We start from the raw sequence: 113,949 nt of genomic DNA on the forward strand, positions 1-113,949 counted from the left end.
TGAAGAGCGGCAGGCTCGACAGCTCGCCGTACTCGCTCATGTAGCGCGACACCTCGGTCATCGACTCGCCTCCTCGACGAGGGCGAACCGAGCGCGGGCGACCTGCGCCTGGATCGCCTGCACCGCCGCGTGGAGGCCACGCAAATAGGGCCCGGTTTCGAAGTGGCGCGGCGGTGTCGCGCCGCGGTGGTAGACCGCTGCCGACTCGGGATCGTCGGGAAGGTCGGCGACCACCGGCATGCCGAGCACCTTGGATATCTCGGAATCTCTGTACGGGCGGCCCTCGGCGACGAGAAGCAGGCCCGGGTGCCGCCAGCCCGTCACGGGCTGCCGAACGGCTTCGGCCCACGAGCGTGCGGCCGAGATCGACGGCAATGTCGCGCGGGTCATCAGCAAGGTCAGGTCCGCTGACTCCAGGAGCGGCTGCGGCGATCCGGTCAGGCCGAGCCGACCCGCGTCGACGATCACGTCCTGCCCGTTGGCCTCGAGCTCGGCGAGCGCCGTGGCCAGCGGCTCCCACACGTCTCGCAGTGCGGGTGCCTGCGCATGCGTGCGAGTGCCCGCGACCAGCGACACGCTCGGGCTGAGCGGGCGTACGACATCGCGCAGGGCATCAGGCACACCGAGCGGCGACAGCGCGAGCTCGAGCAGACCAGCGTCGTATGGGGCCGTGCCCTTCAAGAACCCAGCAAGGATGCCGGATCCACCTGTCGGGTCGGCCTCGACGAGGAGCACCGGGCGCGGCCAGCAGAACGCCAACCCGACCGCGGTGGTGGTGACACCGGGCGATCCGGACGCCGAGGTCAGGCAGATGACGGCCATCACTGATCCTGCGAGTCGAGGACGAGGGCGACGTGTCCGGTCGCGGCGCGGGCCGCGAGGACGCTGGCGTCGGCGTACGGCACCAGCACGTTGACCACGGTGTTGCCGGTGGTCTCGTCCACCGCGGTGTCGACGACTACGGCCGATGTGAACGGTGGTGCGCCGGTGCCGGCGTCGCCGTTGTCGCCGGGGGTGACGATGATCCGGACCTTGTCCCCGCCCCGCATCGGTAGGGCCGGCACCTGTGCTGGAGTCAGTGAGATCCCCACGACCGACTGACCCTTCGGCGGAATGGGTGCCGTGCTCGTCGAGTCGGGAGTGAGAAGCCCGCCTGCGGAGATATCGAGCGCGGCGCGGTGGCCGACCACGCTGTCGTACGCCGAAGAAGGCAGCGGCGTGAGGGCCGGATCGCCGCTGATCCGGATCCGTTGGATGTCGCCGGACTGGATGACCTCGCCGCGATGGATCGTGTGCGTCGCTGCGAGGACCTCCTCGGTGTGTGTCGTGGCGCTCCAGGCCCACGCGCCGAGCAGACACCCGAGCGCGGTGACGACGACGGCGATGACGACCAGGGCTGGGCGCCGTCGGAGCTTGACCGGGGGAGCGACAGGGGCTGGCTCCGGCGTGGTGATGCGGGGGCCGGGCTTCCGGTCCTCTCGGGCAGTCGTTGTCATCGTCGTACCTCCCCGCAGCGCTCGTCAGTCCACGAGCACCTGCGCCTCGCCGATTCGGATCTGGGCCGAGCGGGCTAGGCCGTCGAGGCGGATCGTGCCGGTCTGACCGGCGCCCGCCCAGGTGATGACCCAACTCGAGGTGGCGGTGACCGTGTAGGCCTGACCGGGCTCACGCGCGCTCGACAGCTTGTAGGTGTAGCCGCAGTCCGGGGAGTCCTTGCGCCCGTACTCCGGCTTGTATGGCGTGCCCGCCGTCTTGCAGACGATCTGGCTGCCGTCGCCCATGTCCCAGGTGACGTGCAGCAGCTTCGCCGTGGCCGTGACCGTCATCCCGCCGGCGCTCGCGCTGGAGGTGATCGGCCCGACGCTGTGGTCGCTGGGATTCGCCGCCCACATCCACACCGGCATCCCGACCAGGCCGATGCTATTCGGTCCCGGCTTCGGCGCGATGCCTATCTCGATGGCGGTCAGCCCCATCTGCTTCACCGCGATCTGCGCGACCTCGCGGGGGGTCGGCCCGGCGCCTGAGTTCGGCGGCGGGTTCGGTGCCCAGATCATGATGAGCATCCCGGTCTGCGGCTGGCTGCAGTTGTAGATCGTGCCGTCGCCCGGCTGGTGCCCCTGCCAGGCGGGATCACCCGCGAGCGGCGGGGGAGTGACCGGACTGATGTAGCAGTGATAGGTGTTCGACCAGTAGCCGTCGGCCGACTGGCAGGGGACCGGACCTGGCGGTGGATTCGAGATCCCCTGTGACGTCCCGTCCCAGTAGCAGGCCGCGCCGGAGCCGGTGTCCTGTGGACCGTCATCGCTCGGCGTACCCGGAGTGCCCGGGTGACCAGGAACCTCGACGGTGATCAGGCAGGTCCCGGTCGTGGCGTCAGTCTTCTGACACTTCGTGTCCGCGGTGGCGACGCCGGTCGTTAGAGCCACGAGGCATGCGGCGACGATGCCGAGGGCAAGCAGTCGAGCTACGAGCCGGAGCATGACGCCAGCTTCAGGTCTTGCCCGTTCGAGACGCGCCAGCCGTCTGATGGATTGGTGCTCCACTTCGGATTCGTCACGAAGTAGCGCGTGCTGCCCTGATCGGGCCGCGTGCTCGGCACGACGGACTTGCCATTCTTGTCCACGAGGTCGACCTTGCTGACGTCCCAGCAAACGTCGACTTGTGCCGTCGGCGCCTTGCCGCCCTTCGGGTCGGAGTTGTCCAGGTTGACGGATTGGACGACGACCGACATGAGGCGAACGCTGCCGATCTGTCGCAAGTGCTGCTTCCGCTCGCTCGTCACGAGCCGTTGGTCGGCGGTGAGCTCAATGCCGTTCTCGACCCTTCGCAGCTGCGCAATCGGAAGCCTCGGGTCGTGACGGACCCGGTCGAGGGTCGCGTAGTACTGGCGAACCACGGCCTCAGCGTTCGCGGCCGCAGCCTCTGAGGATGAGGTCGGCGAGGAGCTCGTGGTCGGGGCCGTCGGTGCCGACGTTGTGGCCGACGTTGTGGTCGGGGCCGTGGGCGGCGGATCGGCGTCGTTGCTGCCGCAAGCCGACACTGCGGCCAACAACAGAATGCCGGTCGCCCACGAGATCAACCCGAGTCGCTTCGTCATGTGCGGTTCCTGCTTCCTCGTGCCACTCGGCTCGAGGCGGACGAGTCGCTCCTGCGGGCGGTGCGCACATCGTCTGGCCTCAGCGTAAGCCTGTTTTTTGCATTCGAGCACCGGCCGATTCGTCGGTGTTCAGAGGACAGGTGCTCGGCGTCTTCCACTTCGCCTCCCTCCGGCGCTCCTCCCTCATCTCCCACCTCTCCCTTCTCCTGCCGCCCCTCAACTTGTCTTCTCTCCACAACCCGCCTCACTCCCTCTCCTCGCCCGCTCACTACTTCTCCCGCCGTCCTCCACCCCACCCCCTTCTCGAGCTCACACGCTGTGCACTTCGAGGGGTCTGTGGAGAAGCTCACGCACCTGAGCGCTGTGGAACGGAAACGGCCGTGACGGTCTCGATGCGCCGGATGTCCGCGGGCAGCGGCTACCAATACCTGCTGCGCAGCGTTGCGGCCGGCGACGGCAACCGCGTCCTGTCTACGCCGCTGACTCGCTACTACTCCGAGGTCGGTACGCCGCCCGGCCGCTGGCTCGGATCCGGTGTCGGTGCCTTCGGTGCCGGGCAGCTTCGCCCGGGCATGCAGGTGAGTGAGGAGCAGCTCGCGCTGCTTGTCGGCCTGGGCCGAGACCCGATCACGGGGGAGCAGCTCGGCCGCGCGTACCCGTCGTACAAGAGGCTCTCGGACCGCATCGACGAGCGCGTCGCCGCTCTCGATGCTGAGATGACTCAGGAGGACTGCGCCGCCGAGACGACGCGGATCGAGGCTGAGGAGACCGCGGCCGGGGTGCGGCGAGCGGTGGCAGGGTTCGACCTAACCTTCAGCGTCCCGAAGTCGGTCTCTGTGCTCTGGGGTGTCGCCGACGCCGACACCCAGGAGCGGATCGTCGCCGCGCATCACGCCGCGGTGGCAGACGTCGTTGCGCTCTTCGAACGAGAGGTTGCCGCCACCCGTGCGGGCATCTCCGACGCCGACGGCGCCGTCGCCCAGGTCGACGTGGCTGGCGTCGCCGCCGTTGCGTACGACCACTTCGACTCGCGGGCTGGCGACCCGCAGCTCCACACGCACGTCGTCGTCGCCAACAAGGTCCTCACTGTCATGGACGGCCGCTGGCGCAGCCTCGACGGACGCCCGGTCTTCGCCTCACGGACCGGACTGTCCGCCCACTACGACGCCCTCCTTGCCGGCCGGCTGTCGCGCGACCTCGGCATCGAATGGGAGCTGCGGCAGCGCGGACCCGACCGGAATCCCCGATGGGAAATTGCCGGTGTCACCGACGAGCTGATCACCGAGTTCTCGAGCCGCACGCGCGAGATCGAGCTCAGGAAGAACGAGTTCATCGCGGAGTACGTCACACGGCACGGTCGGATGCCATCAGCCAGAACCATTGTCGAGCTCCGGGCCCAAGCGACGCTGGCCACCCGCCCGCCGAAGGAGGTCCGGTCGCTCGTCGAGCTCACCGCGGGTTGGCGGCAACGGGCCGCTGAGCGGTTGGGCACCTCGCCCACGGGGTGGTCGCAGTCGGTGATCGGCCGAGGCGGCGACCTCCTGACAGCGGAGGACGTGCCGCTGGCTGCGATCGAGGCGATCGGTGCCGAGGTGGTCGCGGCGGTCTCCGTGAAGCGGGCTGTGTGGACGCACTGGAACCTGATGGCCGAGGCGGCGAAGCAGACGATGGATCTGAGGTTCGCGACGACCGAGGACCGCGAGGCCGTCGTCGGGCTCATCGTGGACGCGGCCCAGGCACGCTCCGTAGTCCTGACGCCGCCCGAGCTCTCCCTCAGCCCTGCCCGGTTCCAGCGCCAGGACGGCACGAGCCGGTTCCGCCCGCGGCATGGCGAGAAGTACTCCTCGATCGCAGTGCTCGAGGCCGAGGCACGACTCTTGGCACGCGCCGAGAAGGTGACCGCGCCAACGGTGTCCGCCGGCGCCTGGGGTCGAGCAGTTGGCCGTGGCACCGTTTCGCTGACCGTCCAGCAGCGGCGTGCGGTGGAGAGCATCTGTCGCTCAGGGCGCCAGGTCGACCTTCTCGTCGGGCCCGCCGGCGCTGGCAAGACCACAACGATGAGAGCGCTCCGCGCGGCCTGGATCGGCGCGTACGGGCGGGGGAGCGTCGTCGGTCTGGCGCCGTCTGCCGCCGCAGCCCAGGCGCTGGCCGACGACCTTGGCGTCGCGTGCGAGAACACGTCCAAGTGGCTCCACGAGTACGACCACGGCCGGGCCGAACTCCGTCGAGGTCAGCTGGTGATCGTCGACGAGGCGACCCTCGCCGACACCGTGACACTCGATCGGCTCACGGGGATCGCGGCCGCCGCGAACGCCAAGGTGCTCCTGGTGGGCGATCCCCACCAACTCCAGTCCGTGGATGCAGGCGGAGCCTTCGCCCTCCTCGTCGACCGCCGTACGGACGCCCCGGAGCTGAATGAGATCCACCGATTCACCAACGAGTGGGAGAAGGAGGCCTCACTCGCGCTGAGCCGCGGCGACGTTCAGGTCATCTCGGCGTATGCCCGTCACAAACGGATCCGCGAGGGCCTCACGGACGAGATGGTCGACGCTGCCTACGTCGCTTGGCGCTCCGACTGCGCGGCCGGGCGTGCCAGCATCCTCGTGACCGAGTCAGCTCGGGACGTCCGCGCGCTCAACGAACGCGCCCGGGCCGAGCGGCTGCTCCTCGACGGCGCCGTCGATGGCCGCGAGGCCCAATTGGGTGACGGCTCCCGAGCCTCGGTCGGGGACGTTGTCATCACGCGCCAGAACGATCGCCGCATCCGGACGATGCGCGGCGGGTGGGTGAAGAACGGCGACCGGTGGTTGGTCACCGACGTCCGGCGGGACGGCTCTGTCCAGGTCAAGCGCTTCGGAGCCCGCGACGGGCGAACGCTCCTGCCGCCGGACTACGTCGCCGAGCATGTCGACCTCGGCTACGCCGTCACCGCGCATCGCGCTCAAGGCGTCACCGTCGACACGGCGCATGTCGTCGTCACTCCGTCTACGACTCGGGAGAACTTGTACGTCTCAATGACCCGCGGACGCGAGTCCAACATCGCGTACGTTGCCCTCGACCAGCCCGACGACAGCCACTCCACGCCCGGGGCGGACGACGTCACGGCGAGAACGGTCCTTTACGGCGTCCTTCAGCACAGCGGCGCTGATCTCTCGGCCACCCAGACGATCGAGGCCGAGTACGAGCTCCACGGAGGCATCGACCGCCTCGCAGCCGAACTCGAAACGATCGCAGCCGACGCTCAGCACGACCGCTTCGTCGACCTGCTCAGCCGCTCAGGGCTGACCGCCGCGCAGCATGCCGCGCTCGTCGCGTCGACGGCCTTCGGCCCGCTCACGGCAGCGCTCCGCCGCGCTGAGGCTTACCACCACGATCTCGAGCAACTGGTCCCGCGAGTCGTCAGCCGCCACGGACTCGACGATGCCGACGACATCGCCGCGGTTCTCCGGTACCGCGTCGACAAGCTCGCAGCGACGCCGCCGCGCGGTTGCCGCCTCCGCCCGCGTCTGATCGCCGGCCTGATCCCCGAACCGCTCGGCCCGATCTCAGCCGAGGACCGACAGGCGATCGACCAACGGAAGGAACTGATCGAGTCGCGAGCTCGCGCCCTTGCTGAGGAGGCGGTCGCCACCCGCGAGCGGTGGGCCCGGCAATCCCGACCTCGGCCGGTCGGCGCGGGCTCGGACAATGCCTGGCTCGACGCGGTGGCGACGGTCGCGGCGTACCGCGACCGCTACCAGATCACCTCAGACCTGCCGGTCGGCGGCGGCGCCAAGAACGATGCGCAGCGCGCAGACCGTCAGCGTGCTATCTCATCCCTCCGCGCGGCGCGTTCGGGGAGTGCTTACCAGCGCCCGGCGACGCCAGCGGCGACAGACCTTCGAGCCACTCCTGCGCCATAGGTGACCCGGTCGACTTGTTCTCCACAGGGGGAGCGATACCAAGCGGGCTCACCGAGTGTCCGGCGTATCGAGGAAACCCCGCCTATCTGGAGGAACTCATGCTGATCCTGCTCGCGTTACCAGTAATCGTGGCCGTCGCTGCGATGCACCGCTACCTCCAGGACTATGCGCCATCGAACGTCTTGATCCGCCGGGTGCGCACTCATCGGCCTCGGTGCCGGACCGCCTTCGCCCTGGCGGCTGTGGCTGGAGTCCTTCAGATTGCGATGCACGCCGTCGCGGCGGCAGTCGCGGGCGGGGCGCCCGGCTGGCTGAACCTTGTGGTCCTGATTCTTGCCTGGGACACGATCAAGCTCGTCGCTGCGACGCTCGAGACCTTCCTTCGGGCGACCTGGGTAGGTGCGCGGCGAGTTCGGCTACGAGTCGCCGAACCAGGTCGCGCTACTCCTTAGCCGGCGCCGCGGGCGCGAAGCGAGCGTCGCAGGAACTGCACAAGGGGCCCGAGGCTCCGCGGCGACGGTCTGGCTCGCGGAGGGTCGCGCCCCAACCCCATCGCCGCCGGTGATCGGGGATCCCGGGCACGTCGGCAATGCGCCTTTCGAGCTCCTGGATCTGCGCCTCAAACGTCGGGAACCAAAACGCGAGTTCCTCTCGCTCGCCTGGCTTGGCGAACGACCCGCAGAGGCACTCGCCCGACATGTGGATGAGGTCCGTCACTTCGTTGACCGGCACGTCGGGGTTCAGGAGTCGGTAGGTGGAAAGGTCGAACCTCGTCCAGTTCACGAGTGGTGAAACCCATACGGTGGAGCCTCGGCGCTCAACCGCGGGGATCGATGCGCGGCGGGCGGATTCGGTGCGCCGGCGACCGGCGAGAAAGACAGCGCGTTCGCGGTAGGGGTTCTGCACGAACTGGCGTCTTACCTGTTCGAGTGACCGTTCCTTGAGCCGTTGGTACATCTTGAAGTGGTGTCCAGGGCCAGGGAATCCTTGATCCAGCACCAGGTTCTCGTAGTGGTCCATCCTCCGCGGTGGAGTGAACTCAAGCAGGGGCAGGGCCCATGCGGCACACGACCTGCGCACGAACTCTCTGGTGGCTTCCAACCCGATGGTCGTGTTGGCATGCGCCGCGTGGCTCGCTCGTTGTCGCATCAGATGGGCGAGGACCGTCGAGTCGTTTCCGCCGCTAAACAGCACAACGGTCGCAACCAGCCTGCGGCCGTCTGCGTTCGCATGTCTTTCGACCGCGCGCGACACGATGTTGTGCGACTGCTGCACGAGGAGCTGGACCCGTTCCTCCCGCTCGTGACGGGACAGGGCTGCGACCTCGGTGGGCGAGAGAAAGGCAAGACGATTCATGGCGCGAGCGAACGACAGCCGGCGGGCGGTCGCTCGTCGAGCAGCCGAACCTGTGCATGAGCATCCGGATCTCGGCGCTATGGGCGCCTAACGGCGCACCGTACGGCACGGGATGGGTCAGCGAGACTGGGACATCGGACTGAGAAGTCGGCCGATCGTGGTCATGTCCCGGTGCACGTTTGCCGCCTTGTATGCCTCGCGCACCAACTCCGGCACCCGACCGCGCGAGGGAACGTCGAACCCATTCTCGAGCGCCCACTGTCGCAGGGTCCGCGAGTCGGGTAGACCGGCCTTCGACTCGTCGTTGACCGATCTCGGCTGATGGCTGCTCGGGGTCCGCACCTGTCTCGCAGCGGCAACGAACGGCGCCAGCGCCTCGCGCAGGGCTTCGTGTTCCTCAGGTGAAAGGTCGATCTCGAACGCATCGCCATCCAGGCTGAAGGGCACGCCGACGCCTTCGCTGCCGATCTCGGCCCCGCTCAGATCTGAGTAGTAGGTGACGACCGTTCGTCGCGACATCGTTCCCCTCCTTCACCCGCGAACCGTCACAGTACGGGTACTAGGTCCGCACATCTGTATCAACGCCGCAGAAGCCGGAGCAGGCGTTCCGCGATCAGTTCCGTTGGGACGTCCGTCGTGTCCGGACCCCACGAGAACCGGAGTGCCCCCTCGACGAGTTCGCGTGGCAATCCAGCTGCTGTCAGCACATGGCTGGGTTCGTAGCTCTGCGAGGTACACGCCGAGCCATTCGAGACCGCCACTACATCCTTGAGGGCCACGATCGCCGCTTCGGAGTCAACGCCAGGGATTGACACGTTGAGCGTGGTGGCGACCGTCCGATCCGGATCTCCGTTGAGCACCGCGCCAAGGGGGCGGAGCGCCTCGATGAGTTGCTCCTTGATGGCCGCCGCAGACGCAGTCCGCTGGTCGGCCTCATCGAGGGCCAGCGCTGATGCCGTTCCTAGTCCAGCGATGAGTGGTACGGGCAACGTGCCGGGCCTCAGGCCGCGCTCTTGGCCGCCGCCGTACATGAGAGGAGTCAGTGGCGGACGCTTGTAGCCGCGGCGCCGCACTATGAGTGCCCCGATGCCCTTTGGCGCGCCGATCTTGTGGCCCGAGACTGCGAGAAGATCGATCCGCGGGTGCTGGAGCGGTTGGATGAGTTTGCCGTAGGCCTGAGCGGCGTCGACGTGAAAGAACGTCTCGTGGCCGACCAGGGCGTCGGCGATCTCCTCGATCGGCTGGATGACTCCGGTCTCGTTGTTGACCGCCATCACAGACACCAGAAGCGTGTCGGAGCGCAGTGCTGCCGCTACCGCTTCGGCTGAAATTCGGCCGCCCTGGTCCGGTGAGAGGAGTGTGATCTCGAAGCCTTGCTTGGCGAGTACCTCGAGAGGCTCGAGCACGGCCTTGTGCTCGATCTGCGTCGAGACGATGTGCCGGCGACCTGTCGCCTCACCGTGTGCGGCCAGACCGAGAATGGCGAGGTTGTCACTCTCGGTGGCCCCGCTGGTGAAGACGACCTCGTCAGGCTTGGCAGCAACCAGGGCCGCGACTTCCTGGCGAGCGCGGTTCACCCGTTCCTTCGCGACCTGCCCGTAGCCGTGTGTCCTGCTGCCCGCGTTGCCGAACTCCTGGACCATGAATCGCATGACCTCGTCCGCTACGCGGGGGTCGACGGGGCTCGTTGCGTTGAAGTCCAGGTAGGTCGGACGGCCGCCTGTGGAGGAACTCGCGAACGTGTCGGACGTGCTCGCTACGGTCATGTTTGGAAGTGTAGCCTTGCGTATGGACGGTTGTTTGGATCTGTGTGGGCCGGTGTTCGGAGACTGTTCCAAACAATGCTAGGAGAGGTGTGGCAAGCGACGGAACGACGGCGAGGCAGGGGCCCGTGGCCCCGTACCGGACGGCAGGTGAGTTCGAGTACCTGTTTCCGGCCATCAAGGGCGTGCAGGCCGGACGCGAGTACTACGTCACGATGTGCCCGCTACGCATCATCCCGAGGCTATTCCTGTTCAACGAGGAGGAGCTGCCGCCTGAGATGCGCGCTCAGCGCTCGCTGAACAAGAGCCGCGTGCCTGAGATGGCTCGCTACGTGGTCGACAATCCCGACAGTTACATCTTCTCGGCGCTGACCGCGAGCGTGAACGCCGAGGTTCGGTTCGAGTCGTTGGTAGGGGGCAGCGGGGCGGCCGAGCGCGTCGGCATGCTTAGCATTCCGATGTCGGCGACCTTCGTGATCAATGACGGGCAGCACCGCCGAGCGGCGATCCAGCAGGCGCTCGCGGAGAACCCAGCCCTGGCCGACGAGACGATCGCGATCGTCATGTTCATCGATGTTGGTCTCGACCGCTGCCAGCAGATGTTCGCCGACCTCAACCGCTACGCCATCCGTCCCGCGCCTTCAATCGGTGTTCTGTATGACCATCGCGACCCCATGGCCGAGTTGACTCGACAGGTCGTGACCGGGGATCCGTTTTTGCGGGACGCGACCGAGATGGAGCACAGCAGCCTGTCGCTGCGGTCCCGCAAGCTCTTCACGCTGTCGGCTCTTCACTCTGCGAACAACTCCCTGCTTGAGGGCATTAGCGAGGACGACTTCGATCGCAGGGTTGAGTTGGCGACCCACTACTGGCAAGCAGTTGCCGACCAATTCCCCCAGTGGCTGCAAGCCTCGCGTGGCGAGATCACAGCCGGGGGTTTGCGGCAAGACTTCATTCACACCCACAGCATCGTGCTGAACGCCCTTGGAAGGGTCGGCAACGCCCTGCTTCGCAAGAGTGACGACCCGAAGGTCTGGAGCCGCACGCTGAAGAAGTTGCGGTCCATCGACTGGCACCGATCGAACGCGTCGATCTGGGAAGGCCGAGCGACGTCGGGCGGCAACGTAACGAACAGCCGGCGCAACGTAGAGCTGACAACGGCGTACATCAGGAGTGCTGTGGGACTGCCCCTGCCACCAGACGAACAGCGTGCCGAAGACGCCTTAGCTCGAGGAGAGAAGAAGTGACGACCAGCCTGCCGATCCGGCCGCGTTCTGCGTTCGACGACCTGGGCTTTGCGGGGACCATCGACGCCCTTGTTGCGCAGACGCAACAGCTGTATCTCGCGGACGGCGTGCCGTGGGTGGTCGGCTACTCCGGCGGCAAGGACTCGACCGCAACACTGCAGCTCGTGTGGCTGGCGCTCGATGGCTTGACGCCCGAGCAACGCAACAAGCAAGTGCACGTGATCAGCACGGACACGTTGGTGGAGAACCCGGTTGTCGCCGCGTGGGTGACGCACTCGCTCGACGTCATGGCCGAGGCCGCTGAGGAGCAGGGGTTGCCGCTGACCCCCCACCGGTTGACGCCCGCGGTCACGGATACCTTCTGGGTGAACCTCATCGGACGGGGTTACCCGGCGCCGAGGCCCAAGTTCCGGTGGTGCACTGAACGTCTCAAGATCAAGCCGTCCAACTCGTTCATCCGCGAGATGGTGCGGTCCCATGGCGAAGCAATCCTGGTGCTCGGCACGCGCAAGGCAGAGAGCTCAGGTCGCCACGCCCGCATGGCGGCGTTGGAGTCGCGGCGCGTTCGTGACTTGCTGAGCCCGAATGACTCCCTGCCCAACGCCCTCGTCTACTCGCCGGTCGAGAACTGGTCGAACGACGACGTCTGGACCTTCCTGATGCAGTCGAGCAACCCTTGGGGCTACTCCAACAAGGAGCTGCTCACCATGTACCAGGGTGCCTCGGCCGATGGCGAGTGCCCGCTCGTAGTCGACTCCAGCACACCCAGCTGTGGCGACAGCCGTTTCGGCTGTTGGACATGCACGCTGGTCGAGCAGGACAAGTCGATGGCGGCGATGATCCAGAACGACGAGGAGAAGGAGTGGATGCTCCCGCTCCTGGAGCTGCGGAACGCTCTCGACGTGGCCGATGACCGCCACCTGCGAGATTTCCGTCGAATGAATGGTTCGGTCCAGCTCTTCAATGACCGGCCCATCCCCGGCCCGTACACGCAGGCCGCCCGAGAGGACTGGCTGACTCGGCTTCTGGAGGCCCAGGCCTGGATCCGGGAGAACGGGCCAGATTATGTGAGCTCGCTCGACCTGATCACCCTGCCCGAGCTTGAGGAGATCCGCAGGATCTGGGTGGTTGACAAGCATGAGTTCGAGGACAACCTGCCACGCATCTACGAGCGGGCGATCGGTGAGCCCTATCCGGGTGGGAAGCTCGACGAGCACCTTCCACTCGGTGCCGACATGATCGACTCCTTGCGTGAGGTCGCGGGCGAAGACCGGCTGCACTTCGAGCTCGTGCGTGAACTGCTCGATATCGAGCAGCGTCACCGCGCCCAGGTGCGGCGGGCGGGTCTGTTTGAGTCGCTTGAGAAGTCCTTGCGTCGGGGTTTCTACGACGACGAGCAGGACGCCACCGTTCGCGCACAGCTGCGAAAGGCGGCACTCGACCGCGTACCGGAGGATACCGAGGCGGTTGAACCCGATCCACTCGATGTGGCCGACGGTTACGTCCGCGCAGTCACGGAGCCCTCCGCATGATCCTTAAGGAGCTGGTGCTCCACAACGTCGGCACCTTCGCCGGACGCCGATCGATCAACCTGACTCCGAAGTCGCCCAACAAGCCGATCGTTCTCATTGGCGGCCTCAACGGGGCGGGGAAGACAACGATCCTGGAGTCCATCCAGCTGGCGCTGTACGGATCTCTGTCGACCAACTCTGGTCGGCGATCAGGAAGTTACGAGAACTATCTGCGCGGACTCATCCACCGCGGTGTGCCGGCGAGCGAGGGCGCGGCGATCGAGTTGACGTTCACTGCACACCAGGAGGGTGCCGAGCACACCTACTGGGTGCGCCGAAGCTGGAAGAGCACCGGATCGTCGATCCGCGAGATCCTGCTGGTATCGGTGGACGGCAAGCACAACCCGTCGCTCACGTCGACGTGGAGCGAGCACATCGAGACCTTCCTTCCTCGTGGCATCGCGGGCTTGTTCTTCTTCGATGGCGAGCAGATCGAGGCCTTGGCTGATCTTGACCGCTCTCGCCAGGTACTGGGATCGGCTCTCGCCGCCCTCCTCGGCCTTGACTTGGTCGAGCGCCTTTCGACCGACCTCGCGGTGCTCAAGCGACGCCACCGAGGTGAGCAAGTGCCTGAAGAGCTTCGCCAGAGCGTGGAGGAGAAGAAGCAGCGCGCCACGGCTTCCCGTCAGGCGGAGGAGACTGCGCGCGAGCTTGTGGCTGCCCGCCTGAGCGAGCTCGAGCGCTGCCATAAGCTGTTCCACGAGGCCACTGAGGCATATAGGGCGGCCGGAGGGGATTTGCTGGAGAGGCGTGAGGCCTCGGAGACCACGGCCGCGATGGCGCGGGCAGGTCTCGCCAGGGCGGAGGATGAGATCCGTCATGAGCTGGCGGAGCTGACGCCGCTACTTCAGGTTCCGGATCTCCTCGCTCAGCTGGCTGCTCAGGTGCGGCGTGAGTCAGAGGCGAAGCGGGACACGCTGCTCGTTGAGGCGTTCTCCACGCGGGACGAGGCACTGCTTGAGAAGCTCGCGGAAGCCAAGGTCACCGCGAAGGCGCGCGCTGCAATCGAGGCGTTTCTTGCCAGCGACCGGGACGTACGTCGGTCGTCCGCAGAGATCGAGGTGATCGTCGGCTATGACGATCAAGTCGGTTTGGAGGGTCTGATCGCCTCGGCGCTCCCGGAAGCCCGGAAACGGCTGGCGTCGGCCGTGGATCGACGCACAAACTTCAGGGGAGAGTTGGACCAGGCAGAGCGTGTGCTCGCGGCAATCCCGGATCCTGAGGCTCTGGCACCTCTTGATCAGGCACGAGAAGCAAGTCGTGAGGCGCTACACCGGGCGGAGGCTGCCCATGCAGTTGCGACGGAGCTCCTCGCATCTGCCGGCGCCGATCGCGCCAAGGCTGCGGACGCATACGAGGCGGCGCTCAACAAGGCCGCACATGCCAATCTTGCCGCCGACGACGATCGGCGTCTCGTCGAGCACGTCGATCGCGTCCGCCAAACGCTGGACAGCCTCCGGGTGGCAGCGACTAAGCGGCACCTGGAGCGCATCTCGCAGCTCGTACTTGAGGCGCTTGGGGTGCTGCTCCGTAAGCGCCAGCTGATCACCGACGTACGCATCGACCCCGAGACGTACACAGTCTCGCTGACCGGCGTGGACGGCCGACCGCTCCCGGCCAAGGATCTCTCGGCAGGCGAGCGTCAGCTACTCGCAGTGGCGCTTCTCTGGGGTCTGGCTCGTGCAGCGGGCCAGCCGCTGCCGGTCGTGATCGATACGCCCCTCGGACGCCTAGATGGGTCGCACCGCGAGCATCTCCTCCAGCGCTACTTCCCGCTGGCCAGTCACCAAGTGGTGCTGCTCTCGACCGACACGGAGATCGACGAGGACGCCTACGCTCTCATTGCTCCGCGGGTTGGGCGCGCATACCACCTTGAATTCGACCCTGTCACCAACGCCACTGTCGTCGAAGACGGCTACTTCTGGAGCTGAGCATGCCTATTGATCACATCCGCCTCACCCAGCAGGCCCGCGACCAGCTCATTACGCTCAAACGCCGTACAGGCATTCAGCACTGGAACGTGCTCTGCCGGTGGGCGCTGTGCAGGTCACTTGCTGAGCCCGCAAAGCCGCCCGCGATCAAGCTGACCTTCGACAGCAACGTCGAGATGAACTGGCGGACGTTTAGCGGCGAGGTGGGAGACGTGCTGTGGGCCTTGGTCACGCTGCGTGCCCACAACGATGGCCTGCCTGTTGATGAGGAGACCCTCGCGCAGCAGTTCCGCCTCCATCTTCACCGGGGCATTGGGTATCTCGTCGGCGACCCCCGGGTGATCGATGTCGCTGGTCTTGCCAGCGTCGGACTGAGTGAGCCGCCTGCGGCATGACCATGGGGGCCGTTGCCCGTCACAAGACGGCACTGAGCAGGTCGGCGCTTTCACGACCGATGACGCTCGCCATTGCCGATGGCCTGGTGCCTGTTGGGGCCTCGGTCTTTGACTATGGATGCGGGAAGGGCGACGACCTTCGCAATCTTCGGACGCTGGGCTATGCCGTCGCGGGCTGGGATCCCGCGCACCGGCCCGACGCCGAGCGCACGCCCGCCGAGCTCGTCAATCTCGGCTATGTCCTCAACGTCATCGAGAGTCCGGCTGAGCGCGCAGCCACTCTACGTGCGGCATGGGCCTTGGCACGGCAGATGCTGGTGGTCTCGGCGCGGATGACCTGGGATGCCCGTGACCTCGTCGGCCGCCCGATGGGGGATGGCCTGTTGACGCGAACCGGGACCTTCCAGAAGTTCTATGAGCACACCGAGCTGGCGAGCTTGATCGAGCAAACTCTTGGAGTCAAACCCCACGCGGCTGCTCCCGGAGTCTTCTATCTCTTCCGAGATGAGGCAGTGGCTCAGCGTTTCGTGGCGTCGCGCGTGTACTCCTACCGGCCACGCGTGACCATCGACCCTCACGCCCAGTACGAGTCGAACGAGCAAGTATTGGCGCCGCTACTGGAGTTCATGCAGACGCATGCTCGGCCGCCCAAGCAGGGTGAGCTGTCAATAGAGGAGTGGGCCGGGATTGAGGCGGCCCTCGGCAGTCTGGGTCGCGCCCAGCGGCTCATCCGCAGGGTCACCGAGGATGAGTATTGGGACAAGGTCAGCGCCCAGCGCCGGGCCGAACTCCTGATCTACGTGGCCCTGTCTCGGTTCGGTCGACGGCCCCGCTTCTCGCAGCTTGACCCCACCCTGGCGACCGACCTTCGCTCCTTGTTCGGTACGTATCAGGAGGCATGCCTGGAGGCGGATCGCCTTCTGCTTGCCTGCGGCGATCAGGCGATGCTCTATGTGAATGCGCGCAGCTCGCGGATCGGCAAACAGACACCCAGCGCGCTCTATGTGCATCGCTCTGCGATGGCCGAGCTTCCGCCGGTGCTCCAGGTATACGAAGGCTGTGCGCGAGTGCTTGCGGGCACAATCCCCAGCGCCAACATGGTCAAGCTATCCGTGACGGAGCCGCAGGTGTCGTACCTGACGTACCCGACATTCGACCGGGACCCACACCCCACGCTGCGCTCTGCCATCACGGTGAACCTTCGAAAGTTGTCGGTCGAATGGCGCGACTACCGCCACTCAGATAACCCGCCGCTCCTGCACCGCAAGGAGGAGTTCCTCGGCGAGGACGATCCGAGGCGGAAGCTGTACTCCCGGCTCACACGCGCCGAGATGAGGGCAGGACTGTACGAGCATCCGGAGCTCATCGGCACCGCGAAGGGTTGGCAGGCAACCCTGGCGAAAGCGGGGGTGTCCCTGCGCGGGCACAGGCTGGTCCGTTCCGGCTGACCGGCTAGATCAGGCCCAAGTCACGCCGCCGAGCAACTCCTCTACCGTCGCCGGCTTGGCACCAGCATCGTCTGCAAGCGTCTCAGTCACGAGATCGAGAACTACCAGATCGACAGGCTGGTGCCTCACGTTGACCTGCTCCTGGATGAATTCGAGACCGCCATTGGCGAACTCCTCGAAGATCCTGACTCGTTCCTCTAGCCGCGGGGCATCCATAATCTCGGGATCGTCGGTGGCGACGTTCGCGGCGATCATGTTGATGAGAGTGTCACTGAATGCCGGTGCGGTGAGGGTCTCGTACCGGATCGGGTCGCCGGTCGACTCGGAGAACGGCGCGCGACGGTCGTGGTGATAGCCAACCGCCGCCGCGAACAGGAGGATGTCGCGGAACGTGGGAAACAGGGCCTCCTTCTGGAGCTCCGCCATCAGCTGGGCGTGCTGCTCGGGCCGTCGAATCCGGATGTCGGAGGGCGCGGTCGTCACTTGATCACCTTCAACTGCGAGTAGTCGGCGTCGCTGGGTCGAATGTAGGGGTACTTCATGCCCTCAAGTTCGATGTCGTCGGAAGCGTTACCGCTTGCGGTCGTGTGCGTCTCGATCACGCCGAGGTTGCTGACGTGCGGCAAGAGCTCCGTCACCACCTTGCCGAGGCCCTGGCTCTTGCTCACCAGGACAACCAGTTGGGGCGCCATTCTCGCCAAGGCCCGTGAGACGGCTTCCTGGTAGTCCTGATCCAGCGACCCGAAGGCGGCATCCATCACGATGGGATACGTGCCCGCGTCCGGTGCGCTTTCGCCCTCCGCGCGGCGTCCGGACCGGATCTCTCGCGCCAGCTTAGATACGGCGGCGACAAAGCTCAGGCTCAAGATCTGGTTCTCGCCCGTCGACTTGGGCACTGGCAGCTGAACACCGTTGACGTCCTTGTACAGCGTCAGCTCGAAGCCCTCGCTCAGATGAGGCACGTGGTTCTGGTGTGTGATGTCGGCGAACACGCGCTTGAGCTCCGCGTCGAGGCGCTTGCGCATGTCCTCTTCCCGGATGCGAAGGATCTCCTCCAAAGCGCGCCTGACCTTCTGCACGAGGTCAGACCGAGAGCGCGCCTTCGCCGCGATCTGGTCGTCCACCTGGGCACGCCCACGATCCTTGTTCTTCTGCTCGAGCTCCCTCACGGTGGTGTCAAGCTCAGTCTTCAGGGCACCGATTCTCTGGTCCTTCACTCGGATGCGGGCATCGAGATCCAGGTGCTTGCTCTCCAAGGCCTGGACGTCCTCCATGCGGCTATCGCGGAGCTTGCCGTCGAGTTCGGACTTCCGCTCCTCAAGGCGCGTCACTCGGTCCCGCGCGTCACCGATCCGTTTCACCAGCCCAGCCAATTCGTCGCGCAACTGGTCGCGCGCCGCGCTGAGCGGCTGGATCTGACCGCTGACCTGCTGCCACGCGGTCTCCACGGCCTGCAGGCCGGCCCGCTGTCGCCATTCCTTGACCTGATTCCAAGCATGGTTGTGTTCGGTGAGAGCGGTACCGCAAATGCACGTTCCCTCGTCGAGCAGCTGGTCGACGAACTCACGCTTCAACGGCGCGGGCAGCGCGCCGCGGCGGTAGAGGCCGTCGGCCATGACCTTGGTCTTCTCGCCCAGGCCGTCTGTGAACGCGAGGAATCCTCGCGAGGCCGCTACAGCCTTGCGCTCAGCGATCGCGGCCTCACGGGCTGCACGTGCTTCGGCCAGCTCCTTCGTTACGGTGTCCCGCTCCTGCTGGATCGGTGCCGCCGCTTCGTGCTGCCGCAGCAGATTTCGGACACTCTCGCGCTCCTCGTCCAAGGTCGCGAGCTGTCCCTCTTGGAGCGCGAGTTCTTCCTTGAGTTTGGCTTCCTTGTCCTGAAGTGCATCGATCGCCTCCTGGATCTGCGCCAAGCCGACGCCCTTGTTCTTGGTCAGCTCGCTGGTGATGCGGCGATCGACCTTCGGCAGATGCGCAATCGCTCGCTCCACCTGCTCCAGGTCCAGAAGGACCTTGATGTCCTTCTGGACCTCGGCGTAAGCACCCTTCTTCACAAGGTTCTCAATGCGCTCGCCGTTGAAGAAGAAGAAGCGACTGACTCCACGAGGAAGGATGCTGAGGACTGTCTCCTGGGGCGCTCCGACCACCTCGGAAGATCCGTCCGGGCGCGTCACCCACAGCTGGATTTCGGGCGAGGGGACGCCCTGATGGTCCGACTCCTTGCGCAGACTGGCTGATCGCACGAGCCGGTAGTTGAGACCCTCGTGGTCGAACCGAACCTCCACGGCGACCGTGGCTGAGTCGCCGATCGCCAGTTCCCGCCAGACCACATCAGTGACCATGCGGTCTTGCTCCTCGACGTCTTCGCTCATCGCGCCATAGAGGCACCAAGTGAACGCGTTCAGAAAGGTCGTCTTCCCAGCCCCGTTCGCACCAAAGAGGAGCGATACCGGACGGCGGGTGTCGGAGGTGAGGTCGAACGTCTGAGTTCCCTTGAACTGACGAAAGTTCGTCAAAGTGATCGACTGAAGCTTCACGGGAGGATCTCCTTGACCGCGGCCAGCAGGTCATCCGTGGCGTCATAGGCGGTCAGGTGCAACTTCGCACGCTCTACCTCCAGCACGCGCTTGAGCAGCATCCGCTCCTCGTCGCTCAGTTCGCTCAGCACGTCGCGTTCGGTGCGCTCGTTGCTCACTGTCGAAGCTCCCTCAGTCGTTTCGTTCATGCCATCACATGTCCATCAGTTGGTAGCGCTCCTTGAGGGGCCGCAGCACCTCGAGCGTTTCCTCGTAGTTTTCTGAAAGCTTTCCGAACTCATTCGCTCGCTGGAGCTCGCGAACAAGTAGGGACCGCTCAACGGAGAAGTTGATCGGAACGTCCCCGGGCGGCACGGCGAGGTAGTCGTAGATGATTGCGCGCTCCTTGCCCGGCGCTCTCCGCAACAGCCGCCCCCGGCGCTGGATGAATTGGCGCGGGTTCGAGCTGCTCGCGAGCAGATAGCCGACTCGGGCGTCGGGGATGTCGACGCCTTCGTCGAGGCACCGCATCGCGACCAGCACCTGGAGGTCGACGCCGGTGTCGAAGCGCTTGAGCAGGTGCTTCCGCTCCGGGCGCGGAGTGTCTGACACGTAAGAGTGGGCGGCGAGACGCAGGTCGTTCCCGACGAGTTGCATGACCTCTCGCAACTGCACAGGGCCCTCGGATTCGCCGGGAGCGACAGGACGCCTGCCCTCGCCGCAGTAGACCAACTGGTATCCAGATTCCCGGTGCGAGACCATGTCGGCCTCAAGCGCCGCCAACTTACCGGCGGCGTGGCCGAGAACCTTAGAGCGCTGCAGGAGTAAGAACCCGAGCGGCGAATTGGGGTCTGACGTGGCCAGATCCTCGCCCGCAGCGATCCGCGCCCCGATCTGGGCAGTTAGATCCGCGTAGAGTTCGGACTCGTTCGAGTCGAGCTCAACCAGCCGCGGGTAGTAGAGGTAGCGCGTGAGCGCTCCCATCTCGATTGCCGCCGACATTTCGAGCTCGAACACGATCTTGTCGAAGTAGTCGATGAGGGCGTCAGTGCCCTCATCGTCGAACCAGCGCTCAGGCGTCGCGGAAAGCGCGAGCCGGTACGTCGCATTGCCAGGAAGCAGCGGCCGGTATGCCGCTGAGCCGAGGTTGTGGGCTTCATCAGCGATGACCATTAGGGGCTGGGTCACGCGTGACAGCAACGACTGGAACCTGGCGCCGGCGAACGAAGCGTACGTCGCCACCAAGGCGACGACGGGGCGCTGCCCGAGGCGTGCTTCTGACAGTTGTTCCTCCACAAGCGGAAGCCATCGCTCGCTAGATTCGTAGACGGCGATGGGGCGGATTCCGAAGTCCTCGACCTCGGAGATCCACTGATCGACCAGGTGCTGGAGAGGAGCCAGGATCAAGACCACAAGGGGCTGTTCCTGCTGGCGAAGGGCGTTTCCGAGCTGGGTGGCCGCGAGCATCGCCGTCTTCGTCTTGCCAGTGCCAGTCGCCATCTTGAAGAGGCCTTGGCCGCGATTCCGGAGCCATGCCTCGACCGCTTCCTTTTGGTAGTCGCGCGGCTCGAGCCACGACGGAACCGTGAGACGAGCTTGGCGATTGGACGGTGCTACGACGGGGATGAGGGCATCGTCCGTGCCTGGTATAGGACTGGGGTTGCGGTCTGTGGCGAGTCGCACCAACCGTTCCCGTGCGACCTCCGGGAAGCGAATGACGCTCAGATTGGGTGTCTTGTCTGCCCAGAGCTTCTGGAAGTCGGCCTCGATGTCGAGCGCCCGCGCGCCGTCGCCCGCTTCCCAGCCGCGGTAAACGTCGATGGACTCGAAGTTCGCCTGCAGGCCGCCGTATGTCTCGTTGCTACTACCCGTGAAGGCCACGAGGTCCCCGAACTCGTCCCGAAAGACGCCGATCTTCTCGTGGTAGATCCCGACGTGGCCTTCCTTCACGACAAAGGCAAGCTTGATATCGAGCCGGCCCTCTGCGATGAGGCGCCCGAGCACGCCGAGGCCATCGAGCACTGACTCGCGCTCCTCGATCTCGAGGGTGCGGATCGTGGCTCGCTCCATGACCTCGCGTACGTCGTACCCGCGTTCGATGTCGGCAACGTCCTCGTCGTTCAGATGGGGGGACGCCACGAGACGCATCGACCCACCGCGTTTGGCGAAGGCGTCGATGCCGCGGGCGTACAGAGCCAGACTCGTCGAGGTGAAGTAGCCGACGGCGCGGCTATAGCTGTTCGCCGCCTTGAACGAGGGCACGAAGAAGCCAGCAACCACGTCTTGCTCCGGACTCCGGTACCGCCGCCTGAGGTCGAGTGTGCGCAGTCCCCGGGGGCTATCAATCACAGGAGATCCAAGATGTCGTCAACGTCAGCGGTGTGCGCCCGAGCTTCCGGATTGTGACCGGTCTCGAGGTACTCGCGCGCAGCCAGGATCAAGTCCGCCACGTCGTCGTCGCCCCGGGACCGGTACCCGGCAATGAGGCTGGATACCGGAGAGTCCTCCGGAAGCCCGATCGAGCTCGCCAGCGTTCGGCGGGCGGCCTCACGCTCGAACACCGACGCGGCACCGATCAGAGAGAGGGCGTCCGCGAGAGGATTCTGGATCAGTTCTCGTGCCTGCTCGAAGGTGAACGTCCGGTCATCGTGAATCACGAGGAACGCCTCGGTGCCGACGGGGATGTCCTCCTCCATCAAGAAGCGGCGGATGGTGCCGAACGACGGTTGGATCCCGGTCCACGACACAGCCTGGGGTCCGAGCGGCGACGGCAACTGGACTGACTGACCTGCCGGAAGACCCAAGATGGTCGCGACTGCCCTCGGTGCCACTGAACCGCTGCCTCGCAGATGGTCGGTCGTGATCCGCACCCGGTACGCCCAGGCGTCCTTGCGCCGGAACAGCCGGCGCGTGCGTTCTGGGGCGGTGTGGGCGGTGACGTCGCCGGCCAACTGAACGACACCATCCTTGGTCATGAACGGCGCCGCCGCCGCGTACGCAACAACGCTGCTGCTGGTGACGCTAAACCTCGCAGTGATGTACTCCACCAGATCGTCGAGTCGCGCCTTGCCCCCGGCGCGAGCGACCTGCTCGCGGATGACAGACCGAATCCCGCTGTAGGCGTCCAGACCCCACTCCTTGAGTGCCCAGCGATCACGATCGACCCGCTCGAAGCGGTCGTCGATGCCCATGGCGTTGCGGGTGGAGCCTGCCGATCGGTCGTGGACGAACCGATCAACGATCTCCTGAACGCTGAGTGGCGACCCTTCGATGGACAGAATCGCGGCCGCATAGTCACCGACTGATGACGTGCGGGTCAGTGCGAAGTCGCCGTCAACGATGTAGCCACAGTGGGTGAGCCAGGCTCCTGTCAGCGAAGCGAGGCGGTCTGGGTGCGACGACTGAATGAGACTGAGCTCGTCGAGCCGGACGACGCCATACTGGTTGGCGCTTTCCTCGAGCAGTTTCTGAGTGATGAGCTCTGCCTCTGTCATCGTCGGAACTACGCACCAACCATCGACAATCTCGTAGGCATCGTCGAGGCGATCGAGAACGCGCCACGCAGGCTGGCCAACCCGCTCGACGGTTCGACCTAGCGCTGGGATGAGCTCGAGGACGTCCTCTAGCGGCCGAATGGTCCCGATCAGCTCTCGAGCGCTGTCCGCGACCGCTGCGAGCGGCCCGGCTTCAGAGATGAAGCTGAGCATGGCCCCGCGTGCCTTGCCCTCGATCTGGCGGATCCGCTCACGGGTTACGTCGTGCACCTGGCCCAGCTGATCGAGCGTGGCCGGGTCATCGGCGAACAAGCGATGCGCAAGGACCTGGACCGCGCGTGCGTCAAGGAGGCCCAACGCGTCGTCGAACAAGCCGGCGACATCCAACTCGAGTTCGCCCTCGCTAAGGATGTCAGCAGGGCAGAGTGCTTCGATGCGCTCCCGAGCCTTTTTGACCTCGGGGGGAGTCCCGGCCGGGGTCGACACACCGAGGAGCGGCTGGCCGGGCAGTCCGACGGTTCCGTACCAGCCAGCGACTGTGTTGAGATCGTCCACGAGCGCGGACAGCCAATCAGGCATCCGGACCGTGTCGAAGGAGAACGACGTTCCCGGGGGCGGTTCGTACTCGTGTTGCGACACTGGCGGGGTAGCAGCGGACGTCGATGCGTCCGCAAGGCGCTGCAGGATCGCGGCGACCGTGCCGACGCCGACCTGACGCCAACCGAGCACCTCGTCGAGGGTCAGCGCCATCAGTTCGCCCGACGTCCGGCACTCGAATCGCCCCAGAGCGTTGATGGCGCGGGCGGGCAGGTCAGTCGCGAGCAGGTCCAGGTTGGGGGAGAGGCCCGGGAAGATCTGCCCGATGGGCCACTGCGTGAGCCGCTCCATCGCGAGCTCAGAGATCTGCGCTAGGTATGACTGGCGGCTCGCGAAGTCGGTGTCGTCGATCGGGCGGTCGCGCCACGTTGCGCCTGTGACGCCCGCTGCGCCGGACAGCCAGGGGAACGCGTCTGCCCACGTGCGCGGGCGGACGTCATCGAACGCGAAGTCGAAGTCGAAGTCGTCGGTCACCGTTTCTCTCTCCCTGTGAGGCCAGGGCAGTTCTAACCGAGACCTCCGACAATATTGCCAAGCGTGTGACGACCGCGGGGCGATTCACTCGAACTGGGTGCCAGCCTTGCCTGGCCCTGCGGCACTCACGCGGTGGCGGCTTGAGTCTCGACGGGAGCGGGCTAGGCTAGGCGCTCGGCTTGTCGGGCTGGTGGCCGGGGCCGGCCCCAAGCCACATGGTCAAGCGCAACCCCCACGTAGGGTGGTGGAAGTGCGTTTCGTGGCACCCGCTTCGTTCACGGAACCAGAATCTTGCAGGCTCTGACAACGAGCTCAGCCTCGCGAGCCTCGAGTTGTTTCAACGTCCACGAGGGCTTCGTTGCTAGTTCCTGGTTCAGCCCGACCTTACTGGCCGCGTACAGCGGGATCTTGTCCTTGAACGGCTCGTTGCTTGCCCCGGAGTTCTCCTCCGGATCCCAATAGGACAGGTTTCCCAGGCGATGGAGGTGGCCGGCGAACTGCTTGCGGGGTGGGTTGGCGTGCTCTGGCTCGATGTGCTCGATCGACACTTGAGTCATGTCAGTGATCGCAATCTTGGATGGCTTGGGGGCGCCAGAACCGCCGGCCTTGAGCCAAGCCTGATGGTCCTCAATCGTCACTAGCAGTAGGCGCATGTTGGTCCGCGCTGCGCTCCCCGCGTCGTAGCGGACCTGGTCACGGATGACGTTCTCGAGGATCTGATCGCCAGCTCTCTTGTCGATCTGCGTCTGGAGCGCCTTTCGCAACTTCTTGAAGTCTGGTCCAGGCGCGGTCTTCTTCGCCGCTGCGGACTTCGCTACGCCTGCGGGTTTGGGCGCGGATTTCGTTCCCCCTCGCAGGTCCTTGCACTCCGCGTAGTAGGCCGCCTGCGCCGGACCGACGTGTGCGCCGCACAGGTTCTTGTACCGGAACGCGAAGACCTCCAACATTCGGACTAGCTCCGCATACTGCTTCTCGTCAGACACCTGCCTGGCAGCCAAGAGCAGGGGCATAGCCAGCCGGTGCTGCAGCAGGCGTACTAGCACGTTGAGGCGGTCACGGTCCCAATTCGTGACCGCGGGGTGCGCTTCGGTAGTCGCGTAGGGCCACTGTCCCTGCGAGATCGCCAGGAACGTCGCGAGTTCTGTGGCCATCGACCGGAGTGCCTTGAGTTGCTCCGGCGCGGTGGCCGAGTCCGGAAAAAGGAGCTCCTTCATCCTGTCGAAGAGGTCGTCCTTCGTCCGCCGACCGGTCATCGACGTGTAGTAGGTGACGAGGAAGTCATCGACCGCTTCCGCGCCGCCTTCAAGGATGTCGTCCCAGATTGCGGCGGCCTTCTCCTGGCTGGGACCGTGAGCTTCGAGACGTTCGAGGCTGTGGCTGCGGAGTAGATCCGCTACGCGGAGGCGAGCGCCACGGTCGTTCAGCACGGCAAACAATCGGTATCCGCTTGCTCGGCTATCTCCAACGATGTGAATGACGAACGAATCCTGCAGGACGGCATCCCGCACTGCCTCCAGATGTTGGAAGGCATCCGGGAGGGAGCCAGAGGTACCGTCGTCGATCAGATCCCGCTTTAGCGATGCCACGGCGGACATGAGTCGCTGGTGGCTAACTCGAGTGCTGGGTCCCACCGGAGTTCCAGCGAGCAGGTCCTGGAACACCTGATCGTCGGCTCGATTCAGACGGAGCCGGGGTGCCGCATCCTTCGTCCCGTTTGCTGTGTCGTAGCGGATGTAGTACAGGTGATCGTCGTGAATCTGCTCGGCTAGGACGGCAAATTTCAGTGCTTCCTGCGGCAGGCCGGACTCCTCCGCATTTGTTGCGAGTTCTCGTGCTCGAAGGGCGACTTGGGCAAGAAGGAGGAGAAAGGTGGCCAGTCGTTGCTGACCGTCGACAACCTCGTACCGATGCCCGCCCGTCTCCATGGCGTCGGGAACACTGATCGCGACCATCCCGCCGTAGAAGTGCCCTCGAGTTCCGGAGCCGGCGGCCACCAGCGCAGTTACGTCCTCGATGAGGTCTTCGACCTGTTCGTCTTCCCAGGCGTATCCGCGCTGGTAACGCGGGACGTACGCGGGGTAGCGCTGCGACAGCAGGACGCCCAACGGCAGACTTGTTGGCTTAACGCTGTCGGCCGTCATAACGGGTGTACTGGAGCTCAAGGTTCCCCCGGGCATGTAGATCGGACTGAGGTGTTAGCTCGTCGGCGGGCCATCCCGAACGTTAGCCGTTGCGGGGCGCCAGCACTCCGATCTCGAAGGAGTCCGAGCGTGTGGCTCCCGGCAGTCCAGGAGCTCGCCGAATCTGAGGCGTAGGACACCTCCCAGCGGCGGTACTGCCAACGTAACAGGGTCGGGCCATCGGCGAACGTCGGTGGGGAAACCTATCGTGGGAGGGTGACCCAGCCCCCAAACCCTTGTCCGATCTGTGGCGAGCGGGCGCAGCTCACGTTTGAGGACGTCATCCCGACGTGGTTGCGGAAGGAATCCTTAAAGGCGTGGCAAGGGGATGGGCCGCTGCCCGCACGGGTCAAGGTGAGGATCTGCCGGGGGTGCAACGAGTCGCTGGGCCGGAAGTTTGAATCGCCTCTGGCACCGATTCTTAAGCGGTTCGTCTCCGGCGCTCCAGTTGTGCTTGACGGTGCAACGCAGGTCTCGATTGGCGCATGGATCGCGAAGACCAGCGTGCTCGGGCTGCTCATGCGCGAACAGGCGGGTTCGGAGATCGGGCGGACCGCGGCCGTCGAACTGCTTCGACGGCTGATGTGCACTGGTGCGCTGTGCACTGGTGCGCTGTGCTTCCCCGCTTCTGTCCGCCTCTTCCACGTCTCGCCTACCGACGATAGTGATGCGGCACTTCGGCGAGTAGTTCCTGGTGGAGTGCCGCCCTATCCAGTTGGCGTGTACGCGGTGTCGACCTTCGGAAGGTTCGGGTACGAATTCTTCAGCTCGACTGCAGAATTGATTGCACGCTATGCGCAGGTGACGCGGACACATGCCCGGTCCGTGACGATCTCTCCGGTGCCGGGAGATCAGGTTGTGTGGCCGCCTCGCCACATGACTGCTCAGGCCGACCTGCTCGCGCTGCGATCGGCCTACAGCGATCGCCGCGATCCTGGGCTGGCCCCCACGTCGTCCCGCGGTGGCTGAACCGGATTCACGACGGTGACCGCAAGCAACTGGGGTTCGAACGATCGAGGGGCGTGGGGTGCACTGGGTACGCACAACAACGAGAAACGGCGCCTGACGCTGGAAGACGTTGAAAGACGTTTTCGCAGGTCAGGCGCCGTTTCAGGCATCTAGCTGCAGGTCATTGAGACCCCGGAATCAGATGTCGTAATACAGATCGAGCTGACGCCAGTGGGGCCACGCTGCCCAAGATCAATCTGTGTCGGCGACGCGGCCAAGGGCCGGGACTGGCGCGCTCGCTCCAACGGTCGGCGATGCGCCGTCCGGTTTCGGAGCGGGCCGCGCCCAAGACGTGCTGGATCGCGGATCGCATCGGCGCGGCGCGCAGATCGGCGGTGTTTGGCGGACGGGCCGGTCTGTAAGCCGGAGGCGGAAGGTCAGACGCCACCAAGAACTCCGTCGAAGGCGGCACGACACGGAGCTGACCGCGTACCTAGTAGGTGAGGAAGAGTCGGCGTAGTACGTCGGTGCCTCTTCGTCCAAGGGAGTGGTTTCGCCGCGGGTGACGATCTCACGGCACCGACGTTCACCAAGGTGGCCGGAGATAACTGGTTGTCGGTGTCGTCGAATGGCGTCCTGACCGGCACGGTCCCGACGCGCCGAGTGTGGGACCGTACGGACGTATCCGGGTCCGCCAGCGATGGCACCATGTCGCGAATGCCGCGCACCACGTGGGCCAGTGTGGCGAAGGCTGTCTGGTTCACCAATGGTCCGGGGTGTCAGGCGGCGGTGAGGATCAGCGAGTCGCCCCAGGGTGTTGCCCACTGTAGGGCAGTAGCCCGTTCGATCTGGCGCCGGCCCGCCTGGCCGCGCAGTTGCCTGACCATCTCCACGAGATGGCCGTAGCCGGTGTAGTCGCCCTCGCCGAGCATCCCGCCGTTGGTGTTGACCGGGGTCGCAGGTTCGGGAGAGAAGCTTTGTGTACGGAGCCACTCCGGTGCTTCGCCCTCCCCGCAGAAGCCGAAGCGCTCCAACACCATCCACACATTGGAGGAGAAGGAGTCGTAGACGTAAAGGCCGTCTATCGCCGAGCGGTCGAGGTCGGCCATCGCGTAGACGGCTTGCGGTTCGGCCCGATAGGGGCCGTCATAGCTGTAGCCGATACCAAGGCCAGGGCGGGAGAACATCACGAAGTCGTCGCGACTTGATTGGATCCCTTGAAAGCCTGATATCCACACGACTGGCTGCCGCAGGTCACGTGCACGCTCTTCGGTCGTGACGATCAGGCAGGTTGACCCCTCGCTTAGCAGGGCGAAGTCAGGTCGACGGAACGGAGCGACGATCGTCGGCTCGTTGAAGTAGGAGTCGCGGGAAAGTGCCTTGCCCCGCAGCGTCGCCATTGGATTCAGTTGAGCGTATCGACGGTAGGCAGTGCTGATCTCGGCCAGGTCATCCTCTTGTACCCCGTACTTGTCCATGTAGCGTCGGGCGACCAACGCCGTGGCGACACCGGGGGTATCGATTCCATGCACTGTCCACTCACCGTGCCCGCCGCCGGAGTCCCGCAGTCCCTCTCGAACCGGTGAGCCTCCGAGCCCCTCAAGATGACGCGCGTATCCCCGGCGCGTGACGACCGTGTTCGCGACCGCCACGACGTCTGCTGCTCCGGTTGTCACGGCGAAGGCGGCATGGGCTAGGAGACCGGTCGCCCACCTGCCGTGCGCCCATGCCTGCTCGACGTAGCGTAGTCGTAGACCCGTTGCGACGACGAACTCCTCGTAGTCGATGCCAGTGGGGGAGCCGTGTGCTGTCGCGAAGCCATCGACATCGGACTTCTCGAGGCCGGCGTCGACCAGCGCGGATACTAGTGCCTCGGTTTGCAGAGTGATCGGACTCTTGCCGAGGTCGAACCCAAACTCGTCGCTGGTGCCGATGCCCACCAGGCATGCGCGAGCACCGTTGATCGTCATCATGAGCCCTCCTGTGATGAGGTACACACCCTCGCATGTGCCGATGGAACGACAACCTCGATATCCTACAAAATATTAAGAATGTCCCGGGGTCAAGCGCGTGCGTCCCATCCGGCCTAGAATCGCCGGAACCGCTGAACCATTGCGCGAGCGCTGTGGGCCGCGACCGATGGCGGTGCCGCCGGGTGTCGTTTCAAGCAGAGGGGGTACCAGGTTGCGGTCATCTCAGCACAGAAGCGAACTAGCTCCTCCATCGCAACTGATCCACGACGGGCAAGGCCTTCGTCGCAGCCCCCAGTTGGGCGAGCAGGCCGCAGCGTTCATCCGCGGAATGATCATGTCGGGCCGCCTCCGCGGCGGCGAGTTCGTTCGCCTCGAGCGGATGGTCGAAGAGCTGGGGATCAGCGCGACTCCCGTCCGCGAAGCGCTACTCGCATTGCGCGGGGAGGGTTTCGTGCAGTTGGTGCCGCGCCGAGGGTTCGTCGTGGTCCCGTTGACTCGTGAGGATATACGTGACCTGTTTCTCGTTCAGGCCGATCTCGCGGGCGAGCTTGCTGCCCGCGCCGCCCGCAAGATGACTCCCGCGCTGGTGGAGCAGATCGAACGCCTTCAGCAAGAGCTCGAGGAGGCTGCGCGCGGGGGCGATCCCGAGGCGATCGAGGTCGCAAACCATCGCTTCCATCGCGCGATCAATCTGACTGCCGAATCCCCCAAACTCGGTTGGTTCCTGACCATCGCGGTCAGATACGCTCCACGGCACTTCTACGCCTCGATCCACGGCTGGCAGGAGGCATCGGTCGCGGATCACCACGCGATCGTCGACGCGATGCGAAGCAAGAGCGCGTCGAAGGCGCGAACTGCGATGCGCAAGCACGTCCTTCACGCCGGAGAGCTACTCGTCGGCCACCTCGAAGAGACCGGGTTCTGGGCCGAGTAGCACGAAGCACATTCGGCTCCAGCCCGTCTGCTCCCGGTCGGCGGTGCAACACGCCGGCTCCCGTCGCCGCCGCTCGGGCTTCCATCGGCGAGCCGTCGGCAGGTTCATCGGCCCAGATCTCGGATCCGCCGTCAGCACATCCGTCTCGTTGTGACCGCAATGCACAGGGCCCAAGGTCTGGCGCAGGCCCGCACGCTCTGTCGGGGCCTCAGGTGGGTCGCAAGCGCTGGGAGCAGGTCGACGTCCTGCACGGGTCCCGGATACTCGACCATGTCGACGCTCGTGTCTCACGAGATGGCGCCACGATGCGCCCCCGAGGGGTGCCCACAGAGATGAGGCCCGGGTCCGCATCGGGCGCACTGGGAGCCGCCCGGTGCGGGATAGGCGCGCTCGCAGTCACGACCCTCTGATGGGTGGTGGCGCCAGCAACGGTGTCCAACACCGGACGGGGGCACAGGTGCCTGGGTCGTCGTCTCGGGATCGATGCGGCGCACCGGTTGCGAGGGTCCCTAGGAGCCGGGGTGCGCCCGCTCGGTGACATCAGCGGCTTCAGTGTGTACGAAGGCCCGGCGTCGCGGACCGGCTCTGCGATGCCCCGCGCCGTCCTGGACGTTCGCCTCCGGTAACAGGTGAGAAATCTCTCAGCAACACCTTGCGGACCTGCCAACGGCGCTGCTAGAAACACCAGACAACATTTTATATTCAATTCGATGTCAAGGTTTTGGGGAGAGGAGCGGACGGATGAGAGCTGTCGTCATGTCCGAGACCGGCGGGCCGTCCGTTCTCCAGCTGGACGAGGTCGCCGACCCCGAGCCGGGCGAGTTCCAGGTCGTCATTCGGGTGGCAGCCTGCGGCATCTGCGGCCACGACCAGGCCGACCGGATGGGCCTGACCCACATCCCGCTACCAGCGGTCTTGGGGCACGAGGTTGCGGGGGAGGTCGTCGCGGTCGGCGGGAAGGTCCGGCGCTTCGCAGTCGGCGACAGAGTCGCGATCAAACAGTTCTCCACGTGCGGAGCGTGCGCGGCCTGCTTGTCCGGCGACGAGCTGCGGTGCCCGCAGAAGAGCTTCAACTACGGCGGCTACGCCGAGTTCATGGCAGTGGACGAGGCGGCAGTGCTCGGCATACCCGACGACGTGGGATTCGCCGACGCAGCGGTCGTCGCATGCACGATCGGCACCTGCTACCAGGCGCTCACCCGGATCGGCGACGTACGACCCGGGGAGACCGTCGCGGTCACCGGCGCGGGCGGGGGGCTGGGCCTGCACGCGATCCAGGTGGCCCGGTCGCTGGGCGCCATCCCCATCGCGGTCACGAGTTCGCCGACCAAATCGGACGAACTCATCGAGATCGGAGCCGCGCATGTGGTGGTCGGTGGCAAGGACGCGTGGCATGAGCTGCTCGACCTGACCGACGGCCACGGAGTCGACGTGGTGCTCGACAACGTCGGCGCACCCGCGGTGTTCTCTGGCTGCTTTCGCGGGCTTCGGCATTCGGGGCGCTACGTCTTCACCGGACAGGTGACCTCACAGCCCATCAACCTTTATCCGGCGTTCGTCTTCGGCAAGGAAGCCACCATCACCGGATCTGCCTCCACGCTGATGTCTTCATTCATCGCATCGATGGAACTGGTGAAGCAGAAGAAGATCCGCCCGGTGACATCCACCTTCGCGCTGGATGACGTCGTGGGCGCATTCGCCGCCGTCGATGAGCGGGCCGTGACCGGTCGTGCCGTCCTGCTGCCCGGCGGTGCGGCATGACGGACGGGACGGACGAGGGCGTCATCACCGACATCCGCAAGGCGGTGGCCGAACTGTGCTCCCGGTACCCCAACGAGTACTGGCGTCGCATCGACGCCCAGAAGGCCTACCCGGAGGAATTCGTCAGCGCACTCTCCGACGCCGGCTGGCTGGGCATTCTCATTCCCGAGGAGTACGGCGGCGGAGGTCAAGGCATGGCCGAGGCCTCGGCAGTCCTCGAGGAAATCAACTACAGCGGAGGAAACGGTGCCGCCTGCCACGCACAGATGTACACCATGGGCGCACTGGTGAGGCACGGCTCTACCGAGCAGAAGGAGACCTACCTGCCTGCGATCGCCCGCGGAGACCTGCGGATGCAGGCATTCGGAATCACGGAGCCAGACGCAGGATCGAACACCTCACGCATTCGCACCTTCGCGCGCCGGACCGACGGCGGCTGGATGATCAACGGCCACAAGATCTTCACCTCCCGGGTCCAGCACTCCGACCTCATGCTCCTCCTTACTCGCACCACACCAATCGAGGAGGCGGCACGTCCCACCGATGGCCTCAGCCTATTCTTGGTCGACCTGCGCCACGCCGGCGCCACGGTGACTGCGCAGAAGATCGACACCTCGATCAACCACGAGACCAACGAGCTCTTCATCGACAATCTCTTCGTCCCCGAGAGCAATCTCATTGGCATCGAGGGGCAGGGCCTGCGCCACGTGTTCGACGGGATGAACGCTGAGCGCATCCTTCTCTCCGCCGAGTGCATCGGGGATGGCCGCTGGTTCTGTCAACGCGCAGCGGAGTATGCCTCGCACCGGGAGGTCTTCGACCAGCCCATCGGCGCCCACCAGGGTGTCCAGTTCCCGATCGCCCGGGCCTACGCCGCCGTCACCGCCGCAGCCATGGTCCAGGCTGACGCGGCCCGCAAGTTCGACTCCGGCCTCCCCTGCAGCGCGGAGGCGAACATGGCGAAACTGCTCTGCTCGGAGGCGTCCTGGCAGGCGGCGGACGCCGCGATGGACTGCTTCGGCGGATATGCCTTCGCCACTGAGTACGACGTGGAACGGAAGTTCCGCGAGACCCGCCTCTACAAGAACGCTCCGATCAACAACAACCTCGTGCTCGCGTTCATCGGCCACAACGTTCTCAAGATGCCCAAGTCGTACTGACGGAGATGGATGAGATGACGGCCAGATCCCACGACCCGGCGCGGCTGCAGGCTTGGCCGGCCCGATCCACCCACGGCACCGGACCGCTCGCGGGACTGCGGGTGCTCGACCTCACCGCCTACGCAGTCGGACCGTGGGCGGCCTGCAATCTCGCCCAATTGGGTGCTGACGTGATTCACGTCGATCCTCCCTACGGCGACCCGATCCGCGCGGTTCTGCCTCGCAAGCACGGCGAACCCACCACCTACCTGTCCTGCACCTTGGGAAAGCGCAGCATCGTACTCAATCTGAAGGACCCCGGCGATCACGAGATCGCGGTCGAACTAGCTAAGAACGCCGACGTCTTGTTGGAGAACTCCCGGGCCGGCACACTGGACCGCCTCGGTCTGGGCTACGCCGACCTCAAGGACGACAACCCCGGCCTCGTCTATTGCTCCTCCAGTTCCTTCGGCGACACCGGCCCTCTCGCCGCCATGGGAAGCACGGATCCACAGGGCCAGGCATTCAGCGGCTTCGCCTCGTTAAACGGCTCCAACGGGGGAGAGCCTGAGGTACTCCGCTACGTCGCCCTCGTGGATCTCGCGACATCGATGCAGCTGCTCAACGCGGTCCTGCTGGGTCTGGTCGCACGCCGCCGAACCGGCCGAGGAACCCATCTGCGCACCTCGCAACTCGAAGCCGCGTTAAGCCTGCAGATCACCCGGTTCGCCGAGTACTTCTCCACCGGTGTCGCCGCCCAGCCGACCGGAAGCGGAACCTACGCCGTCGTCCCATCCCGCGCCTACAAGTGCGCCGACAACGCATGGGTCAGCATCACTGCACCCACCGATGCCAGTTGGGAGGCCCTGTGTCGCACGCTGGGCAGCCCCGAGACAGCGGCGCTACTCGTCTACAGCAGCAACCAAGCACGGCTTGAGCATCGCGAGGAGATCGACAAGGCCGTCGAGTCGACTATCGCCACCAGACCCGCTGCTTGGTGGACTCAACTACTTCCACGCCAGGGCGTCGCCTGCACCCGCCTGCGGACCCTCGACGAGAAGCCGGAACATCACGACCACATCCGCAGCAACGGGTTCATCCAGCGCGTTCCCCATCCACTCGGCGGTGACCTTGCCGTGGCGGGGCCTGTGTGGCGGTTCGAGCGGACGCCGGTCGCCCTCGGCGACCCGGAGCTTCCCGGAAACCACACCCGTGAGCTCCTGAACCAGATGGGCATAGAGCGATGACCGAATCGACACCCGGCCAGGCGCTCACTGATCTCGTCGTCCTCGACTGCACGCAGGGCATCGCTGGCCCCTACTGCAGCCTGCAGCTCGCCACACTGGGGGCCACGGTGATCAAGCTCGAGCCGCCGACCGGCGACTGGATGCGCCGTGCGGGACCACCCTTCGTCGACGGTGTCGGCGCGGCCGCCTACCAGCTCAACCGCGGCAAGCGGTCGGTCGCCGTCGACCTGGACACACCCCAAGGCGTCCAGATCCTGCGTCGGCTGCTCCGCGGCAGCGACGTCCTCCTCCACGACATGACCGAGTCGGTTGCCGAGTCCCGGGGGCTGACCCCACCGCAGCTGCGGACCATCAACCCGCGGCTCATCGACTGCTCGGTCACGCCGTTCGGGGAGACCGGTCCCTGGGCCGACCTTCCCGCCACCGAGAGCGAGATCCAGTTCACCAGCGGGACCTGGCGCTACCTCGGGGTGTTGGGCGAGCCGCCGGTCCGCGTTGGTGCTGACGTCGCCGGCATCCTGGGCGGCTGTACCGCGCTTCAGGCGATCCTTGCCGCACTCGCCAGCGAGCACGGTCTCGGGCAACACCTGGCCACCTCTGAGCTCGGTGCACTCATGGGCGTGAGCACGGTGATGGTCGCCGCGCTCGACGACCCGGACACCTGGGACGGGTTCCACACCAATGCCGCCACCTATCCGCCCGATCGCGGTATCCGCACCGCAGACGGCCGCATCTACTACGGACAGCCGCTGAGGTCTGAACAGGCCTGGGTCGACTTCTGTCGTGAGATCGGCGCCGAGGCGCTCCTGCGCGACCCACGGTTCGCCACCCGCGAGATGCGGATGCCCAACCAGGCGCTTCTGCGGCGCGAGCTCGAGCCCTACTTCGAGCGCTTCAGCACCGAGGACCTGGTGGAGAAGGTCGTCCGTAGCGACGGCATTGCCGTGCCGATACAGGACCAACACGAGGTCATCCACCATCCCCAACTCGCCGCGCTAGGAGCGGTACGAGACGCGGACGGCATGAGCGTGCAGTCGCCGCCGTGGCGGGATGGAGACGACCAGATTCGGCCCATCACAGCGCCCGCCCCAGGCATCGGAGTAGACACCCACGACGTCCTGACCGAGTTCGGGTTCCTGCCCGACGAGCTGGGTCAGCTGGCCAGCACCGGGGCGATTCCCGGCGCCGAAGCCCACCACCAAGGAGGCACCACATGACCATCGGCGCGCAACTGCGCGGCACGACCGCCGTCGTCGGGGTTGGCAACACTGTCTACCAGCCCTACCCCGGCCACAGCGCCGACGACCTCGGCGGAATGGCGCTGCTCGAAGCCCTCACCGATGCCGGCCTGACCAGCAACGACATCGACGGCCTGATCGTGAACCGGGTGAGCTCCTATGAAGCGATCGCCGCCACCTACGGGATCCAGCCGGCCTGGGTAGCGCAATTACCCACGCAGGGCCGGATGTCCGGTGCCTCCATTCAGCTCGCTGCACTCGCACTCAACGCCGGTCTGTGCCGACGCGTCGCCCTCGTCTACGGCAATAACGGACGGACCGCCGGCGCCACCTACGGAGCCTCGGGGGAGGGCTACGGCACCTCCCCGGGCCTGTCGATCCCGTACGGCTTCGTGTCTCCTGGCGCCTTCTACGCCCTCATGTTCCGGCGCTACATGCACCTGTACGGCGCCACATCGGAGCAGCTGGCCACCGTATCGATGACCTTCCGACGCCACGCCGAACTCAACGACAACGCGGTCATGCGCAAGCCGTTCGGCCTTGACGAATATCTCACCAGCCGATGGATCGTCGAACCGCTGCACCTGCTCGACTACTGCCTCATCAACGACGGCGGAGTCGCTCTGATCATGACCCGGGCGGACGAGGCCGCCGACTACCCCCACCCCCCGGCCTACGTCCTCGGCTTCGGTCAGCACGGCCAGTTCATCGACTCCGAGTACCCGCCGCACGACTTCTGGCGCGAGGCCACCCGCGAGGTGGGTACGCGCAGCTACGCGATGGCCGGGATCACCCGCGACGATGTCGACGCCCTGATGATCTACGACAACTTCAGCCCCAACGTCCTGTTCGCCCTCGAGGGACTTGGCTACTGCGGGGAGGGCGAGGCCGCCGATTGGATCCAGGGCGGCCGCATCGCGCTGGGTGGCCAGTTACCGATCAACACCTCCGGAGGTCACCTCTCGGAGAGCTACATGCAGGGCTGGGCGCTGAACGTCGAGGCTGTGCGCCAGCTACGCGGCAAGTGCGGCGACCGACAGGTCGCCGACGCCCACATCGTGCAGTACGTGTGCACCTCACCGATGGTCTCCTCGGTGATTTACGGACAGGAGCGCTGAGGCCATGCACGAGCAGCAGACGGTCACTCTTCCCATCGCCACCGCCGTCGACACCCACTACGACGGCCTGGCTCAGGACCAGCTCCTCATCACCCGCTGCGGCGCCTGCGGGCGGTTCCAGTTCCCACCGCGAGCGGTCTGCTACGGCTGCTCCCGAAGCGGCACCCTGGAGTGGGTTCCTGCCGCAGGGACCGGCGAAGTGTGGTCCTACGTCACCTTCCACAAGGCGTACTTCCCGCCCGAGGTACGCCAGGTGCCCTACACCGTCGCGGTCGTCCAACTCGACGAAGGACCACGGCTCATCACCAACCTCGTCGACACCCCCGACACCGACATCTCCATCGGAGCCAGAGTCACTGCCCGCTTCATCCACGAGGCTGACCAACATCTCGTCGTCTTCGCTCCCGCCGCCGACGCCGCGGCGGCAGACCCCGCAGAAACCCGAACAAACTAGGAGGCGGCCATGCGTCGCAGAGAGTTCCTGGGCCTCGCCGGAGCGGCGGTGGCCTCCACCCTGGCTGGGAGCCTGACCAGCTGCGGGTCAGCCGGATCCGCGGGCTCGGGACCAATCAAGATCGGCCTGGTTGTCCACAAGACCGGCCCCTACGCCGACACCGGACGCATGATGAGCATGGGCGCCAAGCTCGCGGTCGACGCCATCAACTCAGCAGGCGGCATCAAGTCCCTAGGCGGCAACAAGATCCAGCTGGTCGAGGAGGACGCCGGCGCCACCGTAGAGTCCGCCATCAGCGCCATGAATCGGGCTCTAAGTCAGGGCATCATCGCTGGCGTCGGGACCGGGATCTCCTCGGCCACCATCGCCATCACCGAGCTCGCCGAGCGCCGCAAGATCACCTGGACAGACGTGGCGTTCGCTGACGAGCTCACCGACCGAGGGTTCAAGTACACCTTCGCCACGAGTCCGAAGACCTCGGAGTTCACCAACCTCTTCAGTGAAGCCATCGACACGCTGGCACAAACCGCCCACGTGGACGTGACGCGGATCGGCATCATCGCCGGCATCAACGATGTGGCAGTCCAGGCTGCCAAGGAGATCAAGAGCACCTACGCCGACAAGTACGGCTGGTCAGTCGTCCTGGACGAGACCGTCCCCGAGGGGAGCCTCAAGGACGCAGCGCCACTGGTCAGCAAGATCGCCAGCTCCCAGCCGCAACTGCTGTTCGTCGGTCCTGCGATCAGCGACATCGCCCTGATCTCCAAGGGCCAGGTTCAGCAAGGGATGACACCGGTCCCGTGGGTCCTGTCCGGCGCCCCGTTCCTCAGCGGCGCCTTCGTCGACGCACTCGGAGCCAAGGCTGCCAACGGCACTTTCGCGGTCGCGGCCTCCGGTGTGTACAAGGGTGAGTCCCGCAAGATCGCCGACAAGATCCGTGCCGCGGGCGACGACTACCCCCAGGAGTACCACCTCTCGACCTACGCCGAGTTCTTCCTCCTCGCCGACGCCATGGAACGGGCCAAGAGCCGCGACTCCACCAAGATCCGCGACGCCATGGCCGAGACCGACATGCGTGGCGGCCCTGCCTCGGTGTGGCCCGCCCAGCGGATGCGGTTCGACGAGGACGGCAGAGCCGTGGACCGTCAGGCCGCGCTCGTGCAGTGGCAGCAGACCAAGACAGTCACCGTCTATCCCGAACAGCTCGCCACCGGCAAGACCATCTGGCCGACACTCGCCTGAGCCCAAACGCACTGAGAACGCGCACTGAGAAGTGCACGAAAGGAGGGTTCGATGGTCCTGATCCAAGCGCTCGTGAACGGACTGCTGATCGGCGCAGTGTGGGGCGTCCTCGGTCTCGGCAAGCAGATCGTGCTGGGCGTCATCCACTTCGTCAACTTCGCCCACGGCCACCTGGTGCTGCTTGGGATGTACCTGACACTTTTCGCCTGGATCACCACAGGGGCCGACCCGTTCCTGCTGCTCCCAGTAGTGGCGATCGCCATGGTCATCCTCGCGTTCATCTTGGACCGACTTCTCGTGCGACGGCTGATCAAACTTGGAGAGCGTTCACAGATGATCGCGACGATCGCCCTCGCCCTCGTCATCGAGAACGCTGCACTTCTGATCGCCGGTCCCCAGCCCCGGACCCTGCAGAACTCCTGGTCCGACAAGGCGGTCCAGCTCGGCGGGGTCTACCTCAACGCTGGCCGGCTCATGGGACTCGCCATTGCGATCCTTGCCTTCGTCGTGACCTGGTGGATCATCACCAAGACTCCGTTGGGCGTGATGATCCGCGCCACCTCACAGAACCGTGCCGCCGCTCAATACATGGGCATCGACATCGGCAGGGTGTACGCGTACGCGTTCGCGCTCTCGGTCGCGCTGGCCGGTGTGGTCGGGTCGCTCTACGTCGTCTCCACACCTGTCGACCCCTCGACGGCGTGGACCTTCCTGATCCTCATGTTCATCGTCCCGGTCCTTGGTGGCCTCGGCAGCATCGCCGGCACCTTCCTCGCTGGGCTGATCGTTGGCGTGCTCCAACTGCTCAGCACCACCTACTTCGACATCCAACTTCAAGACGCCCTGGTGTACGGCGTGTTCGTCCTGTTCCTGGTCGTGCGTCCCCAAGGCCTGTTCGGCCGGGCCGCCGACCAACGGCAAGTCTCGGTCTGAGAGGGAGCCACCATGAAGACGAGGTACTGGCAGGCGCTCGTCGGGACCGCACTGCTCGCCCTGGCGCTGCCCTGGGCCGCCTACTCGGAGACCAACGCCCACACCGCAGCGCTAACGGCGGTGTGGTGCCTGATGGCGATGGGCTGGAACATCATCTCCGGCTTCGCCGGGCCCCTTTCGTTGGGTCAAGGAGCCTTCTTCGGCCTCACCGCGTTCTCTTCAACCGTGCTGTTCGACCGCCTGAACCTCTCTCCGATCTTCGGCATCATGATCGGAGTCGCCGCCTCAGTGGTCCTGGCCGCCGCCGTCGGCCTCATCACGCTGCGGCTCTCGGGTCTCTACTTCGCGCTGGCAACCCTGACCGTCCCGCTGATCCTCGGCGTGCTGACGAAGTACTTCGGCTACTACGAGATCTCACGACCCTACGTCGGCGAGTCGCTGCGCTACCTGCAATTCGATTCGAGCCTGAACTACTACCTGATCGCCGCAATCCTGGTCGCCATCGGGCTCGCGCTCACCGCATACCTGGCTGGCACCCGCACCGGGCGCTACTTCGTCGCAATTCGCGAGAACACCCGGGCAGCGGAGGCATCGGGTGTTCCTACGGCCCGATACAAGCTCTATGCGTTCCTCATCGGAGCGGCCTTCTCCGCGATCGCCGGCGGCCTCTACAGCCAGCTCGCGTTCGTGTTCAACCCCGACGACGTCTACACCCCTCTGGTATCAGTCCAAGCGCTCCTGATCGTCTTGATCGGCGGTCCCGGCACCGTCCTCGGACCGTTGATCGGCGCCTTGATCGTCATCCCCGGCGGTGAGTTGATGACCCAGCACTTCTCGCAGCTGCCCGGTCTGAACAACCTCGCCTACGCCGCCGTGCTGCTCGTGGTCGCCCTGTTCTCCCACGGCGGCCTCTACCCGCTGCTCGAGGGAGGGATCGGGCGCCTCTTCGGCCGTCGCGCCGCACATATCGGCCCGGCCGTGCCCAACGCCCGGACGCCCGCGTCGACGGCGGACAGCCGCGACAGCGATGCCACCGGCTCAACCGACCCGAGATCCGACACCGGCCGTGATGCAGCTGGCCGAGCGGAGTCCGTGACCCAAGGAGAGACACGATGACTGGCGAGGCGGCAACACTCGAACTCGAGCAGGTCAGCAAACAGTTCGGCGGACTGCACGCCGTCGACGGCGTGAGCTTCGCGGTCGGCGAAGGTGAAAGAGTCGGGCTACTCGGTCCCAACGGAGCGGGAAAGACAACCCTGGTCAACTGTGTCACCGGAGACCACCGGCCCAGTGGAGGCCGGGTGATCCTGCGTGGCCGACCGGTGCAAGGACTCAAGCCGCACCAGCTGTTCGCGCGTGGCCTAGCCCGCTCCTACCAGGTGGTCAATCCGTTCCCGTCCATGACAGTGCTGGAGAGCACGATGATCGGCGCGCTCGTGCACGGCCGGGACGTCTCGCAGGCCGAAGAGCGCGCAATGGAGGCGTTGCGCACTCTCGGCCTGGCGCACCGCGCCAACATCACGATGAGCCAGCTGAACATCGTGGCCATCAAGGAGGCCGAACTCGCCAGGATCGTCGCCAGTGAGCCGTCGGTGGTGTTCCTCGACGAGCTCCTGGCCGGTCTCCGGCCCACCGAGGTCTCCCACCTTCTCGACGTCATCGAAGACATCTGCACCGCAGGTCGCTGGACGGTGGTCATGATCGAACACCTCATCGGGGCCATCGTGCGATTCTGCGGACGGATCCTGGTGATGAACGAGGGCAAGCTCCTCGCCGACGGGTCACCCGAGGAGATCACGAAGGACGCCCGCGTCATCGACGCCTACCTCGGCAGCAAGTGGAGGAACCGTGCTTGACATCAAGGCACTGTCCGCCGGCTACGGACCGATCCATGTCCTCCATGACATCTCTCTCACCGTCGATCCCGGTGAAATGGTCGCAGTCCTTGGATCCAACGGCGCGGGCAAGACGACCCTGTTCCGCGCGCTTTTCGGGTTCGCCGATATCAGCGCCGGCGAACTGACCTTCGATGGTCTCGACCTACGCCGCACTCCGCCGTTCAGGGTCGCACGGGCTGGACTCGTCCACGTCCCCGAAGGCCGCGGGCTGTTCCCGCAGATGAGCGTCATCGAGAACCTGATGGCACCGGTCTACGCACAACGATCCCAGCGGGGGCGGTCCGGTCAGCCCTTGAACTACCACGACGACCTAGACATGGTCTTCGAGCTCTTCCCGCGTCTGCGCGACCGACGCGCGCAAGCAGCCGGCACGATGAGCGGCGGCGAGCAGCAGATGCTGGCGATCGCCCGCGGGCTGATGGCCAGGCCCAAGTTGCTCCTCCTCGACGAGCCATCGATCGGGCTCGCGCCCAAGATGGTCGATGACGTCTTCGACAGGCTCCACCAAATCCACGACTCCAAGCCCGACCTGGCCCTGCTGATCGTGGAGCAGTCGGTCGCCGACACGCTCGCGTTGTGCTCGCGCGGATATCTGCTCGAACGCGGCGTGATCGTCTCCACAGGCTCCAGCGAAGAGCTTGGCGGGAGCGCGACGGTCGAGGAAGCATTCCTAGGCACCAGCCAGCCACTCGGCCAGCCATGACAACCACCACCTCAAAGCCATCAGCGACGGCGGCGCCGCTCGACCTCGGGAGGCAAGTCGCAGTAGTCGGAGTCGGCGACACCGACTACCCCGTCGACTGGCAGCTTGCCCGCGAGGGCCGACCCACTTCCGACGGCTACGGTCACGCCGTCCGCGCCTTCACGCGTGCTCTTACCGACGCCGGTCTAACAAAGCGTGACGTCGACGGTCTCGTGGTCGGGCCGACACTGGCGTATGAACGGACCGCCGAGGTTCTCGGTCTCAATCTGCGGTGGGCCGCGCAGGCCGACGCAGCCGGAGCCGTCGCCCAGGGGATGACGGCAATCGTCACAGGGCAGGCCGAATGCGTCGCCCTCGTCTACGGCAACGACCAACGTCTCAAGGGCGTCCAGTACGGCGGACCCGCCGCCATGGGTGGCGATGCCTACCTCTCCTACGTCTACTACCAGCCGTGGGGACTTACCTCGCAGGGTGCGCTCTACGCCCTGTTGGCCCGCCGCTACATGGCAAAGTCGGGCCTGACCGAGAAGGGGCTCGGCGAGGTGGCAGTAGGCCAGCGCATGTTCGCGCGCCTCAACCCCCGCGCCGTTATGCGCAAAGACCTTCGGCTCGACGACTACCTCAACGCTCGCCTCATCGCCGACCCGCTGCGGCTGTTCGACTACACCATCATCAACGACGGCGGGGTCGCGCTGATCCTGCTACCCGTGGAGCGAGCACAGCGTCTCCTCGGCGATCGGGCAGTCCCCATCCGGGCGATCGCTCGCTGCGATCTCAACCTGGAGGCCACCAGCCTCCGGCCGCGGCTTCTGGACTTCTACCATCCCGCCCATCACCAAACCGCCCACGACCTCTACGAGGCGGCGGCGTGCGGGCCCGCCGACGTCGACGCCCTCCAGGTCTACGACAGCTTCACGGTCCACATTCCGCTCGCACTGACTGGCTTCGGATTCACGACCGACGACGAGATCGGCGACCTGCTCGAGAGTGGCGCCACCAAGCCCGGCGGTCGGATACCGGTCAACACCTCAGGCGGCCACCTCTCGGAGAGCTACATGCAGGGCTGGAATCACCAGGTCGAGGCCGTCCGGCAAGTGCGCGGCGAGGCCGGTGCCCGTCAGCTCGACCGGCATCGACTAATCCAGTACGTCTCCGACGTCGCGGGCAAGGTCACCTCACTCATCTATGAAGCCCCAGCATCACGGCATACAAGACCATGAGCCAACCACCCGAAGCCGCCCGCAGACCAGTCCGACCGCGCCCGCGCGGCGGCATCTGGGAAGATCCGTTCTGGTCATTCGTCAGCCGGCGCCAGCTGCGCCTCCAACGGTGCCGCCGCTGCGGGAAGACTTGGTTCCCACCGGGCCCCGTGTGCCCGTCATGCCTGTCCGAAGACTGGCAGTGGACCGCCATCAGCGGAGCGGGCACTCTCCTGAGCTGGACGACCTTTCACCGGCAGTACTTCCCAACCATCCCACCGCCGCACACGGTGGCCGCCGTTCTGCTCGATGAGGGACCCATCCTGATCGCCGACGTCGACGCACCGCCAGACCGCCTCGTCCTAGACGGCCGCATGCGACTCACCTACCACGAGGTCGATGATCTCGACGGCAACCCGTTCCAGCTCTATCGATGGACGCCCCACACACCGACGGGCTACTCCCCGAGCCCCCGCGAGACGACCCTGGAAGGAGCCCGCACCGATGACTGACGCTCGACGAACCCCCCTGGAGCTCGCCGAATCCCCGACCCTGCCTGCCGTCCTCGATGCCTACGCCGACACCTACCCCCAGCAGTCCCTGATCATCGCCGACGATGGGACCGCCACCGCCGCCGAGTTCGCAGCCAGCGTCCGCCGGTTCGCCGGACACCTGCAGCAACAAGGAATCCAACCTGGCGACGTCGTCGGTGTCCTGCTGCCCAACGGACGCCGTTGGATGGTCGCGGTGATGGGCACCCTCTACCTCGGCGCAATCTGCGTACCCGTCAACACCTTCTACAAGCAACACGAGCTGCGCGAGGCGGTCGACCGCACACACATGTCCCTGCTCTATGCCGACCGCACCGTCGTCGGCCGCGACTTCACCGAACTTCTTCGCGAAGCCGACCTGCTACGCGCGGACAACGCAAGCCAGTTCCGTGGCACCGTGTTCTGGCCGCGCGACGCCGATGCCCCCGAGGGCACCACCATCGGCCCCCCAGTGGCGACACCGACACCAAGAGGCGAAGACCCCGCCCTCTACGTATTCACCAGCGGGAGCAGTGCCAAGCCCAAGATCGTCGTCCTCAACCACGCCAATCTCGTCCACAACTGCTACGAGATCGGACGACGACAACACGTCGTCCCAGGAGACCGGCTCTGGATGGCATCACCGATGTTCTTCGGGTACGGCTGCGCGAATGCGCTGCTCGTCGTGCTCACTCACGGGCTCACCTTCTGCCTGCAGGAGCGTTTCGACCCCGAAGAGTCTGCAAAGTTCATCGCCGCAAACCAGTGCACCGTGTACTACGGGCTCGGTCAGATGACCCGGGGACTCATCGCAGCCGACGCCCATCGACGTCACGACCTTTCGACCCTTCGGACCGGAACAACCGGCTTCAGCGCCGAAGAGAAGCGCCTCGCCATCGAGGAGTTGGGCGTCACCGGAGTGTGCAGCGTCTACGGACTCACCGAGGGAAACGGCCACAGCGCCATGACCGACGCAGATGACCCCGCCGACGTCAAGCTACACACCCAAGGCACCGTGTTGCCGACTCAGGAGATGCGGATCAGTGACCCCACCAGCGGAGAGATCTACGAGTGGGGCGACGACCTTCGACTCGGCGAGATCCAGCTCCGCGGCTGCGTCACCACCGGCTACCTCGAGGATCCTGTCGCCAACGCACAGGTCTTCACCTCCGATGGGTGGTTCCGAACCGGCGATCTCGGTGCGATCGACGCCGCCGGCCGACTGCACTTCGCCGGTCGCCTGAAGGAGGTCATCAAGGTCAGCGGCATCACGGTATCGCCGGCCGAGGTCGAAACCGCCGTCGAGGCGCACCCAGCCGTCGACCAGGCATGGGCATTCGGCTGGCCCGACTCTCAAACCGGCGAGGAACAGCTCTGCTGCGCGGTTGTCCTGACCCGGCCCAACGATCTTCAAGACGACGCCGCGGAGAATCTGAAGACCTGGCTCAAGGCGCGGATCTCCAGCTACAAGGTGCCCAAGGCATTCATCATCCTCGACAAGCAGCAAGTCCCCACCACCGCCACCGGAAAGGTCAGCAAACGACTCATCGGGGAGCAGTTCCTCGGCGCCGCAACGACCCCGGAGACTGTTTCATGAGCCGTCAGCCCCACCCCCGCCGTACAGCCTCGACGCAGACACCGCTGACCTACGCCGGAACCCATGATGGCCCCGAGCCGGTGGTTCATCCCGAAACAGAGACACATTGGAAGAGGCTCGGCGCCGGCACCCTTGTTCTGCAGCGATGTGGTAAATGCGGGCTCGTCAGATACCCGCTGGCCCCGGTCTGCTGGCGCTGCGTCAGCGACGACTATGAATGGGTCCCGGTCGCGACGAAGGGCACCGTACGCGTGGCCACCATCGTCACCCGCGGCACCGGCGATCCCCGATGGGCTCAGCAGACCCCATACGTGGTGGCCCTTGTCGAGCTGGACGACGGACCCCGGATTCCCGGCCGCGTCATCTGCCCGCCGACGACCAACGTCTCAGCAGGTACTCGCATCGAGCTCGGCTACCTGACCACCCCCAATGGCAACGGCGTCCATTGCTTCATCCCTCTGGAGGCAGACTCATGACCACACCAAAGTTCGACGAACTCCCCCTCATCCCTGGCACAGACGAGCATCACGCGTGGGACGTTTGGGGTCGCGACGACGAGCTCGGCTCACTCAATCGAGTGGGCGCCGCCGAGGTCAAGGCGGCCAGCACCCTCATCCGTCAGGGCGAGATCATCCCGCTCACGCTTCCGCTCAACGAGCCGGACCCAGGGATCTTCCCCGACCGCAAACCCTACGAGCACACCATCGAGGTCACCCGAAACGGCCGCGACGATAAGGTCGACAACCTCTACCTGCAGTTCTCCAGCCAATGGGACGGATTGCGTCACGTCCGATTCCGCGAGCACGGCTACTGGGGAGGCCGCACCGAGAGCGACCTCGACGCTGGCGACGACCTCGGCATCGACCGGTGGGCCGCGCGGGGACCAATGGGCCGAGGAGTGCTCATAGACGTGGCTCGCTACTGTGAGCAAGCCGGCATCGAGATGACGCCTGACGACCGGTTCGAGATCACCGGGTCGCTGATCGAGCAGGTCGCAACCGCAGAGTCGATCGACCTCAGGTCCGGTGACTTCCTCATCATGCGGACCGGCTGGATGGAGTGGTACCGGTCCCTCAGCCCCGAGTCGCGGGCCGAACTGCGTGGGACGGTCGGACACGGGCTCGCGACCCCTGGCCTTGAGTCATCACGTGACACTGCGGCCTTCCTCTGGGACCACGGTATCGTCGCCGTTGCAGCCGACAACATCGCCTGTGAATGTCTCCCGGTCGACCGCGACAAGGGGTTTCTGCACCGGCGGATGATTCCCCTGCTCGGAATGCTCATCGGTGAGTTCTGGTGGCTAAGAGATCTCTCCGAGCACTGCGCGCGATCCGGCGACTATGACTTCATGCTCGTCTCGGCCGCTCTGCAGATTCCGCGTGGTGTCGGAAGTCCCGCCAACGCATACGCCATTGTGTAACTCGTGACCGGCCGAGCCCCGCCGGACGTCGATACGGCTGCTGAAGCGCCCCGCACCGTCGGGGACTGCGGGCGCCGTCGCGTTGCGAGCCGAGTCGACCCACCCCACATCGTCGGCGCTTGGCGCGGGCCGACGCCACGGACGAGCCCGTTTCCCCGTTCCGTTGGGATCCGGCGACGCGGCAGTTCAGCCAGCCCGCAGCCGCATCGCCTCCTCCTTGAGCGCAGGTCGACCCGGCTTGCCCGACGCGGTCCGGAAGATCTGATCGGAGCGACGCAGGAAGACCTGCGCGGGGACCTTGAAGTTGGCGGCGACTGAGCGCACATAGCCTCGCAACTCCTGCTCGGTGACGCCGTCGTCGGCAACAACGAAGGCGACCGGCACTTCGCCGCGCGAGGCGTCTGGCACCCCTACGACATAGGCCTCGCGGACAGCCGGGTGCCCCTGCAGGAGCAGTTCAATCTCTGCGGGGGAGACGTTGATGCCGCCCGTCTTGACCATCTCCTTGAGGCGACTGCGCCAGCGGAATCGATTCTCGCGGTCAACGGAGCCGAGGTCACCCGTGGAGTACCATCCCGCGCCGTCCCAGGCCGCGGCGGTCGCCTCGGAGTCGTGGAGATAGCCCACGGCGGAGTGGCCGCGCATCCGGAGCAGACCGACCTCGCCGACTCCCAGGGGCTGCAGAGTGTCGGGATCCACGACTTGAGCCTCGAACCCGGGTAGCGGCCGGCCCGCCGTCGTTAGCTTGAGTTCGAGAGGATCATCGACCTCGCCCATGAGGGAGTTGCCACACAACTCAGTGGAACCGTAGGAGTTCGTAGCGCCCGAGACTCCCATCTCGACCAGCAGCAATCTACGTTCCGGCACTTCGATGCCTGCAGAGCCGCGCTCAAGCGACGCGACCCGGTCGCGCGAGTACGTCGGCGCCTCATAGATGCGGCGAATCATGTTGCTCATCCCGTAGAAGACGCGGCAGGCCTCACCCTCGATGAGCGACAGGGCTCGCTCCTCGTCGAACCGGTCCTGCACAACAAGGGTCGCGTCATGGGTCAGCACTACGGGAAGGGCGTTGGCCGAGGCGAGCCCGTAGAAGAACGGAGACCCGAGCCAAACCCGGTCTCCGGGACGAACGTCCCGCCGGTCGCCGATGCCGCGGCCGTTCTCAAGGAGGGGACCCTGGGCGAGCACGACGCCCTTGGGGTTGCCCGTGCTGCCCGACGTGTAGAGAACGAGCAGCGGGTCGCTCCCGGCAGCCTCGGCCTGCCGGGCGGCGCGGTCGGCGTCTTGGACACTGTGCCCGATCGCAAGGAGCTCGTCCCAACTCCACCCAGCGCCGTGGGCACCCTCGGTCCAGGCAAGCCAGCGCAAGTCGGGCAACTCAGCTCCCTGGATGGCGCCGCGCTCTGCTGTGCGCAATGTCGGCTCGATCTCCTCGAGATCTGCGACCCAGTCGTGGCCGAGGAACCGGGGCTCCGCAATGAGTCCGACTGCCCCGGTATGGCGCAGGGTCCATGCGAGTTCGCGCGGTTTGTACCATGTGTTGAGCGGAACGAAGACCGCTCCGACCTTTGACGCCGCGAGGCAACAGGCGACCCATCTCGCCCGATTGCGCAGCAGGCCAGCCAGATAGTCACCGCGGCAGACGCCAAGGGCGAGAAAGGAGCGGGCGAGCGCGTCGGCCACGTCTCGTAGCTGTGCCCAACTGTGGTGGCCGTCGTCATCGACGATTGCAGGGGCACTCGAGCATCGTGACGCCACGTCGTCCACTGCGTCTCCGAACGTCTGTACGGCCACGTCGCAAGCCTCCTGGTATGGGGAAAGGTGATCGCCACAACTCCACCGGCATCTATATAACATATATGATCGGTCTCCTCATGCCTGGAACGGGCCACCGCGCCTGCCCCACCACCCTGGATGCCGTTTCGGACGTCTCGTCGGGCCAGTCTGGGGCACGCTGCCGATTAGGGACATGACTTTGCCTGCTGGGCGGCGTGGGAGATGTAGGCGTCGGCTCGGCTCCTCGTCGAGGCGATCAGAACGGCGTTCGGCTCATCGACGTTGTTGACCCAGGCGACTGCTTCCCCCTGCGGCTTGCCGAAGCGGATGTGTCGGTCGACCAACCGCTGCCGGCGTGGTTCGTCGTCCAGGTCGCAGTACCAGACCTCGTCGAGTTCTCGGCGCGCGCGCCGCCATGGTGGCTCCTCGACAAGGAGATAGTTGCCTTCGGTGATGACCAGCCCGCATTCGGGCGGGATCGGTATGGCGCCGGCGATCGGCTGTTCGATGTCGCGGTTGAAGGCCGGGGCGTAGATGGTCTCCTCGGTCTCTGTGTGGATGCGGTGCAGGAGGTTGGCGTAGCCGGCGGGGTCGAAGGTGTCTGGAGCTCCCTTCTTGTCGAGCCGTCCGAGTCGGGCCAGTTCTCTGTCGGCGAGATGGAACCCGTCCATCGGCACGTGGGCGACCCATGGAAAGGGTCGCGGACAAGTGGCGTTGAGCGCGTCGACTAGGGCGAGGGCGATGGTGGTCTTGCCGGAGCCTGGGCTGCCGGTGATGCCGATGATGCGACGTTGGCTCCGGTTGCTGTCGGCTATGGCGTTGGCTCGGCTGATGAGGTCGTCGAGGCTGCGCAGGGTGGCTGCTGGTGCGCCGGTGTCGTTCATCGCTGTACCTGGCTGTCCGGGCTGTTCGTGCCTGTTGTCGATTAGCGCTGTGCGGCGGCGAGGCCGGTGGCGATGAAGGTACGGGCGTGGCGGGCGAGGTCGGCGCCGTCGTCCCAGAGGTTGCGCCAGATCGCGAGGTCGTTGGACAGGCCGCGGGCCACGACCGCGGAGGAGAACGACTCGAAGGTGATGGGACCGGTGTAGCCGATGTCGGTCAGGGCATGGAAGAAGCCGGTGAAGTCGAGGTGGCCGGAGCCGAGGTAGCCGCGGTGGTTCTCGCCGATGTGGACGTAGCCGAGGCGTTGTCCGACCTCGTGGACGGGGCGGATGAGGTCGTCCTCCTCGATGTTCATGTGGTAGGTGTCGAGGTGGATGGTGACGTTGTCCTCGCCGATGTCGTCGGCCAGCCGGAGGGCGTCGTGAGCGGTGTTGATGACGTTGGTCTCGTACCGGTTGCAGACCTCCAGCCCGAGCGTCATGTTCAGGCGCTGCGCTTCCTTGGCGAGGTCGCGCAGCACGGTGATCACGTTGCTCCGCCCAGTCGCCGTGAGGGGTCGGCCGTACTTGCCCAGTGCGCTGTAGAGGGCGCCGGTGAAGTGGCTGCCCCCGAGCGCGTGGGTGATGGCGAGGGAGTCGTGGAGCAGGCGGACGCCGCGTTCGACGGTGTCCGGGTCTTCGCTGGAGACGTCGGCGTCGAAGGCGAGCCCCCGGGAGCAGGCCACGCCGAGCCCGGCGCCTTCGAGCTCGGCGCGTGCTCGGTCGACGTCGAGGTTGAGGGAGTCGTGCAGCGAGATCTCGAGCAGGTCGAACCCGGCGGCGAGGGTGTTCTCGATGGCGGTGGTCACCGAGGCGGGGGAGGTGTCGCCGACCCAGACCAGCGCGTGAACGCCGAGCGGGTTCGAGGCCGAGGTGCTATCGGGATCGGTCGGGGCGGTCCGGGTGACGGTCACAGGTGTGTCTTCCTTGGACGGGAGGCGGTGGGCAGGTGGCGGTGGGCGGGTGGCGGTGGGCGCTTGGTGGTGGGACGGGTTCTGGGTCAGGCTGCTTGGGCGCCGGTGATGAGGGCGACGACCTCCTCGCCGGTGGTTTGGGCGGTTCGGCGTCCGGCGACGCACCGGCCCGCTCGCATCACCCAGACGTGGTCGCTGAGCCGCATGACCTGGGCGAAGTTGTGGCTGATCAGTAGTACGGCGTGCCCGTCGGCCTTGAGCCTGGCGATGAGTTCCTCGACGCGGGCGGTCTCCTGGACTCCCAGTGCCGCGGTGGGCTCGTCCATGATGACCAGCTTGGAGCTGAAGCCTGCGGCGCGGCAGATGGCCACGGCCTGCCGTTGTCCGCCGGAGAGGCGACGTACTCGGGATCCGACGGCGGGCACGTTGACGGCGAGGGTGGAGACCATCTCCCGTGCCTGCTGGCGCATGGCGCGGCGGTTGAGCAGCGAGATCGGGCCGAGTCGGCGGACCAGCTCTCGGTTGAGGAAGAGGTTCTGCCAGACGGTGAGGTCTTCGACCAGGGCGAGGTTCTGGTGGACGGTCTCGATGCCGGCCTCGCGTGCTTCCTCGGGGTTGCGGAAGGAGACGGTGTGGCCGTCGAAGATGATCTGGCCGGAGGCGGGTCGGTGGATGCCGCTGATGCAGCGGACGACGGTCGACTTGCCGGCGCCGTTGTCTCCCACGATTGCGGTGATCTCGCCGGGCGTCAGGTGCAGGCTGACGTTCTGGAGCGCGCGGACGCTGCCGAAGGCGAGGCTCAGATCGTCGACCTCGAGGAGCGGCTTCGCCTCGTCGCGGGTCTCGGTGGTGGGCTGGGTCATCGTTGGAACCTCGTGAGAAGGGCGGCCAGCACGACGACGGCGCCGACCGCGACGGGCTGGTAGAACTCCGAGACGCCGAGCAGGGTCAGGCCGTTGGCGAGGGCGGTGAGGAGCAGGGCGCCGAGCACCGGTCCGACGATGGTCGCCCGACCCCCCACCAGGCTCACGCCGCCGAGGACGACGGCCGCCACGGAGTTGAGCAGGAACGTGGTGTTGGCCGCCGGCTCGGAGGCTCCGACGCGGGCGACAAGAAGGATTGCTGCCACTCCGGCGAGGACGCCGCTGAGGGTGTAGACGGCGATCTTGATGCGGGCGACGCTGATGCCGACCGCGGTCGCCGCTTCCGCGGATCCTCCGGCGGCCAGGACGTGGGTGCCGAACCGGGTGTGGAACAGGACGATGTGTACTGCGATGGCCAGGACGGCGGCGATGATGATCGGCCAGCCGAAGACGCCGATTCCTTGGGTGGAGAGGCGCAGCAGGAACCGGTCGATGATGGTCACCGGCTTGCCGTCGGAGAGGACCAGCGCTGCACCGGAGGCGGCCGAGAGGGTGCCGAGGGTGGCGATGAAGTCGGTGATCTTGGCCTTGCCGACGAGCAGGCCGTTGACGAGTCCGACGGCGGCGCCGCCGACGACGGCGAGCAGCGAGCACAGCCAGACGGCCAGTCCGTGGCTGAAGGCGGCGCCGAAGCTGACGGCACCGAAGGTCATCGCGGAGGCGATCGAGAGGTCGATGCCGCCGGTCGCGATCACGAAGGTCTGGCCGAGCGAGAGCACCACCAAGATCGCGGCGGCGACCAGCATCGCCTCGATGTTGCCGGCGGTCAGGAAGGTGGAGTCGGCCGCCTGGAAGACGATCAGGAGTACGACCAGCCCGACGAGCGCGGCCCAGTCGGCCCAGGTGGCCGGGTCGCGGAGTCGATGCAGGAGCGCATGCGCCCCTGTCGCAGTGGGCTCGGTGTTCATGGCGTCTGTCGCGTCCGGGCCTGGGTGTGCCGGGGGTGGGTCGGGCGACACGGCAGGGGGCGCGGTGTGTGCCACGTCTGTTCTCCTTCGGTGAGTGGGCGTGTCGTGGGTCGGGGGGCGTTGCCCGGGTGGCCGGTGGGATTCACTTGAGCAGGCTGACGAACGGGTCGTCGTAGCTGCCGACCGGCTTGGGGGTCTTCTGCAGCGCTTGTGCTGCGTTGTCCTTGGTGATCAGCTCGACGGGCGCTTTCACGTCGGCGGGGAGGTCCTTGCCGGATGCGGCTGCCTGGCAGGCCTCGACGCCCATGGCGCCGATCACGTAGGGGTACTGCGCGACCACGGCGGTGACGTCTCCGTCCTGGACGGCCTGCAGGGCGTCCTTGATGCCATCGACCGAGATCATGAAGACCTTGCCGGTCTTGTGGGCGTTCGCGATCGCGCGTGCGACCCCGAGCCCCATGTCGTCGTTGGCGGCGAAGAAGCCCTTGAGGTCGGGGTTGGCGCGCAGGATGTCGGTGGCCTTGGTGAGCGCCTGCTGACGGTCCCAGTCGGCGGCAACGGTCTGCACGACGGTGCCTTGGGAGCCCAGGCCCTTCTTGAATCCGTCGATGCGGTCCCCGCTGGTGACGTCGCCGGAGATGCCGCCGATGATCGCTACCTTTCCGCCGCCACCGCCGAGGAGCTGGGCCATGTGCTTGCCGGCGAGCTCGCCGGCCTGGGTGTTGTCGGTGCCGATATAGGTCTTCGGCGTGGCGTCGGCGGCCTCGGCGGCCGAGCTGTCGACTGGGCTGTCGATGTTCACGATCGGGACATCGTCGGCCGCGATCCGCGCCATGCCCTGAACGAGGTTCGTGCCGGAGATGGGGTTGACCACGAAGCAGTCGTAGTCCTGCCCGGAGAGCCCGGTGAGCTTGTCCGCCTGGCCGGTGGTGTCGGTGATCGACTGTGCCGCCTGGACGGTCGTGCTGACCCCGATGCTCTTGGACTCGTCCTGGATGCCCTGCTCCATGGACTGGAAGAAGGGGTTGTCGAGGCCCTTGATCACCGCGGCGATCTTCGTGCTGCTCGATCCCGAGCCGCTGGCGTTGGAGTCACTCGAGGAGCACGCGGTGAGCGCGAGCCCAGCAGCCGCAAGGAGCGCGACCGCGCCCCACCTGTGCCGAGACGAGAGCAGTGATGTACGCACGAGGTCCTCCTCATCGAGGCCCGGGCAGGCAAAGCCGGGCAGTGACGGTCATCACCAAGTCAATCCCCAGTTATAACGTCCGTCAAGCAAAAAGAAGGGCCTTTTTGTTTTACGCGAGTCAGATTAGACTCTCTGCATGCCCTCGCCGCCCTCGATGCCCGCTACGCCGTCGCCACCCGGGGGCATCGCCGGCCCGACGCTCGCCGCGGTGCTCGAGCTGTTCCGTGGCGCCGAGGCGCTGACCCGTGCGGAGGTGATGGCACGGAGCGGGTTGTCCAGGTCGACGGTCAACCAACGGATCGACGCGTTGTTGCAGGTCGGCCTCATCGCCCCGGCTGGCGAGCAGTTGCAGCCGCGGGGACGGCCGGCCGAGCGGTTCGCCTTCAACCGGGGCCGTGGGGTGCTGCTCGTGGCCGACATGGGCGCCACCGGCATGCGCACCGGCGTCTGTGACCTGGCCGGCAAGGTTCTCGGCGAGCGGGACTGCCGCATCGACCTCCGACTAGGACCGGAAGCGCTGCTGGCCACCATCGACAGTGAGTTCGACGCGCTCCTGACCGCCGTCGGGGTCGAGATCTCCGCCGTGATGGGGGTCGGCCTGGATGTGCCGGGCCCGGTGGACTTCGCCCGCGGACAGGTCGTCAGCCCGCCGATCATGAGCGGCTGGGACCGCTTCGACATCCGGGGCTGGTTCGGCCGACGCTTCACCTGCCCGATCCTGGTCGAGAACGACGTCAACGCGATGGCCTTCGGCGAACAGCGGATCGTCTACCCGGATGTCACCGAGCTCCTCATGCTCAAGATCGGCACCGGCGTCGGCGCCGGCCTTGTCACCCAGGCGGGAATCTTCCGCGGTGCCGACGGCGCCGCCGGGGACATCGGGCACCTCCATGCCACCAACCCCTCGGGGGATGCATCCCCGGAGCCGGCCTGCCGCTGCGGGAGATCCGGCTGCGTCGAGGCCTACGCGGGTGGCTGGGCCCTGGTCCGCGACCTGAAGACCGCGGGACTCGACGTCGAGGGAGTCGATGACGTCGTCCAGTTGATCCGACGCGGAGACCTGTCCGCCGTTAACCTGATGCGCCAAGCCGCCAGGATCATCGGCGAGGCGATCGCACAGGCCGTCAGCCTCGTCAACCCGAGCGTGATCATCCTGGCCGGCCAGCTCTCCGGCGCCGAGGAGCAGCTGCTCGCTGGGGTCCGGGAGGTCGTCTACCAGCGGTCGTTGTCTCTTGCGACTCAGAATCTGCGGATCGCGAGGAGCAAGCTCGACCAGCGGGCCGGCTTGATCGGGTTGGCGCTGTTACTGGCCGACACGCTGTTCGCCGCGCCGGGTGTGGATCAGTTTGTCGACCTCTCGTTGACCGCGGGCCGGTAACAGGCGGCTGGTCGACCCAGGAAGGAAAGGGGGCTGTCGACCTGCCGCCTGAGAAGGGCCAGACCGGTATGGGAGAGGACGGCACGGCTTGAACCGGGAGGGCCTGGGCGCGCGTGTCGACTAGTAGCGGTAGCCGGCGGTCGCGGCGGCACGAGCGACTTCGCTCAGCTCCTCTTCGGACAGTGTGGCTGGAAGCCCGACGGCTCTTGCGCGCAAGTAGAGCTCTGAGAGCCACTCGAGGGTGACGGCGTTGGTGAGCGCATCGGTTAAGTCGCCGCCAATGGCTACGGCGCCGTGGTTCCGCATGAGAGTTGCTCGCCGTCCCCTCATCGCGTGTGTGACTTGTTGTGCGAGCGCGGCCGACCCGAAGACCGCATAGGGGGCGACCCGGATCGGGCCGCCAAGCCTGCGGATGGCGTAGTGGACGCTTGGCAGCTCATCCGAAACGAGTCCGACTGCGGTTGCCGATGGCGAGTGGGTGTGCACGATCGCTCTTGCGTCGGTGACGCGGTAGATGTCGAGGTGGAGGGGCACCTCGGAGGAAGGCGCCCGTTTGGCTGAGACGACCGTTCCGTCGAGCGCAACGACTGCGACTTCGGAGGGTCGCAGCCGGTCATAGTCAATTCCCGAGGGTGTGATGAGCACTCGGTCGTTTGGCAGCCTCACGCTCACATTGCCGGAGGTCCCGGTGACGAGCGCGGCGCGAGCGAGCGCTTGGGCAGTCTCGACCACGCTGCGTCGTTGGCTGCGAACTAGGGCGTTGCGGCGGGGGGACACGGTAGCTCCTCGATGAAGAAGACGGTGAGGATCAATAGCGAAGTGAGAGAGAAGTGGCGATCATTGAGCTGATTCCGATATGAGAGGGCGCGGGCCGTGGCGAGGATCGATCTACGTCAGCTTCGAGCGTTCGTTGCGGTGGCGGATGAGCTGCACTTCGGGCGAGCAGCCGAGCGGCTTCACATGGCGCAGCCTCCGGTCAGTCAACTGATCCGAGCGTTCGAGGGGGCGTTGGGGGCCTCGGTTCTGCAGCGGACAACCCGGTCGGTCAGTCTCACGCCCGTGGGCGAGCAGCTCTTGGAGAAGGCACGTCATGCGCTTCGCCTGGTCGATGAGCTGGTCGAGGACGCTGAGCGGGCCAAGCGAGGTGAGATCGGCAACGTCCGACTGGGTTTCACGGATCTGATGGCTGTGGACATCGTGCCGCTGCTTGCGCAGGTATTCCACCAGGACTATCCGGATGTCGAACTGGACTTGATGGGGTCCTACACGACGTTCGAGGAGGTTGAGCTCTTGCTTGGTGGCCAACTCGATGCGGCCCTGATTCATGGGCGGGTCAACCAGCCGCGCTTGGCGATGCGGATCCTTCGTCAGGACCGCATGTACGCGGTGTTCGGCGAGAAGCATCCGCTGGCTGCTAAACACGAGATCGAGATTGGGGACTTGGCTGATCAACCGTTCATCCTCTACCCGGAGAACACAGGTTCCGCGATCCGTCCGGCGGTCATCGCGATGTGCGCCGCGGCCGGGTTCGCGCCGCGGGTTGTGCGCGAGGTGCCGGAGTCGATGACGATCGTGGCGCTGGCCGCGTCGGGTGTTGGTGTGGCGCTGCTTCCGGAGCCGCTGACCAGGTTTCAGCCAACGGGAACTGCGTTTCGTCCGTTGCGCGGACAACGGCACCACTTGGCAGCGACTCTTGCTTGGCGTCGCGGCGACATGTCGCCGACCGTCCAGAAGTTGTTGGAGTCGGTGGAGCGGCTCGGTCCAGATCTCGCGCTCGGGTGAGCAGCTAGACATGGCTCGCGACGAACTCATCGAGTTGGCTACGTCCTTGGATAGCTGGGTCGGACCCGAGTCGCTCGGCGACGAGTGCGGCGCACGCCATGCCGAGTTGAACGGCTTCTTCGATCGACCGTTCCTCAAGGAGACCAGTGAGGACGCCTGCGGAGACTGCGTCACCGCAGCCCGTGGTGTCGATGACGTCGACTGGGATGCTGGGGAAGTCACGACGGCCGTCGGTGCTGTAGAGGGATGCTCCGCATGCGCCGGTGGTCACCACTACCGCTCCGGCCCCAGCCTCGAGCACGGTGGCAGCGGCCCTGTCCAGGTTGTCCTCGCCGGTCAGGTTCTGTAGCTGCTCTTCGTTGGGGAGGAAGCAATGCACATCCGCCATGCTCGGAGCGAGCCGCTCCCAGATTCGGGGGCTGCACGGCGAGAGCACATCCATGGTGGTCAGGAGCCCGTACTGACGCGCCACCTTGAGTACTTCGCCGACTCCGTCATCGAGGAAGCCTCCTAGGGCGTCTGGCCCGCCGACGTGGAGGGCATCTGCCTGGGCAACTCGGTCCAGGTCGACGTCGTCGAGCGTCATCAACGGGTTCGCGCCGGGAAAGTGCATTGCGGGCCGGTCGCCGTTCGGCCGGATCGGCAAGATGGTGGCGGCGGTGTGGGCCCCGGGGCGGATGCGCAGCGCCGAGCAGTTGACGCCTCGCTGTTCGAGCGTGGTCCGTAGGAATCTGCCGAGGAGGTCGTCGCCGACGACCCCGATCGCTTCGACGTCGACTCCGAGTTCGGCCAGGTCGACGCTGGTGCCGGCAGCTGTGCCGGCAGCGGTCATCGCGATGTCGTCGAGCACGATGCGGCCTTGCCCGGCGGGAAGCTCGGTGACGGGCCACCCGAGGACATCGACGATGTGGACTCCGAGACTGATGACTTTGGGCCGTCTGAGATTGCTCACTTGACCGCCAGGGCGTTGGCAGGCGAGCTGGCACCGCGGGCGCTGTTCAGGGGTGCGCTGGCCAGGAACATCGTGTAGCGGCCTTCTTCTCGGCAGTCGGCGGCGAGCGCATCGAGGTCCCAGAGCTCACCAAGCGGCATGCCCAGGCGGCCGATCAGAGCCTGATGGAGAAACCCGAAGGCGTCGGCGCTATCCGACCGGTCGGGCGGCCAGACTTCGACCGCCGGACTGTCACTAACCACTGCCGCGACTTGGGAGTCCCACAGGTAGGCTGCGATCTGCTCGCTGTGCTCGAGCCCAGCTGCGGTAAGCTGACTGCTTTTCGACATGGCGGTCCTTTCGTTGGCTGGCAGCGTGCGGTACCAGCGCAGGAATCCGGTGTAGAGCACTGCGACGTCGCCGGGCCTCCACTCGACTCCCGCCCGCCTTCGGGCCTCGTCGAGGTCGCCGACGCTGATCGGCCGCGCGTCTCCGGGACTGTAGGTCTGTGCGCGGGCGCTCATCAGCCCGTCTACGTCGAGCAGCACTCCTCGCCCCACGATGCCGCGTGTGGCCAGTGCCTGGATGCTGTTGCGACCATTGGTGACGAACTCTTCGGCGGTGACACCGTTGTAGAGCGCGTCTTGAGTGGCGCCGACGTGAGCGAGGGAGTCCCACTGACTGGATGCTTGCGGGTTGATCGTGAGTAGGTCGTCGAAGCCCAGATCCTGTTTGTCCGGCAGCAGCGTATGCCGCGTCGGCTGACGCGAGAACAACGGCGGATCGATCTCGTCGACGCCAGCGTTGAGTGGGAAGACTGCTCCCCGCCGGATCTCTCGTGCGGCGCTGACGACACTTCCTGGCGTCTGAAGGTTGATGGTGCCAACTTGGTCGCTGGCTCCGAAGATCCCCCATGTGCATCGGTCGCCGGCAGGTGTGGTGGGCAGATTCTGGTAGGTGGGCAGGTTGTGTGCGGACGTGCTCACGCGCGTCTGCCCCCACGTTCGAGCACGGCGATGCCGACTGTGAGGCACGCGAAAGTAATGACGGCAAGCAGCCCCGCCATTGCCGCGACGGTTGGAGCGAACGGGTTGAAGTAGAGAACGTTGAAGATGTCGATCGGCGCGGTGATCTGCCCGGGTCCTTGAAGGAGCAGTGCGACGGTGGAGTCACCGAAGGCGACAACGAACGAGAACGCCCAGGCTACGGCCAGGCCGCTGGAGGAGGCGGGGACAACGATGGTGCGCAGGACACGTAGCTTGGAAGCGCCAAGGCTCTCAGCGGCCAGGCAGGTGCTCGGGTCGACGTGTCCTAGACCGATCTCGGCCATGAGTACCGCGAACGGCAGGCACATGACCAGTTGGCCGAAGATGATGCTGAGTGGCGAGCTGACGATGCCGATGCGCGCGAAGAACTGCAGCAGCGCGACCGCGAGGACGATGACCGGCAGCATCATCGGCATGATGGCGGTCAATCGGATGGTTCGCGCGCTGAGCGTGCCGACGCGTAGCCAGGTCACGAGCCGGGTTAGTGCTCTGCGGTGTCCGAGGATCGAGGTGCTGCCCAGGGCGAGGGCGAGCAGGTAGGCAATGAGGGCGGCGAGGGTGGCGACGACGGCGGCGGTCCACACGCTGAACTTGAGTGAGTCGACGAAGTCCTGCTGGGCGAAGGCGTCTCTGTACCACTTCAAGCTGACGCCGTGGGGAGGGAAGGTCAGGTAGGCGCGTTCGGTCAGTGACGCAGCGAGAACGACGACGATCGGTGCGAGCAGGAACGCCGAGATGAGCGTCATGTACGCGATCTTCGCGATCGTCCGAGGGAGGGGGAGAAGCGCGGGCTGCTTGGCGGTGCGGCGCCGTGGCTGCATCCGGTCGGCGAGGGTGGTCAGGGCGCTCATGCGCGACCCGCCAGCATGCTGCGTCGTCCCAGGAGCGCAACCGGCACGAGGACCACGACGAGGAGGAGTATCGATAGCGCGCTGCCGAGGGGGAGGTTAAGGACGTTGACGAACTGGTTGTAGATGGCGATGGGGAGGACCTGGACGGCGCCTCCGCTGACCAGCCGTGGTGTGGTGTAGGAGCTCATGCTGAGCGCGTAGGCGGCGACGGCGCCACCGATGATGCCGGCTCTCGAGAGTGGCACGGTCATGGAGAGGAAGGTCCGGATGGATCCGGATCCGAGGCTGTGCGCGGCTTTGTAGATGTCGGGTGAGATCCCGGCCAGGGAGCCGGTGATGGGGAGGATTGCGAAGGGCAGGATCCATTCCTCGAGGGCGATGATGTCGCCGAGGGGGCTGTAGAGGAAGTTGATCGGTTTGGAGATGATGCCGATGTGTTGGAGGGCGGTGTTGACCATGCCTGAGCGCCCTAGCACGATCAGCCAGCCGTAGGAGGTCACGATCGAGGTCGTCAACAGCGGCAGGAACAGGATCAGGGTCAGCACGAATCGGCCGGGTCCTTTCGCCTTGGCGTAGGTGTGGGCGAACGGGAAGCCGATGAGGATGGCAATGAGGGTGACTACGAGGCTGATCCAGATGCTTCGCAGCATGCTGGAGCGGTAGAACCCGGAGATTCCTTCGGAGTAGTTGTGGACGGTCCACGCCGAGGAGGTTCCGGCGATGGTGTTGACGTGGAGGCTCTGCAACAGGATGTTGACCATCGGGGCCACGAACAGCACCGCGAGTGCGGCGAGGGCGGGAAGACCGAGCGCTATGCGGGCGACGGGGTGGAGCCTCATACGCCGACCTCCGAGTCAAGCCCGTTCTCCGTTGCTGCGTCCAGGCTTGCGGTGGCGCCGGTGCTGGGCATGGGCGGCGCTTCGACGGGGAAGAGCCGTAGGCCGCGGTCGGGGAGGATGACGTCGACTTGGGTGCCGGCGGCTGCGGGTTGGGTTCCGGGCAGTTTGGCGACGATGTGGGTCTCGCCGAGTCTGACTTCGGCTTCCACGGATTCGCCCAGGTAGGTGGAGCGGGTGATCGTCCCGGGCAGGATGCAACCGCCTGTGCCGGTGCCCTTGGGTGCGAGACGAAGATGTTCTGGACGCACGAGGATGTCGACGGGGTCCCCGGCTCGCGGTGGGGCCTGGGTTTCGGGGATGGTCACGCCGGTGGCGACGCCGCCGGGGAGGGCGATGTCGGCGAGGTCTCCGGCGGTGCGTGTCACGGTGCCGGGAACGAGGTTGGCTGCGCCGAGGAACTCGGCGGTGAATCTGGTCTTGGGTGCTTCGTAGAGCTCTTCGGGGGTTCCGAACTGCTCGAGGCGACCGTGGCTGATGACGGCGAGCTTGTGCCCGAAGGAGAGCGCTTCTTGCTGGTCGTGGGTGACGAGCACTGTTGGTACTTGCACTTCTTCTTGGAGCCGGGCGAGTTCGGCGCGGATGGACTTGCGCAGGCTGGTGTCGAGGCTGGAGAAGGGCTCGTCGAGCAGGAGCGCTTCTGGCCGGAAGGCGATGGCTCTGGCGAAGGCCACACGCTGCTGCTGTCCTCCGGAGAGATGGCGCGGTAGCCGGCTGGCGAAGTCGGCTAGCCCAACCATCTCGAGTGCCTCGTGGACCATCTTGCGCCGGGTGTCTTTGTCGACCCTCCGCGCTTTGAGGCCGTATTCGACGTTGGCGGCGACGCTCATGTGTGGAAACAGAGCAAGCGCCTGGAATACGACGCCGATGTTGCGTCGGTTGGGTCGGACATGGGTTTGGTCGACGCCTGCGATACGGATGGTGCCTGAGGTGGGCTGGAGGAAGCCTGCGACGAGCTGGAGGAGGGTGGTCTTGCCGGATCCGGAGGGACCGAGCAGGCAGACCCTTTCTCCGTGTTCGACGCTGAGGGAGATGTCGTGCAGGATCCTGGTCCCGGCGACATAGTCCATGGCGACGGTGTCGATTTCGACCGCGGGCGGTGCCAAGGTGTGACCTCCTCGCCTAGTGCAGGTTACTGGTGACGTCTTGGGCCCACTGCTGGGTCCAGGCGTCCCGTTCCTTGTTGATGGTTGCCCAGTCCAGGCTCACCAGGCGCTTGCCGAGACCGACGGTCTTGGCTGCTTTCGCGGAGAGCTTCACACCGGAGACGACGGGGGTGAGGCTGCAGAGCTCGCCGAGCTGCTTTTGGATCTCGGGGCTGAGCATGAGCTGGATGAACTTCTGGGCGAGTTCGGGGTGGGGGGAGTTCTTTACTGCGGCGATCGTCTGGCCGATCGCGACGGCGCCTTCGTTCGGGTAGACAAACTTGACCGGGAACTTGCTGGTGGACTCGAAGGTGGCCTCTTCGGAGTTGGTCCACAGCGACAGCCAGGCACCACCGGACTGGTAGTAGCTGCTGACGTCGTCGTTGTTGGTGCTCGCGAAGGAGTTGGCTGCTACCTCTTTCGCCGCGTCGAACCCGGGGTCGATGTCGCTCTCGCTGCCGCCGTTGGTTCGGGCGAGCATGGCGAGCATGGTGACACCGAGGGTGTTGCTGACGTCGGTGAGGACTACGTGCCCCTTGACGGCGGGGTCGGTGAGATCGTTCCAGGACGTCGGTGCGGGCAGGTTGTGGGCCTTGTACTCCTTGGTGTTGTAGGCGAGTCCAGCCGCGAGGCTGCTGATGGTGACACCGAGGTTGTTCTTGTCCTTGGCGTAGGACTTGACCTTGGTCAGGTTGGTGACGATCGAGGCGTCGTTGGTGGCGATCAGGCCGCGCTGCTGGGCAAGGATGTTGGGGCCTGTGTCGATGCAGGCGGCGTCCATCTGGGGATCGTTGCGCTCGGCCTGGAGTTTGGCCACGGTGTCAAGCGAGTTGCCCTGGATGTAGGAGATCTTGGCTCCGGTCATCTTCTTGAAGGCAGGTTCGACATACTTCTTGAACAGTGTGTTCCAGTTGGTTCCTGAGGCTGCTGGGTAGCAGCCGAGGACGAGGGTGTTGTCCGATGCGGAGCTGCTTGAGCCGCCGCCGCACGCCGTGGTCAGGGCCGCCGTCACGGCGATGGACAACACAGCGGGAACGAGCCGCCTGGTCTGGGCGGTGTCGAGGATCGACCGATTACGCATGGGGTTCACCGGATTCTTCACTCGTGGTGGTCGGGGCTGGTCACGAAGGCGCTCCGCAGGGGGCCGGCGTCTCCGCTGATGGCCCATGAGGCGGCTAGTGCTCCGACAAGGGGCGAGAACTTGAAGCCGTGTCCGGAGAATCCGGAGAGGACGAGCGTCGTTTCGCCGACGGTGTCGATGACCGGTCGGAGGTCATCGGTGTAGCCGTCCATATAGACAGCGCTGCGGGTCGGGTTGGGGTCGATGCCGGGGAGGTATTCGCCTAGTACCTCTGACATGCGGCGTACGTAGTCCAGGGGGACGGTTCGGTCGAGTGCGTCAGGGTCGACGTCGCCGCGGTAGTAGGGGACAGTGGCGCCGGCGCGGACGATCTCTCCGTCCGGGCTGGGGCCGCCGGCGATGCCGACTTCGTAGTCCTCGAGTCCGGCGGATTGGCGCATGAATGGCAGGAATGTCTCGAATGTGTAGTCGGCGGGCTTGTTGGTGTGGAACCAGGAGTGGAAGAGCCGGTCGACTCGGATGGGGCGGGAGAGAGTGAGGCCGGGTGGCGGGCCGAAGGCGCCGGTGGTGACGATGACGCGGTCGAACGTCTGGGTGCCGTCTGCTGTGGTGATGTCGACGGTGGTGCCGTGGGGTTCGATGGCGACGACGTCGGTGTAGGTGTGGAGGGTTGCGCCGCGGTCTCGGGCGAGGGAGAGGGCGGATCGGACGGCATGTTCGGGGTAGGTGATCCCGCCGAGTTCGTCGATGACGCCGGATTCGTTGTCGGCGAGCGGTTTGTGGCCGGGGAACCGGGCAGTGAAGTCGGTGCCTTCGAGGATCTGGTGGCGGAGCCCGTGTTCGGCGACACCTTTCATCAGTTCGGTCAGCCAGGGCGAGGTGAGGTCGCCGATGGTGAGGAACCCGCATTCGCGCAGTATCTGTTGCCCTGCTTCTTCTTGGAGTTCGAGCCAGAGTTTGCGTGCGCGGATGAGGGCGGGGATGTACTCGACGCCCTCGTGGTAGGCGACGCGGAAGAAGCGTCCTTGACCGGCGTGTGAGCTGCGGTCGTGTGGGCTGCTGAATCGTTCGTAGCCGGTGATCGGGATGCCGTGTTTGGCGAGCTGCCACGCGGTCATGCTGCCCATGGTTCCGAGTCCGACGATGGCGACCCTGGGGGTCGCGGCTGTTGATACCACGTTTGTTGCCCCTATTCGGAGGACCTTTGACGGGGGAGGTCGTTTGCGGGGTGAGGCTCGCCGCTGAGCCGTCTGGCGTTTCGGGTCGAGGCCCGAAGTAGGAATCATTGAAGCGATCGCCGGCACGGATTGCCTATAACAATTTCAGACGAAGACGGGTCCGATTGATTCTGCCTTGTAATGAGTGGGTGCGTGTTGGTTGCCGTGCTGACGGGACATGCGAGCGCCCCCGGCCTGCGGCTGCGAGGGTTTCCCGATAGTTTCAACCTGTTGGAGTTGAGCGGGCAGCGGTGGGAGGACCTCGAACTGAGCGATGCGTCCCTGCCGAGTTTGCGGTTCTTCGATTCTGAGATCGTCAACTGCCGGGTCGACTCAACCCGGTGTCAGGACTGGCGGTTGTGGAACACCACCATGGCCCAGTCATCGTTCGTGGATGCGGATCTGCGTGAGTCGGCACTTGCGACGTGGTGGGAGCAGAAGGCGAATACGTGGCGCGGTGTCCGCTTCGATCGCGCGGACATGCGGGGGCTGCCGTTGGAGGGTGCGCTATTCGAGGGCTGCTCGTTCCGTGGCACTCGGCTGGAGGGCACCGAGTTCAAGCAGACGGAGTTGCGTGACTGTGTCTTTGCGGGCCGCCTGAAGGATCTCCGCTTCGATGGGCGCTCCTTCCCGGATGCCCCGACACCGAACCCGTTGGTGAACGTCGACTTCTCGGCGGCCTCTTTCGAGTTCGTGGAGTTCGACGGCTGCCGGTTCGAGGGTGTTTCGCTGCCGCGCGGGGTCTTTGCGATCGAAAGGTTCCCAGCGGTCGCGGGGCAAGTGAACGCGGCGCTGGCGGCCAACGACAGCCTTGAAGCCAAGTCGGTCGGAGCGATGATCGAGAACGCTATCCGCACGCCCGGTCCGCCCGACTCGGTCGGAGTGTTCAACCGCGCGGACTACGTCGCCTTCGGCGGTGAGGCGCTGGCGGACTTCGCCGAAGCCCTCTTCCATGATGCATCTGGACAGTCGGGCTGACGGCATCTTTGCATCGCCTTCGTAGGAGTTCCACCTGAAGGGCGAGCTAACGGTCAGGAGGTTGCCTTCGGTGAGGACTTAGCCGAGTGAGGCTGCTGCGATCAAAGCGACCGAAGCGGTGCAGCGTGGCGCAGCCGAGGCCGAAGTCGTCGAGGTCTGAGACGGCTCGGCGGCAAGATCGAACTCGCTCATTCGCCGATGCCGGCGGATCGCATGAGGACGATCCCATCGTCGTCGGACCAGAGCATGTCGCCTGGGTGAAAGCGCAGGTTGCCGAACTCGACGTCGATGTCGCGCCGTCCGGTGCCTTGTTTGCCGCTTCGTCGCGGGTTGCAGCCGACTGCCTTGAGGCCGATGGGGATCTCGCAGAGCCGTGCCCGGTCTCGCACGGCGCCGTTGATGATGAGGCCGGCCCAGCCGTTGTTGGCCGCGGTTGAGGCCATGTGGTCGCCGACGAGCGCACAGGTGAGAAGGCCGCCTCCGTCGACGACGAGAACGCGCCCCTCACCTGGTTCTGCGATGATGTGCTTGAGCAGGAGATTGTCCTCTGGGGCGTCGACGGTGACGATCGGGCCGCTGAAGGCAGCGACGCCGCCGAGCTGGAGGAACTGGGTGGTGCACGCCCGGAGCGTCTCGCCGTGCCGATCACACAGGTCGGCGGTGCTGACGGTCTCTGGGTATCCGAGGTCTGGCAGGGTGCTCATTGGTCTCCTGGTCCGAGTCGGTCTTCGTGGCTCGTCATGGCGGGACTATTCGGGGTCTGCCGCTGAGGTGACACCAAGTTGCCCGGTCCACCGCCGCGATAGTTCGTGTGGGACGCCGAGAACGTCGAGGACCTTCGCTGCGACGAAGTCGACGAGTTCGTCGACGTCCTTGGCACCTGCGTAGAAGCCAGGGGAGGCTGGCAGGATGATGGCGCCTTCCGCGCTGAGATCGGCCATCTGCCGGAGAGTTGCGGTCCGCAGCGGGGTCTCACGAGGAACCAACACGAGCGGACGACGTTCTTTGAGGGTGACGTCGGCGGCGCGCTGGATGAGGTCCTTGCTGATTCCGGTGGCCACGCCGGCGACGACAGCTGTCGTGGCCGGGACGATGATCATGCCGCGAGTCTGGTAACTGCCGCTGGCGGGGCCGGCGGTGAAGTCGCCGGCTTTCCACGCCACCATGTCGGCGACCTCTCGCCCGATGAACCGCTCCATGTCGGATCGCCAGGTCGCTTCTCGGAACGTCCATCCGGTCTCGTCGAGCATGGTGAGTCGTGCCGCTTGGCTGACAACCAGGTCGACGGGTTGGCCGGCGTCGAGGAGGCCGCGCAGGACGGCGGCGGCGTATGGGGTACCGCTGGCGCCGGTGATGCCGAGGACCCAGGGGACGCGAGCTGTGGTTACCTGTGCCATGTCCAACTCCTGGTGAGGTAGGTAGTCGAGATGAGCGAGGCCACGTCGTGGGGCGCTAGCGAGAGTGCGCAGGACCCGGAGAGCGACGGGCCGGGGAATCGTGAGATCTTGCGGGTGCTCGCCCGGTCGGGAGCGCTGGACAGTGTGGCTAAGCGGATTGTGGTCTCGGTGGGAACGGCCATCGTGGAGGGGCGCCTGAGCGCCGGCGATGATCTGAACTCGGTCGAGCTCGCGCGGCGGTTCAACAGCAGTCGGACGCCGGTGCGTGAGGCGCTGGTGGCGCTGGAGCGTGAGGGCTTGGTTGAGATCCCTGCGAGGCGGAGGCCCCGGGTCCGCAAGATGGCGCTGGATGAGGTCAGGGAGTTGTACGAGCTCAGGCAGGAGCTGTACGGCCTGGTGAGCCGGCGGATTGTCGAGCACTGCACCGACTCGCAGTTGGACGAGTTGGAGCTTGTCCATGCTCGCCTTGAGGCTGCGGCAGCGGCCGGTGACAGCGATGCGTACTTTTGGCACAACGTGGAGTTCCGTAACACTGAGGCGCGCGTGGCAGGGAACGAGGCTGTCCGCCAGGTGCTGGACTCCATCGGGATCCGGATGCTGCGGGTGCGGCACCTGAGCCTGTCGTTGCCGGGTCGGGTGGAGCGTTCGGTGGAAGACCATCGACGGCTGATGCAGGCGTACCGGGACCGGGATGCCGAGTTGGCGATGGCGCTCACGCGATCGATCCTTCATCGTGGCCTTGCGACGGTGGAGTCGTCTGGCTGGCGGGAGTGAGCCCGAGCCATTCTTCAGCCGCTCTGCCTAGTTGGGTGGTGTCGATCGCGGCGGCCCCAGCGGCCGCGAGTGGGTCGTCCAGGCGCATCGGGAACGGGTAGTCGGATCCGAGGAGTAGATGGCCCGGTTGTGCGAATGCTTCGAGGTGTCGCAGTTCGTCGGGGTTGTGGAGGACCGTGTCGTAGAAGAGTCGATTGGCGGTTTGACGCGGCGGCTGTTGCGCTGGCCCGCGGGAGGCGTGGGGCGCTCTTTCGAGACCGCGGTCGATCCGTCCGAGCTGGTAGGGGAGGAAGCCGCCGCCGTGCACGAGCAGCACCCGGAGTCTCGGGTGCCTTTCGAGGACTCCGCCGAGGAGGAGGGCTGCGGCAGCGAAGGTGGTTTCGCTCGGGTTGCCGACGAGGATGTGGAGGAACAGGCGGCGGTGGCGCTGAGGTACCTCGAGCTCCATCGGGTGGATGATGAGCGGGACGTCGAGTTCCTCGATGGTGTTCCAGAACGGTTCGAGGATCGGGTCGTCGAGTCCGGTCTCGCCGATCCGGGCGCCGATCTGCACAGCTCGATGGCCGAGTCCGCGGATGGCACGCTGGGCTTCGTCTGCGGCGGCGTGGGCGTCTTGGAGCGGGACGGCCGCGGCGGCGATGAAGCGGTCGGGGTGGTCGGCCACGAGGTTCGCCAGCGCATCGTTTTGAGCGGCGGCGAACCAGGCGGCGTCCTCGATGGGCAGGTGGTAGCCGGCTAGGTCCATCCAGGGTGCGATGAGCTGCTTTTCGATGCCGGCTCGGTCCAGCCAGGCGAGTCTTGCGGCGACGTCGGTGAGCCCCGGCAGGAGCGGCAGGCCGGTCATGCGGCTACCGACGCGGACGCGCGGCGGGTCGTCGGTGGTGAGTGCGATCGCGTGGGCTGCACCGTCAGCTTGGAGGCGAGCTACCAGGTCTGCGCCGACGTGGTGGGCGTGGACGTCGATGGAGCTCATGCGGATTCCGAGACGGTCAGGGCCGGGGTGACCTGTTCGAGCGCGTTGAGGACGGCGCTCGGGTTCTCCAATGGGGTGAGGTGGCGTGTCCCGGGGACGACGGTGGGCGAACCAGCACCGAGGAGGGCTGCGAGCGTCTCGGCCATGGGTGGGGGAGTAGCGCGGTCGTGTTCGCCCACTAGAACCACGGTGGGGCAGGTGATTGTCGCCGAGGCGGTGCGCAGGTCGGTGGCGCCGAGCATCTCGCAGGTGGCGGTGTAACTGTCGAGGTCGTTGGCGGTGAAGAGGTCGGCGAGACTCTTCATGAGTTTCGGTTCGGCGGCACGGAACGCGTCGCCGAACCAACGCTCGAGCTGGAATGGGACGAGTGACGCGAGTCCCTTCTCGCGGGCGTTGCGCGCTCGCTCTGCCCACTCGCTGGGGGCATCGGGCCCGTACCAGGCGGTGGTGTCGACGAAGACTGCAGAGTCGACCCGCTCGGGGTGGCGAGCCGCGAACGCCTGGGCCACGCAGCCGCCCATCGAGCAGCCGACGATCGTCGCTGATTCCCAGCCGAGGTGATCGAGAACGTCGGCGATGTCGTCGCCGAACTGCTCGACGGTGTACGGCGACCCGGAGCGCCCGGACGCCCCGTGACCGCGGCAGTCGACTGCGACTTGGTCGGCGCGACCTGTCAGGCGCTCAACTACGCGGTCCCAGATGCTGTGGTCAAGTGCGAGGCTGTGGACGAAGACGACCCTCGGCGAGCCGTCTGATGCGGCGGTTCGGCGGTAGCTGATCCGGGTTCCGTCGCGGGTGACGGCGGCGCCTTGTGCGGTCGGGGTCATGCTGTTCCTCCTGGGCGCGCAGGGATGTGACGGGCGCGGGAGATGGCGGACTGAAGCGCGCGACGGGTGAAGTGGGCGATCATCTGCTGCTTGTAGTCGGCCGACCCCTTCGCATCGGTCCTTGGGGTGAGCTGCCTTGAGCGCTCGGCCGCGACCTCGATCAGCTCGCGGTTGGGCTCGTGTCCGGTCAGATCGGAGAGATCCACCAGGTAGGGCGCCTCTCGCACGGAACCAACAGCGAGATCGACCCTCATCAGATCGCCAGCGCTGTCGAGTTCGACGACGGCCGCAACGTGCACGCACGGGTACTCCCACAGCCCGCGGACAAGGAACTTCTCGTAGGCGGATCCGACGAGTGCGCGCGAGCGCGGCAGCCTCAGGTCGATGATCAGCTCGCCTGGGGCGAGGCGGTTGGTGGTCGGCACCTTCCGCGTGCCGTCCTGGGTTCGCACGGTCATCACCGCGCCGGCGGCGGCGAGAGCGACTGGAGGATCGTGGGTCTCGTCTGCGGCGGCCAGGTTCCCGCCGATGGTGACGAGACGCCTGATCCGTGCGGTGCCGACGGCGCCGACGGCGTCGGCAAGGGCGGGCCAGTGTGTGCGCAGCAAAGGATCGGATTCGAGGTCGGCGAGGCGGCTTGCGGCGCCGATCACGAGCTCGTCGCCCTCCTCGCGGACTCCGGTCAGGCCCGGTAGGTGATCGAGCGGCACGAGCGTCCCGATCGGCGCCCCCTCGCGCCGGCGCAGCGCGAGCCAGACACCGCCACCCACGGGTCGGGCGTCGTTGTCGGAGGCCAGTACCGCGACGGCCTCATCTACCGAGTCGGTCCAGCGGATGCGGCCGGACTGGGCGGCTTCGGTGGGGTCGATGGTGAACGTCACGACGGGTCCTCCTTGTCGCTGCGTGGGTGCGCGGCGTTGCCCTGGGTGGTCGCTGGGTGCAGCGACCAGAAGATCTTCTCGGCTGTGATCGGCAACTCGGTGACTCTTACGCCGACGGCATCGGCGATGGCGCTGGAGATGATTGCCGGGATGGGGTCGAGCGCGATCTCGCCGACGCCTTTGGCGCCGAAGGGGCCGGTTGGCTCATAGGAGTCGGCGAACTGGACATGGAGCTTTGGCATCATGCCGGCCGTCGGGATCTTGTACGCGGAGAATGTCGGGTCTTCAGGGGCGCCGTCGGCCCAGTGGAACCGCTCGGTCAGGGCCATGCCGAGCCCTTGGGCGATGGCGCCTTCGACCTGGCCTTCGGCGAGCGGCGGGTTGAGCACGGTGCCGCAGTCGACGACTGCGGCAACCTCATGGACGGTGATCGCTCCGGTGTCCGGGTCGACTTCCACCTCAGCTGCCTCGGCGACGAAGTTGTAGGCACCAGACTCGTTGCCGTACCGCACCTCGTCGGGGAACTCTGAGGGATTGTCGAAGGATCCCAGGCCCACGATCGGCTCGCCGCCGGGCTGGTAGAGCGCGGCGCGGGCGATCGTACCGACGGGGGTCCGAAGCTGTTGGCCCTCGGGGTTGTGGCCGTGAACGTGACCGTCTGCGATCCAGAGCTCTGAGGCAGGCACGCCGGTCTGCTTCGCGGCGGCCTCCAGTAGTTGCTGGCAGGCGGCCTGGGCGGCGCGCTGTACAGCGTTGCCGGCGACGTAGGTGACCCGGCTTGCGAGGGCACCGAGCGCGTGCGAGGTGAGGTCGGTGTCGGGACGGGTGACGGTGACGTCCTCGACTGGGATGCCGAGCTCAGCGGCAGCGATCTGCGCGAGGGTGGTTCGTGCGCCGGTGCCGATCTCTCCTTCACCGATGATCACCGTGGCTCGGCCGTCGTCGGCGACGCGGACCATGGCCGCGCTGCCGTCGTAGTCGCCGAAGCTGCGACGTCCGGAAACGTGGACGCTGCACCCCATGGCGAGGCCGCGGTTGGGCCGCCGGTTGGCGCGCTTCTCACGCCATCCGATTGCCGTGGTGACCTTCTCGATGCACTGCTTCAGCTCGCAGCTGTTGACCTTGTGGTTGTGCGGGGAGATGCTTCCGGACTCGACGGCATTAAGCAGAAAGAGGTCGGGCAGGTCGATACCGAGCTTCTCGGCGGCGAGATCCCAGGCCTGTCCAACGGCCCAATCGGCCGATGGGTTGCCGAAGCCACGGAAGGCCCCAGTGGGTACGAGGTTGGTGTACACGAGGCGCGATCGGGCCCGTACGGCACGGTAATTGAACAGGACGTCGTGTCTAACGGTCGCTGCGCCGAGGACTGCCTGTGCCTTGCCGGTGTAGGCGCCGTTGTCGGCGAGGACGTCGATGTCCTTGGCGGTCACGCGGCCGTCGCGAGTGAACCCGAGCTTGACGCGATATCGCATTGGGATTCGGGGCCGGCTGGCTAGGAACTCCTCTTCGCGCGAGTTGACGAGTTGGACGGGGCGCCCCGTCTTCTTCGCGAGGATTGCGCAGATGACCGAGGTGTTGTCGTCACCTGACTTGCCCCCGAAGCCGCCGCCGACATCGGTCTGGATGACGCGGACGTTGCGCAGCGGCTCGCCGAGTGCGGTGGCGTAGCGCTGCCGGGCTAGGAACGGTGTCTGGGTGTTGACCCACATCGTGACGCGTCCGTGGGACCATTCGGCGGTGCAGCCGATGGTCTCGATGGCCGCGTGCCACTGTCGGGTGGTCTCCCAGGTGCCCTCGATGATGACGTCGCTGCGGTCGAACCATTCCTCGGTGCCGCCGCGGTCGAAGCCGAATTCGTGGGCGAGGTTGCCGGGCGCGTCGTCGTGGACGAGTGGCGCGCCGTCTGCGAGGGCCTCATCGAGGGAGAGGACCGGTGGGAGGGGCTCGTAGTCGACGTCGATGAGCGCGGCGGCCAGGCGGGCGGTCTCGAGGTCGGTGGCGGCGACGGCGGCGACCTCATCGCCTACGTAGCGGACCTTGTCGACGGCCAGTGGGTAGAGGTCTGGCCGGAATGCCCCCCACTTGCGACGCGCGGTATCCGCGCTGGTGATCACGGCGTGGACGCCCGGGAGCCGTCGGGCCCGAGCGGTGTCGATGGACCGGATTCGGGCGTGCGGATGGGGGGAGCGCAGTACCGCGCCGTAGAGCATTCGCGGCAGCCGTACGTCGGCGGCGTAGATCGCGCGCCCGGTGAGCTTCTCATCGGCGTCAATGCGTCGTACGGCTGTTCCGATCCCACTGGGTAGCTGCTGCGCTTGGATGGCGGGGGGCGCGATCTCGGTGGTCATCAGGCGTTCTCCTCCTGCTTCTCAAGTCGCCGCCTGCGCGTGATCCGTTCGAGCTCGGCGGCGCGTCGAGCAGAGTCGGCGATCTTGGCGTAGCCGGTGCATCGGCAGTAGTTCCCGTCGACGGTGGCGTCGAGCTGCTCCTCGGTGGGGTCTGGTTCCTGATCGAGGAGCGCGCGTAGCGCCATCACGTGACCGGGGGTGCAGAATCCGCACTGGAATCCGGCGCACTCGGCGAATGCGTTCTGTACCGGGTCGAGTCCCTCTGGGGACGACAGCCCTTCGATCGTGCGGACGTTGCTACCGGTGAGCAGGCCGACCATCTGTAGGCACGCTGGCACGGCTCGGCCGTCGACGATCACCGTGCAGGAGCCGCAGTAGCCGATCTCGCAGCCTGCCTTGGTGCCGGTCAGTGCGAGCTTGTGGCGTAGGACATCGAGGAGTGTGGCCGTGGGATCATCGACGTGGACCTCGGTGGATTCGTCGTTGAGGGTGAAGCGCACAAGGTCCGGCATGGCCTCGGGTCTCTCCTTGTCGGTGTGGGAGGTGGGACCGGTCGTTGGACCGGATGCTGCTGGGTAGTGGCTGCGTGGTGGTTGCGGGGCGTAGGGCGTGGCGCGGTCACCGCACCCCCGCTCACGGCTCGTGACCTGTCCAGCCGGAGCGTTCGAGGGCAGCCAGTCCGCGCCGGACCAGAGAGCCGGTCAGGGCGGCGGCCAGGTCGGCGTCGCGGTCTTCGTAGGCACGCAGCAGCCGCCGGTGATCGGCAGCCGAGGGTGTCAGCCGTCCAGGTTGCGCGAGGCTGAGGTGACGTAGCTGGAGGGCACGCAGCCCGAGGTTGTCCAGGACCCGCTGCAGGGTACGGTCGTGGGAGATCGCGGCTTCGGCGTTGCGGAACTCGACGTTGGCCCAGAAGTAGCCGTCTACGTCACCCGCGTCAGCCGCCCGGTCGAGCTCGGCTTGAAGCAGACGGAGCCGATCGAGATCGGTCTCAGCGGCGGTGCGCACCACGGCGCGACTGACGAGGGCGTAAAGCTCGGCCCGCAGGTTGTACAACTCGCGCACCTCCCGCAGGGACAGCCCGGCGACACGCGGTCGGCGACGTGCGGATATCTCGACGAACCCTTCCCGCTCGAGGACAAGCAGCGCCTCACGTACTGGCGTACGGCTGCTGCGGAAGACCCTGGCCAGTTCGACCGAGTTGAGGTCGTCGCCGGGACCTAGACGACCTTCGATGATGTCAGCGGCGACGGAGATTGCGATCTCGTCGGCGATGCTCTCGGACGGCGCAGCACCCTTGATCATCCGGATCAGCTCCACACGGCGACGCCCGCCGGTCAGCAGGGGTCGGTTCGTCTCATCGACGGTGAGCTCGCCGGTCACAGGACTCCCCCCAGGACCTCGGGCCACCGGGCAATGACCGAGTCCAGGAGCGCCCTGGGTGATTCGGCGACCGCCGGGAATGCCTCGAGACGCTCCCAGGGCCGGCAGCCGTCGATGATGGCACGGGTGTTGAAGGGGGCCGAGCCGCGGTCGCGCAGCGGGTCGACCCTGCTGCCCCAGGTCCGGTGGAGGATGTCGATGTCCTGGCCTGGGTCGGTTCGGGTACAGACGGCCCACATCACGTCGTTGAGGCTGCGGGGGTCGATGTCGTGGTCGACGACGACGACGAACTTGTTCATGTAGGCGGCGGCCGGCAGCGAGGCGGTTAGGTGGCCGGCCTGCCGTGCGTGGCCGGCGTAGCGCTGATGAATGGAGACCGCGAGGAGTTGGCGGCCGCCGCCGACCTCGTGGGCCCATACTCCTTCGACGCCGGGCAGGCCCGCGGCGACGAGAGCGTCCTGGATCATCGCTGACTTCATGACGCTTCGCATGTAGGAGTAGTCGTGCGGCGGTTTGCCCGGGGGCGCTCCGAGCTGGATGGGGTCGTCGCGGTGATAGATCCGCTCGATGTCCATGGTGAGAACGGGTTCGCTGCCGCCGCTGTAATAGCCGGTCCATTCCCCGAAGGGCCCTTCGGGCTCGCGTCGGTCTGGTCGCAGCCATCCCTCGACCACGATCTCGCTGTGGGCGGGCACGGGGAGCCCGGTGACTTCCCCGCGGATGACGTCGATGGGTCGGCCGAGGATGGCGCCGACGTATTCGAGCTCTGACACCCCGGTCGGGACCTCCGTGCCGGCGGCGATCAACAGGAGCGGGTCGTGCCCGAGGGAAGCGGTCACGGGTGCTCGCCCCTCGCGGTCGAACCAGGCGCGTACATGGGCCGCGCCGTGTTTGCCGGCTTCGATGTTGATGCTGGCGGCTCGACCGCCGTTTTGGACCTGCATCCGGTAGGCGCCAGCGTTGAGCGTCCCGGTGTCGGGGTCGGTGGTGAAGACCGCGCAGCCAGTGCCGACGTAGCGGCCGCCGTCGCCTGCGTGCCATCGCGGCACGGGGAAGGCGAGGAGGTCGGCGTCGGGTGCTCGTGTGATGTTGTCGAGGACAGGGCCGTGCTCGACGTGGTGGACCGGGTAGCGGGAAGCGTTCTCGGTCCACTCCTGTGGCTTGCTGCGAAGTGCGTCTACGAGGGCTCGGTCGTCGAGCTCGGTGCCCAGCCGGAGCGTCATGCCCAGCCTGCGGGCGTTGGCCATGCTGGCGCTGACGACCCGTTGGCCGTGCTGGTAGCCGACGATGTCGTCGAAGACGAGGACGTGGGGGGAGGGCCTGAGGTAGTTCACCTGCGAGGCTGCACCGATCTCCTCGTCCCAGTGGGCTCCACTGATGGTGCGGACCTCGCCGAGGTCCTGGGCGAGGGCGAGCCAGCTGCGGAGGTCGTTGACCTGGTCAAGACTGGTTCCCATTGGCGTCCTTCGCTGCGGCGTTCTTGGAGTAGAGGCTGTTGATGAACCCGGACTGCTTAAGCTGGTCGACGAAGCTGTTGTCGACGTACTTGGCCGTGTCGGATGGCTTCTCGCCGTCGCCCTCGGCGGCTGCGGCGGCGAATGCCTGGTCGATCAGCTCGGGGGCAACCGACGGCTCCTTGGCCCACAGCCTGTTGAAGAAGTTGTAGGAGTACTCGGCCAACTCGGGGTCGTCGTTGCCGCTGTGCTTGAGGATGCTCGCGATGGCTGCCTTCTTGTTGTTGTGCAGGATCGAGAGACATTCGGTCTCCGACTTCACGAAGGCTGCGATCGCCTTGCTGTTGCTGTCGAGGTAGGAGGCTTTGACGGTGTAGGCGTTGGCGGCCGCAGGGAACTTGGTGAAGTCGGTGACCTTCGTGAAGCCCTTCTCCCGGGTCTGGGTCCCGGTGGGCGGCTGGGTGACGATGGCGTCGACGGCGCCCTGCTCGAGTGCGGTCACCTCGGCCGGGGTGCTCTTGAGGAAGGTCTTCTGGACGTCGTCCTCCGACCAGCCCTTCTCCTCGAGGAGGGCGTCAAGGGATGCGTCTCCGAGCGAGCCGGGAGAGCTGAGCCCGATCTTCTTTCCCTTGATGTCGTCGACCGAGGTGATCGACGGCTTGCCCCACATCTCGAGGTAGTAGTGGGGGATCGGCAGGGCGACGTAGCGCAGATCGATGCCCTTGAGGATCCCCGCGGCCGTCGAGCTCGCGACACCTGCACCGATCTGGACGCTGTTGCTGGCCAGGCCGGCGACGAGCTGTGAACTGCTGTTGAGCAGGGTGAGTTTGACGTCGAGGCCGTTCTTCTTGAACACGCCTTGGTCTTCGCAGACGTAGAGGTCGGAGTAGGCGGCGCCGATGGCGGTGTACCCGATGGTCAGCTTCATGCCGGAGGCGGCGTCGCTGCTGCTGCCGCAGCCGGCGAGGGTGGAGAGGGCGAGGCCGGCGGCGGCGATGCCGCCGACCGTGGTGGAGGCACGCATGAGGACTCCTAGCGGTGGTTGGGGGCGTGTCGGGAGGGTCCGATCGGCTGGATCGGAGCCTGCGCTACGAGCGGGGATGGGTCGGGGGTGGGCGCGGAGCGGTCTTAGTCGGCCACTGACCAGAAGGTGAACCGCTTCTCGAGGTAGCCGATGGAGCGGGTCAGAGCGATGGCGACGATTGCGATGACCGCGATCGCTGCCATCGCGTCATCCATCTGGAAGGCGGAGGTCTTGAGCTGAACCACGTAGCCCAGGCCGGCCGAGCCCATGAACAGCTCGGCGACGATGGCGCCTACCAGCCCGCGGCCCACCGCTTGGCGCACACCGGCGAGGATGTAGGGAAGGGTTGCGGGGAACGCCACGCTGCGGAGGGTGAGGAGCTTGCCGGCGCAGAAGGACTGCGAGACGTGGAGCAGGTTCTGGTCAAGGTTGCGTGCGCCGGCGATCACGTTGATCAGCAACGGGAAGACGGCGCTCCACACGACGATCACGACGCGGGCCTGGGCGTCGATGCCGAACCAGAAGATGATGATGGGCAAGAAGACGACGTAAGGGACCGAGTACATGATCGAAATGAGCGGGTCGGTCAGCGCGTAGAGCACCCGGTTGCGTCCGATGAGGAGGCCGAGCGGGATCCCGAGGACGAGGGAGATCGCCATGCCCCAGGCCACGACTGTGAGGGTTGAGCCGAGGGGAGCCCAGATGTCTCCGGTTCGGACGCTGTCGATGAGCGCCCTGGCTGCTCCAGCTGGCGAGCTGCTGAAGTTGGCGTCGACGATCCCGGTCGTGGTGCAGATCTGCCAGGCGGCCAGGACGACAACTAGGCCGGTGATGCCCAGGACCGGGTTCATGTACCGCGACCAGGAGCCGGCTGGACGCCGCGTGCGTGCCTTTGGTGGTGCGGTGGGTCGGATGTCACGCGACATGTACGTGGTCGTCATCGGTCCTCCCTGCGGTCTGGGACTGGCTCATGACCAGTCCGAGGATGTAGTCGGTGAGTTCGTGGAACCGAGGAGTGCGTTTGATGTCGGCACCCCGGGGGCGCGGGAGGTCGATCTGGACGGCCTCCACGAGGTGGGCCGGTCCCGCTGAGAAGACCAGGACGCGGTCGGCAAGGAAGACCGCCTCGGGAACATCGTGGGTTACGAAGACGGCGGTCTTGCCGCGAGAGGCTCCGTCTGCCTGCCACACTCGTGTGAGCTCTTCCTGCATGACCTCTCGGGTCTGCGCGTCCAGGGCGGAGAACGGTTCGTCGAGCAGGAGTAGTTCGGGGTCGGTGGCGAGGGCTCGGGCAAGGTTGACGCGTTGGCTCATGCCGCCGGACAGTTCGCGTGGATACTTGTCTTCCTTGCCCTGGAGCCCGACGAGCTTGATCAGGTCGGCGACCCGGCGCCGTTGCTGGGCGTCGAGGCGCTTTTGGGCTTTGAGCCCGAACTCGATGTTTCCGGTGACGTTGCGCCATGGGAACAGCGACGCCTGCTGGAAGACGAGGGATCGGTCGGGCGCGGGACCGACGACTGGATGCCCGTTGACCTCGAGTCTCCCGGAGGAGACTGGCGTCAGGCCGGCAAGTGCGGTCAGGAACGTCGTCTTGCCGCATCCGCTGGGGCCGACGATCGCGACAAACTCGTTCTCTTCGATCGCGAAGCCCAACCCCTCGGTCGCGAGCTCGAAGGACTTGCTTCGTTTCGAGTAGTGGCCGAGGGCTAGGTCCTCGACGATGAGCTTCGGTTGGGAAGCAGCCACTGTCATTCTCCTCTGCACGTGGTCAACTCAAAGTGTCGACAGATCGAGTCTGTCAGTGACGAGAGTCACTTGTCTAGAGTCTTGGCGAAAAGCCGCTCAAGTTTTGGCTTGCTCGGGCAAAAGTGCGCATCTGACCTGCGCATTCGTCTCTCACGACTCCGAGTTCGATCATCGTTTGCGCACTCAGGATCGGAGTGGGCAGTTAAGGAGGCGTCGTGGGCAAGCGTCGACACATGCTCCTAGTGTCGACTCGTACGGGGCCGCATCCCGGACCCGGCACGAGGTGTCGAACGGCGTCCCACGTTGACCGGTGATTGCCCTTATTCCCTGGGACGGCGGCGCCGGCGAGCACCGTGCGCCGCAGATTCGTGGAAGTGGAGGTCGGTTCGGCCGGCCCGGCGACGGGCTTCGAACCAGCCGTGGCCTTTGCGGTGGACGGTGTTGTTCTGGTTGAGCACGGCTTCGCGTCCGTAGAAGGCGCTCGGGGTCGGATGGCGTCCCTCAGTACCGAGGAAGAGGAGCCCTTCTCTGCCGGGCTCGGTGTACTCGGTCAAGTGCGACTTCAGGTCCCGATCAGGTGCGGAGGGATGGGGGCGTCTCGCATCCCGGCATCGGTCTTGGGCTCCTTCACCCTGCGCTCAACGTGCCGGATGGTCGGATCGCCGGAGTCGGCTACCTTCACCCGGACGACGCCTCTGCGGACCTTGATCACCTTCCGTTTGAGATTGACGTCCGTGCGAGGCAGCTCGGCCAGTTCCCGAGGCGCAGTCCGCACCAGGCGGCGAGCTGCACCATCAAGCGTCGCCGGTCGGGCATGGCGGCGACGATGGTGGCGAGCTCGGAAAGCGAGGCTGGCGTCACCGTGTGGCACCGCTTGGTCGTCCCGCCGCCGCGGACCTTGGCCGGGTTCGCGTGAGTGATCAAGCCGCTGTCGACCGCGGCGTCAAGGATGGTGCGCAAGAGCCCGTAGGCATGCGCCCGGTAGGTCGGCCGGTCGATCGCAGCGAGCTCGTACCAATGGTCGACCATGTCGGGGGTGATCGAGGTGAGAGGGACGTCTTGAACGGTGGCAGGATGAACAGGTCGAGCAGGTCCCGGTAATGATCGCGGGTTCGATCGGCCAGGCGCTTGCCCTTCGTCTTACGGGCGGACAGCCATGCCTCGGCGTACTCGCCGAGGGTGACCTTGGTCGCAGGCTTGCCGCCAAGCGCACCTTTGGGGGTGTCCAGGACTCGGGCTATTCCTCGAGGAGCCGCCGCTCGCTGCGCAGCCAGGCGATCGCTGCATCGAGGTCCTCGAAGGTGCTCGGTGCGCTGTGAACCAGGCCGTCGGGGCCGGCGTAGCGAGCCTGTGGCGTGGTCGCGATGAAGCCAAGCAGGCCCATCCGGGTGGGAATCGACATTGCGGACTCCCGACGTAGCGCGGCGACTCGGACGGTGGCCGCTCCGGCAGGGTCAGGTGCGTTCACTCACCCTAGGGCTGCAGGGATGAAGCCTCTTCGCACTGGAGGGCTCCGCACCGCGAGCAGTAGCGAGCTTGTGCGCGAACGTCGGCCAGGCCGAACTCGGTCGGCGGCACGCCGAAGACTTCGCTCAGCATTGCTCGGTACCGCTTTCCCGGTAGGACGTGGCCGTTCTCCCAACGGGAGAGTTCGGTGGTGAGGCTCGCCCGGGACGGCATCGCGATGTTGCGGAGATGCCCAAGTGCGATCAGGTCGGCGATCACCCGCTGCTGCGTCCATCCGCGGGTACGTCGTGCGGCTCTCAGCTCTGTCTCCATCCGCGCTCCCATGTTGGTTGTACGGCCTCAGTGCAGCACCGCGATCGACCTCGCGGTGGGGGCCGCGACAAACCTGTGGAGAACTCCGGATCGTTACGCCGGTCCGACGGTGTTAACCGGTGTCATCTGGCGTGATGTGGACGACGAGAGTTGGGTTGGCCGATGAGACTCCCGTGTCTCGCTCACGTGGACGGAATCGGCCATGAAGGACGCATGCGCGGCATGAAGGAGGAGTATGGGCAACGTAGGAGCGACCCGCTATCTGACGGTGGCCGAGGTCTGCGAGGAGCTCGGAGTGGCCCGCTCCACCTTCTACGACTGGCGCGCCAAGGGCCACGCGCCGCCATGCATTAGGTTGCCAAACGGCAGTCTGCGTGTCCGGCGCACCGATTACGAACAGTGGCTTGCCGATCATCAGGACCCGAACCCGCGACTTCGCTGACAGGAGGCCGCGCAACGCCCCTCCCGACCCCTCCGGTGATGTGCGTCGCTACCGTCGCCCCAGCGTGGAGTCCTGACAGCGAGTTCCGCACGGGTGCGACGGGCGTTGCGGGCGGTCCACGGCCGGAGATCGGCGATTAGCGGTGCCGAACTGCGCATGAGCATGGGTGCTGTGCCGAGTTAGGGTGCGCGCCTGGATGACCCGGACCCGGCCGTGGAAGGGGCGGCCGGTAGAGACGGATCCGAGTGCTTGAGAGACCTTGTGCGTCCCAGAAGACACGTCTCGTTGCCGATGTGCCGGAGTGCGTAGACGGTCGCATAATGGCAGGAAGATCTCTATCAGAAGTTCTCCGAGGCCAACCGAGACGACGCGCGAGGGACGTAGAGTGTGCTTTCGTCAATGTCCTCGGTTCAGGGCACTGGCCCAGGTCAGCAGCATGTATGCCTGAGTCGGCGCGAGATCGTCCGAGATCTAGATCCGCGCACCACTGCAGAGGGCATGGGGTTCGAGTCTCGATCACCAACTTGGACCAGTAGGGGCTCACCACGCGCCCAGGGTCGGATCGCCTCGGCCGCCAGGCGAGCCCCCGCTCCGGCTCTCGGCACCGTTCGCTCGTGGCCGTCAGCGACCGTCCACGGGATTTCCTGCGGACTGTGTGCGGACTAAACTGCCTCGAAAATGGTAAACCCGCAGGTCACAGGCTTGATGCGGACGGGCCGGTCTGTAAGCCGGGTTCTGTGACTCTTCTGAGCCGGCGACCATCCATCTCGGACCGCCGTTGCCGGCGGCCTCCAGCGACCTACCCGCGTGCTCGGACGGACCGTCCTCGAACGCACGCTGTCTGGTCTTGCTCCGGGTGGGGTTTGCCGAGCCGGCCAGGTCACCCTGGTCGCTGGTGGGCTCTTACCCCACCGTTTCACCCTTACCCCGTCGGTCTCGACAAGCTCGACCAACGAGGCGGTCTGTTTTCTGTGGCACTGTCCCGCGGGTCACCCCGGGTGGGCGTTACCCACCACCCTGTCCTGTGGAGCCCGGACTTTCCTCGACCATCCTGCCCATCGCTGGGAAAGATGGACGCGATCGCCCGACCGGCCCGTCCGCAATCCGACAGCCTAGAACCAGGGAACAGACGACGGCCATTCCGTGTTGACCGCGCGTGACCGATTTCCGCCAGCAGAACGACTTCCAGGGCCCCGACGCCGTGACCGAGCCGATCGGCGACGTCCGCGACGACCAGGCGCTCGACCTCCAGGCCCCGCCGGTGATCTTCCCCGGCGCGAGCGGCCCCGAGTCGGCGTACCGCACTGCCCACGACCTGTTGGCGCGCCGCTTCCCGAAGGAGGCGCTCGAGGTGATCGAGCCCGCCCTCGAGGAGGACCCGGGCAACACCGGGCTGCGCAGCCTGCGTGCGTGGGCCTACATGCTCCGCGCGCAGCTCGCGAAGGCCGAGGACGACCTGCGTGCGCTGGTCGAGGACGACCCGAGCGACGTCTGGTGCAGGCACGCGCTCGGCCGGGTGCTCGAGCGTCAGTCCCGCCTCGAGGACGCCCTGCCGCACCTGCGGCTCGCGGCCGTGATGAGCGACGAGTACGACCACCACGCCGCGGTCTACCGCGTGCAGAACCGGCTCGCCCAGCAGGCCGGGAGCGACGCTACGCCAGACGCGTGACCTCGACCTCGACGGTCATCGTCGAGGTGGCGGCGCCGGAGTAGATCCCGGAGAGCGGCTTGACGTCGGTGTAGTCACGGCCGGTGGCGACCGCGACGTACGTGTCGCCCGGTTCGGTCAGGTTGATCGGGTCGTACGGGTGCCAGCCGTCGTCCCAGAACTCCAGCCACGCGTGCGAGCCGCCGACGTGTGCCTCGCCGACGGCCGGCTCCGGGCTGGGGTGGACGTAGCCGGACACGTAGCGCACCGGGATGCCGACGGTGCGCAGCCCGCCGAGCGCGAGGTGTACGACGTCCTGGCCGGCGCCCGCGCGCTGCGCCCAGGCCTCACTGGCCGGTGAGCCGGCCTGGGTCGCGCCCGGCGTCAGCGCCACCTCTCGGTTGACGAGCGCGCTGACGGCGAGCACCGCCTCACCGGGCAGCGTCGAGGACGCGGCGACGTCCTTCACCGCGACGGCGAGGTCCTCGGGCGGGGAGACCAGCGGCGGCAGCATGAGGTACTCCGTCCACCGGTCGGCGACCTCGGGCGTCGTGACCTTCTCCCACGTCATCGTCGGAGGGGCCGTCGGCGGCCTGCTGACCTGCACGGTGCTGGTGGCGGTGACCCTCATCGACTCGTGCGGCTCGACGATCTCGAAGGCCGTGACCTGGTTGCCGAAGTAGTCGCGGTACTCGTGGACCCACGGCTTGGGGGAGACCTCGAGCCGGTGGTGCACCACGATCTGCTCGCGGGTGGTGAGCGGCGTGAGGCGCGCCTGGTTGTAGGAGGCGACCGCCTTGCCGTCGTACGCGAACCCGGTGGTGTGCACGATGCGCAGCTGCATGCTCATGTCCAGTCCCTCTCAGATCCCCTGCCAGCTCATCGCCTCGGCGCCGGCGAAGTAGCGCCGCGCGACCGCCTCGGTGGCGTCGGCGCAGGTGCGCTGGACGCGCTCCATCTCCGTCGGCAGGTCGTGCATGAGGTCGAGGAGCGGGCGGTACTCCAGCTCGGCGCGCATCCGGCCGATCAGCCGGTGGGCCTCGTCGGTGAAGCCGGCCCGGCGGGTGGTCCCCTCGAGGTTGTCGAGCGACTCCTCGGCGCGGTTGAGCGCGAAGACGACCGACCGCGGGAAGAGCCGGTCGAGGATGAGGAACTCCGCCGCGCCCTGCTCGGTCTCCAGCCCGCGGTAGGTGCGCAGGAACGCGTCGTACGCCCCGCAGGCGCGCAGCGTCGAGGTCCACGGCGTCGTCGAGCCGCTGCCCGACAGCGACGTGGTGGCCACCAGCCGGGAGGTCATGTCCGCACGCTCGACGTAGCGCCCGAGCATGAGGAACTGCCAGCTCTCGTCGCGCATCATCGTCGCGTCGGCGGTGCCGTTCACCAGCGCCACCCGCTCGCGCACCCACTGGAAGAGGGTCGGCGCCCGCATGGCGGCGAAGATCCCCGAGGGGATCGCGCGGTACGTCGTGTTGAGCGCCTCCCACAGCGGCACGCTGAGCGTCTCGCGGGCGCCGCGGCCGCTCTCGCGCGCCGCCTCGAGGGCGAACGCCATCGACGTGGGCGACGTGGTGTCGTACGCCAGGATGTCGAGGATCTGCGGCAGCCCGGCCTTGCCCTCGGGCTCCTGCTCGATCCCCATGACCGCGAGCAGTCCGCGGCAGGCGGTCTCCTCCTCGATCGTCGCGTCCTCCAGGATGAGCTGGGTCTGGACGTCGAGGATGCGGGCGGTGTCCTCGGCGCGCTCGATGTAGCGGCCGATCCAGAACATCGACTCGGCGATCCGACTGAGCATCACGCCACCCCCTGCGTCTGCGTCCGGCTCTGATCCTGGCTCTGGGACCGGCTCTGCGACTGCGCCTGCGACCCGTTGACGCCGCTCTCGAGCTGCTCCTGGGTGGGTCCGGCGAGCACCCAGGTGTCCTTCGACCCGCCGCCGCGGGAGCTGTTCACGATGAGCTCGCCCTCGGCCAGCGCGACCCGCGTCAGCCCGCCCGGGAGCACCCACACCTTCGACCCGTCGTTGACCGCGAACGGCCGCAGGTCGACGTGGCGCGCGCCGAGCTTGCCGTCGACGAACGTCGGCACCGTCGAGAGCTGGACGACGGGCTGGGCGATCCAGGCCCGCGGGTCGGCGAGGATCTTCGCACGCAGCTCGTCGAGCTCGGCGGTACTCGCCGCCGGCCCGATCACGATGCCCTTGCCGCCCGAGCCGTCGACCGGCTTGAGGACCAGCTCGTCGAGCCGGTCGAGGACCTCCTCGCGGCTCTCCGGGTCGCCCATCCGCCAGGTGTCGACGTTGCGGATGATCGGCTCCTCGCCGAGGTAATACCTGATGATGTCGGGCATGTAGGTGTAGACGAGCTTGTCGTCGGCGACGCCGTTGCCGACCGCGTTGGCGAGCGTCACGTTGCCCATCCGCGCCGCGTCGATGATCCCCACGCAGCCGAGCATCGAGTCGGCCCGGAAGTGCACCGGGTCGAGGAACTCGTCGTCGATCCGCCGGTAGATCACGTGCACCGGGGCTAGCCCCTTCGTCGTACGCATCATGACGTGGCCGTTGCGGCAGACCAGGTCGCGGCCCTCGACCAGCTCGACGCCCATCGTCCGGGCCAGCAGCGCGTGCTCGAAGTAGGCGCCGTTGTAGACCCCGGGGGTGAGTACGACGACGGTCGGGTCGGCCACGCCGGCGGGCGCCGCGGCGCGCAGTGCCGCGAGCAGCTTCTGCGGGTAGTTCGCCACCGGGCGGATCCGGTGCTCGGTGATCGTCTCGGGGAGCGCCGCGGCGATCGCCCGCCGGTTGGTCATGACGTAGGAGACCCCGGACGGCACCCGGACGTTGTCCTCGAGCACCCGGAACTCGCCGGCGTTGTCGCGGACCAGGTCGATGCCGGCCACCTGGATCCGGGCGCCGTTCGGCGGCCGCACCCCGGCGGCGGCGCGGTGGTAGTGGCTGGACGTGGTGATCACCCGGCGGGGGATCACGCCGTCCTCGAAGACCGAGCCGGCGTCGTACACGTCGGCCAGGAACATCTCGAGCGCCTGCACCCGCTGCTGGACGCCGGCCTCGATCGTCGACCAGGTGTCCCGCTCGATGACGCGCGGGACGATGTCGAGCGGGAAGGCCCGCTCCTCGCCGCCGATGTCGAAGGTCACCCCCTGGTCGAGGTAGCTCGCCTGCAGCGCCTCGACCCGGCTCACCAGATCCGGGGTCGTGAGTCTGCGCAGCGAGTCGCCGAGCCGGCGGTACGGCGGGCGCAGCGTGCCAGCGCTGAACATCTCGTCGTACGCCGGATCCCGGGTGACGTAGGCGTCGAACATGGCGCTCATGGTGGGAACCTACTCATTTCCGTGTAACACGGTTGTTGCAGCATGTGTCGCCGAGGCGGCGCACGCGGGGTAGGTTCCACATGTGGCCGAGAGCAGCGAGGGCAGGTACTGGTTCTGCGTCAAGCACCACCGGGTGGAGGGGGCTGACGGGTGTCCGCCGATCGACCGGCTCGGGCCTTACCCCACCGAGGAGATGGCCTCCCGGGCGTTGGAGATCGCCCAGGAGCGTAACGAGGCGTGGGACAACGACCCGGCGTGGAACGACCCCGACGAGTGATCCTGCGCAAGGTCTCGCCCTGGCCGTTCGTCGGCATGGGCGGGCTGGCGTGCCTGCTCTTCCTCTACGCCGCCAGCGCGACCTTCGCTCCGTGGTGGGCGGTCGTGCTGCTGCTGGCCGTCTGGGTGGTGCTCTTCGTGCTCGCGTGCCGCTGGTGGACGCCGTACCCCCGCCGGGTGCTGTGGGCTGCCGTCACCGGTGCGGTGGTGTGGTTCCTGGTCGCGATCGTCGGCGGGATCGCGCTCGACTGGTCGCGCTAGCTAGCGAGGGTGCACCCGCAGCACGACGTCCTTGCCGCCGCCGCGGTCGGTCGTCACCAGCAGGTCCCCGTTCGGTGCGACCACGGCGGTGCGGATCCGGCCGCGGTGGGTGAGCCGGACGCGCTGGGCGACCAGCTTGCCCTTCGCCGAGAAGCTGAGGAAGCGGACCTGGTGATCCTTGAGAACCGCGACCGCCAGCGCGCCGTTGAGCGCACCCCACCCCTTGCTCGGCAGGAACGTCCCGCCGCTGGTGGCGATCGTCGGGTTGCCGGAGCGCCAGCGCGCGGCGATCTGCTTGCCGGGCAGGCTCTGGTCGGTCATCGGGACGCTCTCGTTGTAGCCGGGCACCGGGTTGTAGCCGTAGTCCCCGCCGATGACGAGGCGGTTCACCTCGTCGTCGCGGTAGGTGCCCTGCTCGATTGTCCAGATCGAGCCGTTGGACCGCTGGGTGATGCCCTGGACGTTGCGGTGGCCGTACGAGGTGATGTAGCGCTTCTTCGCGCTCTTGGCGTTGACCCACGGGTTGCTCGGCCACGGCTTGCCGGTGAACCGGTTGAGCCGGAGCGTCTTGCCCCCGAGCGAGGTCAGGCTGCGCGGGTTGCGGCCCTGCGCGGCGTCGCCGGTCCCGACGTGGAGCGCGCCGTTGCGGCTGATCAGCAGCCGGCAGCCGCCGTGGCGCCCGGTGCTGGTCGGGAAGCCGGCGACCAGGGTCCTGACCATGCGCGCGCGGGTGAGGCCGGGGTCGAGCTTCCACGCGATGACGCGTACGTCGTGACCGCCGCCGCTCTTCTTCCACCCGGAGCAGGTGTAGATCCGGTGGTTCTTCGTGAACGCGGGGTCCACCTCGAGGCCCATCAGGCCGGTCTCCCCGGAGACCCAGATCCGTCCGCTCGGGAACTTCACCGTCCTCTTGTGGCCCCGGTGGATCAGCGTCAGCCGGGCCCGCTCCCGCTGGGTGACGAGGAAGCGCTGGTTGCCGACGGGTACGACGTCCCACGGGTGGTCCAGGCCGCCGGCCATCCGCCACACCCTTAGCTTCGGCACCTTCGCCTTCGCGACCGTGCGGGCGGCGGGGTCCGCCTTCGCGCCGGGGCCGGCGGCTGCGCCGTCCGCTGCGTCGGAGACGGTGCATGCGGCGGCCGGCAGGGCCGTCATCGAGAGCGTCGCTGCTATCACGAGTCCGAGGAGGGCGCGCATGTGACCGACGTTACAGGGCGATCAAGGGGCGCGCTCAGAGCCAGCCGTTGCCCTCTGCGGTGAGCACCGCCTCGGTGCGGTTGGCGGCACCAGTCTTGCCGATCGCAGCGGAGAGGTGGTTGCGGACGGTGCCCTCGGAGAGGAACAGCTTCGCCGCGATCGCCGCCACGCTGGAGCCGTCCCGTGCGGCGCGCAGTACCTCGGTCTCGCGCTGGGTGAGCGGGGACTCCCCGGCGAGCAGCGAGTCGGTGGCGAGGTTCGGGTCCACCACGCGCAGCCCGGCGTACACCCGACGTACGGCGTCGGCCAGCTGCGGCGCCGGTGTGTCCTTGACGACGAACCCGGACGCCCCCGCCTGCAGCGCGCGCCGCAGGTAGCCCGGCCGGCCGAACGTCGTCACGATCAGCACCCGCGTGCTCGGACACGCTCTCTTGACCGCCTCGGTCGCGGAGATGCCGTCGAGGCCGGGCATCTCGACGTCGAGCAGGGCGACGTCGGGGCGGTGCTCGAGGACGGCGGGTACGACCGCGTCGCCGGCGCCGACCTCGGCGACCACCTCGAGGTCGGTCTCCAGCCCGAGGAGCGCTGAGAGCGCGCCGCGGACCAGGGCCTGGTCGTCGGCGAGCAGGAGCCTGATGGGTGAGGTCATGACGGCGCCACCGTGCGAGCCGCCACCTCGAGCGAGAAGCCGGGGGAGAGCGCCCGCGTGGTGAGGACGGCGCCGGCCGCGGCCGCCCGCTCGCGCAGGCCGGTGAGGCCGCTGCCGTCGGCGGGCTTGCCCGGCCCGCCACCGTCGTCGCGAACCTCGGCGCGGTCGCAGGTCAGCACGATCTCGCAGCGGCCGGCGCCGGAGTGCCTGATGACGTTGGTGACGCCCTCGCGCACGGTCCAGGCGAAGAGCTCGCGCAGCTCGGTGGGTACGGCGTCGGTCGACTGCGGCAGCACCGGCGTGACCCCGGCGGCCTCCAGCGCGGCCCGGGCCCGCGCCAGCTCGCCCGGGAGGGTCAGCTCGCGGTAGCCCTCCACCGCCCGGCGTACGTCGTGGAGCGCGTCGCGGGACAGCCGCTCCAGGTCGGCCAGCTCGGCCCGGGCGCGCTCGGTGGCCGACTCCTCGCCGGCGTCGAGCAGGCGTCGGGCCAGCTCGGCCTTCACCGTGATCACGGTCAGCGAGTGGCCGAGGATGTCGTGCAGGTCGCGGGCGAACCGGTTGCGCTCGTCGGCCAGTGCGAGCCTGGTGTTGTCCTGGTGGGCGCGGAAGAGCTCGATGTTGCGCCGGATCACCGACCGCATCCCGAGGACCGCGAGCGACGCCGCGCAGATCCCGAACGCGGTGCCGATCTGGCTGTCCCAGCCGGAGAGCCAGCCGCTCAGCGCGGTGAGCACGGCGAGTACGCCGGCCGTCGGGAGCGCCGCCCGCAGCGGCAGGCACATCACGAAGGCCACGGCGAGGTAGACCGTCGACGCCGTGCCCGGCTCGCCGAGGCAGACGATCATCGCGGCGGCGAGCAGGGTCAGGTGGAACAGGTAGGGGACGACGAACCGGAGCGGCGGGTTCTCGATCAGCCGCATGCGCAGCTTGCGCGCCCTGACCCACACGCCCATGTAGGCGGCCGCGAAGGCGACCGTGGCGAGCATCCCGATGACGCCGCGGACGGTGTCGCGCGCCTGCCAACCGGTGTAGAGCGGGTGGACGAGGAAGAACAGCCAGATCGCCGCGAGCCACGGGCCGGCCCAGCGCGGCCGCCCGAAGCGCTGGGCCAGCGGGTCGACCGGGATCGCGGGGTCGGGCTGCGCGTCGCCCGGGTCGGGTGTCTGGCGGTGCTCCACGGGAGCAACGGTAGTCATCTCAGACCCGTGCCGTGTCCTTGCTCATCCGCCAGGCCGCGCCCGCGATGAAGACGAGGAACCAGCCGACCGCGTTGACCACCGCGAACCAGGGCAGGTCGTGCGTGAGCGGTGCCCGGGCGACCTCGGCGACGCCGTACATCGGCGTCCAGTAGGCGATGTCGCGCACCACCTCGGCGTACTGGCTCAGCGGGATGAACAGACCGCCCAGGAAGGAGAGCAGCGCCAGACCGGGGCCGAGGATCTGCATGGCGTTCTCGCTCGGCACGAGGTAGCCGACGAACACGCCGAGCGCCGCGAAGGTGAGCGTGCAGAAGAGCGTGACGACCATGGCGAGGACCCAGACGTGCGTCGGCATCTCCGCCTTGCCCTGGGACCTCCCGACCAGGTTGACCACGACGACGGCGAGCGCGCCCATGCAGAGCGCGACGATGGCCTTGGTGAGGATGTACGCCACCGGGTTGAGCGGCGTCAGGCGGAGCTGCCGGGACCAGCCGACCGCGCGCTCGAGGGCGACCATCGCACCGGTCGCGGCCGAGGTGAGGGCGGCGCCGTAGAGCGCCATCGAGATCAGGACGTACGCCGCGACGTTGCCGGAGCCGACCCGGTCCTGCCAGCCGCTCTGCCCGCCGAAGCTGAGCATCAGCGCGGCAGGGAGGACGAGGGTGAAGACGATCGTGCGGCGGTTGCGCAGCATCCGGGTCAGCTCGATGCGCAGCAGGGTCAGGTTGAAGCCGCCCAGCGGCGGGACCCGGCGCTCGGAGGTGTCGACGGCGGTGTCGAGGGTCGTCATGACTCGTCTCCCGTCAGGCTGAGGAACGCGTCCTCGAGGTTCTTGCTGGTGATCTCGACGTCGCGGGCGGCGGTCTCGGTGAGCAGGAAGCGCGCGACGGCGTCGCTGTCCTTGGTGTGGACGACGACCCGGTCGCCGCGCACGTCGAGCTGGTCGACACCACCGACCGAGCGCAGCCGTGCCTCCGTGTCGGCGTCGATGCCCTCGACGGTGGCGCGGACGGTCCGACCGGCCGCCAGCGCGCGGATCTCGGACCCAGAGCCGTCGGCGACGATGCGCCCCCTGCTGATGAGCACGATGCGGTCGGCGTACTGGTCGGCCTCCTCGAGGTAGTGCGTCGCGAAGAGGACCGTCCGCCCGCGCTCGGCGTCGGTGCGGATCGCCGACCAGAAGTTGCGGCGGCCCTCGACGTCCATGCCTGTCGTCGGCTCGTCGAGCAGCAGCAGCGCGGGGTCGGGGAGCAGCGCCATCGCGAACCGCAGCCGCTGCTGCTCGCCGCCGGAGCACTTGCCGACCTTGCGCCCGGAGATGCCGGTGATGCCCGCGTCCGCGAGGACGGCGTCGACCGGCTTGGTGTGGGCGAAGAGGCTGGCGGTGTACTCGACCGTCTCCCGGACCGTCAGGTCCTTCAGCAGCCCGCCGGTCTGCATCACCGCGGAGACCAGCCCGCGGGCGACCGCCTCCCGGGGCTTGTGCCCGAGCACCTCGGCCGCGCCGCCGGTGGGCTGCGAGAGGCCCAGGATCATGTCGATGGTGGTGGTCTTCCCGGCGCCGTTGGGGCCGAGGAAGGCCACCACCTCGCCCTGGTTCAACTCCAGGTCGACGCCGCGTACGGCCTCCACCCTGCCGAAGCTCTTCGTGACGCCCTCGAGGCGCACAGCTGGAACGCTCATGCCCGAAAGCATCGCGTACCGATGCGTTCCGTACGTCGCCGTTCCCTCACGTTGCCGGGGTGACATCTGTCAGCGACTCCGGGTGATGAGACGCCCGGGAGGGGAGTGGGGGGTAGTCCGGGACGAAACGGTCGGTTACTCGCCAGTAGAACGACCGTTGCGTCCCGGACTACCCCGCCGCGCGCCCAGCGATCAGCGGCGCCTGATGTGGAAGACCCGGCTGTTGGCCGCCGGAACCTTCCCCTGCCTGGCGACGTGGACGCGGAACTTGACCTTCGGGTACGTGACGCCGCAGACCTTCATCTGGTTCCAGCCCTTGACCGGCAGGTAGACGAACCTCGCCCGGCCGCCGGGTCCGGTCTTCTTGGCGGCCTGGCGCACGAAGGACCCGCAGACCCGTGCCTGCAGCACCGTGCTCTTGTACTTCCACGCCTTGCCGTTCTTCGTCACGGTGGCGACGATCGTCCAGCCGTGGCGGCCGTGCTTGACCTTTTTGACGGTCACCCTGCTGTGCTGCGCGGCGGGCGTGCTGGCACCGCCGCCGCTGCCCCCGCCGCTCTTGGAGTAGTTGCAGGGGCAGGGGTTCGACTCGCAGGCGATGCCGTCGCCGTCGGCGTCGAGCAGGTCGACGTTGTTGGACGGGCTGCCGCCCTTGCCGAGGAAGTACTTCTGAGCAGCCGCCTGGTTCGCGAAGTCAGCGCAGTCCTTGTCGCCGGCGGCATGGGCCGGCGATGCCGGGGCGGCGACGACGAGTCCGGCGGCGACGAGCGCGCCGGCGAGCAGCACCGTGAGGCGCTTGATCATGGGGGATCCCTCCCGTGGGACACGAATTGGTCGTCACGCAAGGTAAAGGCCGACCGGCCGCCCCCGCAGAGGTTTCGCCCAAGATCCACCCGGCCAGCCGGGATAGTCCGGGACGGTACGCAGGGCTTACTAGCGAGTAACCCATGCGTGCCGTCCCGGACTACCCCGCCGCGCGTGTCAGAACGTGTGCTCGGGCCCGGGGAACGAGCCGTCGCGCACCTCGGCGGCATAGGTCTGCGCCGCCTGGAGGAGTACGCCGTGGAGGTCGGCGTACCGCTTCACGAACTTGTTCTTCCGGCCGTTGTCGAGGCCGAAGGCGTCCTGCCAGACGAGCACCTGGCCGTCGGTCTGGTTGCCGGCGCCGATGCCGATGGTGGGGATGACGAGCTCCTTGGTCACCTGCGCGGCGACGTCACCGGGGACCATCTCCATGACGACGGCGAAGGCGCCGGCGTCCTGGACGGCGTGGGCGTCGCGCATGACCCGCTCGGCGGCGTCGCCGCGGCCCTGGACGCGGTAGCCGCCGAGGCTGTGCTCCGACTGCGGCGTGAAGCCGATGTGGGCACAGACCGGGATGCCGCCCTGCGTGAGGCGCTGGATGGCCGGCGCCATCTCGACGCCGCCCTCGAGCTTGACGGCGGCGACCTCGGCCTCCTTCATGAGCCGGGTGGCGCTGAGGTAGGCCTGCTCAGGCGAGGCCTGGTAGCTGCCGAACGGCAGGTCGCCCACCACGAGCGCGCGCCGGGCCCCGCGCGCGACCGCGCGGGCGAGCGGGATGAGCTCGTCGAGGGTCACCGGGACGGTCGTGCTGTAGCCGTAGACCGTATTGGCGGCGGAGTCGCCGACCAGAAGGGTGTCGATCCCGGCCTCGTCGAAGATCCGCGCCGTGAGGGCGTCGTACGCCGTCAGCATCGTGAACCGCTCGCCGCGCTCCTTCATCTCGCGCAGGTGGTGGGTCCGTACGCGCCGGACGCGGCCGGTCCGGTCCGGTTCCGGAGGCGTCGGGGCCGAGGCGTACGGCGCCGTCTCCTCCTCGGAGGCAGGGCTGTTCTCAGTGCTCATCGTCGAGCGCCTTTCGTGACATCTCGCGGTGGTCCCCGAGGAGGTCGCGCAGCGACCGTCTCGAAGGGCTCCCTGGTGGAGTCAACGGACCGTCCTCAAGGCTAGTCAGCCGGTGCGCCGCAGGGCCTTCCGGCCCGTGTGGCGGTCGTCACTCGGCGCTAGCGTGGCGGGATGTCCTTCGACGTCGCGGCGGAGGCGTACGCCGCGTTCATGGGTCGCTACTCCGAGCCTCTGGCCGACCGTCTCCTCGACCTGCTGGACCCGGCGCCGGGCTCGCGCGCGGCGGACGTCGGCTGTGGCCCCGGCGTCGTGACGGCCCGGCTGGCGCTGCTGCTCGGGCCCGGGAACGTCGTGGCCGTGGACCCGTCGGTGCCGTTCGTGGAGGCGGCCCGGACCCGCTGCCCGGGCGTGGACGTCAAGCTCGGCGGTGCGGAGGCACTGCCCTGGGACGACGCCTCGGTCGACCTGGCGGTCGCGCAGCTCGTCGTCGCGTTCATGAAGGACCCCGTCGCGGGGCTGCGCGAGATGGCCCGGGTCACCCGCCCGGGTGGGGCCGTGGCGGTGTCGATGTGGGACATCGCGGGTGGCCGCTCGCCGCTCTCCCCGCTGTGGCGCGCGGCGACCGCGCTGTGGCCGGGGACAGCCGGGGAGGAGCGGCTTCCCGGGGTGACCGAGGGCGACCTCGGCCGGCTCCTGCACGCCGCCGGGCTCGACGACGTCGTCGAGACCGAGCTCGCCGTGTCGGTGGGCTACGACACCTTCGAGGAGTGGTGGACGCCGTACACCTTCGGGGTGGGGCCGGCCGGCGACTTCGTGGCCTCCCTCTCCGACGGCCGGCGGGCTGCGCTGAAGGAGCGCTGCCGCGCGGACCTGGGCGACCCACCGCTCACGATCGACGCCACCGCCTGGACTGCGACGGCGACCGCGACGGCTGCGGTCTGACCCTCCTCCGGCCGCTCGCTGACGGGCGGTGACCGGCCCCCTCCCTAGACTCGGACACGTGGACTTCTACTCCGCCTACGCCCACGGGTTCGCCCGCATCGCCTCCTGCACGATCCCGATCGCGGTGGCCGACCCGGCGGCCAACGCCCGTACGGTGATCGAGCAGGCCCGGGCGTGCAGCGAGGAGGGCGTTGCGGTCGCGGTGTTCCCCGAGGTCTGCCTGTCGGGGTACGCCGTGGACGACCTCTACCTTCAGAGCACGCTGCTCGACGCGGTAGAGGCCGGGATCCAGGCCATCTGCGTAGCCAGCGAGGAGTTGCTGCCGATGATCGTCGTCGGTGCGCCGCTGCGCCACGGCAACCGGGTGCTCAACACCGCCGTCGTCATCCACGCGGGCGAGGTGCTCGGCGTCATCCCGAAGGCCTACCTGCCGACCTACCGCGAGTTCTACGACCGGCGCTACTTCGGCGCCGGCGACGAGTACCGCAGCGCGACGATCGCCGTCGCCGGCGTCGAGGTTCCGCTCGGCACCGACCTGCTGTTCAAGGCGACCGACATCGCCGGCCTCGTCGTCCACGTCGAGGTCTGCGAGGACATGTGGGTCCCGGTGCCACCCAGCGCCATCGGCGCCCTCGCCGGCGCGACGGTCCTCCTCAACCTCTCCGGCAGCCCGATCACCGTCGGCCGCGCCGAGGACCGCCGCCTGCTCGTCCGGAGCGCCAGCGCGCGCTGCCTGGCGGCGTACGCCTACTCCGCCGCGGGCCAGGGCGAGTCGACGACCGACCTCTCGTGGGACGGGCAGACGATGGTCTACGAGTGCGGGGACGCCCTCGCCGAGGGGGAGCGGTTCCCGGACGGGCCGCGCCGCACGATCGCCGACGTCGACCTCGACCGGATCATGGCCGAGCGCCGCCGGATGGGCACCTTCGACGACAACCGGAGGACGTACGCCGCGGAGACCGAGGGCTTCCAGACGATCGAGTTCGAGCTCAGCCCGCCGCTCACCGGCAACGGCCTGCGCCGCAAGGTCGACCGGTTCCCGTTCGTGCCGGACGACCCGGAGAGGCTGGCGCAGGACTGCTACGAGGCCTACAACATCCAGGTCTCCGGCCTCGAGCAGCGGCTGCAGGCGATCGGGCCGGACACGAAGGTCGTCATCGGCGTCAGCGGCGGCCTCGACTCCACCCACGCGCTCATCGTCGCCGCCAACGCCATGGACCGGCTCGGCCGGCCGCGCTCGGACGTGCTCGCGTTCACGATGCCCGGGTTCGCGACCTCCGACCACACCCTCGGCAACGCGCTCGCGCTGATGGAGTCGCTCGGCACGACGTACGAGACGATCGACATCCGGCCCGCCGCCACCCAGCTGCTCAAGGACATCGGCCATCCCGCGGGCGAGGGCGAGAGCGTCTACGACGTCACGTTCGAGAACGTCCAGGCCGGGATGCGCTACGACTACCTCTTCCGGCTCGCCAACCAGCGCGGCGGGATCGTGGTCGGCACCGGCGACCTCTCCGAGCTGGCGCTCGGCTGGGCGACGTACGGCGTCGGTGACCAGATGTCGCACTACAACGTCAACGCCGGCGTGCCGAAGACCCTGATCCAGCACCTCATCCGGTGGGTCATCTCGTCCGAGCAGTTCGAGGACAGCACGAACGCCGTGCTCCAGAAGATCCTGGACCAGGAGATCTCCCCGGAGCTCGTCCCCGGCGACTCGCCGCAGTCGACCGAGGCGAAGGTCGGGCCCTACGCGCTGCAGGACTTCACCCTGTTCCACGTCGTCCGCAACGGGTTCACGCCGTCGAAGATCGCGTTCCTCGCCTGGTCGGCGTGGCACGACGTCGCGCAGGGCGAGTGGCCGCCCGGGTTCCCCGAGGAGCGCCGGAGGGCGTACGGGATGGCAGAGATCCGGCACTGGCTGGAGGTCTTCTGCCGCCGGTTCTTCGCCAACCAGTTCAAGCGGTCGGCGCTGCCCAACGGCCCGAAGGTGAGCAACGGCGGCACGATGTCGCCGCGCGGCGACTGGCGGATGCCGTCGGACGCGAGCCCCGCTGCCTGGCTGGCCGATCTCGAGGCCCGCGTCCCGATGGAGTAGTCAGCTGCTCGGCTGCAGGTGGAACGTGTAGTCCTTCACCAGCGGGCCGAAGAAGCTCTGCGTGCGGACCTCGACCTGCGCCGTGCCCGGGACGCCCTGGGCCTGCTGGAGGATTCGGTACGACGCCCGGCGGTCGGCCGGGATGACCCGGGTGATGCGCGGGGAGCTGTCGGCGGGCACCGTCAGCGTGTAAGAGTCGGCGGAGAGGTCGAACCCGTCGTACCTCCTGCCGTCGATCACGACCGCGATCGACGTCGGGCCCTGGTCGGTCGGCATCGCCCGGCCGCTGAAGGTCTGCCAGTAGCCGACGCAGGTGTCGCGCCAGTCCTTCGCGTCGACCTCCTGCTGCGCGAGCCTTGCCTGCACCTCGCCGAAGCGACGGGCATCGAGCGACGGTTCGAGCGAGTCCCAGGCCTGCCTCATCCAGGTGACGTACTGGACGCCCATCTGGTATCGGTAGACCAGCTCATCCCAGAACGGCAGGCCGTCCTTCATCCGGTAGCCCCATGGCACGTGGTGGAACCACATCAGCAGGTTCTCGGGCGTCGTCCGGATGTCGTTGTAGCGGTCGGCGAGCACTGGGAAGTACTGGTCGACGAAGTCGCTGCCGGTGCGCGACCGGTCATAGCCGAGCCCGACGCTGTCGGCCTTGTTGTAGTAGGTGGGGCTCCAGTCCGGCCGCGCCAGCGTCTCGCTCGGACCGGGGGCGTAGTGGGTGTCGGCGTGCATCTGATGGGCGATTCCGAGCGGCGTCTCGTAGCTGGCGACCGCCTCCCGCGAGCCCATCATCATCTCCACGATCGTCTTCACCACGCGCCGGTTGCGGCTCCACGTCATCTTGGCCCAGTCCTCGGCGATGCTCCTGGAGTCCAGCGTCCAGTCCCAGGCCAGACGCCCGAACGCGAAGAGGTTGGCCTGGGAGAACTGGTGGCCGGTGAGGTCGTCGGCGTTGCCGAGGTTGGCGACCCCGACCATCGCGGTCCGCTGCTGACCCTGTGCCGTTCCGTCGACGATGTCGCCGACCAGGCGCCGCCGCAGGGGCCGGCCGTTCGCGTCGGTCGCATGCGTGTCGGTCTTCAGGGCCTCCTCCCACATCGGGGCGAGGTAGTCGAGCATGATGTTCTGCCCGGTGTACTCCTGGGTGACCTGGAGCTCGAGCGCCTGGTTGGTGTTCTCCATCCGGCCGAACATCGGGTTGATCGGCTCACGGGCCTGGAAGTCGAGTGGGCCGTTCTTGGTCTGCAGCAGGACGTTGTCGGCGAAGCGACCGTTCGATCCGTCGGGCTGGGGCTCGTCGTCGATGGGGCCGAACTCGAGGTAGGCGCGCTTCAGCCGGTCGGTGTCGACGTCGGGGTTGTAGACGAAGGTCCGCCAGAAGATCGTCATGCCCAGCGGCGCGACCGCCGCCGCCATGCCGTTGGCGCCGTCGCCGTGGTCGTGGCCGAAGTCCTGCGGGCCGGGCTGTCCCTCGGAGTTCGCCTTCACGGTGAAGCCGGCGAAGTCCGGGATGGCCTTCTTGAGCTGCACCGCCTTGCGGTGCCACCAGGCACGGAACGGCGTCTTCGTGGGGTCGAGCTGGTCCGCTGTCAGCGTGTCCGGCGCGAAGCGCTGGTCGGTCGGTGCGTCGTACCTGATGGAGAGCGCGAGCTTGATGCCGTACGGCCGGAGGGCGTCGGCGAGGGCGGCCTCCTGCTCGATGAAGGCCGGTGTGAGGTATTTGTTGTCGGCATTGACGTTGTTGATGTTGATGCCGTTGATGCCCAGCGAGGCGAGCGCCCGCGCCACGACGACATACCGGTCGAGGATGACCGGAAGGTTCTTCGACGCGCTCGCGTCGGTGGCGTCGAAGTCGAAGATCGAGCCGTTCTCCCCGTTGAGGCCACCGGTGCCGGTCGCGTCGTTGCCGGCGTACAGGCGCTCGGTCTCCCAGTTGTCGAGCCACCGGTCCTGCACCTTCGGCACCGACACGACGTCGACATGGCTGATCGGCTTGTCGGTCTGTATCAGGCGCAGGAAGCCGTACGTGCCGTAGAGAGCGGCGACCTCGGTGTTGCCCGCGATGACAGTGTGGGCCGCGTCGCCGTGACCGACGGAGCGGATGAGGTAGCCGTCGTCACCGAGCCGGCGGAGCGCGGGTGGTGGCACGTCACGCCGTACCACGGCGGAGGACTGCGGCGTGCCGACGACGACAGCGCCCGAGGCGACGCCGCTGTCGCTCACCGGGACGTCCTCGCCGAGCATCGAGCCGAGCCCGCGGCTGAGCTCGTCGCGGGCGGCCTCGAGGCTGGTCGTCACGAGGTGCTCCGCGGAGCCGGGGAGCATGTGCAGGTCCTCGGTGTGGCGGTAGACACTGTGGGCGTCGGCGTTCTCCACGACGATCGCGCGGACCGTGCGTCGGTAGCTCGCGAGGAGTCGCGGGTCGCCGACCCGGGTGTAGTGGAGCCACATCTGCGAGCCGTCGTAGGAGTCAGGGGTGCCGTTCGGTGCGACGGCCGCGGCGCCGCGCGCCGCGTGCCCGCTGTGGGCATGGGCGGCCGGAGCTGCGACCAGGGTCGCGACGACCAGGGCGAGGAGGGTGGCGAGGGCAAGGCAAGGGCGGGACGCGCGCCCCGAGATGGCGGTCATCGCTGTTCTTCCGAGAGAGGGATGGATGAACCCACCTAAGTGACCGTCGTCACAAGAGACAAGCGATTGCCATCTGTTGCTGTCTCAGCGCCGACGTCCGGTCCTGCTCAGCTTGAATGGTCGCCCCTCACCGGCACCCGGAGTACGACGGCGTCGCCGGCACCCACGTTGCTCGATGCGGGCACGACGGTCTGGTGAGGCGCGGGCCGGAGCGTGATGAGACCGGTCATGGTCGGCGTCTCTCCAGGTCGTCGAGGGATTGCTGAACGGTGGGCACCACGTCGCCGGCGGAGAGGGAGCCGATGACGCCACTGGCGCGCAGCCACTCGTCAGCCAGCGCGGTCCAGAGTCGTAGGGCACCGGTTGCCTTGCGCACCCCGAACCCGTGACCGCCCTGGCGGAAGATGTGGAGCTCGCTCACGACGTGGGCGCTCTTGAGCGCCTCGTAGAACAGCGTGCTGTTGAGTGTGGAGACGGGGTCGTTGTGGGCCTGAACGATGAACGTCGGCGGAGTCGCGCCGGTGACGTGCAGCTCGTTGGAGTAGGCGTCGACCAGCTCCTGGCTCGGATCCGGCCCGAGCAGCCGCTGGCGCGTGCCCGCGTGAGTGATCCCGCTGCGCATCGTGACGACCGGGTAGGCCAGCATCAGGAAGTCCGGGCGTGCACTGACGTCGTCGACCTCGTCCGCAGGGGTGTAGACGCCCTTGTCGTACTGGGTGCCGAGCGCGGAGACGAGGTTGCCGCCGGCGGAGAAGCCCATCGCCCCTATCCGTGCGGGGTCGAGGCCCCAGCGGTCGGCCTCAGACCGGATGAGCCGCAGGGCGCGCTGGCCGTCTTCGAGCGGGACGTCGTACCCGCGTTGATGACCCTCGGCGGGGAGCCGGTACTTCAGGACGAACGCCGCGACTCCGAGGGCATTGAGCCACTGGGCGATGTCGTAGCCCTCGAGGTCGAAGGCGCTGTAGGCGTAGCCGCCGCCGGGGCACAGGAGCACCGCCGACCCGTCCCGTCTGCCCTGCGGCGGGAGGAACGGGATGATGCTCGGACGGGTGACGCCACTGATGACGCGGTCGTGGAGCCTGGGATCAGTGCTGCGCTCGGTGATCGTCTCTGTCAGCTCCAGCCCGTCTGAGCCGGGGCCGTGCCGGCCCAGATGGGGATCTCGTCCGCAAGGAGCTGGCTGGTCGGGTAGTCGCCGCCGGCCGCGGCAGTGGCCGCGGTCGCCGGCGTCCGGAGGCCGGCGACCGCGGGCGCGCTCACTGCTGCGAGGCCGAGCATGAGCGTCGTACGGCGGCTGGGGTGCGCGTGCAGGTCCATGATCAGTCCTTCGACAGCAGGGTCACGATGCGGGCGGTGCCGGGCGCGACGTCTACGGTGGTGGTGTCACCGTGGACCGCGACCGGCGCGCGGTGCGGCCGTCCGGTCATGTCCCCGGCTTGGTCCACTCGCTGGCCGCCGAGGGTGACTGCGGAGGCGTCAAGCGAGGCGAGGCCGGCGCCGTCGGCGGAGGCGAGGGTGATCGCCGTGCCGCGGGCGAGGCGGTGGGGAACCTGGACCGTGATGCGCTGCGTGGTGCTCCCGGCCAATGCGAGGTCCTCGAGGTTGATCAGGACAAGCGTCACGCGGCGGCCGGGCCCCTGCACGGCGTATGCGCGGGTCGCCGCGAGCTCGTCGTCGGTCAGCTTGAGGTCCAGGAACCGGCCGGTTGGCACCTGGCTGAAGGCGAGCAGCCCGTAGTAGAGCGGCGCGGCGGCGAGGTGGTCAGCGGCCAGGGCGTCTTGGTCGGGCGCGCAGAACGCGCCGTAGTAGCGGTAGGAGATCGGGTAGTCCGGTGAGGTGCGCTCCTTGAAGTCACCGCAGACGGCCGCGGTGTTGGTGTGGAACTGGACGCGGTCCATCCCGCTGCGGGCATCCTGCAGCAGATAGTCCAGCGACCACAGGGACATGGCATAGGCGTCGCTGACGCCTGGCTGGCCGCTGCACGAGGCGCTGTTGGTCTCGTCAATCGTCATCGGGACTTGATCACCGAGGCGGGTGCCGATAGCAGTGATGCCGTCGAGCTTGGACTGGTCCTGGGCATACTTCGACGCCGAGAGCAGCGAGTCGATGGACGTGTGCGACGAGCCGCAGTGGCTGCCCGGGTAGAGGTGGGAGGAAACCTCCTCGAGGACTTGCTCCGGATTCACTGCGGTGTCCTGCCTGACAGCGCTGACGAAATCGTCAAGCTTGGTGTTCGTGGTTGCGGTGTTGGCCGAGGGGCCGATGACCTTGAGGTGCGCGTGGGGGAGCGCGGCGTCGATCGCGGTCTTGTAGCGCTTCATCTCGGACCACATCTCCGCCGGCGTCAGCGTGGTGACGTTGTCGTACTCGTTGCCGACCTCCACGCCGGCCAAGTGGTGGCCGAGGGTTCGGTACGCCGCGACGACCTCGGCGACCGCCTGGTTCAGCGTGACCGCGGGCGAGGGGTCCTTGGTCGGGTCCTTGATCTTGCTCGGGTCGATGACCCGTTTCAGCGGCAGTCCGATGCTGACCTTCCAGCCGGTGGCCCGCGTCAGCGCGGCGAGCTGGTTGAGGTCACCCTGGTCGACTGTGCCGCCGATCGCTTCCGGCGGCGCCGGCTCGTCGGCCCACCGGCCGAACGCGGGCCAGACCAGGTCCATCGAGTAGCCGCCGACGCGGAGTACACCGTGGCGGCCCAGCGAGCGCAGCCAACCGGCCAGGAGGTCGCGGGTCAGGAATCCGTGCGCGAGGTCGGCGGACTCGACCGAGAAGCCGAGCAGGTCGGCGGGGATCGTCGGGGTGTCGTCGTCGGCCGCGGCGGTGAGACCGATCGGGGTGACGATGTCAGCTGCCCGGGCCGGCCCCGACGCCGGGACGGCGAGGGCTACGGTCAGGGAGGCGGCGGCGAGAGGGACGAGCAAGCGCGCTAGGCGAGGGAGTGTCATCACTCCTTCACGCTCTGTGACGACGCTCACATCGGCAACGAGTTGCCGTCCTTTGCTCTGCACTCACCAGTGGAACATCGTGCCGTCGCGCAGTCGGTTGATCGGCAGCGAGGCCGGCTGGTAGGGGTAGGCCGCCGCCTTCTCCACGTCGATGTCCACGCCGAGCCCGGGCTCCTCGCCGACATGCATCAAGCCGTCCTCGAATCGGTAGGAGTGCGGGAAGACCTCGTCGGTCTCGCGGGTGTGGGGCATGTATTCCTGCAGCCCGAAGTTCGGGATCGCGGTGTCGACGTGCAGCGCGGCGGCGAGGCAGACCGGCGAGAGGTCGGTGGCCCCGTGCGAGCCGCTGCGCACGTCGTACAGTGCGGCGAGGTCGAAGATCCGTCGCAGGTGGGTGATGCCACCAGCGTGGACCACGGTGGTGCGGATGTAGTCGATCAACCGCTCGCGGATCAGGGTCTCGCAGTCCCAGATCGAGCTGAGGACCTCGCCGGTGGCGATCGGGGTGGTGGTGTGCCGGCGCAGGTGCCGGTAGCCGTCCTGCATCTCCGCCGGGACCGGGTCCTCCATCCAGGTGAGGTGGTACGGCTCCAGCTCCTTGCCCAGCCGTGCGGCCTCGTTCGGGGTCAGCCGGTGGTGTACGTCGTGGAGCAGTCGCGGCAGCGGCCCCAGCTCGCGGCGGGCGGCCTCGAACAGTGTCGGCACATGTGCGAGGTAGGCCTCGGTGTCCCACACGTTCTCGACCGGCAGCGCCGACTCCGCAGGCTCGTAGGCATGCGCTCCGGCGGCGGTGTTGCCTCCGATGCCGTAGGTGGAGTCGAGTCCGGGGATCGATGACTGCAGCCGCACCGCCCGGTAGCCGCGCTCGAGGTAGTCGGCGGCGTCGGCCACGGCCTCCTCGACGCTCGCGCCGGAGGCGTGGCCGTAGACCGTCACACCGTCGCGGGCCCTGCCTCCGAGGAGCTGGTAGACCGGCAGGCCGGCCACCTTGCCCTTGATGTCCCACAGCGCCGTGTCGATGCCGGCGATCGCGGTCATGGTGACCGGGCCCCGGCGCCAGTAGGCACCGCGGTAGAGGTAGTGCCAGGTGTCGTCGGTGCGCAGCGGGTCACGGCCGACGAGCTGGGGGGCGACGTGCTCGGTCAGGTACGCCGCCACCGCCTGCTCACGGCCGTTGAGGGTGGCGTCCCCGACCCCGGTGACGCCGTCGTCGGTGGTGATCTTCACGGTCACGAAGTTGCGGCCGGGGCAGGTGACGATGACGTCGACGTCACTGATCTTCACGTTCGAACTCCTCGGTGTGAGCGATGACGGCCGCGACAACCGCCGGGTCGTCGGGGAGACGGGAGTCAAGGACGGCCAGCAGACGCGGGACCGCCCCGCGGAGCGGGCTGGTGGCGAGCCGGGTGAGCTCGTTGGAGCGCGGGTCGGTGACCGGCGCGCCATGGCCGCGCAGATGCGCGACCCAGGCGCCCAGGGTGCGCGTCGCGGCGGCGGCCTCTCGGCCCGCGGACCGCTCCGCGGCCAGCACCGGCAGCACCCGGACCGGCAGCTTCTGCGAGCCGTCGGCAGCGATCTGGGCGAGCAGGTGCTCGATGCCGGGGTTCTCGAACCTGGCGACGAGCGCGGCGCGGTATGCGGCCAGGGCGTCGGCGGGCAACGAGAGGTGCCGGCACGCCTCGTCCCACCATGCCTCGACCCAACCGCCACAGGCGGGGTCGCCCATGGCGCCGGCGACGGTGCGGTGGCCGCGGATGCTGCCGGCGTAGGCCAGCAGGGAGTGGGCGCCGTTGAGCAGCCACAGCTTGCGCTCTTCGAAGGGGCGTACGTCGTCGACGAACTGGGCGCCGGCGCTCTCCCAGCGGGGGCGGCCTCCACGGAACGCCCCGGCCAGCACCCACTCGCTGAAGGGCTCGGTGACGACCGGGCTGGCGTCGTACCAGCCGGTGAGGCGCTGCGCGGCGGCCCGGTCGGCGTCGGTCGTTCGCGGTGTGATTCGGTCGACCTCGGTGTCGACGAAGGTGACCGACTCCTCGATCCAGTCCACGAGGGCCTGGTCGACGGCGGCGGCCAGCCCGGCGACGACCCGGTGGACGGCGGCGCCGTTGTGGAGCAGGTTGTCGCAGGGTACGACGGTCAGCGGACCGGCGTCGGCGCGCCGGCGCGCCTCGAGCCCTGCGACCAGCCTGCCCGGGACGGTGCGGCAGTCGGCCAGGTCGCCGGCGCGCAGCCCGGCCAGGTCGGCGGCGACATCGTCGGCGACCAGGTCCGGACCGCCGGTGACGTCGCGGCGGTAGGCCGCCTCGGTGACCGTCAGGGTGAGAAGCCGGATCGACGGCCGCGCGAACGCGCCGAGCCAGCCCTCGATGTCGGTGCCGGGCCGGGTCTCGGCGAGCCGGTCGACGACGCTGGCCGAGGCGCCGTCCGGGCCCTGCACCAGCAGCGTGTAGAGGCCGTCCTGGGTGTCGAGTTGCTCGGCCAGCGCCGCGCTGCGGCCGGTGAAGGCGACGTACCCCCACTCCTCGCCGTCGGCGGCGAGCTGGGTGTAGACGGCCTGGTGGGCCCGGAAGAACGCACCGAGCCCGAGGTGCACCGCCGCGACCGGGGGCGTCGGCCGGGCGAGCGCCGGGCGGCTCAGCGCCGGGACCCGGGGTGTCACAGCCGGAATGCCCGGCGCGGCAGATCGTCGACCAGCGCGACGGCGGTCTCCAGCGCCTCGTCGAGGTCGAGCCGATGCTCGCCGACCAGCCGAGCGAGGAACGCGGCGTCGAGCCGGCGTGACATGTCGTGCCGGGCCGGGATGGAGCAGAACGCCCGGGTGTCGTCGATGAAGCCCGACATCCGGCTGAAGCCGGCGGTCTCGGTCACCGCGGCCCGGAAGCGCCCGATCGCGTCGGGCGCGTCCAGGAACCACCACGGGGCCCCGACGTACACACTGGGGTAGAAGCCGGCCATCGGTGCGAGCTCGCGCGACCAGACCGTCTCGTCGAGCGTGAAGAGCACGAGGTGCAGGTTGGGATGGGTGCCGTAGCGCTCCAGCAGCGGGCGCAGGGCGCGGGTGTACTCCGTGCGCTGCGGGATGTCGGAGCCGGTGTCGGGTCCGTACGCGCGATGGCTCGGCGGGTGGTGGTTGCGGTGCGCCCCGGGGTGGATGGTCATGACCAGCCCGTCTTCGCACGACATCCGGGCCATCTCGACCATCATGTGCCGGCGGAAGGCCGTGGCCTCCGCGACCGACGCCTGGCCGGCGCGGGCGGCCCGGAAGATCCTGGTCGCCTCGCCCACCTCGAGCGGCTCGGCGACGGCGTCCTCGTGGCCGTGGTCGGCGGAGACAGCGCCGTGCTCGACGAAGTAGCGCCGACGCGCCTCGAGCGCCCGCAGGTAGCCCGGGTAGTCGCCGGTGTCGACGCCGGAGACCTCCGCCAGAAGGTCGACCGCCGCCCGCCAGCCCTCGCGCGTCGGCTCGAGCAGCCGGTCGGGCCGGAAGGTCGGCACCACGCGGGCCGCCCAGGTGGGGTCCTCGGCAAGCGCGCGGTGCGCGGCGAGGTCGTCGGTGGGGTCGTCGGTGGTGGCGAGCACCTCGATGCCGAAGCGGCGGAAGAGGGCGCGCGGCCGGTACTCCGGAAGGGCCAGACGCTCGGCGAGGTGTTCATAGAGCGCGTCGGCGTTCTTGGCCGAGGGTCGTTCGGTGACCTCGAAGATGTCGAACAACTCGGACTCGAGCCAGTAGCGCACCGGCGTACCGCGGAAGAGCGGCCAGTTCTCGCACAGCTGCCGCCACACCGCTCGCGACTCGCTCTCCGACAGCTGGCCGCGACCGACGCCGAGGTCGTGCAGCGCGATCCCGTTCGCGTGCAGCAGCCGGGTCACGTAGTGGTCGGGCGTGACGAAGAGGTGGGCGGGGTCGGGGAAGCGCTCGTCGTCGAGCAGCAACTGGGCCGGCACGTGCCCGTGGGGCGAGAGGATCGGCCGGTCGCGCACTGCCTCGTACAGCTCGCGTGCGATCGCCCGGAGCCCGGGCTCGGACGGGAGCAGCCGGTCGGGGTGAGGGCGCAGGGGCGCGGAGTCGCTCGGCATGCTCCGCATCGTCCGAGACTCACGGTGGGGACGGCAATCGGTTGCCAGCAGTTGCCGCCGCAGTCCGTTCGACCGGTCGCCAGGCGCGCCGGCGGCTCGGTGGCGGCGACGTCGACTCTCGCTCGTAGAGCCGGGTCGGCAGCGCCAGCGGCTGCACCGCGGTCGTGTGCGCCCCGCCGATGAGGGCGAGCAGGTTGTGCACCGCCATCGACCCCAGCGTGCGCAGCGGCGGAGCCACTGTCGTCAGGCCGGGGACGACCAGGTCGGCGGCGAAGATGTTGTCGAAGCCGACGACGCTGACGTCGGCCGGGATCCGCGCCCCCAGTGCGTGCAGGCAACGCATGAAGCCGATCGCCATCAGGTCGTTGTAGACGATCGCGGCGGTGGTGCGCTGGGCCGCGAAGTCGTCGGCAGCGCGTACGCCGCCGGCCGCCGTCGGCGGGTAGGGCCCGAGCTGGCGGACGTGGAGGTCGTCCCGCCCCGCGGCGTACTCATGCAGCGCGCGCCAGCGCATCCCGTTGGCCCACGCCGCCTCGGGGCCGCCGATGTAGGTGATGCGGCGGTGGCCGAGCTCCACCAGGTGCGAGGCTGCCTGGTGCACCGACATCGCGTGGTCGGTGACGACGTTCGGGACGTCGGTGATGTCGCGGTTGACCACGATCAGCGGCTTCAGCTTGGCCAGCATCCGGATGGCGGTGTCCGACATCCGCGTGCTTGCGAGCACGATGCCCTCCACGCTCGGGACCGTGCGATCCAGCGCCTCCCGCTCGAGGACACCGGACTCCTGGGCGTCGGCCAGCAGCGTCGTGTAGTGCCGCTCGGCGGCGGCCGCCTGGGCGCCCCGGATGATCTCGAAGTAGTACGGGTTGGTGATGTCGGAGCTGGCCAGCGTGATCATCGAGGTGTGGCCTGTCGGCAGAGCCCGCGCGATCGGGTTCGCGCGATAGCCGAGCTCGGCCGCGATCTGCCGGATCCGTTCCGCCGTTGTGGCGTTGACGCGGCCGGGCCGCGAGAACGCGCGCGACACTGTCGAGGGTGCCACCCCGGCGGCACGGGCCACGTCGTAGATCGTCGGTGGCGCGTCCCGAGAGGTGCGCTGCGGGTGGATCGGGCTCACGGCTCCACTCCTTCGTGTGTCGTGCGTCACAGGCACGGTATTGCCCGTGACAACTGGTGGCAACCGCTTGCCGTCGCCTGAGGGCCCTGGATCAATGGCGGCATGACGCACGTCACACCTGCCACTCGCCGCCTCCGGACTGGCGAAGCCGCACGAGGAGAGATGACCATGAGCCCCATCCGACGCGGCAGCGCCGCCGTGCTGGGCGGTATCGCCACCCTGGCGCTGGCCCTCAGTGCGTGTGGCGCACCGTCCAGCCAGGTGTCCTCGGTGAACCCGTCGGACGTGCCGAGCGCTCCCGGCAAGGCGGTGACCCTCAACATCCTCGACATCGCGGGCAACCTGCAGCTCACCAAGGGGATGATCGAGAACTTCGCGAAGGCCCATCCCGAGATCGTCGATGACGTGAAGTACACGACCGCGCCGGCGCCGAACATGGCCGGGAAGCTGCAGGCCGAGCAGCAGGGCGGAAACTCCACGACCTCGCTGGTGCTCAGCGGGACCGACGGGCTCTCGGCAGGGATCCAGAAGAATCTGCTGCTCAAGGTGCTGCCCGACTACCAGAGCCGGTTCCCCGGGCTGATGTCGAACTACCAGGCACCGGCAGCCGCCATGCAGAAGCTTGCCCAGGGCTACGGCGTCGCGGTCGTGTACTACCCCTCGGGGCCGCTGATGGAGTACAACCCGGCGAAGGTCAGCGACCCCCCGCGGACGCCCCAGGAGCTGCTCGCCTACGCCAAGGCGCATCCGGGGAAGGTGCAGTACGCCGACCCCGCGAACTCGGGTCCGGGCCGCACATGGCTGATGGGGCTGCCCTATCTCCTCGGTGACAAGGATCCCAAGGATCCCGAGCACGGCTGGGACAAGACCTGGGCCTACCTGGAGGAGCTCGGGAAGTACGCCGCGGACTATCCCACCGGCACGACGGAGACAATGAAGAACCTGGCCTCGGGCAGCGTCGACATCGTCCTCACGACCACCGGCTGGGACATCAACCCTCGGGCTCTGGGCACCGTCCCCGCCTCGATGAAGGTCGCCGCGTTCGACGACATGACCTGGGTCTCGGACGCGCAGTACGCGCTGATCCCGAAGGGGGTGTCCGCTGACGTCGTCTCCGCCGATCTGGCCCTCATCCAGTGGATGCTCAAGCCGGACCAGCAGGCCATCGCGTACGACGACGGCTACTTCTACCCCGGACCGGCCGTCAAGGGTGTCGACCTGTCCATGGCTCCGGCGAACAGCCAGGCGACGATCAAGAAGTTCGGCCGTCCGGAGTACGCGAAGCTCATGGCCGACAACCCCGTCGAGACCTCCCTACCGGCGGCGCAGCAGGTGGCGGCGTTCGACCAGTGGGACCGCCTGGTCGGCAGCCAGAAGTGACGCCGCGACCGGAAACGGACGAGAGATGACTGACCAACGATTCGACGAGCTCCGGCTCGACGGGGTGAGCCGACGCTACGGCGCCCAGCACGCACTCGACGACTTCACGCTGTCCATCAGGGGCACGGAGTTCGTCGCTCTTCTCGGCCCCTCGGGGTGCGGGAAGTCGACGGCGCTCAACTGCTTGGCCGGGCTTCTGCCGCTCTCGGCAGGGAGCATCCGCCTCGATGACCGGCGGATCGACACCCTGCCGCCCGAGCGCCGAGGGTTCGGCATGGTGTTCCAGAACTACGCGCTGTTCCCGCACATGTCGGTGCGCAAGAACATCGGCTTCGGGCTCAAGATGCACAAGCTCGGAAGGAAGGAGCTGATCCGGAGGGTCGATGAGGCCGTCAGCCTGGTCCAGCTCGACGACCACCAGGACAAGATGCCGGCGCAGCTCTCCGGTGGGCAGCAGCAGCGGGTGGCGATCGCCCGGGCGATCGCCCTCCACCCTCCGGTGGTGCTCATGGACGAGCCGCTCTCGAACCTCGACGCGAAGCTCCGGCTCGAGATGCGCATGGAGATCCGGCGCCTGCACCAGAACCTCGGTCTCACCACGATCTACGTCACGCACGACCAGGAGGAGGCGCTCTCGATGGCCGACCGGCTGGTCGTCCTGCGTGAGGGGGTCATCCAGCAGTGCGGGTCGCCGCAGGAGGTCTACGACCAACCCGCTAACGGGTACGTCGCCGGCTTCATGGGCTACCGCAACCTGCTGGAGCTCGAGGTCGCGTCCGGCGACGCCGACCACGTCGCGGTCCAGGGGCGAGGCATCCGCCTCTGCGGCGTGAACCGCGGTGGGGGGACGTCCGGAGCAGTGGTCGCAGCGATCCGGCCCGAGGACTTCGTCCTGGGCGAGGTCGATGGGAACTCCGTCGACGTCAACGTCCAGATCGCGGAGTACCACGGTCGCGAGCTGTCGGTGGAGGCGGTCACCGACACCGACCGCAAGATCTACTTCCGCACGCAGGAGCGGGTGGCCCCGGGGGACAGGGTCACGCTCGGCATCCCACGCCACCGTGTCCTCGTCTTCGGCGACGCGGACCGTGCCCGCGAGGGACTGGTCGCGTGAGCGCGCCCGCCAGCCCCGGCGTGGACGTGCGGCGGCCGAGTCCGGCGGCGCCCCGCCGGAGTACGCTTCGCCACCGGCTGGCCGACCGCGGCGTCGACCGGACGCTCTGGCTGGTGCTTCCGGCGACCGTCTTCGTGCTGGTGCTCTTCATCTACCCGTTCATCTACGGGCTGCAGCTCTCGTTCGCGCCGCAGGACGGTGGCGGACCGCTCGCGAACTACCGCGAGTTCTTCTCCGACCCCTATCTGCGCGGCACCATCTGGAAGACGCTGCGCCTCGGCGTCCCGGCTGCGGTCTTCAATGTGCTGGCGTCGATCCCGATCGCCTACGTGATGCGAGGACGCGTGCGCGGGAAGCGCACGATCACGACGCTCCTGGTCATCCCGATCACGCTCGGCACGGTGCTCACGGCGCAGGGCCTGATCATGTACGCCGGCCCGCAGGGGTGGCTGAACAAGGTGCTCACGGCGCTTCACGTCACCGACCAGCCCCTCCCGCTCGTGCACAACTGGACGGGTGTCTTCCTCAGCCTCGTGATCACCGGCTTCCCGTTCGCGTTCCTGCTGACGCTGTCCTATCTCTCCGGGATCGACCCGTCCCTGGAGAAGGCGGCCGCGACGCTCGGCGCCGGCCCGATGCAGAGGTTCCGCAAGATCACCCTGCCGCTGCTCGCGCCCGGCCTCGCCATCACGTTCACCCTCTCGTTCGTGCTCGCGTTCTCGGTGTTTCCCTCGGCCCAGATGGTCGGGAAGCCGTCCGGTTCCACACGAGTGATCTCGATCGCGGCGTACGACGCCGCCTTCCAGCAGTTCGACTACTCGATGGGGTCCACCATCGCCATGATCATGGCCGTCGTGATGCTCGTCGTCATCGGCATGGTGATGGTCTGGCGCGCCACCCTCTACCGCGGATCGACAGGAGGCAAGGGCTGATGGCGACCATGACAGCAGCCGCGACGACGAGCCGGCGCCGCGTCCGGCGCACGAAGTGGTGGGCGCTAGCCCTCTGGCTCGTCGTCGGCTTCTTCTTCCTCAACCTCGTGGCCCTGGTGGCCTCGGTGGTGGTCGACTCCTTCGGCGAGAGCTGGTTCGGAAACTGGCTCCCACACGGGTTCACGACCCATTGGTACGCCGACGCGTGGCGCGAGTTCGACCTCTCCGCGGTGCTGCTGGTGACCCTGGAGGTCGCGCTGGCGGTCGTCGTCGTCTCGGTCGTGATCGGCGTACCGGCGTCGTACGTCCTCGCCCGCCGGGAGTTCCCGGGGAAGCGGATCCTGATGGTGCTGTTCGTCCTGCCCGTCCTGGTCCCGCCGATCACCTACGGCATCCCGCTGGCGACCCTCCTCTACAGCTGGCACCTCGCCGGCTCGCTGTCGGGAGTGATCCTGGCCAACCTCGTGCCGGCGGTGCCGTTCGTGATCCTCACGATGACCCCGTTCATCGAGCAGATCGATCCCAAGGTCGAGGCCGCCGCGCGGATGTGCGGCGCTTCGACCCGCGTGGTGTTCACCAGCATCCTGGCGCCGCTGCTGATCCCGGGGATCCTGGCGGCGTGCATCCTGGTGCTGGTCCGCACGGTCGGGATGTTCGAGCTGACCTTCCTCACCGCAGGCCCGACGAGCACGACGCTGGTCGTCTCGCTCTACGACGCCGTCTTCGCCGCGGGCATCCGGGCCAATCAGTCGGTCGACGCCATGGCCGCGATCTACACCTTCTCGATGATGGTCCTGCTGGTCATCGCACTGCGCTACGTGAACCCGACCCAGCTCGTGACGCGGGTGCGGGAGGAGCCGACCTGATGAGCATCGACGTACTGGTCGTCGGCGAAGTGCTCGTCGAGCTCGCCTCCGACGCGCCGCTGCGCAGTGGAGGCGAGATGGTGCTCGGCATCTCGGGCGACGTCGTCAACGCCGCGGCCGCCTCGGCCGCCGCGGGTGCCCGTACGGCGCTCCTCACGCGGATCGCGGACGACGAGCTCGGCGACGTCATCGAGCAGCGGCTCGATGAGCTCGGCGTCGACACGAGCCTCGTACGCCGCGTCCCGGGTCAGCAAGCGGCGTACTTCGTCCATGCCGACCCGACCGGTGAGCGGGAGTTCGTCTACGTGCGGCGGGGGAGTGCGGGCTCGACGCTCGGCCCCGAGGACGTGACCGCGGCGGGTCCCGAGGCGGCCGGGGTCGTCCTCGCCACAGGGGTCACGGCCGCCCTGTCGGACTCGGCCCGGGCGGCGGTGCTCGAGGCTGCCCGCCGTGCGGGGCGGTTCGTCTACGACCCGAACTTCCGCCCCCGGCTCACCGGTGCGGAGGAGGCGGCCGGTCTCCTTCGTGCGCTCGCTCCCCGTGCTGAGGTGGTGACGCCGGCGTGCCCCGGCGAGACCGGTCCGCTGCTGGGCACGGACGATCCCTCGGCCGCGGTGCGCCTCGTGCGCGGGCTCGGAGCCGCGGCAGCGGTCGTGACAAGGGGGGCTGACGGCGCGGTCGTGGGCGACGACGACGGGATCCGCGTCCTCCCGCCCGTCCCGGCGCCGCTGCTCGTCGACCAGACGGGAGCCGGCGACAGCCTGGCGGGCACCCTGGCCGCGCGTCTCGCCCTCGGTGACGGGCTCGAGTGCGCCGCACGTCTCGGCACGGCCGCCGCGTCGCTCGTGCTGGGCGGCCGCGGCGGGACCGGGTGTGTGCCGTCGCTCGCCGAGGTGCGCGCGCACCTGACGGCGTCGACCGAGGGCACCGGGCTCGGAGCCGTGGGAGTGGTGGAGCAGTGACCGACTCAGTCCTGATCCTCCGTCCGCACGACGACGTGGGTGTGGCACGTCGCCCGCTCGGGGCCGGTGACGACGTCGTCGTCGACGGCGATCGGCTCATCGTCGGAGGGGACGTGCCGGCCGGGCACAAGATCGCGCTCCGCGCGATCGGTGCGGGCGATGAGGTGCACAAGTACGGCGAGGTGATCGGTGTCGCCAGCACGGCGATCGCTCCGGGCGAGCATGTGCATGTGCACAACCTGACGATGGCGGAGCTGTCCCATACGGGAGGGCTCGTCTCGGTCGTGCCGCGGGTGGCGCCCCTGCCGGTGGCCGAGCAGGCGACGTTCGAGGGCATCGTGCGTCCGGGCGGTACGGTCGCGACCCGCAACTACGTCGGCGTGCTGACGACGGTGAACTGCTCGGCGACCACCGCGCGCCGGATCGCCGACCAGGTCGCCCGCTCCGGGATTCTCGACGACTTCCCGCACGTCGACGGTGTCGTCGCGCTGACCCACGGCACCGGGTGCGGCATGGCCGCGGACGGCGCCGGACTCCAGCTCCTGCGGCGAACGCTGTCGGGTTATGCCGCGCACCCGAACTTCGGTGCGCTCCTCGTGGTCGGCCTCGGCTGCGAGGTGAACCAGATCGGGGCGCTCACGCAGGATCTCGAGCTGCCGGCCGCGACGCCGGTGACGTCGCTGACGATCCAGGAGCTCGGAGGAACGCGGCGTACGGCGGAGCGAGGTGTCGACCTGGTCCGCGACCTGCTGCCCGACCTCGATCGGGTGCACCGGGAGACGGTCCCCGCGAGCAGGCTGGTCCTCGGTCTCAACTGTGGCGGCAGCGACGGCTGGTCGGGTGTCACGGCCAACCCGGCGCTCGGGCTCGCGGCCGACACGCTGGTGCGGCACGGCGGGACGGCGGTGCTGGCCGAGACGCCGGAGGTGTACGGCGCGGAGCACCTGCTGACGCGGAGGGTCTCCGACGCCGCCGTCGCGGAGAGGCTGATGGAGCGCATCCACTGGTGGGAGCGCTACACCGCGGCAGCCGAGGGGACGATGGACAACAACCCCTCGCCCGGGAACAAGGCGGGCGGACTCACCACGATCCTCGAGAAGTCGCTCGGAGCGGTCGCGAAAGGGGGCCACACCCCGCTCACCGAAGTGGTCGAGTACGCCGAGCGCGTCCACGGCCCGGGACTCGTCTTCATGGACACGCCCGGCTACGACCCGGTGTCCGTCACCGGCATCGTGGCAGGCGGTGCGAACGTGGTCTGCTTCACCACGGGGCGGGGATCGGCGTTCGGGGCCAAGCCGGTGCCGTCGCTGAAGCTCGCGACCAACTCCGAGATCTTCCGTCAGATGGCCGATGACATGGATATCGACTGTGGCCGGGTCCTCGACGGGAGCCGGACGCTGGAGCAGGTCGGTGACGAGATCTTCCAGCGGGTCCTGGCCGTGGCGTCGGGTGAGCGCACCTGCAGCGAGGAGCTGGGGTACGGCGACGAGGAGTTCGTGCCGTGGCAGCTCGGTGCTGTGATGTGAATGGCTTCATTTGCTCGAAATGAAGAGAAAACCTTCATCCTGGGCGAATGAAGGTATCATCTTCATATGGCTCGACAGGATGTGGTCGCGACCGTGATCGGCGACGTCGTCGGCTCGAAGGGCGCCGGCGACCGCCAGGAGCTTCACCGTGCGTTGCTCGCCGGCCTGCATCAGGTGAACGAGGCTCTCGAGCCGGTCACCCCGCTGTGGGTGACGGCCGGCGACGAGTACCAGGGCTGCTTCGCCGCGCTGGGGGGTGCGCTGCGCGCGACGCTGCGGATACGCCTGGCGCTGCGGGCGGTGACCGACGTCCGGCACGGTGTCGGCTGGGGCGCGGTGACGGTGCTCGACGAGGAGCCGCGGGTCGAGGACGGGCCCGGCTGGTGGGCTGCCCGGGCGGCGATCGAGACGGCCGAGGCCTCCGAGCGGAAGGCGGCGACACGCGGGCTGCGGACGGCCTACGCCCGCGCGGCGGACGTAGACGGTCCCGACCCCGGCCTGGTCAACGCCGCACTCGTCCTCCGCGACCAGCTGCTCCACGGCGTGGGCGAGGAGTCGCTGTCGGTGCTCGCTGGCATGCTCGCGGGCATGAGCCAGAAGGAGATCGCCGCCGACCTCGGGATCAGCGCCTCCGCGGTCTCCCAGCGGATCCGGCGCGACGGGCTGGCCGCGCTCGTGCGCGCCGACGAGCTCCTCGGCGGGGTGGCGTGAGCTGGCTCGCGATCCTCCTCGTCGGCCTCGGCGTGACCGACCTGGTCCGGTCGGTGCGGCGTGTGGCGGTCGTGCCGGAGTGCGTCGGCGCGGGGGCCGCGGTGCTGCTCGGGCTGCTGTGCGAGCTGACGGAGTGGCGCGACGCGCTGGCCTACGTCGTCGTGGCGGCCGTCGTCGTCGCCTGGGGCCGGACCTCCCGGCTGCCCGGGACCCGGGCGGCCGTGCCGCTGGCCCTGCTCGGCACCGCCCTCGTCGCGGGTCTGCTGCTCGCCCCGTGGGCCCCCGATGTGACCGGGCCTGTGGCCGACTGGCTGCAGCGCGCGCCGTGGCTCGGGCTGGCGACGGCGGACCCGGCCCACACCCTCCTCGTGCTGGGGGGCGTCCTGGTCCAGCTCTCGACCGGCAACGTCGTCGTACGCCTCGTGCTGGAGGCGACCGGCGCCCAGCCGCCGCAGCGGCCCGGCCAGCGCTCGCTCAAGGGCGGCCGGCTGCTCGGCCCGATGGAGCGGCTGGTGATCCTGGGCCTCGGCCTCGCCGGCCACGTGACGGCGGCCAGCCTCGTGATCGCCGCGAAGGGGCTCGTGCGCTGGCCCGAGCTGCAGTCCTTCCGGGACACCGACGAGCCGTCGATCGACGAGGTGACGGAGTACTTCCTGGTCGGCAGCTTCGTCTCGTGGCTGACCTCCCTCGGCACCCTCGTCCTCCTCGCGGGCTAGCGGCTCGTCCACGTTGCCGGATAGCCCCCCGGACCGCTCGCGCGCGTGGATAGGGTGGCGCCATGGGCAAGCAGGAGGACTTCGTACTGAGGGCGCTCGAGGAGCGTGACGTCCGCTTCGTGCGGCTGTGGTTCACCGATGTGCTCGGGTTCCTCAAGTCGGTCGCCGTCGCCCCGGCGGAGCTGGAGGCGGCGTTCGCCGAGGGGATCGGCTTCGACGGCAGCGCGATCGAGGGCTTCGCCCGGGTCACCGAGTCCGACATGCTCGCGCTGCCGGACCCGTCGACGTTCCAGCTGCTGCCCTGGCGCTCGCAGGGCCCGGCCACGGCGCGGATGTTCTGCGACATCGTGATGCCCGACGGCAGCCCGTCGTACGCCGACCCGCGCTACGTGCTCAAGCGCACGCTCTCGCGGGCCGCGGAGAAGGGCTTCACCTTCTACACCCACCCCGAGATCGAGTTCTACCTGTTCAAGGACGAGCCGAAGGACGGCCTGCCGCCCGTTCCGGTCGACAGCTCCGGCTACTTCGACCACACCGCCCAGTCGATGGGCGCCGACTTCCGGCGCGAGGCGA

The 113,949-nt window shown here is 67.5% G+C and carries 106 protein-coding genes, 1 other RNA gene and 1 pseudogene (2 of these 108 only partly in view); 45 read left to right on the top strand and 63 right to left on the bottom strand.

All coding sequences use genetic code 11. The annotated features are described in order from the left end of the window. The 5 genes in view from ABLE53_RS11155 to ABLE53_RS11175 are tightly spaced (at most 24 nt apart) and all read right to left on the bottom strand, a layout consistent with a single transcriptional unit that may run on beyond the window. On the bottom strand, positions 1-61 hold the 5' end (the start) of the coding sequence (locus tag ABLE53_RS11155) for a TadA family conjugal transfer-associated ATPase (RefSeq protein WP_348858992.1). It extends 1,424 nt beyond the left edge of the window; 61 of the gene's 1,485 nt are visible here — the first part of the coding sequence; the start codon lies at positions 59-61; the stop codon falls past the left edge of the window. After that, positions 58-822 carry a P-loop NTPase family protein gene (locus ABLE53_RS11160; RefSeq protein WP_348859782.1) on the bottom strand — a complete coding sequence of 255 codons (765 nt, stop codon included), beginning with the start codon at positions 820-822 and terminating at the stop codon, positions 58-60. The genes ABLE53_RS11155 and ABLE53_RS11160 overlap by 4 nt, the downstream gene beginning before the upstream one ends. Further along, positions 822-1,496: an SAF domain-containing protein gene (locus tag ABLE53_RS11165; RefSeq protein ID WP_348858993.1), complete on the bottom strand. Its 675-nt coding sequence runs from the start codon at positions 1,494-1,496 to the stop codon at positions 822-824. Before ABLE53_RS11165 ends, ABLE53_RS11160 begins: the two co-directional genes overlap by 1 nt. A 24-nt stretch (positions 1,497-1,520) precedes the next feature. Further along, positions 1,521-2,480 (bottom strand): hypothetical protein, encoded by a 960-nt coding sequence (locus ABLE53_RS11170; protein WP_348858994.1) that lies wholly within the window; start codon positions 2,478-2,480, stop codon positions 1,521-1,523. Continuing rightward, positions 2,465-2,896, bottom strand: a complete 432-nt coding sequence (locus tag ABLE53_RS11175; RefSeq protein WP_348858995.1) for a hypothetical protein — start codon at positions 2,894-2,896, stop codon at positions 2,465-2,467. Before ABLE53_RS11175 ends, ABLE53_RS11170 begins: the two co-directional genes overlap by 16 nt. Positions 2,897-2,964: 68 nt before the next feature. Here ABLE53_RS11175 and mobF point away from each other — a divergent pair, with 68 nt between their 5' ends. Together mobF and ABLE53_RS11185 are read left to right on the top strand one after the other, a co-directional pair. Further along, on the top strand, positions 2,965-6,999 hold the full coding sequence (mobF, locus tag ABLE53_RS11180; RefSeq protein ID WP_348858996.1) for a MobF family relaxase: 4,035 nt from the start codon (positions 2,965-2,967) through the stop codon (positions 6,997-6,999). Between the two features lie 98 nt (positions 7,000-7,097). After that, positions 7,098-7,451, top strand: a complete 354-nt coding sequence (locus ABLE53_RS11185) for a hypothetical protein (protein WP_348858997.1) — start codon at positions 7,098-7,100, stop codon at positions 7,449-7,451. Here ABLE53_RS11185 and ABLE53_RS11190 read toward each other — a convergent pair. The 3 genes from ABLE53_RS11190 to dndA form a co-directional block, all read right to left on the bottom strand. Then, on the bottom strand, positions 7,441-8,355 hold the full coding sequence (locus ABLE53_RS11190) for a phosphoadenosine phosphosulfate reductase domain-containing protein (protein ID WP_348858998.1): 915 nt from the start codon (positions 8,353-8,355) through the stop codon (positions 7,441-7,443). The genes ABLE53_RS11185 and ABLE53_RS11190 overlap by 11 nt on opposite strands. Positions 8,356-8,472: 117 nt before the next feature. Further along, positions 8,473-8,874 (bottom strand): histone-like nucleoid-structuring protein Lsr2, encoded by a 402-nt coding sequence (locus tag ABLE53_RS11195; protein ID WP_348859000.1) that lies wholly within the window; start codon positions 8,872-8,874, stop codon positions 8,473-8,475. A 59-nt stretch (positions 8,875-8,933) separates the two neighbouring features. Beyond that, entirely contained in the window at positions 8,934-10,121 is a 1,188-nt protein-coding gene (dndA, locus tag ABLE53_RS11200; protein ID WP_348859001.1) for a cysteine desulfurase DndA, read from the bottom strand. A gap of 125 nt (positions 10,122-10,246) precedes the next feature. Between dndA and dndB the strand changes: the two genes are divergently transcribed. Genes dndB through ABLE53_RS11225 form a run of 5 tightly spaced genes read left to right on the top strand, consistent with a single transcriptional unit; the run spans position 10,247 to position 16,710 of the window. After that, positions 10,247-11,365 carry a DNA sulfur modification protein DndB gene (gene dndB, locus ABLE53_RS11205; RefSeq protein WP_348859002.1) on the top strand — a complete coding sequence of 373 codons (1,119 nt, stop codon included), beginning with the start codon at positions 10,247-10,249 and terminating at the stop codon, positions 11,363-11,365. After that, a complete protein-coding gene (dndC, locus tag ABLE53_RS11210; protein WP_348859003.1) occupies positions 11,362-12,897 on the top strand; it encodes a DNA phosphorothioation system sulfurtransferase DndC in 1,536 nt (511 codons plus the stop codon). The genes dndB and dndC overlap by 4 nt, the downstream gene beginning before the upstream one ends. Beyond that, the gene (gene dndD / locus ABLE53_RS11215; RefSeq protein ID WP_348859005.1) at positions 12,894-14,867 is read left to right on the top strand and encodes a DNA sulfur modification protein DndD; all 1,974 of its coding nucleotides are present in this window, start codon (positions 12,894-12,896) and stop codon (positions 14,865-14,867) included. Before dndC ends, dndD begins: the two co-directional genes overlap by 4 nt. Before the next feature lie 2 nt (positions 14,868-14,869). Further along, positions 14,870-15,262: a DNA sulfur modification protein DndE gene (dndE, locus tag ABLE53_RS11220; RefSeq protein ID WP_348859006.1), complete on the top strand. Its 393-nt coding sequence runs from the start codon at positions 14,870-14,872 to the stop codon at positions 15,260-15,262. Beyond that, a complete protein-coding gene (locus tag ABLE53_RS11225) occupies positions 15,259-16,710 on the top strand; it encodes a DNA phosphorothioation-associated putative methyltransferase (RefSeq protein ID WP_348859007.1) in 1,452 nt (483 codons plus the stop codon). Before dndE ends, ABLE53_RS11225 begins: the two co-directional genes overlap by 4 nt. A gap of 9 nt (positions 16,711-16,719) precedes the next feature. Here ABLE53_RS11225 and ABLE53_RS11230 read toward each other — a convergent pair whose 3' ends face one another. The 6 genes from ABLE53_RS11230 to ABLE53_RS11255 form a co-directional block, all read right to left on the bottom strand. Continuing rightward, positions 16,720-17,193: a DNA phosphorothioation-associated protein 4 gene (locus ABLE53_RS11230; protein ID WP_276606607.1), complete on the bottom strand. Its 474-nt coding sequence runs from the start codon at positions 17,191-17,193 to the stop codon at positions 16,720-16,722. Then, on the bottom strand, positions 17,190-19,247 hold the full coding sequence (locus ABLE53_RS11235; protein ID WP_348859008.1) for an AAA family ATPase: 2,058 nt from the start codon (positions 19,245-19,247) through the stop codon (positions 17,190-17,192). Before ABLE53_RS11235 ends, ABLE53_RS11230 begins: the two co-directional genes overlap by 4 nt. Next, positions 19,244-19,405: a hypothetical protein gene (locus ABLE53_RS11240; protein WP_168929541.1), complete on the bottom strand. Its 162-nt coding sequence runs from the start codon at positions 19,403-19,405 to the stop codon at positions 19,244-19,246. The genes ABLE53_RS11235 and ABLE53_RS11240 overlap by 4 nt, the downstream gene beginning before the upstream one ends. Before the next feature lie 34 nt (positions 19,406-19,439). Further along, positions 19,440-21,506 (bottom strand): DEAD/DEAH box helicase family protein, encoded by a 2,067-nt coding sequence (locus ABLE53_RS11245; protein WP_348859010.1) that lies wholly within the window; start codon positions 21,504-21,506, stop codon positions 19,440-19,442. 65 nt (positions 21,507-21,571) lie between these two features. Continuing rightward, positions 21,572-23,791 carry a sigma factor-like helix-turn-helix DNA-binding protein gene (locus tag ABLE53_RS11250; protein WP_348859012.1) on the bottom strand — a complete coding sequence of 740 codons (2,220 nt, stop codon included), beginning with the start codon at positions 23,789-23,791 and terminating at the stop codon, positions 21,572-21,574. Positions 23,792-24,066: 275 nt separating this feature from the next. Then, a complete protein-coding gene (locus ABLE53_RS11255; protein ID WP_348859013.1) occupies positions 24,067-25,932 on the bottom strand; it encodes a DUF262 domain-containing protein in 1,866 nt (621 codons plus the stop codon). Positions 25,933-26,187: 255 nt separating this feature from the next. Here ABLE53_RS11255 and ABLE53_RS11260 point away from each other — a divergent pair, with 255 nt between their 5' ends. Further along, a complete protein-coding gene (locus ABLE53_RS11260) occupies positions 26,188-26,940 on the top strand; it encodes a hypothetical protein (RefSeq protein WP_348859014.1) in 753 nt (250 codons plus the stop codon). A gap of 758 nt (positions 26,941-27,698) precedes the next feature. Here ABLE53_RS11260 and ABLE53_RS11265 read toward each other — a convergent pair. Further along, a complete protein-coding gene (locus ABLE53_RS11265) occupies positions 27,699-28,892 on the bottom strand; it encodes a thiolase C-terminal domain-containing protein (protein ID WP_348859015.1) in 1,194 nt (397 codons plus the stop codon). Between the two features lie 295 nt (positions 28,893-29,187). Here ABLE53_RS11265 and ABLE53_RS11270 point away from each other — a divergent pair, with 295 nt between their 5' ends. The 17 genes from ABLE53_RS11270 to ABLE53_RS11350 all read left to right on the top strand — a co-directional run bounded on the left by ABLE53_RS11270 (position 29,188) and on the right by ABLE53_RS11350 (position 46,305). Then, a complete protein-coding gene (locus ABLE53_RS11270; protein ID WP_348859016.1) occupies positions 29,188-29,826 on the top strand; it encodes a GntR family transcriptional regulator in 639 nt (212 codons plus the stop codon). A 741-nt stretch (positions 29,827-30,567) separates the two neighbouring features. Next, positions 30,568-31,587, top strand: coding sequence for an alcohol dehydrogenase catalytic domain-containing protein (locus ABLE53_RS11275; RefSeq protein ID WP_348859017.1), 1,020 nt, complete (start codon positions 30,568-30,570; stop codon positions 31,585-31,587). Continuing rightward, positions 31,584-32,747, top strand: coding sequence for an acyl-CoA dehydrogenase family protein (locus ABLE53_RS11280; RefSeq protein ID WP_348859018.1), 1,164 nt, complete (start codon positions 31,584-31,586; stop codon positions 32,745-32,747). Before ABLE53_RS11275 ends, ABLE53_RS11280 begins: the two co-directional genes overlap by 4 nt. Before the next feature lie 5 nt (positions 32,748-32,752). Further along, complete coding sequence (locus ABLE53_RS11285) at positions 32,753-33,973, top strand: CaiB/BaiF CoA transferase family protein (RefSeq protein WP_348859019.1); 1,221 nt, start codon at positions 32,753-32,755, stop codon at positions 33,971-33,973. After that, positions 33,970-35,190 carry a CaiB/BaiF CoA transferase family protein gene (locus tag ABLE53_RS11290; protein ID WP_348859020.1) on the top strand — a complete coding sequence of 407 codons (1,221 nt, stop codon included), beginning with the start codon at positions 33,970-33,972 and terminating at the stop codon, positions 35,188-35,190. The genes ABLE53_RS11285 and ABLE53_RS11290 overlap by 4 nt, the downstream gene beginning before the upstream one ends. Continuing rightward, positions 35,187-36,329, top strand: a complete 1,143-nt coding sequence (locus tag ABLE53_RS11295) for a thiolase family protein (RefSeq protein ID WP_348859021.1) — start codon at positions 35,187-35,189, stop codon at positions 36,327-36,329. The genes ABLE53_RS11290 and ABLE53_RS11295 overlap by 4 nt, the downstream gene beginning before the upstream one ends. Before the next feature lie 4 nt (positions 36,330-36,333). Further along, entirely contained in the window at positions 36,334-36,783 is a 450-nt protein-coding gene (locus tag ABLE53_RS11300; RefSeq protein WP_348859023.1) for a Zn-ribbon domain-containing OB-fold protein, read from the top strand. 9 nt (positions 36,784-36,792) lie between these two features. Next, entirely contained in the window at positions 36,793-38,025 is a 1,233-nt protein-coding gene (locus tag ABLE53_RS11305; RefSeq protein WP_348859024.1) for an ABC transporter substrate-binding protein, read from the top strand. Between the two features lie 51 nt (positions 38,026-38,076). Further along, on the top strand, positions 38,077-38,958 hold the full coding sequence (locus tag ABLE53_RS11310; RefSeq protein ID WP_348859025.1) for a branched-chain amino acid ABC transporter permease: 882 nt from the start codon (positions 38,077-38,079) through the stop codon (positions 38,956-38,958). A gap of 12 nt (positions 38,959-38,970) precedes the next feature. Next, on the top strand, positions 38,971-40,074 hold the full coding sequence (locus tag ABLE53_RS11315) for a branched-chain amino acid ABC transporter permease (RefSeq protein WP_348859026.1): 1,104 nt from the start codon (positions 38,971-38,973) through the stop codon (positions 40,072-40,074). Beyond that, positions 40,071-40,814, top strand: coding sequence for an ABC transporter ATP-binding protein (locus ABLE53_RS11320; RefSeq protein WP_348859027.1), 744 nt, complete (start codon positions 40,071-40,073; stop codon positions 40,812-40,814). Before ABLE53_RS11315 ends, ABLE53_RS11320 begins: the two co-directional genes overlap by 4 nt. Continuing rightward, entirely contained in the window at positions 40,807-41,559 is a 753-nt protein-coding gene (locus ABLE53_RS11325) for an ABC transporter ATP-binding protein (protein WP_348859028.1), read from the top strand. The genes ABLE53_RS11320 and ABLE53_RS11325 overlap by 8 nt, the downstream gene beginning before the upstream one ends. Next, positions 41,556-42,779 (top strand): thiolase family protein, encoded by a 1,224-nt coding sequence (locus tag ABLE53_RS11330; RefSeq protein WP_348859029.1) that lies wholly within the window; start codon positions 41,556-41,558, stop codon positions 42,777-42,779. The genes ABLE53_RS11325 and ABLE53_RS11330 overlap by 4 nt, the downstream gene beginning before the upstream one ends. Then, complete coding sequence (locus tag ABLE53_RS11335) at positions 42,776-43,270, top strand: Zn-ribbon domain-containing OB-fold protein (protein WP_348859031.1); 495 nt, start codon at positions 42,776-42,778, stop codon at positions 43,268-43,270. Before ABLE53_RS11330 ends, ABLE53_RS11335 begins: the two co-directional genes overlap by 4 nt. Further along, the gene (locus tag ABLE53_RS11340) at positions 43,263-44,885 is read left to right on the top strand and encodes a class I adenylate-forming enzyme family protein (RefSeq protein WP_348859032.1); all 1,623 of its coding nucleotides are present in this window, start codon (positions 43,263-43,265) and stop codon (positions 44,883-44,885) included. The genes ABLE53_RS11335 and ABLE53_RS11340 overlap by 8 nt, the downstream gene beginning before the upstream one ends. Further along, a complete protein-coding gene (locus ABLE53_RS11345) occupies positions 44,882-45,361 on the top strand; it encodes a Zn-ribbon domain-containing OB-fold protein (RefSeq protein WP_348859033.1) in 480 nt (159 codons plus the stop codon). The genes ABLE53_RS11340 and ABLE53_RS11345 overlap by 4 nt, the downstream gene beginning before the upstream one ends. Continuing rightward, positions 45,358-46,305 (top strand): cyclase family protein, encoded by a 948-nt coding sequence (locus ABLE53_RS11350; RefSeq protein WP_348859034.1) that lies wholly within the window; start codon positions 45,358-45,360, stop codon positions 46,303-46,305. Before ABLE53_RS11345 ends, ABLE53_RS11350 begins: the two co-directional genes overlap by 4 nt. A gap of 186 nt (positions 46,306-46,491) precedes the next feature. Here the strand turns inward: ABLE53_RS11350 and ABLE53_RS11355 are convergent, their stop codons facing one another. The 6 genes from ABLE53_RS11355 to ABLE53_RS11380 form a co-directional block, all read right to left on the bottom strand. Further along, positions 46,492-48,162: an AMP-binding protein gene (locus ABLE53_RS11355; protein WP_348859035.1), complete on the bottom strand. Its 1,671-nt coding sequence runs from the start codon at positions 48,160-48,162 to the stop codon at positions 46,492-46,494. Positions 48,163-48,266: 104 nt separating this feature from the next. Further along, positions 48,267-48,965 (bottom strand): nucleoside/nucleotide kinase family protein, encoded by a 699-nt coding sequence (locus ABLE53_RS11360; RefSeq protein WP_348859036.1) that lies wholly within the window; start codon positions 48,963-48,965, stop codon positions 48,267-48,269. Positions 48,966-49,006: 41 nt separating this feature from the next. Continuing rightward, on the bottom strand, positions 49,007-49,915 hold the full coding sequence (locus ABLE53_RS11365) for a sugar phosphate isomerase/epimerase family protein (RefSeq protein ID WP_348859037.1): 909 nt from the start codon (positions 49,913-49,915) through the stop codon (positions 49,007-49,009). Between the two features lie 86 nt (positions 49,916-50,001). After that, positions 50,002-50,778, bottom strand: coding sequence for an ATP-binding cassette domain-containing protein (locus ABLE53_RS11370; RefSeq protein ID WP_348859038.1), 777 nt, complete (start codon positions 50,776-50,778; stop codon positions 50,002-50,004). Further along, entirely contained in the window at positions 50,775-51,746 is a 972-nt protein-coding gene (locus tag ABLE53_RS11375; protein WP_348859040.1) for an ABC transporter permease, read from the bottom strand. The genes ABLE53_RS11370 and ABLE53_RS11375 overlap by 4 nt, the downstream gene beginning before the upstream one ends. A gap of 142 nt (positions 51,747-51,888) precedes the next feature. Further along, entirely contained in the window at positions 51,889-52,932 is a 1,044-nt protein-coding gene (locus ABLE53_RS11380) for a sugar ABC transporter substrate-binding protein (protein ID WP_348859041.1), read from the bottom strand. A gap of 208 nt (positions 52,933-53,140) precedes the next feature. Between ABLE53_RS11380 and ABLE53_RS11385 the strand changes: the two genes are divergently transcribed. Next, on the top strand, positions 53,141-54,310 hold the full coding sequence (locus tag ABLE53_RS11385) for an ROK family transcriptional regulator (RefSeq protein ID WP_348859042.1): 1,170 nt from the start codon (positions 53,141-53,143) through the stop codon (positions 54,308-54,310). Positions 54,311-54,430: 120 nt separating this feature from the next. On the opposite strand, the gene ABLE53_RS11390 is transcribed toward ABLE53_RS11385, so the two are convergent. Next, positions 54,431-55,042 (bottom strand): class II aldolase/adducin family protein, encoded by a 612-nt coding sequence (locus tag ABLE53_RS11390; RefSeq protein ID WP_348859043.1) that lies wholly within the window; start codon positions 55,040-55,042, stop codon positions 54,431-54,433. Between the two features lie 141 nt (positions 55,043-55,183). On the opposite strand from ABLE53_RS11390, the pseudogene ABLE53_RS24830 reads away from it, so the two are divergent. Then, positions 55,184-55,366, top strand: a pseudogene (locus tag ABLE53_RS24830) (LysR family transcriptional regulator); the annotation flags it as partial. Between the two features lie 3 nt (positions 55,367-55,369). Beyond that, on the top strand, positions 55,370-56,092 hold the full coding sequence (locus ABLE53_RS11395) for a LysR family substrate-binding domain-containing protein (protein ID WP_348859044.1): 723 nt from the start codon (positions 55,370-55,372) through the stop codon (positions 56,090-56,092). Between the two features lie 4 nt (positions 56,093-56,096). Here the strand turns inward: ABLE53_RS11395 and ABLE53_RS11400 are convergent, their stop codons facing one another. The 7 genes from ABLE53_RS11400 to ABLE53_RS11430 are packed head-to-tail and all read right to left on the bottom strand — an operon-like array spanning position 56,097 to position 63,328. Further along, positions 56,097-57,044: a carbohydrate kinase family protein gene (locus tag ABLE53_RS11400; protein WP_348859046.1), complete on the bottom strand. Its 948-nt coding sequence runs from the start codon at positions 57,042-57,044 to the stop codon at positions 56,097-56,099. Further along, positions 57,041-58,009: a cyclase family protein gene (locus tag ABLE53_RS11405; protein ID WP_348859047.1), complete on the bottom strand. Its 969-nt coding sequence runs from the start codon at positions 58,007-58,009 to the stop codon at positions 57,041-57,043. Before ABLE53_RS11405 ends, ABLE53_RS11400 begins: the two co-directional genes overlap by 4 nt. Then, positions 58,006-58,920, bottom strand: a complete 915-nt coding sequence (locus ABLE53_RS11410) for an ABC transporter permease (protein ID WP_348859048.1) — start codon at positions 58,918-58,920, stop codon at positions 58,006-58,008. The genes ABLE53_RS11405 and ABLE53_RS11410 overlap by 4 nt, the downstream gene beginning before the upstream one ends. Then, positions 58,917-59,759: an ABC transporter permease gene (locus tag ABLE53_RS11415; protein WP_348859049.1), complete on the bottom strand. Its 843-nt coding sequence runs from the start codon at positions 59,757-59,759 to the stop codon at positions 58,917-58,919. Before ABLE53_RS11415 ends, ABLE53_RS11410 begins: the two co-directional genes overlap by 4 nt. Next, positions 59,756-60,922: an ABC transporter ATP-binding protein gene (locus ABLE53_RS11420; protein WP_348859050.1), complete on the bottom strand. Its 1,167-nt coding sequence runs from the start codon at positions 60,920-60,922 to the stop codon at positions 59,756-59,758. The genes ABLE53_RS11415 and ABLE53_RS11420 overlap by 4 nt, the downstream gene beginning before the upstream one ends. A gap of 16 nt (positions 60,923-60,938) precedes the next feature. Beyond that, on the bottom strand, positions 60,939-62,063 hold the full coding sequence (locus tag ABLE53_RS11425) for an extracellular solute-binding protein (RefSeq protein ID WP_348859051.1): 1,125 nt from the start codon (positions 62,061-62,063) through the stop codon (positions 60,939-60,941). Beyond that, positions 62,060-63,328, bottom strand: coding sequence for an FAD-dependent oxidoreductase (locus ABLE53_RS11430; protein WP_348859783.1), 1,269 nt, complete (start codon positions 63,326-63,328; stop codon positions 62,060-62,062). Before ABLE53_RS11430 ends, ABLE53_RS11425 begins: the two co-directional genes overlap by 4 nt. 84 nt (positions 63,329-63,412) lie before the next feature. On the opposite strand from ABLE53_RS11430, the gene ABLE53_RS11435 reads away from it, so the two are divergent. Continuing rightward, the gene (locus tag ABLE53_RS11435; RefSeq protein ID WP_348859052.1) at positions 63,413-64,237 is read left to right on the top strand and encodes a pentapeptide repeat-containing protein; all 825 of its coding nucleotides are present in this window, start codon (positions 63,413-63,415) and stop codon (positions 64,235-64,237) included. A gap of 188 nt (positions 64,238-64,425) precedes the next feature. Here ABLE53_RS11435 and rraA read toward each other — a convergent pair whose 3' ends face one another. After that, positions 64,426-64,941 carry a ribonuclease E activity regulator RraA gene (gene rraA / locus ABLE53_RS11440; protein WP_348859053.1) on the bottom strand — a complete coding sequence of 172 codons (516 nt, stop codon included), beginning with the start codon at positions 64,939-64,941 and terminating at the stop codon, positions 64,426-64,428. Positions 64,942-64,986: 45 nt separating this feature from the next. Next, positions 64,987-65,634, bottom strand: coding sequence for a UbiX family flavin prenyltransferase (locus tag ABLE53_RS11445; protein WP_348859054.1), 648 nt, complete (start codon positions 65,632-65,634; stop codon positions 64,987-64,989). Positions 65,635-65,664: 30 nt separating this feature from the next. On the opposite strand from ABLE53_RS11445, the gene ABLE53_RS11450 reads away from it, so the two are divergent. After that, positions 65,665-66,408 (top strand): GntR family transcriptional regulator, encoded by a 744-nt coding sequence (locus tag ABLE53_RS11450; protein ID WP_348859055.1) that lies wholly within the window; start codon positions 65,665-65,667, stop codon positions 66,406-66,408. On the opposite strand, the gene ABLE53_RS11455 is transcribed toward ABLE53_RS11450, so the two are convergent. The 12 genes from ABLE53_RS11455 to ABLE53_RS11510 all read right to left on the bottom strand — a co-directional run bounded on the left by ABLE53_RS11455 (position 66,347) and on the right by ABLE53_RS11510 (position 78,443). Continuing rightward, positions 66,347-67,381: an amidohydrolase family protein gene (locus tag ABLE53_RS11455; protein ID WP_348859056.1), complete on the bottom strand. Its 1,035-nt coding sequence runs from the start codon at positions 67,379-67,381 to the stop codon at positions 66,347-66,349. The two genes, ABLE53_RS11450 and ABLE53_RS11455, sit on opposite strands and share 62 nt — an antisense overlap. Beyond that, complete coding sequence (locus ABLE53_RS11460; protein WP_348859058.1) at positions 67,378-68,208, bottom strand: alpha/beta fold hydrolase; 831 nt, start codon at positions 68,206-68,208, stop codon at positions 67,378-67,380. Before ABLE53_RS11460 ends, ABLE53_RS11455 begins: the two co-directional genes overlap by 4 nt. Next, on the bottom strand, positions 68,205-69,089 hold the full coding sequence (locus ABLE53_RS11465) for an FAD binding domain-containing protein (protein ID WP_348859059.1): 885 nt from the start codon (positions 69,087-69,089) through the stop codon (positions 68,205-68,207). The genes ABLE53_RS11460 and ABLE53_RS11465 overlap by 4 nt, the downstream gene beginning before the upstream one ends. Next, positions 69,086-71,437, bottom strand: a complete 2,352-nt coding sequence (locus ABLE53_RS11470) for a xanthine dehydrogenase family protein molybdopterin-binding subunit (RefSeq protein WP_348859060.1) — start codon at positions 71,435-71,437, stop codon at positions 69,086-69,088. The genes ABLE53_RS11465 and ABLE53_RS11470 overlap by 4 nt, the downstream gene beginning before the upstream one ends. After that, entirely contained in the window at positions 71,437-71,949 is a 513-nt protein-coding gene (locus ABLE53_RS11475; RefSeq protein WP_348859062.1) for a (2Fe-2S)-binding protein, read from the bottom strand. The genes ABLE53_RS11470 and ABLE53_RS11475 overlap by 1 nt, the downstream gene beginning before the upstream one ends. 121 nt (positions 71,950-72,070) lie before the next feature. Continuing rightward, the gene (locus ABLE53_RS11480; protein WP_348859063.1) at positions 72,071-72,817 is read right to left on the bottom strand and encodes a GntR family transcriptional regulator; all 747 of its coding nucleotides are present in this window, start codon (positions 72,815-72,817) and stop codon (positions 72,071-72,073) included. Beyond that, entirely contained in the window at positions 72,814-74,274 is a 1,461-nt protein-coding gene (locus ABLE53_RS11485) for a UbiD family decarboxylase (protein ID WP_348859065.1), read from the bottom strand. The genes ABLE53_RS11480 and ABLE53_RS11485 overlap by 4 nt, the downstream gene beginning before the upstream one ends. Further along, a complete protein-coding gene (locus tag ABLE53_RS11490; RefSeq protein WP_348859066.1) occupies positions 74,258-75,295 on the bottom strand; it encodes an ABC transporter substrate-binding protein in 1,038 nt (345 codons plus the stop codon). Before ABLE53_RS11490 ends, ABLE53_RS11485 begins: the two co-directional genes overlap by 17 nt. Positions 75,296-75,399: 104 nt before the next feature. Further along, positions 75,400-76,236 carry an ABC transporter permease gene (locus ABLE53_RS11495; protein WP_348859067.1) on the bottom strand — a complete coding sequence of 279 codons (837 nt, stop codon included), beginning with the start codon at positions 76,234-76,236 and terminating at the stop codon, positions 75,400-75,402. Further along, a complete protein-coding gene (locus ABLE53_RS11500; protein ID WP_348859068.1) occupies positions 76,211-77,041 on the bottom strand; it encodes an ABC transporter ATP-binding protein in 831 nt (276 codons plus the stop codon). The genes ABLE53_RS11495 and ABLE53_RS11500 overlap by 26 nt, the downstream gene beginning before the upstream one ends. Positions 77,042-77,749: 708 nt before the next feature. Then, the gene (locus tag ABLE53_RS11505; RefSeq protein ID WP_348859069.1) at positions 77,750-78,070 is read right to left on the bottom strand and encodes a hypothetical protein; all 321 of its coding nucleotides are present in this window, start codon (positions 78,068-78,070) and stop codon (positions 77,750-77,752) included. A 208-nt stretch (positions 78,071-78,278) separates the two neighbouring features. After that, positions 78,279-78,443, bottom strand: coding sequence for a hypothetical protein (locus ABLE53_RS11510; RefSeq protein WP_348859070.1), 165 nt, complete (start codon positions 78,441-78,443; stop codon positions 78,279-78,281). Positions 78,444-79,055: 612 nt separating this feature from the next. Here ABLE53_RS11510 and ABLE53_RS11515 point away from each other — a divergent pair. Continuing rightward, the gene (locus tag ABLE53_RS11515) at positions 79,056-79,262 is read left to right on the top strand and encodes a helix-turn-helix transcriptional regulator (RefSeq protein ID WP_348859071.1); all 207 of its coding nucleotides are present in this window, start codon (positions 79,056-79,058) and stop codon (positions 79,260-79,262) included. A 708-nt stretch (positions 79,263-79,970) separates the two neighbouring features. Here ABLE53_RS11515 and rnpB read toward each other — a convergent pair. Beyond that, an RNA gene (gene rnpB / locus ABLE53_RS11520) (RNase P RNA component class A) lies at positions 79,971-80,358 on the bottom strand. 60 nt (positions 80,359-80,418) lie between these two features. Here rnpB and ABLE53_RS11525 point away from each other — a divergent pair. Beyond that, positions 80,419-80,931 (top strand): tetratricopeptide repeat protein, encoded by a 513-nt coding sequence (locus tag ABLE53_RS11525; protein ID WP_348859072.1) that lies wholly within the window; start codon positions 80,419-80,421, stop codon positions 80,929-80,931. Here the strand turns inward: ABLE53_RS11525 and ABLE53_RS11530 are convergent. The 3 genes from ABLE53_RS11530 to ABLE53_RS11540 are packed head-to-tail and all read right to left on the bottom strand — an operon-like array spanning position 80,915 to position 84,237. After that, positions 80,915-81,760: a transglutaminase family protein gene (locus ABLE53_RS11530; protein ID WP_348859073.1), complete on the bottom strand. Its 846-nt coding sequence runs from the start codon at positions 81,758-81,760 to the stop codon at positions 80,915-80,917. The two genes, ABLE53_RS11525 and ABLE53_RS11530, sit on opposite strands and share 17 nt — an antisense overlap. Positions 81,761-81,772: 12 nt before the next feature. Then, a complete protein-coding gene (locus ABLE53_RS11535; protein ID WP_348859074.1) occupies positions 81,773-82,702 on the bottom strand; it encodes an alpha-E domain-containing protein in 930 nt (309 codons plus the stop codon). Then, complete coding sequence (locus ABLE53_RS11540; RefSeq protein ID WP_348859075.1) at positions 82,702-84,237, bottom strand: circularly permuted type 2 ATP-grasp protein; 1,536 nt, start codon at positions 84,235-84,237, stop codon at positions 82,702-82,704. Before ABLE53_RS11540 ends, ABLE53_RS11535 begins: the two co-directional genes overlap by 1 nt. Before the next feature lie 82 nt (positions 84,238-84,319). Here ABLE53_RS11540 and ABLE53_RS11545 point away from each other — a divergent pair, with 82 nt between their 5' ends. Further along, a complete protein-coding gene (locus ABLE53_RS11545; protein WP_348859077.1) occupies positions 84,320-84,514 on the top strand; it encodes a hypothetical protein in 195 nt (64 codons plus the stop codon). After that, positions 84,511-84,774 (top strand): hypothetical protein, encoded by a 264-nt coding sequence (locus tag ABLE53_RS11550; RefSeq protein WP_348859078.1) that lies wholly within the window; start codon positions 84,511-84,513, stop codon positions 84,772-84,774. The genes ABLE53_RS11545 and ABLE53_RS11550 overlap by 4 nt, the downstream gene beginning before the upstream one ends. Here the strand turns inward: ABLE53_RS11550 and ABLE53_RS11555 are convergent, their stop codons facing one another. The 7 genes from ABLE53_RS11555 to panB form a co-directional block, all read right to left on the bottom strand. Beyond that, positions 84,775-85,971, bottom strand: a complete 1,197-nt coding sequence (locus ABLE53_RS11555) for a PQQ-dependent sugar dehydrogenase (protein WP_348859079.1) — start codon at positions 85,969-85,971, stop codon at positions 84,775-84,777. 34 nt (positions 85,972-86,005) lie between these two features. Further along, the gene (locus ABLE53_RS11560; protein ID WP_348859080.1) at positions 86,006-86,620 is read right to left on the bottom strand and encodes a response regulator; all 615 of its coding nucleotides are present in this window, start codon (positions 86,618-86,620) and stop codon (positions 86,006-86,008) included. Further along, on the bottom strand, positions 86,617-87,798 hold the full coding sequence (locus ABLE53_RS11565; protein WP_348859081.1) for a sensor histidine kinase: 1,182 nt from the start codon (positions 87,796-87,798) through the stop codon (positions 86,617-86,619). The genes ABLE53_RS11560 and ABLE53_RS11565 overlap by 4 nt, the downstream gene beginning before the upstream one ends. A gap of 19 nt (positions 87,799-87,817) precedes the next feature. Then, complete coding sequence (locus ABLE53_RS11570; protein ID WP_348859082.1) at positions 87,818-88,609, bottom strand: ABC transporter permease; 792 nt, start codon at positions 88,607-88,609, stop codon at positions 87,818-87,820. After that, complete coding sequence (locus tag ABLE53_RS11575; RefSeq protein WP_348859083.1) at positions 88,606-89,502, bottom strand: ABC transporter ATP-binding protein; 897 nt, start codon at positions 89,500-89,502, stop codon at positions 88,606-88,608. The genes ABLE53_RS11570 and ABLE53_RS11575 overlap by 4 nt, the downstream gene beginning before the upstream one ends. A gap of 192 nt (positions 89,503-89,694) precedes the next feature. Next, the gene (locus ABLE53_RS11580; protein WP_348859085.1) at positions 89,695-90,306 is read right to left on the bottom strand and encodes an excalibur calcium-binding domain-containing protein; all 612 of its coding nucleotides are present in this window, start codon (positions 90,304-90,306) and stop codon (positions 89,695-89,697) included. A 177-nt stretch (positions 90,307-90,483) separates the two neighbouring features. Further along, positions 90,484-91,368, bottom strand: coding sequence for a 3-methyl-2-oxobutanoate hydroxymethyltransferase (gene panB / locus ABLE53_RS11585; protein WP_348859086.1), 885 nt, complete (start codon positions 91,366-91,368; stop codon positions 90,484-90,486). Positions 91,369-91,539: 171 nt separating this feature from the next. On the opposite strand from panB, the gene ABLE53_RS11590 reads away from it, so the two are divergent. Beyond that, a complete protein-coding gene (locus ABLE53_RS11590; RefSeq protein WP_348859087.1) occupies positions 91,540-92,310 on the top strand; it encodes a class I SAM-dependent methyltransferase in 771 nt (256 codons plus the stop codon). A 58-nt stretch (positions 92,311-92,368) separates the two neighbouring features. Then, positions 92,369-94,405: an NAD(+) synthase gene (locus ABLE53_RS11595; RefSeq protein WP_348859088.1), complete on the top strand. Its 2,037-nt coding sequence runs from the start codon at positions 92,369-92,371 to the stop codon at positions 94,403-94,405. Here the strand turns inward: ABLE53_RS11595 and ABLE53_RS11600 are convergent, their stop codons facing one another. From ABLE53_RS11600 to ABLE53_RS11640, 9 genes are all read right to left on the bottom strand, one after another. Continuing rightward, complete coding sequence (locus ABLE53_RS11600) at positions 94,406-97,030, bottom strand: alpha-glucuronidase family glycosyl hydrolase (protein WP_348859089.1); 2,625 nt, start codon at positions 97,028-97,030, stop codon at positions 94,406-94,408. Positions 97,031-97,137: 107 nt separating this feature from the next. Then, positions 97,138-97,260: a hypothetical protein gene (locus ABLE53_RS11605; RefSeq protein ID WP_348859090.1), complete on the bottom strand. Its 123-nt coding sequence runs from the start codon at positions 97,258-97,260 to the stop codon at positions 97,138-97,140. Continuing rightward, complete coding sequence (locus ABLE53_RS11610; protein ID WP_348859784.1) at positions 97,257-98,183, bottom strand: alpha/beta hydrolase; 927 nt, start codon at positions 98,181-98,183, stop codon at positions 97,257-97,259. Before ABLE53_RS11610 ends, ABLE53_RS11605 begins: the two co-directional genes overlap by 4 nt. Next, positions 98,144-98,347 carry a hypothetical protein gene (locus ABLE53_RS11615; RefSeq protein ID WP_348859091.1) on the bottom strand — a complete coding sequence of 68 codons (204 nt, stop codon included), beginning with the start codon at positions 98,345-98,347 and terminating at the stop codon, positions 98,144-98,146. The genes ABLE53_RS11610 and ABLE53_RS11615 overlap by 40 nt, the downstream gene beginning before the upstream one ends. A gap of 2 nt (positions 98,348-98,349) precedes the next feature. After that, positions 98,350-99,951, bottom strand: a complete 1,602-nt coding sequence (locus tag ABLE53_RS11620; protein ID WP_348859092.1) for a glycosyl hydrolase family 79 C-terminal domain-containing protein — start codon at positions 99,949-99,951, stop codon at positions 98,350-98,352. An 87-nt stretch (positions 99,952-100,038) separates the two neighbouring features. Next, positions 100,039-101,259, bottom strand: a complete 1,221-nt coding sequence (gene manD, locus ABLE53_RS11625; RefSeq protein WP_348859093.1) for a D-mannonate dehydratase ManD — start codon at positions 101,257-101,259, stop codon at positions 100,039-100,041. Next, positions 101,246-102,634, bottom strand: coding sequence for a mannitol dehydrogenase family protein (locus tag ABLE53_RS11630; protein ID WP_348859094.1), 1,389 nt, complete (start codon positions 102,632-102,634; stop codon positions 101,246-101,248). Before ABLE53_RS11630 ends, manD begins: the two co-directional genes overlap by 14 nt. Beyond that, the gene (gene uxaC / locus ABLE53_RS11635; RefSeq protein ID WP_348859095.1) at positions 102,631-104,052 is read right to left on the bottom strand and encodes a glucuronate isomerase; all 1,422 of its coding nucleotides are present in this window, start codon (positions 104,050-104,052) and stop codon (positions 102,631-102,633) included. Before uxaC ends, ABLE53_RS11630 begins: the two co-directional genes overlap by 4 nt. A gap of 19 nt (positions 104,053-104,071) precedes the next feature. Continuing rightward, positions 104,072-105,169: a LacI family DNA-binding transcriptional regulator gene (locus ABLE53_RS11640; RefSeq protein ID WP_348859096.1), complete on the bottom strand. Its 1,098-nt coding sequence runs from the start codon at positions 105,167-105,169 to the stop codon at positions 104,072-104,074. Between the two features lie 168 nt (positions 105,170-105,337). On the opposite strand from ABLE53_RS11640, the gene ABLE53_RS11645 reads away from it, so the two are divergent. From ABLE53_RS11645 to ABLE53_RS11685, 9 genes are all read left to right on the top strand, one after another. After that, positions 105,338-106,549: an ABC transporter substrate-binding protein gene (locus tag ABLE53_RS11645; protein ID WP_348859097.1), complete on the top strand. Its 1,212-nt coding sequence runs from the start codon at positions 105,338-105,340 to the stop codon at positions 106,547-106,549. Positions 106,550-106,574: 25 nt separating this feature from the next. After that, positions 106,575-107,663, top strand: a complete 1,089-nt coding sequence (locus ABLE53_RS11650; protein WP_348859098.1) for an ABC transporter ATP-binding protein — start codon at positions 106,575-106,577, stop codon at positions 107,661-107,663. Further along, complete coding sequence (locus ABLE53_RS11655) at positions 107,660-108,595, top strand: ABC transporter permease (protein WP_348859099.1); 936 nt, start codon at positions 107,660-107,662, stop codon at positions 108,593-108,595. Before ABLE53_RS11650 ends, ABLE53_RS11655 begins: the two co-directional genes overlap by 4 nt. Beyond that, a complete protein-coding gene (locus tag ABLE53_RS11660; RefSeq protein ID WP_348859100.1) occupies positions 108,595-109,461 on the top strand; it encodes an ABC transporter permease in 867 nt (288 codons plus the stop codon). Before ABLE53_RS11655 ends, ABLE53_RS11660 begins: the two co-directional genes overlap by 1 nt. Further along, positions 109,461-110,423 carry a sugar kinase gene (locus ABLE53_RS11665; RefSeq protein WP_348859101.1) on the top strand — a complete coding sequence of 321 codons (963 nt, stop codon included), beginning with the start codon at positions 109,461-109,463 and terminating at the stop codon, positions 110,421-110,423. The genes ABLE53_RS11660 and ABLE53_RS11665 overlap by 1 nt, the downstream gene beginning before the upstream one ends. Then, positions 110,420-111,949 carry a UxaA family hydrolase gene (locus tag ABLE53_RS11670; protein WP_348859102.1) on the top strand — a complete coding sequence of 510 codons (1,530 nt, stop codon included), beginning with the start codon at positions 110,420-110,422 and terminating at the stop codon, positions 111,947-111,949. Before ABLE53_RS11665 ends, ABLE53_RS11670 begins: the two co-directional genes overlap by 4 nt. A gap of 66 nt (positions 111,950-112,015) precedes the next feature. After that, positions 112,016-112,660: a SatD family protein gene (locus tag ABLE53_RS11675; protein WP_348859103.1), complete on the top strand. Its 645-nt coding sequence runs from the start codon at positions 112,016-112,018 to the stop codon at positions 112,658-112,660. Further along, positions 112,657-113,376: a hypothetical protein gene (locus ABLE53_RS11680; RefSeq protein ID WP_348859104.1), complete on the top strand. Its 720-nt coding sequence runs from the start codon at positions 112,657-112,659 to the stop codon at positions 113,374-113,376. Before ABLE53_RS11675 ends, ABLE53_RS11680 begins: the two co-directional genes overlap by 4 nt. A 62-nt stretch (positions 113,377-113,438) precedes the next feature. Continuing rightward, positions 113,439-113,949, top strand: partial view of a glutamine synthetase family protein gene (locus ABLE53_RS11685; RefSeq protein ID WP_348859105.1) — the start only. The gene runs 827 nt beyond the window's last position; only the first 511 of its 1,338 coding nucleotides appear in the window; it begins with the start codon at positions 113,439-113,441; its stop codon lies beyond the right edge, outside the window.

The sequence above is a fragment of the Nocardioides asiaticus genome (genome assembly GCF_040049175.1).
Classification (GTDB): Bacteria; Actinomycetota; Actinomycetes; order Propionibacteriales; family Nocardioidaceae; genus Nocardioides; species Nocardioides cheoyonin.

What these genes read in the sequence shown, in the direction of transcription:
- ABLE53_RS11160 (WP_348859782.1), bottom strand. Translation starts at nt 822, where the DNA reads ATGGCCGTCATCTGCCTGACCTCGGCGTCCGGATCGCCCGGTGTCACC.
- ABLE53_RS11165 (WP_348858993.1), bottom strand. Translation starts at nt 1,496, where the DNA reads ATGACAACGACTGCCCGAGAGGACCGGAAGCCCGGCCCCCGCATCACC.
- ABLE53_RS11170 (WP_348858994.1), bottom strand. Translation starts at nt 2,480, where the DNA reads ATGCTCCGGCTCGTAGCTCGACTGCTTGCCCTCGGCATCGTCGCCGCA.
- ABLE53_RS11185 (WP_348858997.1), top strand. Translation starts at nt 7,098, where the DNA reads ATGCTGATCCTGCTCGCGTTACCAGTAATCGTGGCCGTCGCTGCGATG.
- ABLE53_RS11190 (WP_348858998.1), bottom strand. Translation starts at nt 8,355, where the DNA reads ATGAATCGTCTTGCCTTTCTCTCGCCCACCGAGGTCGCAGCCCTGTCC.
- ABLE53_RS11195 (WP_348859000.1), bottom strand. Translation starts at nt 8,874, where the DNA reads ATGTCGCGACGAACGGTCGTCACCTACTACTCAGATCTGAGCGGGGCC.
- dndA (WP_348859001.1), bottom strand. Translation starts at nt 10,121, where the DNA reads ATGACCGTAGCGAGCACGTCCGACACGTTCGCGAGTTCCTCCACAGGC.
- dndD (WP_348859005.1), top strand. Translation starts at nt 12,894, where the DNA reads ATGATCCTTAAGGAGCTGGTGCTCCACAACGTCGGCACCTTCGCCGGA.
- dndE (WP_348859006.1), top strand. Translation starts at nt 14,870, where the DNA reads ATGCCTATTGATCACATCCGCCTCACCCAGCAGGCCCGCGACCAGCTC.
- ABLE53_RS11225 (WP_348859007.1), top strand. Translation starts at nt 15,259, where the DNA reads ATGACCATGGGGGCCGTTGCCCGTCACAAGACGGCACTGAGCAGGTCG.
- ABLE53_RS11255 (WP_348859013.1), bottom strand. Translation starts at nt 25,932, where the DNA reads ATGACGGCCGACAGCGTTAAGCCAACAAGTCTGCCGTTGGGCGTCCTG.
- ABLE53_RS11265 (WP_348859015.1), bottom strand. Translation starts at nt 28,892, where the DNA reads ATGATGACGATCAACGGTGCTCGCGCATGCCTGGTGGGCATCGGCACC.
- ABLE53_RS11275 (WP_348859017.1), top strand. Translation starts at nt 30,568, where the DNA reads ATGAGAGCTGTCGTCATGTCCGAGACCGGCGGGCCGTCCGTTCTCCAG.
- ABLE53_RS11280 (WP_348859018.1), top strand. Translation starts at nt 31,584, where the DNA reads ATGACGGACGGGACGGACGAGGGCGTCATCACCGACATCCGCAAGGCG.
- ABLE53_RS11285 (WP_348859019.1), top strand. Translation starts at nt 32,753, where the DNA reads ATGGATGAGATGACGGCCAGATCCCACGACCCGGCGCGGCTGCAGGCT.
- ABLE53_RS11290 (WP_348859020.1), top strand. Translation starts at nt 33,970, where the DNA reads ATGACCGAATCGACACCCGGCCAGGCGCTCACTGATCTCGTCGTCCTC.
- ABLE53_RS11295 (WP_348859021.1), top strand. Translation starts at nt 35,187, where the DNA reads ATGACCATCGGCGCGCAACTGCGCGGCACGACCGCCGTCGTCGGGGTT.
- ABLE53_RS11300 (WP_348859023.1), top strand. Translation starts at nt 36,334, where the DNA reads ATGCACGAGCAGCAGACGGTCACTCTTCCCATCGCCACCGCCGTCGAC.
- ABLE53_RS11305 (WP_348859024.1), top strand. Translation starts at nt 36,793, where the DNA reads ATGCGTCGCAGAGAGTTCCTGGGCCTCGCCGGAGCGGCGGTGGCCTCC.
- ABLE53_RS11310 (WP_348859025.1), top strand. Translation starts at nt 38,077, where the DNA reads ATGGTCCTGATCCAAGCGCTCGTGAACGGACTGCTGATCGGCGCAGTG.
- ABLE53_RS11315 (WP_348859026.1), top strand. Translation starts at nt 38,971, where the DNA reads ATGAAGACGAGGTACTGGCAGGCGCTCGTCGGGACCGCACTGCTCGCC.
- ABLE53_RS11320 (WP_348859027.1), top strand. Translation starts at nt 40,071, where the DNA reads ATGACTGGCGAGGCGGCAACACTCGAACTCGAGCAGGTCAGCAAACAG.
- ABLE53_RS11330 (WP_348859029.1), top strand. Translation starts at nt 41,556, where the DNA reads ATGACAACCACCACCTCAAAGCCATCAGCGACGGCGGCGCCGCTCGAC.
- ABLE53_RS11335 (WP_348859031.1), top strand. Translation starts at nt 42,776, where the DNA reads ATGAGCCAACCACCCGAAGCCGCCCGCAGACCAGTCCGACCGCGCCCG.
- ABLE53_RS11340 (WP_348859032.1), top strand. Translation starts at nt 43,263, where the DNA reads ATGACTGACGCTCGACGAACCCCCCTGGAGCTCGCCGAATCCCCGACC.
- ABLE53_RS11345 (WP_348859033.1), top strand. Translation starts at nt 44,882, where the DNA reads ATGAGCCGTCAGCCCCACCCCCGCCGTACAGCCTCGACGCAGACACCG.
- ABLE53_RS11350 (WP_348859034.1), top strand. Translation starts at nt 45,358, where the DNA reads ATGACCACACCAAAGTTCGACGAACTCCCCCTCATCCCTGGCACAGAC.
- ABLE53_RS11355 (WP_348859035.1), bottom strand. Translation starts at nt 48,162, where the DNA reads ATGTTATATAGATGCCGGTGGAGTTGTGGCGATCACCTTTCCCCATAC.
- ABLE53_RS11360 (WP_348859036.1), bottom strand. Translation starts at nt 48,965, where the DNA reads ATGAACGACACCGGCGCACCAGCAGCCACCCTGCGCAGCCTCGACGAC.
- ABLE53_RS11370 (WP_348859038.1), bottom strand. Translation starts at nt 50,778, where the DNA reads ATGACCCAGCCCACCACCGAGACCCGCGACGAGGCGAAGCCGCTCCTC.
- ABLE53_RS11375 (WP_348859040.1), bottom strand. Translation starts at nt 51,746, where the DNA reads ATGAACACCGAGCCCACTGCGACAGGGGCGCATGCGCTCCTGCATCGA.
- ABLE53_RS11410 (WP_348859048.1), bottom strand. Translation starts at nt 58,920, where the DNA reads ATGAGCGCCCTGACCACCCTCGCCGACCGGATGCAGCCACGGCGCCGC.
- ABLE53_RS11415 (WP_348859049.1), bottom strand. Translation starts at nt 59,759, where the DNA reads ATGAGGCTCCACCCCGTCGCCCGCATAGCGCTCGGTCTTCCCGCCCTC.
- ABLE53_RS11430 (WP_348859783.1), bottom strand. Translation starts at nt 63,328, where the DNA reads ATGATTCCTACTTCGGGCCTCGACCCGAAACGCCAGACGGCTCAGCGG.
- rraA (WP_348859053.1), bottom strand. Translation starts at nt 64,941, where the DNA reads ATGAGCACCCTGCCAGACCTCGGATACCCAGAGACCGTCAGCACCGCC.
- ABLE53_RS11445 (WP_348859054.1), bottom strand. Translation starts at nt 65,634, where the DNA reads ATGGCACAGGTAACCACAGCTCGCGTCCCCTGGGTCCTCGGCATCACC.
- ABLE53_RS11450 (WP_348859055.1), top strand. Translation starts at nt 65,665, where the DNA reads ATGAGCGAGGCCACGTCGTGGGGCGCTAGCGAGAGTGCGCAGGACCCG.
- ABLE53_RS11455 (WP_348859056.1), bottom strand. Translation starts at nt 67,381, where the DNA reads ATGAGCTCCATCGACGTCCACGCCCACCACGTCGGCGCAGACCTGGTA.
- ABLE53_RS11460 (WP_348859058.1), bottom strand. Translation starts at nt 68,208, where the DNA reads ATGACCCCGACCGCACAAGGCGCCGCCGTCACCCGCGACGGAACCCGG.
- ABLE53_RS11470 (WP_348859060.1), bottom strand. Translation starts at nt 71,437, where the DNA reads ATGACCACCGAGATCGCGCCCCCCGCCATCCAAGCGCAGCAGCTACCC.
- ABLE53_RS11475 (WP_348859062.1), bottom strand. Translation starts at nt 71,949, where the DNA reads ATGCCGGACCTTGTGCGCTTCACCCTCAACGACGAATCCACCGAGGTC.
- ABLE53_RS11485 (WP_348859065.1), bottom strand. Translation starts at nt 74,274, where the DNA reads ATGGGAACCAGTCTTGACCAGGTCAACGACCTCCGCAGCTGGCTCGCC.
- ABLE53_RS11490 (WP_348859066.1), bottom strand. Translation starts at nt 75,295, where the DNA reads ATGCGTGCCTCCACCACGGTCGGCGGCATCGCCGCCGCCGGCCTCGCC.
- ABLE53_RS11495 (WP_348859067.1), bottom strand. Translation starts at nt 76,236, where the DNA reads ATGACGACCACGTACATGTCGCGTGACATCCGACCCACCGCACCACCA.
- ABLE53_RS11505 (WP_348859069.1), bottom strand. Translation starts at nt 78,070, where the DNA reads ATGGTCGACCATTGGTACGAGCTCGCTGCGATCGACCGGCCGACCTAC.
- ABLE53_RS11510 (WP_348859070.1), bottom strand. Translation starts at nt 78,443, where the DNA reads ATGTCGATTCCCACCCGGATGGGCCTGCTTGGCTTCATCGCGACCACG.
- ABLE53_RS11515 (WP_348859071.1), top strand. Translation starts at nt 79,056, where the DNA reads ATGGGCAACGTAGGAGCGACCCGCTATCTGACGGTGGCCGAGGTCTGC.
- ABLE53_RS11530 (WP_348859073.1), bottom strand. Translation starts at nt 81,760, where the DNA reads ATGAGCATGCAGCTGCGCATCGTGCACACCACCGGGTTCGCGTACGAC.
- ABLE53_RS11535 (WP_348859074.1), bottom strand. Translation starts at nt 82,702, where the DNA reads ATGCTCAGTCGGATCGCCGAGTCGATGTTCTGGATCGGCCGCTACATC.
- ABLE53_RS11540 (WP_348859075.1), bottom strand. Translation starts at nt 84,237, where the DNA reads ATGAGCGCCATGTTCGACGCCTACGTCACCCGGGATCCGGCGTACGAC.
- ABLE53_RS11555 (WP_348859079.1), bottom strand. Translation starts at nt 85,971, where the DNA reads ATGCGCGCCCTCCTCGGACTCGTGATAGCAGCGACGCTCTCGATGACG.
- ABLE53_RS11560 (WP_348859080.1), bottom strand. Translation starts at nt 86,620, where the DNA reads ATGACCTCACCCATCAGGCTCCTGCTCGCCGACGACCAGGCCCTGGTC.
- ABLE53_RS11570 (WP_348859082.1), bottom strand. Translation starts at nt 88,609, where the DNA reads ATGACGACCCTCGACACCGCCGTCGACACCTCCGAGCGCCGGGTCCCG.
- ABLE53_RS11575 (WP_348859083.1), bottom strand. Translation starts at nt 89,502, where the DNA reads ATGAGCGTTCCAGCTGTGCGCCTCGAGGGCGTCACGAAGAGCTTCGGC.
- ABLE53_RS11580 (WP_348859085.1), bottom strand. Translation starts at nt 90,306, where the DNA reads ATGATCAAGCGCCTCACGGTGCTGCTCGCCGGCGCGCTCGTCGCCGCC.
- panB (WP_348859086.1), bottom strand. Translation starts at nt 91,368, where the DNA reads ATGAGCACTGAGAACAGCCCTGCCTCCGAGGAGGAGACGGCGCCGTAC.
- ABLE53_RS11590 (WP_348859087.1), top strand. Translation starts at nt 91,540, where the DNA reads ATGTCCTTCGACGTCGCGGCGGAGGCGTACGCCGCGTTCATGGGTCGC.
- ABLE53_RS11600 (WP_348859089.1), bottom strand. Translation starts at nt 97,030, where the DNA reads ATGACCGCCATCTCGGGGCGCGCGTCCCGCCCTTGCCTTGCCCTCGCC.
- ABLE53_RS11605 (WP_348859090.1), bottom strand. Translation starts at nt 97,260, where the DNA reads ATGACCGGTCTCATCACGCTCCGGCCCGCGCCTCACCAGACCGTCGTG.
- ABLE53_RS11615 (WP_348859091.1), bottom strand. Translation starts at nt 98,347, where the DNA reads ATGGACCTGCACGCGCACCCCAGCCGCCGTACGACGCTCATGCTCGGC.
- uxaC (WP_348859095.1), bottom strand. Translation starts at nt 104,052, where the DNA reads ATGCCGAGCGACTCCGCGCCCCTGCGCCCTCACCCCGACCGGCTGCTC.
- ABLE53_RS11645 (WP_348859097.1), top strand. Translation starts at nt 105,338, where the DNA reads ATGAGCCCCATCCGACGCGGCAGCGCCGCCGTGCTGGGCGGTATCGCC.
- ABLE53_RS11650 (WP_348859098.1), top strand. Translation starts at nt 106,575, where the DNA reads ATGACTGACCAACGATTCGACGAGCTCCGGCTCGACGGGGTGAGCCGA.
- ABLE53_RS11660 (WP_348859100.1), top strand. Translation starts at nt 108,595, where the DNA reads ATGGCGACCATGACAGCAGCCGCGACGACGAGCCGGCGCCGCGTCCGG.
- ABLE53_RS11665 (WP_348859101.1), top strand. Translation starts at nt 109,461, where the DNA reads ATGAGCATCGACGTACTGGTCGTCGGCGAAGTGCTCGTCGAGCTCGCC.
- ABLE53_RS11675 (WP_348859103.1), top strand. Translation starts at nt 112,016, where the DNA reads ATGGCTCGACAGGATGTGGTCGCGACCGTGATCGGCGACGTCGTCGGC.